At 40.1% G+C, this 115,343-nt stretch carries 106 protein-coding genes, 1 tRNA gene and 1 pseudogene (1 of these 108 running past the window's edge); 59 read left to right on the top strand and 49 right to left on the bottom strand.

All coding sequences use genetic code 11. The features are described 5' to 3' along the window. Positions 1-368: 368 nt before the first annotated feature. Together A33Q_RS10075 and bshC are read right to left on the bottom strand one after the other, a co-directional pair. Entirely contained in the window at positions 369-935 is a 567-nt protein-coding gene (locus tag A33Q_RS10075; protein ID WP_009033839.1) for a 5-formyltetrahydrofolate cyclo-ligase, read from the bottom strand. Then, positions 928-2,499 (bottom strand): bacillithiol biosynthesis cysteine-adding enzyme BshC, encoded by a 1,572-nt coding sequence (gene bshC / locus A33Q_RS10080; protein ID WP_009033840.1) that lies wholly within the window; start codon positions 2,497-2,499, stop codon positions 928-930. The genes A33Q_RS10075 and bshC overlap by 8 nt, the downstream gene beginning before the upstream one ends. A gap of 114 nt (positions 2,500-2,613) precedes the next feature. On the opposite strand from bshC, the pseudogene A33Q_RS10085 reads away from it, so the two are divergent. The 5 genes and pseudogenes from A33Q_RS10085 to mnmD form a co-directional block, all read left to right on the top strand. After that, a pseudogene (locus tag A33Q_RS10085) lies at positions 2,614-2,967 on the top strand (heavy metal translocating P-type ATPase); the annotation flags it as partial. A 97-nt stretch (positions 2,968-3,064) separates the two neighbouring features. Next, positions 3,065-3,262, top strand: a complete 198-nt coding sequence (locus A33Q_RS10090) for a heavy-metal-associated domain-containing protein (RefSeq protein WP_040490364.1) — start codon at positions 3,065-3,067, stop codon at positions 3,260-3,262. A gap of 55 nt (positions 3,263-3,317) precedes the next feature. Beyond that, a complete protein-coding gene (locus tag A33Q_RS10095) occupies positions 3,318-4,559 on the top strand; it encodes a M16 family metallopeptidase (protein ID WP_009033843.1) in 1,242 nt (413 codons plus the stop codon). A gap of 172 nt (positions 4,560-4,731) precedes the next feature. Beyond that, positions 4,732-5,214: a 2-C-methyl-D-erythritol 2,4-cyclodiphosphate synthase gene (ispF, locus tag A33Q_RS10100; RefSeq protein WP_009033844.1), complete on the top strand. Its 483-nt coding sequence runs from the start codon at positions 4,732-4,734 to the stop codon at positions 5,212-5,214. A 1-nt stretch (position 5,215) separates the two neighbouring features. Further along, complete coding sequence (gene mnmD, locus A33Q_RS10105; protein WP_009033845.1) at positions 5,216-5,899, top strand: tRNA (5-methylaminomethyl-2-thiouridine)(34)-methyltransferase MnmD; 684 nt, start codon at positions 5,216-5,218, stop codon at positions 5,897-5,899. Positions 5,900-5,967: 68 nt separating this feature from the next. Here mnmD and A33Q_RS10110 read toward each other — a convergent pair whose 3' ends face one another. From A33Q_RS10110 to A33Q_RS10155, 10 genes are all read right to left on the bottom strand, one after another. Further along, positions 5,968-7,038, bottom strand: coding sequence for a DUF3810 domain-containing protein (locus A33Q_RS10110; protein ID WP_009033846.1), 1,071 nt, complete (start codon positions 7,036-7,038; stop codon positions 5,968-5,970). A 4-nt stretch (positions 7,039-7,042) separates the two neighbouring features. Further along, entirely contained in the window at positions 7,043-7,627 is a 585-nt protein-coding gene (locus A33Q_RS10115; protein ID WP_009033847.1) for a NifU family protein, read from the bottom strand. A 70-nt stretch (positions 7,628-7,697) separates the two neighbouring features. Continuing rightward, positions 7,698-8,360 carry a porin family protein gene (locus A33Q_RS10120; RefSeq protein WP_009033848.1) on the bottom strand — a complete coding sequence of 221 codons (663 nt, stop codon included), beginning with the start codon at positions 8,358-8,360 and terminating at the stop codon, positions 7,698-7,700. Positions 8,361-8,420: 60 nt separating this feature from the next. Then, positions 8,421-11,195 carry a carboxypeptidase-like regulatory domain-containing protein gene (locus tag A33Q_RS10125; RefSeq protein ID WP_009033849.1) on the bottom strand — a complete coding sequence of 925 codons (2,775 nt, stop codon included), beginning with the start codon at positions 11,193-11,195 and terminating at the stop codon, positions 8,421-8,423. Between the two features lie 150 nt (positions 11,196-11,345). Further along, positions 11,346-11,555, bottom strand: a complete 210-nt coding sequence (locus A33Q_RS10130; RefSeq protein ID WP_009033850.1) for a hypothetical protein — start codon at positions 11,553-11,555, stop codon at positions 11,346-11,348. Positions 11,556-11,566: 11 nt separating this feature from the next. After that, complete coding sequence (gene gltX / locus A33Q_RS10135; RefSeq protein ID WP_016255052.1) at positions 11,567-13,108, bottom strand: glutamate--tRNA ligase; 1,542 nt, start codon at positions 13,106-13,108, stop codon at positions 11,567-11,569. Positions 13,109-13,348: 240 nt separating this feature from the next. After that, on the bottom strand, positions 13,349-13,714 hold the full coding sequence (rplS, locus tag A33Q_RS10140; RefSeq protein WP_009033852.1) for a 50S ribosomal protein L19: 366 nt from the start codon (positions 13,712-13,714) through the stop codon (positions 13,349-13,351). A gap of 81 nt (positions 13,715-13,795) precedes the next feature. Next, a complete protein-coding gene (trmD, locus tag A33Q_RS10145; RefSeq protein ID WP_009033853.1) occupies positions 13,796-14,482 on the bottom strand; it encodes a tRNA (guanosine(37)-N1)-methyltransferase TrmD in 687 nt (228 codons plus the stop codon). Then, on the bottom strand, positions 14,482-15,012 hold the full coding sequence (rimM, locus tag A33Q_RS10150; protein WP_009033854.1) for a ribosome maturation factor RimM: 531 nt from the start codon (positions 15,010-15,012) through the stop codon (positions 14,482-14,484). Before rimM ends, trmD begins: the two co-directional genes overlap by 1 nt. A gap of 14 nt (positions 15,013-15,026) precedes the next feature. Continuing rightward, on the bottom strand, positions 15,027-15,596 hold the full coding sequence (locus A33Q_RS10155; protein WP_016255054.1) for a 30S ribosomal protein S16: 570 nt from the start codon (positions 15,594-15,596) through the stop codon (positions 15,027-15,029). A 489-nt stretch (positions 15,597-16,085) separates the two neighbouring features. Between A33Q_RS10155 and A33Q_RS10160 the strand changes: the two genes are divergently transcribed. Together A33Q_RS10160 and A33Q_RS10165 are read left to right on the top strand one after the other, a co-directional pair. Then, positions 16,086-16,157, top strand: a tRNA-Arg gene (locus A33Q_RS10160). 20 nt (positions 16,158-16,177) lie between these two features. Next, a complete protein-coding gene (locus tag A33Q_RS10165) occupies positions 16,178-16,432 on the top strand; it encodes a GIY-YIG nuclease family protein (RefSeq protein WP_009033856.1) in 255 nt (84 codons plus the stop codon). A gap of 1,010 nt (positions 16,433-17,442) precedes the next feature. Here the strand turns inward: A33Q_RS10165 and A33Q_RS10170 are convergent. Both A33Q_RS10170 and A33Q_RS22425 read right to left on the bottom strand, forming a co-directional pair. Then, positions 17,443-18,720 carry a hypothetical protein gene (locus tag A33Q_RS10170; RefSeq protein WP_009033857.1) on the bottom strand — a complete coding sequence of 426 codons (1,278 nt, stop codon included), beginning with the start codon at positions 18,718-18,720 and terminating at the stop codon, positions 17,443-17,445. Positions 18,721-18,740: 20 nt separating this feature from the next. Continuing rightward, positions 18,741-19,598: a HEPN domain-containing protein gene (locus A33Q_RS22425; protein ID WP_009033858.1), complete on the bottom strand. Its 858-nt coding sequence runs from the start codon at positions 19,596-19,598 to the stop codon at positions 18,741-18,743. Positions 19,599-19,897: 299 nt separating this feature from the next. Between A33Q_RS22425 and A33Q_RS10180 the strand changes: the two genes are divergently transcribed. From A33Q_RS10180 to A33Q_RS10200, 5 genes are all read left to right on the top strand, one after another. Further along, positions 19,898-20,302 carry a helix-turn-helix domain-containing protein gene (locus tag A33Q_RS10180; RefSeq protein WP_009033859.1) on the top strand — a complete coding sequence of 135 codons (405 nt, stop codon included), beginning with the start codon at positions 19,898-19,900 and terminating at the stop codon, positions 20,300-20,302. 237 nt (positions 20,303-20,539) lie between these two features. Then, a complete protein-coding gene (locus A33Q_RS10185) occupies positions 20,540-21,745 on the top strand; it encodes an SIR2 family protein (protein ID WP_009033860.1) in 1,206 nt (401 codons plus the stop codon). A gap of 98 nt (positions 21,746-21,843) precedes the next feature. Beyond that, positions 21,844-23,502 carry an ATP-binding protein gene (locus A33Q_RS10190; protein WP_200862462.1) on the top strand — a complete coding sequence of 553 codons (1,659 nt, stop codon included), beginning with the start codon at positions 21,844-21,846 and terminating at the stop codon, positions 23,500-23,502. A gap of 8 nt (positions 23,503-23,510) precedes the next feature. After that, entirely contained in the window at positions 23,511-25,196 is a 1,686-nt protein-coding gene (locus A33Q_RS10195; protein WP_009033862.1) for a hypothetical protein, read from the top strand. Positions 25,197-25,264: 68 nt separating this feature from the next. After that, on the top strand, positions 25,265-26,065 hold the full coding sequence (locus tag A33Q_RS10200; RefSeq protein ID WP_016255058.1) for a TIGR02391 family protein: 801 nt from the start codon (positions 25,265-25,267) through the stop codon (positions 26,063-26,065). Between the two features lie 29 nt (positions 26,066-26,094). On the opposite strand, the gene A33Q_RS22490 is transcribed toward A33Q_RS10200, so the two are convergent. Genes A33Q_RS22490 through A33Q_RS10205 form a run of 3 tightly spaced genes read right to left on the bottom strand, consistent with a single transcriptional unit; the run spans position 26,095 to position 26,711 of the window. After that, positions 26,095-26,217, bottom strand: coding sequence for a hypothetical protein (locus A33Q_RS22490; protein ID WP_009033864.1), 123 nt, complete (start codon positions 26,215-26,217; stop codon positions 26,095-26,097). Between the two features lie 47 nt (positions 26,218-26,264). Further along, positions 26,265-26,429, bottom strand: coding sequence for a hypothetical protein (locus A33Q_RS22180; protein WP_016255059.1), 165 nt, complete (start codon positions 26,427-26,429; stop codon positions 26,265-26,267). 33 nt (positions 26,430-26,462) lie between these two features. Continuing rightward, positions 26,463-26,711: a hypothetical protein gene (locus A33Q_RS10205; RefSeq protein ID WP_009033865.1), complete on the bottom strand. Its 249-nt coding sequence runs from the start codon at positions 26,709-26,711 to the stop codon at positions 26,463-26,465. Positions 26,712-27,418: 707 nt separating this feature from the next. On the opposite strand from A33Q_RS10205, the gene A33Q_RS10210 reads away from it, so the two are divergent. The 7 genes from A33Q_RS10210 to A33Q_RS10235 all read left to right on the top strand — a co-directional run bounded on the left by A33Q_RS10210 (position 27,419) and on the right by A33Q_RS10235 (position 31,486). Next, a complete protein-coding gene (locus A33Q_RS10210; protein ID WP_009033866.1) occupies positions 27,419-28,219 on the top strand; it encodes a hypothetical protein in 801 nt (266 codons plus the stop codon). 76 nt (positions 28,220-28,295) lie between these two features. After that, positions 28,296-28,601, top strand: coding sequence for a type II toxin-antitoxin system HigB family toxin (locus A33Q_RS10215; protein WP_009033867.1), 306 nt, complete (start codon positions 28,296-28,298; stop codon positions 28,599-28,601). Between the two features lie 22 nt (positions 28,602-28,623). Continuing rightward, complete coding sequence (locus tag A33Q_RS10220) at positions 28,624-29,013, top strand: helix-turn-helix domain-containing protein (protein WP_009033868.1); 390 nt, start codon at positions 28,624-28,626, stop codon at positions 29,011-29,013. An 89-nt stretch (positions 29,014-29,102) separates the two neighbouring features. After that, positions 29,103-29,453, top strand: coding sequence for a hypothetical protein (locus A33Q_RS10225; RefSeq protein ID WP_009033869.1), 351 nt, complete (start codon positions 29,103-29,105; stop codon positions 29,451-29,453). Between the two features lie 20 nt (positions 29,454-29,473). Continuing rightward, positions 29,474-29,653 (top strand): hypothetical protein, encoded by a 180-nt coding sequence (locus A33Q_RS22525; protein ID WP_016255060.1) that lies wholly within the window; start codon positions 29,474-29,476, stop codon positions 29,651-29,653. Further along, positions 29,610-29,864 (top strand): helix-turn-helix domain-containing protein, encoded by a 255-nt coding sequence (locus tag A33Q_RS10230; protein ID WP_316929411.1) that lies wholly within the window; start codon positions 29,610-29,612, stop codon positions 29,862-29,864. The genes A33Q_RS22525 and A33Q_RS10230 overlap by 44 nt, the downstream gene beginning before the upstream one ends. A gap of 293 nt (positions 29,865-30,157) precedes the next feature. After that, on the top strand, positions 30,158-31,486 hold the full coding sequence (locus A33Q_RS10235; RefSeq protein WP_009033870.1) for a GntP family permease: 1,329 nt from the start codon (positions 30,158-30,160) through the stop codon (positions 31,484-31,486). A 38-nt stretch (positions 31,487-31,524) separates the two neighbouring features. On the opposite strand, the gene A33Q_RS10240 is transcribed toward A33Q_RS10235, so the two are convergent. The 11 genes from A33Q_RS10240 to A33Q_RS10295 form a co-directional block, all read right to left on the bottom strand. Then, positions 31,525-32,316, bottom strand: a complete 792-nt coding sequence (locus tag A33Q_RS10240) for an SDR family NAD(P)-dependent oxidoreductase (RefSeq protein WP_009033871.1) — start codon at positions 32,314-32,316, stop codon at positions 31,525-31,527. A 40-nt stretch (positions 32,317-32,356) separates the two neighbouring features. Further along, positions 32,357-33,466: a sugar phosphate isomerase/epimerase family protein gene (locus A33Q_RS10245; protein WP_009033872.1), complete on the bottom strand. Its 1,110-nt coding sequence runs from the start codon at positions 33,464-33,466 to the stop codon at positions 32,357-32,359. Between the two features lie 26 nt (positions 33,467-33,492). Next, positions 33,493-36,033 (bottom strand): DUF7133 domain-containing protein, encoded by a 2,541-nt coding sequence (locus A33Q_RS10250; RefSeq protein ID WP_009033873.1) that lies wholly within the window; start codon positions 36,031-36,033, stop codon positions 33,493-33,495. 452 nt (positions 36,034-36,485) lie between these two features. Then, the gene (locus A33Q_RS10255) at positions 36,486-37,559 is read right to left on the bottom strand and encodes a dipeptidase (protein ID WP_009033874.1); all 1,074 of its coding nucleotides are present in this window, start codon (positions 37,557-37,559) and stop codon (positions 36,486-36,488) included. Between the two features lie 331 nt (positions 37,560-37,890). Further along, positions 37,891-38,355 carry a RidA family protein gene (locus tag A33Q_RS10260; RefSeq protein ID WP_009033875.1) on the bottom strand — a complete coding sequence of 155 codons (465 nt, stop codon included), beginning with the start codon at positions 38,353-38,355 and terminating at the stop codon, positions 37,891-37,893. A 248-nt stretch (positions 38,356-38,603) separates the two neighbouring features. Next, entirely contained in the window at positions 38,604-39,917 is a 1,314-nt protein-coding gene (locus A33Q_RS10265; RefSeq protein WP_009033876.1) for a gluconate:H+ symporter, read from the bottom strand. A 598-nt stretch (positions 39,918-40,515) separates the two neighbouring features. Continuing rightward, on the bottom strand, positions 40,516-41,265 hold the full coding sequence (locus A33Q_RS10275) for a KilA-N domain-containing protein (protein ID WP_009033878.1): 750 nt from the start codon (positions 41,263-41,265) through the stop codon (positions 40,516-40,518). 265 nt (positions 41,266-41,530) lie between these two features. Continuing rightward, entirely contained in the window at positions 41,531-41,830 is a 300-nt protein-coding gene (locus A33Q_RS10280; RefSeq protein WP_009033879.1) for a helix-turn-helix domain-containing protein, read from the bottom strand. A gap of 4 nt (positions 41,831-41,834) precedes the next feature. Then, positions 41,835-42,170, bottom strand: a complete 336-nt coding sequence (locus A33Q_RS10285; RefSeq protein WP_016255065.1) for a type II toxin-antitoxin system RelE/ParE family toxin — start codon at positions 42,168-42,170, stop codon at positions 41,835-41,837. Positions 42,171-42,375: 205 nt separating this feature from the next. Then, positions 42,376-43,203: a hypothetical protein gene (locus A33Q_RS10290; protein ID WP_009033881.1), complete on the bottom strand. Its 828-nt coding sequence runs from the start codon at positions 43,201-43,203 to the stop codon at positions 42,376-42,378. Positions 43,204-43,455: 252 nt separating this feature from the next. Then, a complete protein-coding gene (locus A33Q_RS10295) occupies positions 43,456-45,786 on the bottom strand; it encodes a T9SS type A sorting domain-containing protein (RefSeq protein ID WP_009033882.1) in 2,331 nt (776 codons plus the stop codon). 38 nt (positions 45,787-45,824) lie between these two features. Between A33Q_RS10295 and A33Q_RS10300 the strand changes: the two genes are divergently transcribed. The 5 genes from A33Q_RS10300 (at position 45,825) to A33Q_RS10320 (ending at position 50,638) form a co-directional block, all read left to right on the top strand. Beyond that, positions 45,825-47,015, top strand: coding sequence for an Lnb N-terminal periplasmic domain-containing protein (locus tag A33Q_RS10300; RefSeq protein WP_009033883.1), 1,191 nt, complete (start codon positions 45,825-45,827; stop codon positions 47,013-47,015). Positions 47,016-47,077: 62 nt separating this feature from the next. Beyond that, a complete protein-coding gene (gene uvrB / locus A33Q_RS10305) occupies positions 47,078-49,114 on the top strand; it encodes an excinuclease ABC subunit UvrB (protein WP_009033884.1) in 2,037 nt (678 codons plus the stop codon). A gap of 95 nt (positions 49,115-49,209) precedes the next feature. Then, positions 49,210-49,449, top strand: a complete 240-nt coding sequence (locus tag A33Q_RS10310) for a ribbon-helix-helix domain-containing protein (protein WP_009033885.1) — start codon at positions 49,210-49,212, stop codon at positions 49,447-49,449. Next, complete coding sequence (locus A33Q_RS10315; protein ID WP_009033886.1) at positions 49,442-49,729, top strand: type II toxin-antitoxin system RelE/ParE family toxin; 288 nt, start codon at positions 49,442-49,444, stop codon at positions 49,727-49,729. Before A33Q_RS10310 ends, A33Q_RS10315 begins: the two co-directional genes overlap by 8 nt. A gap of 270 nt (positions 49,730-49,999) precedes the next feature. Next, entirely contained in the window at positions 50,000-50,638 is a 639-nt protein-coding gene (locus A33Q_RS10320; RefSeq protein WP_009033887.1) for an AlbA family DNA-binding domain-containing protein, read from the top strand. On the opposite strand, the gene A33Q_RS10325 is transcribed toward A33Q_RS10320, so the two are convergent. After that, positions 50,633-51,547: a 1-aminocyclopropane-1-carboxylate deaminase/D-cysteine desulfhydrase gene (locus tag A33Q_RS10325; RefSeq protein ID WP_009033888.1), complete on the bottom strand. Its 915-nt coding sequence runs from the start codon at positions 51,545-51,547 to the stop codon at positions 50,633-50,635. The genes A33Q_RS10320 and A33Q_RS10325 overlap by 6 nt on opposite strands. A gap of 61 nt (positions 51,548-51,608) precedes the next feature. Between A33Q_RS10325 and A33Q_RS10330 the strand changes: the two genes are divergently transcribed. Both A33Q_RS10330 and A33Q_RS10335 read left to right on the top strand, forming a co-directional pair. Then, positions 51,609-52,646: an RluA family pseudouridine synthase gene (locus A33Q_RS10330; RefSeq protein ID WP_016255068.1), complete on the top strand. Its 1,038-nt coding sequence runs from the start codon at positions 51,609-51,611 to the stop codon at positions 52,644-52,646. A gap of 906 nt (positions 52,647-53,552) precedes the next feature. After that, positions 53,553-57,899, top strand: a complete 4,347-nt coding sequence (locus tag A33Q_RS10335; protein ID WP_009033890.1) for an AsmA family protein — start codon at positions 53,553-53,555, stop codon at positions 57,897-57,899. Between the two features lie 6 nt (positions 57,900-57,905). Here the strand turns inward: A33Q_RS10335 and A33Q_RS10340 are convergent, their stop codons facing one another. After that, positions 57,906-58,805, bottom strand: coding sequence for a DMT family transporter (locus A33Q_RS10340; protein ID WP_009033891.1), 900 nt, complete (start codon positions 58,803-58,805; stop codon positions 57,906-57,908). Positions 58,806-58,938: 133 nt separating this feature from the next. Further along, positions 58,939-59,931 (bottom strand): tRNA dihydrouridine synthase DusB, encoded by a 993-nt coding sequence (gene dusB, locus A33Q_RS10345; RefSeq protein WP_009033892.1) that lies wholly within the window; start codon positions 59,929-59,931, stop codon positions 58,939-58,941. 37 nt (positions 59,932-59,968) lie between these two features. Between dusB and A33Q_RS10350 the strand changes: the two genes are divergently transcribed. From A33Q_RS10350 to A33Q_RS10370, 5 genes are all read left to right on the top strand, one after another. Further along, positions 59,969-60,928: a CPBP family intramembrane glutamic endopeptidase gene (locus A33Q_RS10350; RefSeq protein ID WP_009033893.1), complete on the top strand. Its 960-nt coding sequence runs from the start codon at positions 59,969-59,971 to the stop codon at positions 60,926-60,928. After that, on the top strand, positions 60,903-61,109 hold the full coding sequence (locus A33Q_RS10355; protein ID WP_009033894.1) for a putative signal transducing protein: 207 nt from the start codon (positions 60,903-60,905) through the stop codon (positions 61,107-61,109). The genes A33Q_RS10350 and A33Q_RS10355 overlap by 26 nt, the downstream gene beginning before the upstream one ends. After that, positions 61,093-61,950, top strand: coding sequence for a phosphatidate cytidylyltransferase (locus A33Q_RS10360; RefSeq protein WP_009033895.1), 858 nt, complete (start codon positions 61,093-61,095; stop codon positions 61,948-61,950). Before A33Q_RS10355 ends, A33Q_RS10360 begins: the two co-directional genes overlap by 17 nt. Positions 61,951-62,023: 73 nt before the next feature. After that, positions 62,024-63,301 (top strand): Glu/Leu/Phe/Val family dehydrogenase, encoded by a 1,278-nt coding sequence (locus A33Q_RS10365; protein ID WP_009033896.1) that lies wholly within the window; start codon positions 62,024-62,026, stop codon positions 63,299-63,301. A 76-nt stretch (positions 63,302-63,377) separates the two neighbouring features. After that, positions 63,378-64,043 carry a phosphatidylserine decarboxylase family protein gene (locus A33Q_RS10370; RefSeq protein WP_016255073.1) on the top strand — a complete coding sequence of 222 codons (666 nt, stop codon included), beginning with the start codon at positions 63,378-63,380 and terminating at the stop codon, positions 64,041-64,043. 44 nt (positions 64,044-64,087) lie between these two features. Here A33Q_RS10370 and A33Q_RS10375 read toward each other — a convergent pair whose 3' ends face one another. The 3 genes from A33Q_RS10375 to A33Q_RS10385 all read right to left on the bottom strand — a co-directional run bounded on the left by A33Q_RS10375 (position 64,088) and on the right by A33Q_RS10385 (position 67,290). Next, positions 64,088-64,555, bottom strand: coding sequence for a hypothetical protein (locus A33Q_RS10375; protein ID WP_009033898.1), 468 nt, complete (start codon positions 64,553-64,555; stop codon positions 64,088-64,090). A 64-nt stretch (positions 64,556-64,619) separates the two neighbouring features. After that, on the bottom strand, positions 64,620-64,994 hold the full coding sequence (locus tag A33Q_RS10380; RefSeq protein ID WP_009033899.1) for a hypothetical protein: 375 nt from the start codon (positions 64,992-64,994) through the stop codon (positions 64,620-64,622). Between the two features lie 115 nt (positions 64,995-65,109). After that, positions 65,110-67,290 carry a S9 family peptidase gene (locus A33Q_RS10385; protein WP_009033900.1) on the bottom strand — a complete coding sequence of 727 codons (2,181 nt, stop codon included), beginning with the start codon at positions 67,288-67,290 and terminating at the stop codon, positions 65,110-65,112. A 170-nt stretch (positions 67,291-67,460) separates the two neighbouring features. Between A33Q_RS10385 and A33Q_RS10390 the strand changes: the two genes are divergently transcribed. Beyond that, complete coding sequence (locus tag A33Q_RS10390; protein WP_009033901.1) at positions 67,461-68,447, top strand: D-alanine--D-alanine ligase; 987 nt, start codon at positions 67,461-67,463, stop codon at positions 68,445-68,447. Positions 68,448-68,527: 80 nt separating this feature from the next. On the opposite strand, the gene A33Q_RS10395 is transcribed toward A33Q_RS10390, so the two are convergent. The 4 genes from A33Q_RS10395 to A33Q_RS10410 form a co-directional block, all read right to left on the bottom strand. Next, positions 68,528-69,001: a hypothetical protein gene (locus A33Q_RS10395; protein ID WP_009033902.1), complete on the bottom strand. Its 474-nt coding sequence runs from the start codon at positions 68,999-69,001 to the stop codon at positions 68,528-68,530. Between the two features lie 180 nt (positions 69,002-69,181). Beyond that, positions 69,182-70,435: a methionine adenosyltransferase gene (metK, locus tag A33Q_RS10400; protein WP_009033903.1), complete on the bottom strand. Its 1,254-nt coding sequence runs from the start codon at positions 70,433-70,435 to the stop codon at positions 69,182-69,184. A 140-nt stretch (positions 70,436-70,575) separates the two neighbouring features. After that, a complete protein-coding gene (locus A33Q_RS10405; protein ID WP_040490375.1) occupies positions 70,576-71,613 on the bottom strand; it encodes an oxidoreductase in 1,038 nt (345 codons plus the stop codon). A 13-nt stretch (positions 71,614-71,626) separates the two neighbouring features. Further along, positions 71,627-72,139 carry an FKBP-type peptidyl-prolyl cis-trans isomerase gene (locus A33Q_RS10410; protein ID WP_009033905.1) on the bottom strand — a complete coding sequence of 171 codons (513 nt, stop codon included), beginning with the start codon at positions 72,137-72,139 and terminating at the stop codon, positions 71,627-71,629. A gap of 526 nt (positions 72,140-72,665) precedes the next feature. On the opposite strand from A33Q_RS10410, the gene A33Q_RS10420 reads away from it, so the two are divergent. The 6 genes from A33Q_RS10420 (at position 72,666) to rpiB (ending at position 79,560) form a co-directional block, all read left to right on the top strand. Next, complete coding sequence (locus tag A33Q_RS10420) at positions 72,666-73,142, top strand: hypothetical protein (RefSeq protein WP_009033907.1); 477 nt, start codon at positions 72,666-72,668, stop codon at positions 73,140-73,142. Between the two features lie 124 nt (positions 73,143-73,266). Further along, complete coding sequence (gene uvrA, locus A33Q_RS10425; protein ID WP_009033908.1) at positions 73,267-76,083, top strand: excinuclease ABC subunit UvrA; 2,817 nt, start codon at positions 73,267-73,269, stop codon at positions 76,081-76,083. A gap of 20 nt (positions 76,084-76,103) precedes the next feature. Beyond that, a complete protein-coding gene (locus A33Q_RS10430) occupies positions 76,104-76,706 on the top strand; it encodes a trimeric intracellular cation channel family protein (protein WP_009033909.1) in 603 nt (200 codons plus the stop codon). A gap of 280 nt (positions 76,707-76,986) precedes the next feature. Next, positions 76,987-78,255, top strand: coding sequence for a serine hydroxymethyltransferase (locus tag A33Q_RS10435; protein WP_009033910.1), 1,269 nt, complete (start codon positions 76,987-76,989; stop codon positions 78,253-78,255). Positions 78,256-78,269: 14 nt separating this feature from the next. Continuing rightward, positions 78,270-79,130 carry a twin-arginine translocase subunit TatC gene (gene tatC / locus A33Q_RS10440; protein WP_009033911.1) on the top strand — a complete coding sequence of 287 codons (861 nt, stop codon included), beginning with the start codon at positions 78,270-78,272 and terminating at the stop codon, positions 79,128-79,130. Next, the gene (gene rpiB / locus A33Q_RS10445; RefSeq protein ID WP_009033912.1) at positions 79,123-79,560 is read left to right on the top strand and encodes a ribose 5-phosphate isomerase B; all 438 of its coding nucleotides are present in this window, start codon (positions 79,123-79,125) and stop codon (positions 79,558-79,560) included. The genes tatC and rpiB overlap by 8 nt, the downstream gene beginning before the upstream one ends. A 37-nt stretch (positions 79,561-79,597) precedes the next feature. Here rpiB and A33Q_RS10450 read toward each other — a convergent pair whose 3' ends face one another. The 3 genes from A33Q_RS10450 to A33Q_RS10460 form a co-directional block, all read right to left on the bottom strand. Then, entirely contained in the window at positions 79,598-80,587 is a 990-nt protein-coding gene (locus A33Q_RS10450) for an N-acetylmuramoyl-L-alanine amidase (RefSeq protein ID WP_009033913.1), read from the bottom strand. A 19-nt stretch (positions 80,588-80,606) separates the two neighbouring features. Continuing rightward, entirely contained in the window at positions 80,607-81,629 is a 1,023-nt protein-coding gene (locus A33Q_RS10455) for an AAA family ATPase (protein ID WP_009033914.1), read from the bottom strand. A gap of 171 nt (positions 81,630-81,800) precedes the next feature. Next, complete coding sequence (locus tag A33Q_RS10460; protein WP_235062794.1) at positions 81,801-83,144, bottom strand: hypothetical protein; 1,344 nt, start codon at positions 83,142-83,144, stop codon at positions 81,801-81,803. A 151-nt stretch (positions 83,145-83,295) separates the two neighbouring features. Between A33Q_RS10460 and rbfA the strand changes: the two genes are divergently transcribed. Both rbfA and A33Q_RS10470 read left to right on the top strand, forming a co-directional pair. Beyond that, positions 83,296-83,679, top strand: a complete 384-nt coding sequence (gene rbfA / locus A33Q_RS10465; protein ID WP_009033916.1) for a 30S ribosome-binding factor RbfA — start codon at positions 83,296-83,298, stop codon at positions 83,677-83,679. Positions 83,680-83,690: 11 nt separating this feature from the next. Next, positions 83,691-84,917, top strand: a complete 1,227-nt coding sequence (locus A33Q_RS10470; RefSeq protein ID WP_016255080.1) for an ABC transporter permease — start codon at positions 83,691-83,693, stop codon at positions 84,915-84,917. A gap of 651 nt (positions 84,918-85,568) precedes the next feature. On the opposite strand, the gene A33Q_RS10475 is transcribed toward A33Q_RS10470, so the two are convergent. Continuing rightward, positions 85,569-85,949, bottom strand: coding sequence for a DUF2784 domain-containing protein (locus A33Q_RS10475; RefSeq protein WP_009033918.1), 381 nt, complete (start codon positions 85,947-85,949; stop codon positions 85,569-85,571). Positions 85,950-86,190: 241 nt separating this feature from the next. On the opposite strand from A33Q_RS10475, the gene A33Q_RS10480 reads away from it, so the two are divergent. Both A33Q_RS10480 and A33Q_RS10485 read left to right on the top strand, forming a co-directional pair. Continuing rightward, positions 86,191-86,787 (top strand): hypothetical protein, encoded by a 597-nt coding sequence (locus A33Q_RS10480; RefSeq protein ID WP_009033919.1) that lies wholly within the window; start codon positions 86,191-86,193, stop codon positions 86,785-86,787. A gap of 46 nt (positions 86,788-86,833) precedes the next feature. Further along, entirely contained in the window at positions 86,834-87,406 is a 573-nt protein-coding gene (locus tag A33Q_RS10485; protein WP_009033920.1) for an LOG family protein, read from the top strand. 21 nt (positions 87,407-87,427) lie between these two features. Here A33Q_RS10485 and A33Q_RS10490 read toward each other — a convergent pair whose 3' ends face one another. The 4 genes from A33Q_RS10490 to A33Q_RS10505 form a co-directional block, all read right to left on the bottom strand. Continuing rightward, positions 87,428-87,910: a GAF domain-containing protein gene (locus A33Q_RS10490; protein WP_009033921.1), complete on the bottom strand. Its 483-nt coding sequence runs from the start codon at positions 87,908-87,910 to the stop codon at positions 87,428-87,430. 1 nt (position 87,911) lies between these two features. Then, a complete protein-coding gene (gene ribD / locus A33Q_RS10495) occupies positions 87,912-88,946 on the bottom strand; it encodes a bifunctional diaminohydroxyphosphoribosylaminopyrimidine deaminase/5-amino-6-(5-phosphoribosylamino)uracil reductase RibD (protein ID WP_009033922.1) in 1,035 nt (344 codons plus the stop codon). Positions 88,947-88,948: 2 nt separating this feature from the next. Further along, complete coding sequence (locus A33Q_RS10500) at positions 88,949-89,737, bottom strand: DUF4382 domain-containing protein (protein WP_009033923.1); 789 nt, start codon at positions 89,735-89,737, stop codon at positions 88,949-88,951. A gap of 107 nt (positions 89,738-89,844) precedes the next feature. Continuing rightward, positions 89,845-90,657, bottom strand: coding sequence for a DUF4382 domain-containing protein (locus A33Q_RS10505; protein ID WP_016255084.1), 813 nt, complete (start codon positions 90,655-90,657; stop codon positions 89,845-89,847). A 119-nt stretch (positions 90,658-90,776) separates the two neighbouring features. Between A33Q_RS10505 and A33Q_RS10510 the strand changes: the two genes are divergently transcribed. Continuing rightward, entirely contained in the window at positions 90,777-92,129 is a 1,353-nt protein-coding gene (locus A33Q_RS10510) for a deoxyguanosinetriphosphate triphosphohydrolase (RefSeq protein WP_040490377.1), read from the top strand. A 258-nt stretch (positions 92,130-92,387) separates the two neighbouring features. Here A33Q_RS10510 and A33Q_RS10515 read toward each other — a convergent pair whose 3' ends face one another. Next, positions 92,388-92,840, bottom strand: coding sequence for a DUF1569 domain-containing protein (locus tag A33Q_RS10515; RefSeq protein ID WP_009033926.1), 453 nt, complete (start codon positions 92,838-92,840; stop codon positions 92,388-92,390). Between the two features lie 248 nt (positions 92,841-93,088). Here A33Q_RS10515 and ileS point away from each other — a divergent pair, with 248 nt between their 5' ends. The 5 genes from ileS (at position 93,089) to A33Q_RS10540 (ending at position 100,481) form a co-directional block, all read left to right on the top strand. After that, positions 93,089-96,469, top strand: coding sequence for an isoleucine--tRNA ligase (ileS, locus tag A33Q_RS10520; RefSeq protein WP_009033927.1), 3,381 nt, complete (start codon positions 93,089-93,091; stop codon positions 96,467-96,469). Positions 96,470-96,541: 72 nt separating this feature from the next. After that, complete coding sequence (locus A33Q_RS10525) at positions 96,542-97,210, top strand: lipoprotein signal peptidase (protein ID WP_009033928.1); 669 nt, start codon at positions 96,542-96,544, stop codon at positions 97,208-97,210. A gap of 93 nt (positions 97,211-97,303) precedes the next feature. After that, on the top strand, positions 97,304-97,900 hold the full coding sequence (locus tag A33Q_RS10530) for a hypothetical protein (protein ID WP_016255085.1): 597 nt from the start codon (positions 97,304-97,306) through the stop codon (positions 97,898-97,900). Positions 97,901-97,974: 74 nt separating this feature from the next. Continuing rightward, on the top strand, positions 97,975-99,777 hold the full coding sequence (locus A33Q_RS10535) for a TrkH family potassium uptake protein (protein WP_009033930.1): 1,803 nt from the start codon (positions 97,975-97,977) through the stop codon (positions 99,775-99,777). A gap of 14 nt (positions 99,778-99,791) precedes the next feature. Next, complete coding sequence (locus A33Q_RS10540; RefSeq protein ID WP_009033931.1) at positions 99,792-100,481, top strand: potassium channel family protein; 690 nt, start codon at positions 99,792-99,794, stop codon at positions 100,479-100,481. Here the strand turns inward: A33Q_RS10540 and A33Q_RS10545 are convergent. Beyond that, positions 100,478-101,308 carry an ion transporter gene (locus A33Q_RS10545; RefSeq protein ID WP_009033932.1) on the bottom strand — a complete coding sequence of 277 codons (831 nt, stop codon included), beginning with the start codon at positions 101,306-101,308 and terminating at the stop codon, positions 100,478-100,480. The genes A33Q_RS10540 and A33Q_RS10545 overlap by 4 nt on opposite strands. Positions 101,309-101,786: 478 nt before the next feature. Between A33Q_RS10545 and A33Q_RS10550 the strand changes: the two genes are divergently transcribed. The 9 genes from A33Q_RS10550 to A33Q_RS10590 all read left to right on the top strand — a co-directional run bounded on the left by A33Q_RS10550 (position 101,787) and on the right by A33Q_RS10590 (position 112,797). Next, positions 101,787-102,617: a helix-turn-helix transcriptional regulator gene (locus A33Q_RS10550; RefSeq protein WP_009033933.1), complete on the top strand. Its 831-nt coding sequence runs from the start codon at positions 101,787-101,789 to the stop codon at positions 102,615-102,617. Positions 102,618-102,836: 219 nt separating this feature from the next. Beyond that, the gene (locus A33Q_RS10555; protein WP_009033934.1) at positions 102,837-103,397 is read left to right on the top strand and encodes a transposase; all 561 of its coding nucleotides are present in this window, start codon (positions 102,837-102,839) and stop codon (positions 103,395-103,397) included. A gap of 401 nt (positions 103,398-103,798) precedes the next feature. Next, positions 103,799-105,148, top strand: coding sequence for a TolC family protein (locus tag A33Q_RS10560; protein WP_009033936.1), 1,350 nt, complete (start codon positions 103,799-103,801; stop codon positions 105,146-105,148). Between the two features lies 1 nt (position 105,149). Further along, a complete protein-coding gene (locus tag A33Q_RS10565; protein ID WP_040490353.1) occupies positions 105,150-108,299 on the top strand; it encodes an efflux RND transporter permease subunit in 3,150 nt (1,049 codons plus the stop codon). Then, on the top strand, positions 108,283-109,413 hold the full coding sequence (locus tag A33Q_RS10570) for an efflux RND transporter periplasmic adaptor subunit (protein WP_009033938.1): 1,131 nt from the start codon (positions 108,283-108,285) through the stop codon (positions 109,411-109,413). Before A33Q_RS10565 ends, A33Q_RS10570 begins: the two co-directional genes overlap by 17 nt. Positions 109,414-109,583: 170 nt before the next feature. Next, positions 109,584-109,952, top strand: coding sequence for a hypothetical protein (locus A33Q_RS10575; protein ID WP_009033939.1), 369 nt, complete (start codon positions 109,584-109,586; stop codon positions 109,950-109,952). Positions 109,953-110,123: 171 nt separating this feature from the next. Further along, entirely contained in the window at positions 110,124-110,897 is a 774-nt protein-coding gene (locus A33Q_RS10580) for a sulfite exporter TauE/SafE family protein (protein WP_009033940.1), read from the top strand. Positions 110,898-110,921: 24 nt separating this feature from the next. Beyond that, positions 110,922-111,497, top strand: a complete 576-nt coding sequence (locus A33Q_RS10585; protein ID WP_009033941.1) for a Crp/Fnr family transcriptional regulator — start codon at positions 110,922-110,924, stop codon at positions 111,495-111,497. Positions 111,498-111,576: 79 nt separating this feature from the next. After that, positions 111,577-112,797 carry an MFS transporter gene (locus A33Q_RS10590; protein WP_009033942.1) on the top strand — a complete coding sequence of 407 codons (1,221 nt, stop codon included), beginning with the start codon at positions 111,577-111,579 and terminating at the stop codon, positions 112,795-112,797. 62 nt (positions 112,798-112,859) lie between these two features. Here the strand turns inward: A33Q_RS10590 and A33Q_RS10595 are convergent, their stop codons facing one another. After that, on the bottom strand, positions 112,860-113,630 hold the full coding sequence (locus A33Q_RS10595; protein WP_009033943.1) for a hypothetical protein: 771 nt from the start codon (positions 113,628-113,630) through the stop codon (positions 112,860-112,862). Positions 113,631-113,708: 78 nt separating this feature from the next. Here A33Q_RS10595 and A33Q_RS10600 point away from each other — a divergent pair, with 78 nt between their 5' ends. Together A33Q_RS10600 and chrA are read left to right on the top strand one after the other, a co-directional pair. Further along, the gene (locus tag A33Q_RS10600; RefSeq protein WP_009033944.1) at positions 113,709-114,689 is read left to right on the top strand and encodes an isopenicillin N synthase family dioxygenase; all 981 of its coding nucleotides are present in this window, start codon (positions 113,709-113,711) and stop codon (positions 114,687-114,689) included. Between the two features lie 3 nt (positions 114,690-114,692). Then, a protein-coding gene (gene chrA / locus A33Q_RS10605) for a chromate efflux transporter (RefSeq protein WP_009033945.1) crosses the window boundary here: on the top strand, positions 114,693-115,343 show its 5' portion. Its footprint extends 546 nt past the window's final position; only the first 651 of its 1,197 coding nucleotides appear in the window; the start codon lies at positions 114,693-114,695; its stop codon lies off the right edge, out of view.

Here is a 115,343-nt window from a genome sequence, read left to right on the forward strand (position 1 = left end):
CCCAACAAGCCTGTAAGGCTTGCCCAACAAACAAATAGGCCGCCCCTACAGGACGGTATTTCAGACTTAGATGTCATTTTGCTACCGATAGGATGTGCCTACAGCACATTTATCATAACCCATAAGTTTACCAATTAGTCAGAATCCCAAATCAACCAACAAGTCCCAGAGGGACTTCCTATTGGAAGAAACTGCCTTCCGAGGAGGGATCACAAGCCTGTAGGGCTTGCCTGTTGGTAGAGAATTGCAACAAATAACCCAACAAGCCTGTAGGGCTTGCCCAAAAAACAAATAGGCCGCCCCTACAGGACGGTCCCGCAATCCTGAGCACACTTACTACCAATAGAACGTATCCTACTTACCCCCCATCAAAACACCACCACCCCTTCCGGAAACACACAGGCATCCAAGGCCACATCATGGGCTTCACTCCTGATCTGATCCACAGGGGCAAAAAAACTCAACCCAAGCTTAAATACATCACTTCCTAAACTTTTAAAAAACCTATCATAAAAACCCTTGCCGTAACCTAACCTATTACCCATACGATCAACCACCAAAAGAGGCACCAAGACCACCTGGATTTTTTCCGGGGAAACAGTTTTTTTTATCACCGGCTCAGGTATCCCCAATTCATTGGTGGCCAAATCAATTTCCCGTGTAATGTTCAAGGTGAGCATTCCTTCTTCCCCACTCTTGATATATGAGGTGTAAACCTGGCTCCCATTTCCCCTTAGATAAGTCAAAATCGGAAAAGTATCCACTTCCCTGTTTTTTTTGATAGGCAAAAAAAGGTGAATATGCCTCCACTCAGGATGTGCTCCTAAAAGTTCAATTGTATGTCCTGCTATCAGTTCTGATAACCTACCTGCTTCACCTTCAGGCAAGGCTTTTCTCTTCTCTTTAAATTCCTTTCTAAGCTCTTGCTTATTCATGCCCTGTTCTCAATATCATATACCCAAAATCCAAAGGGTCAAATAACTCATACAAGCTTTCCACAAAACCCTCATCCTCCAGGTAGAACTTCATAAAGTTCTCTACCCTTTCCTGTGGACTCCCCCCTGGGTTCATATAAATAAGGAGTTCTTCCCTTTGGCGTATTTGATTACTAAGCTTTTTTTCCTCTGCTTTGCGAACCTTGGTAGCAAGCTGGTCAAGAATTTTTTGGGCACGGACTTCTGCTGCCGCAAAAGCATCAGCCAAGCTCTTTTCAAGATCGGTGATTTTGTAGGAAGCTTGAGAAAACAATTGGTGCAAAGACTCTTTTTCTTCCGAAAGGCTGATATCTGTTGCAGCATTTTCCTTCACAAATTCCTTTTTCCATAAAAGAAAATCTTCAAACAACCTTTCTTCGGACAGTTCCAGCTTGCTGACTTTTCTTTGTGCGTATGTATTCAATACCAAAGCGAAGTTTCTGGGCATAATAGCCGGAAGCGGAGTTTGGTAATGATCAAAAATACTTTTGAGCTGCAGCCAATATGCCACTTCAGCAGGGCCGCCCAGATAGGCTATATTTGGTAAAATCATTTCCTGATAAAGTGGCCTCAATACTACATTGGGGCTGAAGCGCTCTGGATGGGATTCAACCTCCTCCAATAGCGCTTTTTCAGTAAAAGAAATTTCTGTATTCAACACCTTATATATGTCCCCCACTTTTTCTATTCTTTCCCGCAGCCCCTCTACCATGTAAAAGAAATTGATCTCCCGTGGGAAAACCTGGCTTTTATACCCAAGTTCTTCCAGTTTTTGGGTTTGGGATCCACATAGTTCATTTGCCTTATGATTGAGCACATCGTCCTGAATAACTTCCTTAAAACATCTTTTCAATTCAGGCAATTTACCGTCAACGATCAAAAGCCCTCTTTCTCCAAAAAGAGTGTGGACATATTTTCTAACAGCTTCTGAAAGGGTCTTGGATTCCAAATAGGCCTCTTGGAAGAAGTCGGGAACAAAATGCTGTACTGACCTGAAAAACTCCTTAAAGCTCTTGTCTAGTAAAAAATCCCCAACTGCTCCTGATTGTGCTGTGTTCCATTGATATTTTTTTCCATCCAGTTTAAAATAATTGATCTCCTCAAAATCATGATCCTCAGTAGCCATCCAATACACAGGGATAAAATGACTCTCCGGGTAAGCTTGATTTAATTTTTCTGCCAGATTGATCGTAGAGACAATCTTGTATATAAAATAAAGGGGACCAGTAAACAGGTTCAACTGATGCCCAGTGGTTACAGTAAAAGTATTTTCCTCCCCAAGCTTTTCTATTTGTTGCTGGGTAACCTCTGAAATATCCATGCCGGAGTATTGTTCTTTGATAGAAGCAGAGAGGATTTTTCTGGTACTTTCCGGAAAATTCTTTGCCTCGGTAAGGTTCCGGAAGTTTTCCAGATCCGGAAATTGGTTGTAAAAAGGGCTAAGTGTATTTTTTTTTCCAAGATAATCCAAAAAAAGTGGAGAAAACTGTCCGGTACACGCGGGGTCAACAGTGTTTTTGTTCATGGAATCAAGGGTTCAGTGTTTGTTTTGAAGGTACAAAGGTTTCTAACTACCCAACAAATGATAAAGTTCGTAATTTAATTCGAATTACAAGAGTGGTCATACTTGTAGGGCGGTGGAAAGCGTATAGCTTTTGGTGACGGCATCAATGATCCGGAGGCTTTGACTTTGGCAGACTTGAGTTTAGCTAGGGGGGAAGGGACAGATATTGCCATGGATGTGGCAGAAATCACATTGGTCCAATCAGACTTGACCCAAATACCAAAAGCACTTGCCCTGACCAAAAAGACAGTAAAGGTAATCCGCCAAAACCTTTTCTGGGCATTTGTTTACAATGTGATGGGAATCCCCATAGCTGCAGGAATTCTTTATCCGGTTTCGGGGTTTTTACTGAATCCTATGCTTGCTGGGGCAGCAATGGCACTTTCTTCTGTATCTGTAGTAACAAATAGTTTGAGATTGAGAAGGTGAAGGAGAGATGAGAGATTCAAGACTTGCACTTGCAAGAAATTCTCTCTCAGATTCTTTGCACCTTTGGGTCCTTGGCATGAACCAAAAAATAAAAACCATGAAAAAATTCAAAACAAATATCAAATGTGGAGCATGCGTAGCTGCTGTAAAGCCGGAAATGGACAAATTGGAAAACACCAAATGGGAGGTTGATCTTTCCCATCCGGAAAGAATTTTAACGATTCAGGGTGAGGTGTCTGCAGACAGAGTGACAAAGGCCCTGGAAAAAGCAGGGTATCGGGGAGAGGAGATTTGATCAAACAAAACCCATCCGAATAGCTTTAATTTCTTAGCTTTGCCCAAAATAAAAGATGATCAACTACCAAAAAATTGTTCTGCAAAACGGCCTTGTAGTGCTGGTTCATGAAGATCCTAGCAGCAAGATAGCGGTAGTCAATTTGCTCTACAAAGTAGGCTCAAGGAATGAAATACCCGGTAAAACCGGCTTGGCACATTTCTTCGAACACCTGATGTTTGGAAGTTCCAAGAACGTGCCTGTATTCGATGCCGCTCTTGAAAAGGTAGGAGGTTCTTGCAATGCTTTTACCAATACAGACATCACCAATTATTACATCACGCTTCCTGCAGTCAATCTGGAAACAGCATTTTGGCTGGAATCAGACCGGATGTTTCAGTTGAACCTCAGTGAAAAAACCATCGAGACTCAAAGAAAAGTAGTCATAGAAGAGTACAAACAAAGGTACCTCAACCAACCTTACGGAGATGTTTTCCATCATCTTCGGGATTTGGCTTTTGATACTCATCCTTACAAATGGCCCACTATAGGAAAAGAAATAGAGGATATTGTAAATTACAAAAGGCTTGACATAGAGGAGTTTTATCTCAGTCATTACAGCCCCGACAATGCTGTTTTGGTCGTGGCAGGTGGAATTAAAGCTGAAGAAGTCAAGTACCTGGCTGAAAAATGGTTTGCCGACATTCCTTCAAGTCATATTCCGAAAAAAACAGTACCCCAAGAATTGCCACAAACATCCAAAAAGGCCAAGACAGTTATGGCAGATGTACCCACAGATGCTCTGTACAAGGCATTCCACATGCCAGCAAAGCTAAAGGATGGCTATCTGGAATCGGATTTGATTACAGATATTATCGGATTTGGAAGGTCTTCTCTATTGGAACAACGACTCGTCAAAAATGGTCATATCTTTGCCTCGGTGGGAGCCTACATTCTCGGTACAGTAGATCCGGGATTGATGGTATTTTCGGGAAAAATGGAGAAAGGGCAAAGTGCGGAAAAAGCGGAAAAAGTGCTGGATGATTTGATCTTGGAGTTTTTGCAATCCACCATTGAGGATCGCATGCTGACCAAAGTAAAAAATCAGGCCGAAGCCATGAAAACGTATGAATCTGTACAGCTGCTGAACCGGGCAATGAGTTTAGCCTATTATGCACACTTGGGAAATCCTGACCTTTATCAGACTGAGTATGAAAAGAAAACCCAAATTCCCTCAACTCAGATTATGGAATGGGCAAACGCCATATTAAAAGAAGAAAATTCCTCAGTGCTTTATTATAAGTCTAAAGGGGAATAATCATTTAAAAGGAAATAGAGAGGAAATATGGTAGATATATGCTTTGCGAAATATGGTGGAAATATTTCTACAATATTTCTATTTATTTCATCTGTATTTCCATCTAATTTCTATTTATTTCAAAGTATTTCTACACTATTTTAATATTAAATCAACCTTATTAGTATAAATAATGACAAATTTTAGGATAGGCTTTGGATATGATGTCCACCAACTTAGGGAAGAATACGATTTTTGGCTAGGGGGTATCAAGCTGGATCATGAAAAAGGAGCTGTTGGACACTCTGATGCTGATGTGCTCATCCATGTGATATGTGATGCATTGTTGGGTGCAGCAGACTTGAGGGATATTGGCTTTCATTTTTCTGACAAGGATCCGAAATACAAAGGTATTGACAGCAAAATTCTTCTCGGGGAGGTAATGCAGTTGATCCGTGATAAGGGCTTTGAAGTCGGCAATATCGACAGTACGGTCTGCTTGGAAATGCCAAAACTTAAGCCCCATATACCTGCCATCAAAGAATGTCTTGCTGAAGTAATGGGAGTAGAAAAAGGTCAGATTTCTGTAAAAGCGACTACCACGGAAAAGTTGGGATTTGTAGGTAGAGAGGAAGGAGTTTCAGCTTATTGTGTTGCCTTGATTTATAAAGTGTAATATGGGAAAAGAAGTAAAGATCATCACCACAGAAGACGGTTCGCATTCTTTGTTTTTACCTGAACTGAATGAAACATACCACTCCTTTCACGGAGCCTATAGAGAGTCAGTGCATGTGTTTATGTTGTACGGCTTAGAAGCTTGGTACTCCAAAAATTCCGACCGTTTCCCGATCAGGATTTTTGAGGTTGGATTTGGAACTGGATTAAATGCCTGGCTCACTTTAGTCTGGGCGGAGCAATATAAAGTGCCTGTCTTGTACCATAGCATTGAACCCTTCCCATTGGAAAAAGAAGTTTACTCCCAATTGAATTACACAGAAGTAGACGAAACCATCTACCATTACGCCCCTTATTTTCAAAGACTTCATGAAGCAAAATGGAATGAAGGTGTAATCATGTCTGAGTATTTCAATATGAAAAAAGATAGCTGCACGCTTGAAGATGCAGTTTTGTATCCTTCAGATGTGGTATTTTTTGATGCTTTTGCCCCAAACAAACAACCTGAACTATGGACCAAAGAAATGCTGGGCAAAGTAACCGAAACTATGAATCCAGGTGCCTCATTTACCACCTATTGTGCAAAAGGTCAGGTAAAAAGAGATTTAGGGGCTTTGGGTTTGCAGGTAGAGACCTTACCTGGCCCTCCTGGAAAAAAGGAGATGACAAGAGGCTGGAAGAAGTGATATCAGAATTTGATTTTACGCCTATCTGAATCAATTTGAACACCATTTTATTTATTTCTCAGCATGACCTACTCATTCAACCTATTTCTCCAAGCAAAAGCGAGCATTGGCAGTTGTTGGTAACTGTTGACTCCGGCTTTTACACCCTGTGTTTTGAGAAATAGGTCATTGGATTTTCTGCTCAGTTCCAAATTGATGGGCTTGATCGCTTGCTGAGCTTTCTGGATTGAAAGCAGGTCGTTTTTGATACCGGCAGGCAAAGTCTTGTAGAAGTGACTGTATAACTCCTTTGACATGCGGTACAGATCATTCATCTGATAGCGGAGCAGTCTCAATTGACCCGAATATTGCAAAAGAGCATCATCAGAATTGGAACAAATTACCCATGCGATAAAGTTGGCCTCACCTTCGTCAGTCACCCCATAGCTATGCGCCATTTCATGAGCTATCGTGAAGGGCTTTTCCAGAGGGTGCAAAGTAGGGTCAATATAGCTTTCCCCGGTATAAGGAAAGTAGATCCCCAAAATCCCCATCCTTCTCATAAAACCAGCAGGATAAAACTGTTTAGTTCTTGGTTCACCGGTAAAATTCAGGCCCAAGATGTAAAGATTCTCCCTCATATTTGCCCTGACCAGTTTTTCTAAATCCGGGTATTCCATGATCTCCTCTATCGCCAATGTATCAGCGCTGATATTAAAGCGAAGCTGATTGCTGATATTCCTTGTCAATTCAAGCTCTTGGATCAACTGGGTTTCATTCAAAGGTACAGGCTTGAGTTCTAACTGTTGAAAAATCGGAATTCTCTGGTAATTGAAGCCCCAAAGGATCAGAAACAAAAAAACCAAAGCACCTAATCCATTGAAAAGTGATCTGATACTGAAGCCTAACCTGTACTTCCAGCCCTGAATCTGGATAAATTTATAGATAAAATAAGCAATCACCACAATGACTGCGGCCACAAAAATATAAACCGTGGCAAAAGGCAATTGTGAGACTGTCTTATCAATGATATTTCTAATGCCGGGAAAAAAAGACCTGGAATAGATTTCTTCTGTTTTTTCGGGATATTTAACAGCAAAATGCCTGACCAGTAAACTGATCAGGCCTAAAATCGTCCAAGTCCAATTTCCTCTCAACACTATATCAAACCCCTTCTGCCTGAACTTCCTTTACTTCGTCCGGAAGCATTCTGGTCAATAAATTCTGGATTCCTGCTTTGAGCGTAACAGTGCTGGAGGGGCATCCTGAGCAACTGCCCTGAAGCAAAACTTTGACTATCCCTTCATGAAAACTGTGGAAAACAATAGCGCCTCCATCTTGCTCTACCGCCGGTCTGATATATTCATCCAATATCCCTTTGATTTTTTTTACTGTTTCTGAGTCATTTTCATCAAACAAAGGATCTTTGTCAAAATTAGCCTGTACAGCAGCCTTGCCTGACTCCAAGTAAGACTTGATATGATTTCTCAGGAAATCCTGAATTTCTGCCCACTCCACTTCTGCCTTTTTGGTCACAGTGACAAAGTTTGATGCAATAAAAACCCTGTCCACTGCCGCAAAATTAAACAACTCTTTAGCCAAAGGCGAGTTTTCCGTACTTGCAGCGTCGGGATAATCAAAGCTAATTCCATCATCTGCCAACATAAAATTCACCACAAATTTTAATGAATTCGGATTTGGATTGGCTTCCATGTAAATATGTACAGGTCTTTTCTGTGCTTGTAGCATGATTTTTTCGATTTCTGAATATTGTTATGACATAAATACTGATATCACAGCGGAATAGTTCCTTTGAAGTTTACTTTTGCCATTTAGCTTCTCTGATTTGGAAAAGGTAGGTCAATGTAAACTCCAAAGTAGTGATATTGAGGTCAAAAATTCTGTCCTGAGACTCTTGATCACCAAATTCATAGGCGAACCTGCCATCCAAAGCCAAGGTACTCTTTCCAAATAATTTGGAAACTCCTGCACCTATAGAAAGGCCATACATCAGCCGTTTGGGATCATCTCCCGGTTGTCCATAGGTTGGCAACTCTGTCAGTTCTACATCAAACTCTCTAGATACATCCCGGGCATCCAAAAGATATCCAATATGAGGGCCAAGTTTGATATGAAATCTTCCAGACCTTCCAAAATAAAAATTAGAAAGCAATGGGACTTTGAGGTAATCAAATTCTGTTCTATTTACCGCCAATTGATCATTCTCCTGGTTGAATCCTAGAGTGATGTATTGAAACTCCAGTTGGAGACCCGCATTTTTCTGACCGAAGTGCTCCAAAACAAATGCATAAGTCTGCGCAGTAACCCCATCAGAAAACTGAATCGGCCTCCCAAGCTGGTACCTATAACTCACAGAGGAAACAGAAGCTCCTCCCCTGAAACCAAAACTGGTCTGAGCTTCTGATATTGAAGAGAAAGTACTCATGAAAAAGAGGAAAAGACAAATGTATCTGATACGCATGCCCAAAATTAAGGATACTTTGGAATTATCCGCTCCCTATCAGATTTATACAGACAATATTTACTCATCTGCTGCAATTGGAATCAGCAAGGTGCCCCTCACGGGGTTGCCATTGATATCCAAGCCTTCCACGACCAAGAATTTGGGACTTGAAGTGTCATTGGTATAAAACTCAATACTTACCTTTCCTGTGCTACTTTCAGTCACCAAATAAGGGTTCCAATAAAGGGTCACGCGCTCATCTTTCTCTGGAAGTTCTTCGGCTGTAGAATAATCAAAAGGCACATAATTGCTTGGCATTCCAAAACCCTCTATGACCATATTGCTCATTCCTGGGGAACCGCTGGAAAGCATGGGGGTTTGACTGATTCCTCTTTTCAGGTAAATGGCAATAATTCCATTTCTACCCAGATCTCCCATCATAGAACTTGTTCTGCTCACTACCTCTATTCTATCAATGTCATTTGGGTTGACAGTAGCAATATTATTAGTAGCCAAAACTCCAGGACCCGAAGGCATTGCTGATCCATCTATCATGACCAATGGCTCCATAGAAAGGTTGGAAGAAAGCGCCCCTCCCCTAATTCTGATCTCTTGGGTAGTCGTCACATTCATACCCGGCACCTGTGCTTTCAGACTCATCAAAAGATCCATTACAGTCCCGTTTCTATTGAGGTTATCGCCGCTGACTACATAATCTGCACGGCCATAAATGGCAGAGGAACTGGCAGACTCCTTCTCTGTAGCCACTTCCACTTGTTCAAGTTGAATTGTTTCCTCCTCTAAGGCAGAATAAGTAAAAATGGAGCTAGAAGTAGTAGAAATATCAGGCATAGACAAATGAGCCGGCACAAAAAACGGTGGATTCAATTTCTCTACAAGTTCAAATTTCCCAAAACCTTTCCCTTTCTTGTCAAGCGCCATAAATGAAAAGTCCATGGGACCATAGAATTCCATTTCTTCCATTTGAAAATTACCATCCTTATCAGACTCAAGATCAAAAGAACCTTCAAAGTTGTTCAGGAAAACTGTAAAAGGGGTACTTGTACCTTTCCCTTTATCATTCATAAACTTCCCCTCCACATTCCAAGATGTCTCTAAAGGGTAGGTGAATTTGTCAGGAGTGATATGATCTGGTACATTGACGAAATCCATTCCATTCAACACTGTAACCGGCTCTGGAAACAAAGTAGCATAGTATGTATCCCGTACCGAAACGGATAAATTTGCTGGCACCGACCTTCCTTCAGCATCTTCCAAGGACAGTTCCACCTTAACTTTATCCCGCTGGCCGTACTGTTCTCTGTCAGTCAAAAAAGAAACCTTTATTTCACCCTGCTCTTCAGAAGGCCCTTCTGTGGATAAAATTCTGTCGAATGGGCTCAATACCGGTAAAGTTTTGACAAAGTAAGAATCCGGTCCATAATTTCTGTTCCAGCTGGTATAAGCCCTAATGTAGTATTCATGCTGTTGCAGAGTATCAGGAAGATAAAATTCCCCCACAGCCATGCCATTTTCAATTTTGTATTTTCTCTTTAAAAGAATATCCCGCTCAGCTGAGATTAATTCCACGTGAAGGATTTTACTGAGTTCTCTTTTAAAATCCGGATTGGCATATCTGAAATATGCTTTGAAGAAAACGGGCTCTCCCTGATAATAAAAAGCCCTGTCAGTATGAAGATAAACTTTCTCCTGCAAGCTGCCAGCATCTCTTACCATTTGTCTTTGGAGTCGGTCAGTCAGATTCGGTTTATAATCAAAAGGCAGCATGGTGCTTACTTTTCTCTTATCCATATCTCCAGAAAAAGTAACATCCTTTTCATTTAGAACCATTCCATTGGAATTGACCTGAACATAGTTCCCATTGACTTCCAACCAAGAAATAGGATAAGGCGCATCCCGATAGGTATTTACATTCGAATATCCCTTTTCATAATGGATCTCAATCCTTCCTTTCAGGTAAATCCTGTACTCTCCAGGACGTCTTCCTTCTTGGACCAGGTTATCCGGCTTGTATTCCACAATAGAATTTCCCAATTCATTAGCGAAAATATCAGATCGCAGGTTTCTGCTTTCTGAGCCCCCCGGCTTATCTCCGTAAAGAAAAAATCCTTCCTGATTGTGCTGATTTTCTAGCATCGCCCTAAACATATTCGCAGGGGATTTCAAATAGGTATCCAGCCTGTTACTTTCCCAATTTGATTTGGTTTTTGCATCAGAGGCTTCAAGTTCCGAGAACCTGAGGGCTCCTGCGATAATATGGTATTGAGAAGTATACTGAAATTGCTTCAGGTCAAAAGTAAGCAGATAACCTAAGGCCCTGTTTTCAATTTCGATTGGTTGAATAGCTTCTGCCCTGAAATTATTATTCGAATTATCCTCAGGAAAATCAATAACCCAAGGGTTGAGGATTTCACATTGAGCAGCCAAATCATCGGTACCCAAAAAGTAATTTTTGAATCTTCTCAGATCCCTTTCCCAGGACCTGTCTCTTTTGGCCTTGATCTCGACATCGCTGAGCTCCTGCTCCAAGGACTTAAGGCTCACATTAATAGTGAGTTGTCCATTGGGCTTCACAGAGGCAGGTTTTTGCGTCGCTTCATAGCCCATAAAAGAAAAACCCAATTCAAAATCCCCTACAGGAACATCTTGCAGGAGGTATTTCCCATCAAAATCAGTGGTGGTAGAAATGGTTGAATTATTAATGAAAACGTTACAGAAAGGAAGAGGATCTCCTGTCTGTGCATCTGTAACAATTCCAGAAATAGAACCGGTCTGGGAAAATGCAAGCGCATAAACAAAAATTGAGAGCAGTGTAAAAATCAACTTTTTCATATTAAACTAATTAATAAGTCTGAAATATAGGGAATTGAAAGTAAAAGTCCTAAAAGCTTCTACATACTTAATTAAAAAAATTTGTCAAAATAATCATGTTTTTTAAAAACCCTGCCAAAAAGAAAAAGCCGGGAAATTCCCGGCTTTTGATTACTGCTCTTTATCTTTTCCTTTTTTGATATCATCTATATCTTCTCTGTCTTTCAGCTTCTTATCTTCCACATTTTTATTCAGGAATTCATTCAGCTTATCAATCGGGAAAGAACTGGAGATCTCTCCAAAGGAATTGATATTCATTTTGAATCCATCCAAGTCTTTGTGGACTTTGGGCTTTTCGTCTTTTTTGGATTTTTTAGCCATAATAAGATAATTTACGGAGTGTTTACCTCAAGGTTATTTAAAGCAAAGCGAATTCTGCTAATAAGTTCATCCTTCCCAATGATACTGAAAACAGCCATGAGGTCAGGACCTGCACCCACTCCTGTGACTGCCAACCTTACTGCCTGCATAACCTTACCCAATTTGATGCCATTGTCTGACGCCGCTTCTTCCAGTAAGGATTTGGCAGATTCTGGACTTAAAGAGTCGGCAAAAGCTGACAATTTTTCCTCATACGAAGTCAACACAGCTACTGCATCATTGTTCCACCTCTTCGAAACGACACTTTCATCAAAAGTATTTGGAGCTACAAACATAAACTTTCCCTCTTTCCACAAATCTGCCGGGAAAGTTGCTCTTTCTTTCATGATATGTGCAATCTGAGCGGCTTTTGACTCATCTACAACTAAGCCCTCTGCCTGAAGATCTTCGACTAAGTACTTGGCAAGATCTTCATCAGGTTTGGCTCTTAGGTATTGCTCATTATACCATTTAGCTTTATTGATATCGAATTTTGTCCCTGATTTTCCGATTCTCTCAATAGAAAAGGCCTCAATCAATTCTTCCATGGTAAAGAGTTCTCTGTGATCTCCAGGGTTCCATCCCAGAAATGCAAGGAAATTAAGGAATGCATCCGGGAGATAACCTTGTTCACGGAACCCCATGGCTGTTTCTCCTGAGTTAGGATCTTTCCAATCCATAGGAAATACTGGGAAACCATGCTTGTCAGCATCTCTTTTAGAAAGCTTTCCATTACCATCTGGCTTTAATAAAAGCGGAAGGTGGGCAAATTCAGGCATGGTATCTTCCCATCCAAAATACCTGTACAACAATACGTGCAGCGGAGCCGAAGGCAACCACTCTTCTCCTCTGATGACATGAGTAATCCCCATCAGGTGATCATCTACGATATTGGCAAGGTGATAAGTAGGCATACCGTCTGATTTCATCAAGACTTTATCATCAAGAGTCGATGAATGTACCATCACCCAGCCTCTGATCAGGTCGTTTAACCTGACTTCTTCTTTTCTAGGGATTTTGATACGGATCACATAAGGCTCTCCCGATTCCAATCTCGCTTTGACCTCATCTTCCGGTAAGGTAAGGGAGTTTTTCATCTGCGTCCTTGTAATGGAATTGTATTGTGGAGAAACTACCCTTGCAGCCGTAAGCCTTTGTCTCATTGCTTCCAGTTCCTCAGCAGTATCAAAAGCATAATATGCATGGCCTTTCTCCACCAAATCCATAGCGTACTGCATATACATTGGCTTTCGCTCTGACTGTCTGTAAGGACCAACAGCCCCAGGATTCCAAGGACTTTCATCAGGATCTATTCCCAACCAGTTCAAAGCTTCTTGGATGTATTCCTCAGCTCCAGGCACAAAACGGGTCTGGTCAGTATCTTCTATTCTTAACAAAAATTTACCGCCTGTTTTTCTGGCAAAAAGATAATTATAAAGTGCTGTTCTAACACCTCCGATATGTAATGCACCAGTGGGTGATGGGGCAAATCGTACACGTACTTCTCTGTTCATCATGCGTATGTTTCTTGCTTAAGGATAACAGGAAATTAGATTCCTTGTTGAATTTTTAATACTCAAATCAGGGGGCAAAGATAGGCAATTTTCAACACTTGGTCGGGGATAGTCCCACTTAAACACTTACAGACTTTTGAAATCCCCAAAAACAAAACCCTTTGCCTACAATCTTTTGGAAGTATAATGAAAAAAGGGGAATCCATTTCCGGATTCCCCTTTTTTACCAAAGACAAAGTCTTATTTACGATGTCTGATTTTCTCCTTGATTTTGGCAGCCTTACCTTGACGGCCTCTCAAGTAGAACAATCTAGCTCTTCTCACTTTACCTTCTCTCAATAATTCGATTTTCTCGATAGATGGAGAAAGGATAGGGAAAATTCTTTCAACTCCGATTCCATTGGAAATCTTTCTCACTGTGAAAGTTTCGCCGTTAGAGTTAGGGTTTTTTCTTTGGATAACTGTTCCTTGGAACTGCTGAACACGCTCTTTGTTTCCTTCCGTAATTCTTACGTGAACATTGATAGTATCTCCAGCCTTGAAAGAAGGGAATTTTTTTCTAGCTTCGCTGAATTCCGCTTCTACAAATTTAATTAGATCGCTCATAGCTTTATATTTTTTGTGTCCTAGCTATTTGCCCGACACATGTTGAATAAATTCAATTTACACTTGCTTTTTTTCTCGCCTTTAGGTTTCCCTTCCCTGTAAAAGGTCCGGTCTTCTTTCTTTAGTACGGCGAACCGATGCTTCAAACCTCCAGTTTTCAATTTTGGCCTGATGACCTGACATCAATACTTCCGGTACTTTCATCCCTTCATATTCTGAGGGTCTAGTGTAAACCGGAGGAGCGAGAAGCCCATCTTGGAAGGAGTCTGTCAGTGCTGAAGTTTCGTCATTGAGTACTCCGGGGATCAAGCGGATGATGGCATCTGCAACAACTGCTGCTGCCAATTCTCCTCCAGAAAGCACATAGTCTCCTATGCTGATTTCTCTGGTGATGTACTTTTCTCTGACCCTTTCGTCTACACCTTTATAATGTCCACATAGGATGATGAGATTCTGCTTGAGGGAAAGTTCATTTGCCATAGATTGGTTAAATGTTTTTCCATCAGGACTCATATAAATCACTTCATCGTATTCCCTTTCGCTCTTCAATGCAGCAATGCATTTGGCTATGGGCTCTATCATCATGACCATTCCGGCTCCGCCTCCAAAAGCATAGTCATCGACTTGCCTTTGTTTGCCTTCGGTATAATCTCTCAGGTTATGCACTTTGACTTTGGCTATTCCTTTGTCTTCAGCTCTTTTTAGGATAGAGTGGGAAAAAGGCCCTTCCAATAATCCCGGCACAACTGTGATGATATCAATGTGCATCAGTCTTCCAAGTATATGTCAAGTAATCCTTCGGGCAATTGACAGTAAACTTTCTTTTCTGCCTTATCAACCTTCTGAACAATTCCATCCTGAAGTGGTATCAGAACTTCCCTGCCTTTGTGTTCTACGCCCAGCAAATCCTGCGTTTCCAGGTCATAAATAACCTTTACCTCACCGATTTGCCCAATATTTTGATCCAAAACCTCAAAACCTATGAGTTCATGGTAGTAATACTGATCATCTTTCAATTCTTCCAGCTGGCTAAGAGGCAGATAGAGTGCCGAACCTACTAGGTTAGATGCTGCCTCTACTGAATCGTATTCCTCAAATTTTGCTAAAACTTTGTTTGCATGCTGCAAAACAAAATGTTCAAGAAATAGAGGAACCAGTCTGGATTTTTGTTCTACAAAGATATGTTTGATGTCCTCGTAGTCTTCGGGATAATCCACATCCAAAACGATGCTTACTTCACCATGCAATCCATGAACTTTGGCTATATAGCCCAATTGAAAACAATTGTCTTTGTTCATGGCGGGTTTGAATCTTAAGCTTTGTTTTCTTCGCTTTCTTCAGCAGATGCTTCTGGAGCATCACCTTCTGCTGCTGCTTCTGGAGCTTCCTGAGCTGCAGCCTCAGCTTCCGCTGCTGCCTTTGCTTCGTCTTCTCTGGCTTTGATTGCGTCAAGTCTAGCTTGGTTTTTCGCAGTTTCAGCATCAAGGGCTTTCTGACGGGCATCAGCTTTTGCCTGCGTCAATTTGTCTACTTTGCCAGTGATTGCTTCTTCTTTCTTAGCTTTCCAAGCTTCGAATTTCTCATCAGCCTGTTCTTGGGTGATAGCACCTTTTAAGACACCGATTTGAAGGTGTTTTTTCAACAATACACCTCTGTAAGAAAGCATAGCTTTTACAGTATCGGTTGGCTGAGCACCGTTCAACAACCATTTGAGAGCACGCTCATTGTTGATGTTGATAGATGCAGGGTCAGTGTTGGGATTATAAGTCCCTAATTTCTCGATAAAGCGTCCATCCCGTGGAGCTCTAACATCAGCTACTACAACGTCATAGATGGCTAATTTTTTTCTGCCTCTACGCGCTAATCTGATTTTTACTGCCATATTAAATTGATATTTAGTGAATTGATGGAACCCGTCCATCCTGATTTTTGGACTGCAAAGATAGGGCTTTATTAATCAAAAGCACAAATGCCTTTGAATATATTTGCTTGAATGGAGAAGAATGCTTTAAATTGCGGCACAATTGAGAGAAGCGAGAGACAAGAGTCTTGGTTCTTAAGTCTAATTTCTAGCAGCTTCTTTTAATCGTAGTCTTTAAAGTAAGACATAAGCCTAAAGTTGCGGGTTCCCAGTCTAAGGTCTTGCATCTCGCCTCTATAAGTCTCAAACAAGGACTCGTAGTTCAATGTCCGCCCGGATGACAGCGGTCTGACGGGTCCGCCCGGATGACAACGGTCGGACGGGAATAGAATAGAAGTTTCCTAAACTTTAGATTACACTATAAAAGTTAGTCTAATTTTTTTAGGATCAATGAAAATAGTTAGACAAAAGAAGTCTAAATAAGAGTATTTGAAATAAGTCAACCAAAATGGCCTCGTAGTTCAATGGATAGAATAGAAGTTTCCTAAACTTTAGATACAGGTTCGATTCCTGTCGAGGCTACAATCTTTCTCAACTTTTTTATGATGAAGGGAGTGTTTTATGCTTACGTGTTGAAAAGTATGCTCCATGATTATTTTTATAAAGGTCATTGTAAGGATCTTCAAAAAAGACTTTTGCAGCACAATTCAGGCATGACTGCTTCAATTAAACCTTTCATTCCCTTTGAAATTGTTTATTATGAGGAATTTGAAACCCTACAGGAAGCAATCAAAAGAGAAAAATATTTAAAATCAGCTGCAGGAAGAAGGTTTTTGAAAAAAATCATAGCCTCGTAGTTCAATGTCCGCCCGGATGACACCTGTCGGACGGGTCCGCCCGGATGACAACGTTCAGACGGGTCCGCCCGGATGACACCTGTCGGACGGGCGGGTGTCGAGGCTACATCGAATCCAAGCAGAAATGCTTGGTTTTTTTTGTCAAAAAATTAGATGGTGGACTTATATTCGCTACTAAAAATGGATGAAAGAAACGGTGTTGATTGAATGGATACTATTGACTGGGGTTGCGAGTGTAAGTTATTGAAAGATTGGAGAACCGTCTCTATGTAATTGATAGGTTTGTTTGTTTGGGGAGAGAGTGCTATTTTTTGGTAGTTAGGTTATAAATGTTAAACGAGATTTTAAATCCTTTTTACGAGTATCCGCATCACTGCACGTAGCCATTTATTATTTTGAACCAGTTCTTTATGCTAAATTCTAATCAAAATTTTATTATAAAGCTACTTTTTCCTTGATGAAAAAGTAGCCAAAAAATCAAGAATTTCGAATCCTATCCACGCTCAAGGCCTGCGCTGGCCTCCCGTACGTACGGGAAAATTCATCCCACCCTCCAAAGTTTCAATTTACAGTTAGAAGTAAAGTTGATGGTTTGGTTCTTAAAGTTCAACGTGCAAAGATCCGGATACACATAATCCTTTTTAACTCATTTCGATATTACAAATTCCATAAAGCGGAAATTCCGAATAGCAGAACCTTATTCAAAATGCCCTTAATGATGCTTTATTATGGGGCTGTGTCATTGTTTTATCCATTTAAATACGGCATTGATATGGATATGATATGGAGTTGATACAGGCTTATTAATAGAAAGCTGCAAATTACCATTGCCTTTGGGTCAAATCTATTTCAAAGAAATGATGGCTAAATAAGCAGGAAGTATGGTCACAACATCTGTTTCGTTGCCCAAAAGCATCAATTCTTAATTTTCAAGTAATTCATTTATAACAAACCTTAACTGTTGTTTTTTGACAGAATTCCAACATGGTGCAAATCTTGTTGGGCAAAAATCAAGAATCTATGACTTCATACCTTTCTGCCAATTGGTTTATAAAATCCTCGAAGTCACCTTTATAGTGGGATTTTAAAACAGCCAATTTGTATTTTGTTTTTTCAAAGAATGATACAACTAGCCAATCATTGAAACTACCTAAAAGGTACTCTTCTAGCCAGTTGGTTTCTGGTCTTAAGAAGAAAGTTAGATTGGGATAATGAAGCCTATTAAGTTTTCTTTTTATCCTAAAGGCTAGTTCTATTTGAAAATAATCCCCTTTGTCCATTCTTTTAATAACCAATTCAGGAGTTTCTTTTTTGAATTCGCAAGGTCTCATCCAAGACCTCATTGGTTTGCCTTTTACATACTTCAACCCTCTGGTATGAAAAAAATACACATACTTTTGAGTTAGCAAGAGCTTATAGGCTTGATGCCATAATTTGAAAAGTTGTTTACCCTTTTCTAGTTCCTCACTGGTTGGGACAAAAGTATCATCCCAAGATGAATTGCTAACAGGTGCCAATTCCCGCATTTTGAAGCAGATTTTTGAGAGTTCTTTTTGGTCTTGACTCAATACCAATTCATTGCCGTCATCTTCATTCAAATGAAAAGTAGCAAAAGTCTTTATTTTTTCTCTGTCTTTAGAAGTAACACCATGGAGAGGTACGAGAAATGGATAATGATTTGAGTGAAATGAACTCAGGATTGTGTCTGCTAACGCAAATCCTATGGCCTTGTCAGTAATTGGAAGATTTTCTGCTAAGCTTCTTGGCTGGATTTCATCTTTTGGGATCTCAAGATCATCTTGTAACTCAAGAAGTGGATAGCCAGGTTTGTAAAATGATGGATATTTGGATTTTAATTTTATATCAAACCCTCTCCTATCATTAATAATTTGAAGATACTTACTCCGGCCAGTTTTTGGATCAAAGAAATCAGGCCAATAGTATTTATCAAAGTAGGCTTTTCCGGAAATGCCCATAAATTCACGCAATGCAATGTATACATACCGACTCAAGTAAGAAAAATCCGTATCGAAACTACAACTAACCAGAAGTTCCTTCTCCGTAACTTTCAAATAGACCAGCTTTTTAGGTTCGCCGGGTAACTTTACAGATAAAGTAAGTATTTCATTTCTAAAACTCAGTTCGGTAGTTTCTACTTGAAAGTAATCTATCAGTTTTCCGAATTTTGAATGGGCATTCAGGATTTCTTTCGAAAGGCAAAAAGTGCCTTTTTCCAATGGCAGTTTGAAGAACTTTTTCTCATCGATAGTTTGAATTTTCTTTTTCATAATATTTTGTCTTAAAATTTTTATTCTGAGGTTTTCATTGCTGCAAGTGCATCCATCTTGACACGGCACATGGATTCAACCATTTCGATAAAGGACGAAACCTTCTCCAATAGCTCTTCTGCCTCTTTTTGGGAAACAGTAAAATCCAATGAATACCTTGTCTTGCCATAACTCTTCATTAGAATATCGAAGAGTCTTCTACAGGAAGGCTTTTCTCCAACCAATAAGAGATGGGGTTCATCGGAAAAACTTCTGCATAGCCCCAACAAGCGGTGCAGGTTGTGGAATTCGGATCTGTAGTCTAAATGTATCTTGATCAATAAAATGCAGGATTGCTCTACCGCTTGATGCAGGGAAAAGGTGGTGATATTATAACTCCCTCTGGAGAGACTATCTCTGGCACATTCCAAAAACCCTTTTGCCATAGCCATCCGGCATGAAAAATGTTTTTCGGCTTTTTCCAGTGCATTCGAAGGATTGAACTTGGGTATGAAGAGATTGTCAATAAATCCACTCTTGGTATAGAGGTATTTGCCCTTTGATAAGACGGTGATAAAGAACCGGTTATTGGCCTCAATCTGCTCTTGGATGGTGCTTTCGCCATGACATACGATGGTGGCTTGACCGATTTGGTAATGGTGGTTGACAAAGTCCTGAATTTCATAATCAATTCTGTTGCAGGACTCCATGCAGATCAGCAGACAGCAATGCACTTGTTCGGTTTTATTTTTGACAAAACAGCCCTTCTGCTTATTTTGGAGGGTTTGTTGTCCAAAGGAGATGATCCGGGTTGGTTGAAACTTTTCTACCAGGAGTTCCAAAAATGCATTGAAATGCGCTTTTCTATCTATGTCGGTTTTTGTGATTTGGGTATCCATGCCTCTGCCGTTTTCTGTAAGCCAAATTGGTAGAAAGCAATGAGATAAAATATTCTAAAACAGCATATGCTAGTCGATATTGGGGATAAAATATTCGGTTCCACTTCAACATTTTATACGGCATAAATGGGCAATAAATTATTCAGGTTAAGCCGTTCGAAGAAGGTGAAGGATATGGATTAAGATGGGATGGAAAGTGGTAAGTGTTTATTTTTCTTTGTTTAATTAAGCATTTAAAAATAAATTTGGGAAAGACAATCAACAGAAATCATTAAATTGGCTTTATATAAAATCGCACTATGAAGGAGAGCATTCACCACGGCAGAAATATCAAGCGCTTCAGGGAAATGATGGGCATCAAGCAGGAAGTATTGGCTTTTGAGCTTGGTGAGGATTGGTCGCAAAAGAAGGTTAGTCTTCTAGAGCAAAAAGAAGAAATTGAAGAAGATCTGCTTCGTCAGGTGGCAGAGGTGCTTAAGGTTCCTGCTGAGGCGATAAAGAATTTTACAGAAGAGGCTGCCGTAAATATTATTTCGAATACTTTCAACGATCAGTCCAATGGGTATAATTATTATCCAACGATTAATATTAATCCGATGGAAAAATGGGTTGAAACTTTGGAAGAAAACAAAAAACTGTACGAGCGCTTGCTGGAATCCGAAAGGGAGAAGGTGGAACTTTTGAGAAAGATGCTGGAGAAGTAAGGAAATAGACCTTTTTGGGAAACACTTTTTGTTTTCTGTTCATGACTGGATTTTTTTCCACTGTGGTTTGGAAGTGGGTTGTTTTATTTATTGTGAGTTTCCCCAATGATTGTTATATGTAGAGATAGAAAGGCAAAATTTTTTAGTTGATTTTCTTTGATGAATAGGTGGTATCTGGGGAGAGTTTTTTTAATTTGGGTGGCGATAAAATAAGATGCAATTTAACTCGTGAACAGTATGAAATACATTTTACTCAACAATAATAGTTCTGTAGCTTATGATGATAGTGATGACTCCGATGTAAAAGTCTATATTGATGGTAAACTTCATGATTTCAAAGATAGCACTGAAAATAGAATTGATTATGCAATTGCAACAAAAAGGAATAAATACATCCAAACCCTAAATAATCAATTTGAAAATTTATTACTCTTAACCGGTGCAGGTTCTTCTATTGGTTGGGGTAAAAGTGGAAAATTAGGCAAATCAATGGCTAATTTATGGGATGATGCTGAAGTTCTTTTAACTGCCGAAGTTTTCCGAAAACTACTTGAAACCATTGGTTATAATGAAACGTGGGAAGATGGTACAATAGTAAAGAATTTAGAAAAAGTTCTTTCAATGGCAACTCCAGCTATACCTTATATACCTAAAGCAGATATAGATATTGAAGATTGCGTAAATAGAATTAAAGATTTCATCAAAGAAGCATGCCAACTGAGTTTGCCAGATAATTCACCACACACTCTTTTGTTAAACAAAATAACTAAACGAAAAGTCACTTTGCCGAGATTTAAGCTATTCACATTGAATTACGATTTAATGTTTGAACAAGCAGCTTGTGAAAGTAATTTCGTGGTCATAGATGGATTTTCATTTTCTCAACCAAGAATATTCAGTGGCCGTAATTTTGACTACGATATTGTTTCCCGAAATCAAAGTAGAGTAAAAGAAGAAGATAACTTTATTCAAAAAGTTTTCCATTTATATAAATTACACGGCTCAGTAAATTGGGAAAGACAAGACAATAAAATCATACAGAAAGAAAATCCAAATAGCCCGTTGATGATATATCCACATCAATCAAAGTATGAAAGCTCTTATGAACAACCATATTTTGAAATGATGTCAAGATTTCAATCTAATCTACGAAAGGAGAATGTTTTTCTTATTACAATGGGATTTAGTCTGGGTGACAAGCATATTGTAACGGCAATTGTTGAGGCTCTGGAACAAAACCCAAGTTTTCAATTAATGATTGTAAATAGAAGTATAGATGAGGCCAACGAAAATCTGAAACCTTTTATTGATGCTGCTAAAAAGTATTCCAATATATCTATTGTTTCAGAAACCTTTGAGGATTTCGCTAAAAATTATCCCGACTTAAAATCATACAATCAGGAAAACACAAGACAAATAGTAATTAATCTCCCAAATAGTTAAGCATGAGCTATAGCCCTTTTAATCACAGCCATTTTCTCGGATATGTAAATTTTGTCTCCCCCGCATTTGTGAAAGTGCATTTTCCATCGTCGGTTCTGATGAAAACATTTGTTCACCATGCAGAAGTATTGCGTGGCGGGCTTGTAGGCAATTACATCGTTATTGAGGGAGAGGAAAAAGGGTTTCTGGGCAAAATGTTAGAAATATCATTGCCAGAAAAGGAACGATTGGAATTAAGCGAAAGAACCTTTTCGACTAAGGAATTTCATCCAGTAGGAAAAATAGAAATCCTTTTATCATTTGATCTGTTTGATCCAAGCAGAATAGAAAAAGGCATAAATAGCTTACCGCTTATTGGTTCTAAGGTATTTATTTGTTCGGCAGAATTTCTTTCTACTCATTTTAAGACCTTTGGAATAAAACCGGAGAACATTGAACATTCCCCCACTTTTAGAATGGGAAATTTGATATATGATAAAAATGTTCCGGTAGATATTTCCCTGCAGGCTATATTTAGTCGTCATTGTGCAGTCGTAGGCACAACTGGGGGAGGGAAAAGTTATACTATTAGTAAATTTATTGAGGGAGTTATAGGAACTGGAGCAAAAGCTATAATCTTAGATCCTACTGGAGAATATTCTACATTCGATACTCATCAAAAGGTTGACCACTCAATACTTATTTCGGAAAGCTATTTTCCGTATCAAAACTTAACCATTAATGACTTATTTGTTTTATTTAGACCATCGGGACAAGTACAGCAACCTGTTTTATTAGAAGCTATAAAATCGTTAAAAGTTGCCCATTGCCTGATGAATAATATTCCCAATAACGGTCATAATAACGATGGGACTAACGATACCTTTACATTTAGAGGACAACAAGTAATAATAAACAATGGATTAATCGTAAAGCAAGGTAATTTTACCTCTGCATACAATAACGCCTACTTTACCTATAAAGCTATTATAGAAGATTTTTCAATAAATAATTTTGCCATAAAATTGCTTCATAGGCAAATTGGCAACGAATGCTTTCAAATATTCAACGATCGTTGGGCAAACAATAGAGATGAAAGAAATTTTGGAAATGCTACAAGCTTAATTATGCGTGTTAATAATGTAATATCTGACAACGATTATTCTGGAATGTTTGGGTTTAATACCCCAACCACCAATAACCTAATAACCAAGATAAACGAGTTTTTGAACAATCCAAGCTTAAACGTATTAAGAATTGGTTTTGAAAATGTGCCTTACAATTTTCAAGCAAGAGAAATTTTAGCAAATTCACTGGGAAGATACTTATTGAATAAAGCTCGATTTAATGCTTTCCGAGAAAACCCTTTAATACTCTTTGTGGATGAAGCGCATCAGTTTTTAAACAAGAAAGTGAAGGATGAGTATTTTGAAAGCACAGAATTGAATGCTTTTGATAATATAGCAAAGGAAAGTCGAAAATATGGTTTGTTTTTATGTTTGTCAACACAAATGCCAAGGGATATTCCAGTTGGCACATTAAGTCAAATGGGAACATTCGTTACCCATAGACTGATAAATTACCAAGATAAAGAAGCAATTGCCAGTGCTTGTTCAACTGCCAATAAAGAGACTCTTTCATTCTTACCCTCTTTAGGGGCAGGGGAAGCAATTATTATGGGTGTTGATTTCCCTATGCCCATATCTGTTATGGTCGATTTGCCAACAATTACACCTAAATATGATACCCCAAAATTCACCAAGCCAACGGAGGCTTAAGTTCGGATATGGATATTGAACAGAAAATTGATGAACTACAACAATTGGTATCAAATTATGATATTGAAAGTTTTGCCGGGCAACTCGCATACTTCATAAAGAACCGACCGGATCCCTTTGCAGAGATTGATTTGAACAAATTTGAATCAAAACTGAAAGATTTCCTTTATCTGATAGCGCTAAATGTTTTCTCCGAAAAAAGAGGTACTGAAAAATTTGAGATACCTTTCGATGGTTTGGGAATAGTTGCCAATAAACTAAATGAAATCAAAGGTTTCAATCGTGTAGAAAAAGTGGTTGATTACACAACGGAATCTATAATTCACGAATTGGCATTTAGAAATCATTTTGACAATGGGGCACTGAGCTATGTAGAACAGGATTTAGAGCGTCTAAAAAGTGTTTATGCCCCTTTTGAAGATAAAATTGTTCAAGACTTTGGGTTTGATGTTGGTTTCTTAATAGACGTGTGTAAAGAGATTGAATTAATTTCAATGATCAGGTTTAAGTCTCTGACGGAATTTTCCCATGCCAAAGAATATTCGGATTTTTATGATAGAATTAAGAACAAGGGGATGGCTTTTACCGAGTCATTTGAATTGTTACCGGAAGATGTCCAAGAAGCGTTTCATTCTTTCAACGCTAAACCCTATGCTTGCTTAATGTTTACGGCCGAGGATTTGTACTATAAGTTGGAAAAAGAGAAGGTTGATAAATTCCTTTTGTTGTTTTCTCGCTCACCTGTGCCAGATACTAAGGTAAGATACTATTCTGCCGAAAGTTCATTTGAATTGACACCAATACTAAAATTGCCTAACGGAAATTATTTAAGTGTCTATGGAAAACAAATACCTATTTCTATTTACAAACAACTGTTTAGTCATTTATTAAATGATAAGAAGTTAAAAGATAAGTTGTTAAAGCATAGGGAGAGAAATCTTGAAAGAAAGGTTGCTGAAGTGTTCAAATACTTTTTCTCATCGAGAGACACTTTCTTTTACGAGAACTACTTCATAGAAAATAACTTTGAGCAAGACCTTCTTATAATTCACAGAGGGACTGCAATTATTGTGGAGACGAAAGCTTCCAAATTAAGGGAGCCGTTTAGAGATGTCGATAAAGCGATAAAAAGATTAAAAGACGATTTTAAAGACTCAATACAATATGGTTTTGAGCAATGTTTACGAGTGGAAGATTATTTTTTCGGTGATGCTCTTTTTGAAATTAAGGATAAGAAAGGTGAAATTTTATATGCCGTTAATCCGAGGAAATTCCATAACATATTTTCAATAGTAGTTACAATAGAAAGATTTGGAAATTTACAAACAGATTTGAAATTAATGCTTGACAAAGATGATGATGTTGACTTCCCCTGGTCAGTGTACATTGATGACCTTGAAGTCTTCCTATTAGCTCTCAAGCAGAATAAAAAAAATCCGGTAAGTCAATTTCTGAACTTCTTAAAACTAAGAAAAGAAATGCACGGGAGAATGTATGCTATTGACGAATTAGATATATGTGCAACTTATCTGCAAAATCCGGAAAAATTCAGGCAGTATTCAAAAGCCAATGATGCCTACTTGACTTTTTCTCCATACGAGCAAGGGGATTTCGATAAATTATACTGGGCAAATCAACTTCGTTTCAAAGAAAAACCCTTGCCTGATGATTTCTACAGATTTGGAATTCCATAAATAGAATGTCATGTTCAGGCAGAAGATAAAAGATCAGTATTGTATATGTTAATAATGACAAAATAATAATGGCAGGTATTAAACGTCCGATGTTTGAGGCCCACGTATTGGAGGGCTTATGTAGAGTAATAGGAGATACAACAGATGGTCTAACAGGTACAGAAATAGGACAAATCCTTTTAAACTCCAATATCCCCGACATTGACCCCCAAAACACTAAATGGAGAAGATTATATTCAGCATTTGCTGATTGGCAAAATAAGCATCAATGCTCAAATCATATATTAAGATTTATTCAAGACGCTTTACAACCTGTGAGGTACATTGGGAAAGAAGAAACTTTCCACAATCGTAGGTTGGAAGTGAATAAACGATTGGCATTTATCGGTACTGAATTTACAGAGCAGGGAAAATTTAGATTAGTTGAAAAAGCTACCACAATTGCAGAAGCCGAACAACGAGCCAGCCGTTTGAAGCATAAGTTGGAAAACAGAAATGTTCATCCAGCGATTTTTGATTATTGTAGGGCTGAATTATTGGTTGAAAACTACTTCCATTCAGTCTTTGAGGCCACCAAAAGTATTGCAGACCGTTTGAGGGCAATGACTGGACTTTATGCAGATGGCAATGCTTTAGCAGAAACCGCATTTTCTACCAACAACCCTTTGATTAGAATCAATCGCTTAAAAACTGATACGGACAGAAGCGAACATATCGGATTATGTAATCTAATTAAAGGGGTTTTTGGCTTAATTAGAAATTCTACTGCACATGAACCGAAAATTAAGTTTGAAATTATCGAGGAAGAGGCTTTGGATATTTTTAACACTATATCCTACATCCATAAACGACTTGATAAAGCAATCTAAAAAACAAAGGGGAGTTATCTTATTTTTTATCACACAAACTCCCCAATGTCAAAATCACCCAAACCACTATTCCGCTGGGAAGAACCGGAATCCGTTCCGGTGGGGAGGCTTTTATCGAGCAAGGCTGCGATTTTTTGCGAAGCTCCCTCCATTGAGTTTTCGAGCAGACTGAACAATTCGGTTCCCTGTATCCGTTGAACTATACCGACCGCTTTTTGCTGAATGACAGCTTCAGCTCTTCCACCTCCGGAATTTCCTTTGCAAAACCATTATCATTGGTTTCTAACTCAAAATTATCCAGGATAAATTCCGGTTTTTCTATTTGTTCTTTAAGGGCACTAATAGTCAGGGCGTGGACTTTCACTCCATTTGGGAATACCTTATTTTCAGCATTTTGTTATCCTGTTTTCGCTTCCTCTAGAAATTTCGTTTCAGCAACAGCTTCTATATCCTCAAAAAAGTTCGACATTTTGCCGCTCCTCTCTACTTCGAAGGATACTGGAAAAGGTGTTGATCCATTTAATCCTTGTGACTGGAGTTTCGGGTGGAAGATACTCACAGTCTGGAAAACAGTGTATTGGTTATTGCCGGATTTGGCTGGTTGGGGAGAGGGTGCGATTTTTTGCAGGCCAGGTAATAAATGCATAATTAAGCTAATCTAATAGAAACTATTTTCTGGTTCTTATTGCTGCAAGAATAATTGAGTCCTTTGGCTGCTGCAAATAAGAGTGATGAACTGGGGGTTGGAGGGGATGGAATTTTATAAATAAAAATGGAGATCTATGCAAAGGGAAGAAGTATAGCGATTATTCTGCTGGATATTCCGGAGCATATTGTCTGGAATATCCAGTAACTATGCAAATACAAATGATTGGAAAATATTATATAGCTTTTACTCAATCAATATTGGTAAAATTGAACATGAAGTAATCAAAAAGTTAAGTGTTCATAGTACTCGAATGCCATATCAGAAATCTAAAACACATATGACAGCGAATGAGGTTTTCTTCTGTGGTTTTAATAAAATTTTTTACACTTTAAGAGAAGTTTATTAAAGACCAAAATATCAGTATTTATCAAGAACTTTTGAAATCTGACAAAATCTCCAATTATCAATTCCGAAACTGGATCAAAAAAACTTAAATAATAAATGAATGAAAAATTCTTCTTCTGAAAATTTTATTTACGTTATAACATAACAGTTAATTGAATCAGGTGTGATAAAATAACTTTTGTTAAATAGTTGATTTTATCATATTTGGCCATGTCAGAAGGTATGATTTGAATAATCTTCAAATACTCTAAGGGTCTTTATTTAAAAATGAAAGATTTTTAATTTGTAAAAATAAGGATATGACCAAAAACAAAGTTAAAATAGGAGTTTGTAGTATTTGTGGTAGTGAAGGAGAACTTACTAAAGAACATGTTCCTCCTCAGAAAGCATTTAATAAAGGCAGATGGACGCAACATTTATATAACAATGAAGAATGGCAGAACAACCCTCTTGAAGCCCCACAAAAAAGAATATTTAAACAAGGCGGCATTACATTTACTTCAATCTGTGGTAAGTGTAATAATAATACGGGATCTTGGTATGCGCCTGCTTTTTCAGACTGGTGTCATTACGGAATGGATATTTTAAGAAGGTCTAATGGTAAATCTTCAGTTTATGTTCCTAACACTTTAAAGCCACTCAATACGATTAAACAAATAATAACAATGTTTCTAGCAATCAACGAACCTGAATTTGCTCAAAGAAATCAAGAACTTGTAAAGTTTGTTTTAAATAGAGATTACTACCCCTTAGCTGGAAATTATAAAGTTTGGGCATATTATAAATTTGATTCTAAACTAAGATATGTTAAAGAGTCCTATATAGGTAACTTAAATAAATCCATTAAGCCAATAATGTTGACTGAAATTGCATATCCTCCTTATGGTTTTGTATTAAGTGATTCAGTTGATAAATCTGAGATTGATTATAAACTTGTAAACATAACACATTTTAGTTACCATGAATATGATCAAGAGAAGTCTTTTGAAATGAAATTACCTACATTACCTACTGAAATTAACATTCCCGGTGACTATAGATCAAGTGAGGAAATAACAAAGACAATTATTGAAAATAAATTAAAATATCCAGACAGGTAGACTTATTGAGCAAATTGTTTTTTGTTTTCAATTTGAAAACTTTTTTCTATCTTTCACAGTTTATAAGTGTAAACCATTGAAAAACATCATTGCCTTAAGAAATCTGGTAAAATTCTATGAAAAGCATCCCGATGCTAAGGCCAGTCTTGAAACATGGATATCCATTACAAAAGAAGCTGTTTGGCACAAGTCATTGGATGTAGTCAAAGACTTTCCAGATGCTGATCCAGTCAAAAATAATAGGGTGGTATTTAATATCGCAAGAAATAAATACCGGCTTATCGTCCAGGTTAGTTATGTAAGGCAGTGGGTATTTATCAAATTTATCGGCACACATGCCGAATATGATAAAGTTGATGCCAATACAGTTGACCAGTTTTAAATCGTATAATAAAATCGAAGTTATGAAATGGGATAAAATCATCACCACGGAGCAGGAATATGAAAAAGCGCTAAAAAGACTCTCTTCAATATTTGATGCCAGTCCAGATAGTCCAGAAGGTATGGAAGCAGAGCTTTTGGTGACGCTGATAGACAAGTATGAAAAGGAGCATTACCCTATCGCTTTACCTGAGCCTATCATGGCCATCAAAGAAGCCATGGAAATGAAAGGGCTAAAAGATAAAGACTTGATACCTGCCATTGGCAGTAAGACAACTGTAAGCCTTGTACTCAACCGTAAGCGAGCATTGACTATAGATATGATTAGAAACCTTCACGAGCTCTTAGGTTTGCCTGTAGAGGTGTTAATTCAGCCTTATGAATTGAATGGCAGTAAGGAGTTGGTTAAGTAATCCATAGTTTTATTTCGTATTCCAGTTCGAACTTTTAAAGAGAAATTTGATTGGTCTGATTATGTGGAATAGAAAAAATGCATTTTAGTATGAATAGTGTAACCATTATAGACTTCAAAGAACTAAACTCTCTAAAAAATAGGAGTTCAGTAAGAAGTGCGTTTGAAAACATCTCAAAAGCAGACATTATTAGGGTAGATTTTAGAGGAATTGAATTTTTGTCCAGAACTGCAGCCCATGAGCTTTTGAAAATCAAGGAGTTTTTGATTTCCCAGAAAATGGATGTCTCTTTTTTGAACTTGGGTGATCAAGCTAATAAAATGTTAGCGCTTGTCGAGGCTTCATATTCAAAGTCTAAAAATGCTGATTTTAGATTTGTAAAATGGCTTACTTTTCAAAGTGAAGATCAGTATAATGAATACTTATTGAGTATTGAATAAGTATTGAAAATCCTTCACCCATGCATTGGAACAAACCCATCACTACCACCCAAGAATACAAAAAAGCGCTAAAAAGACTCTCTTCAATATTTGACGCCAATCCAGATAGTCCTGAAGGCATGGAAGCAGAGCTTTTGGTGACGCTGATTGACAAGTATGAAAAAGAGCTTTACTCTATCGCATTGCCTGAGCCCTATTAGAGCCATCAAAGAAACCATGGAAATGAAAGGGCTAAAAGATAAAGACTTGATTCCTGCAATTGGTAGTAAGACCACTGTAAGCCTTGTACTCAACCGCAAGCGAGCATTGACTATAGATATGATCAGAAACCTACACGATCTCTTAGGATTGCCTGTAGAGGTTTTGATTCAGCCATATGAATTGAATGGCAGCCAGGAGTTGGTTAAGTAATCCATAGTTTTATTTCGTATTCCAGTTCATACTTTTAAAGAGAAATTTGATTGGTCTGATTATGTGGAATAGAAAGATGTGTTTGTCCAGAAAAAGTGGGTAGTTATTCCCATATCACTTCAATTAATTCTCCCTCTTCACCAATTTCAATTCCAAACCAATCATCAACCATCCCTCAAATTATAGCCGAAAAATTCCCTTACACATAAAAGAATAATTATCTTAGAAATTGAAGTCGAGGACCTTAGGATAAAGTCCTGCTTTCAAACCTAGCAATAACCCTGTAACCAGCCATGATACTTATTCTGACCATCTTTTTGGCATTGGCAATAATCCTCGTTGCCATAGTAAAATTTGATATCCACCCTTTCCTTGCTTTATTCGGAACAGCCATCATTTATGGGCTTCTGGCCGGAATGCCCGGAGATTTGATCCTACAGTCGATTTCTGAAGGTTTTGGAGGAGTGTTGGGCAGTATTGGCCTGTTGATTTTGCTGGGGGTGATCATGGGGACTTTCTTGGAAAAAACAGGAGGTGCCTTGGTCATTGCCGAGAAAATCCTTCGCTGGATAGGTGAGAAATCAGTCACCACCGCCATGTTGATCAGTGGATATATCCTTTCAATTCCTGTATTCGGAGACAGTGTGTTTATCATGATGAACCCCATCTCCAAATCACTCTCTTTAAAGAGTAAGACACCTTATGCTGCGACAACCATTGCCATCGCATTGGGGGCTACAGCATCCCACAGCTTGGTCCCGCCCACTCCAGGGCCCATTGCCACTGCCGGAATTATGGAAGCAGATCTTGGGATGGTGATTTTTTGGGGTTTTCTGATCAGTATGGTCACCCTTATTCCGAGTTATTATTTTATCAAAAAATTCGTCACCAAAATACCTTTGGTGCCTCAGGTTGCCAAAGTAGATGCCGATGAAGCCCGAACCGTTTTCCCTTCTGCTTTCAAATCCTTTTTGCCCATCACAGTCCCTTTGGTGTTGATCATAATCGCCTCCATTGCCAAATATCCTTCCAAACCCTTCGGAGAAGGTTCATTCTACACAATCATGCAGTTTATTGGAAGCCCTGTCATAGCCCTATTCTTAGGGGTATTTTTGACTTTTTTGCTCCCCAAGAAATTCGACAAAAGATTGCTCTCTGCTTCAGGTTGGTTCGGGGAGGCCATCTTGATAGCTGCTCCGGTCATTTTGATTACAGGTGCCGGAGGTGTATTTGGGAAAATGTTGCAGAATTCCGGCATTGGCGAAATGGTCAGTGCCAATATGAGCAATGCCAGTTGGGGAATTTTCCTTCCCTTTATCATTGCCTTTTCACTGAAAACAGCCCAGGGTTCCTCCACAGTAGCCATGATCACCACTGCATCCATTGTTGCACCTCTGCTTGGGTCATTGGGACTGGACTCTGAAACCATGCGTGTGTTTGCCGTGCTGGCCACGGGGGCAGGGGCTATTGCCATTTCCCATGCCAATGACAGTTTCTTCTGGGCGGTTACCCAACTTTCCGGCTTAACCATCAAGCAGGGCAATCAATCCCACAGCTTAGGGACTTTGATCATGTCTCTTACTGCTATCTCGCTGATTTATTTGATTACTTTGTTTGTCTAAAAATCCTGCCTAGGATTTTTTTAGAGTTTAAATTCAATTTATCGAGCAGTCCAGCCTCCGTCTACGGTTACCATAGACCCTACCATATATTTGCCGGCATCAGAGGCCAATAGTAGTGCTGCTCCCTGGATTTCTTTAAGCTCACCCCATCTTCCCAAAGCAGTGGCTCCTACCACAAATTTCTTTCCTTCCTCCGTATCGGCAATAGGCAGGTTCATTTCTGTGAGAAAAGGTCCAGGGCAAATGGCATTGACTGTAATATTGAATGGGGCCAATTCCAGTGCCAATGCACGGGTCATCTGCACCACAGCTCCTTTACTGGAAGTATAAGGTGTACGGTTTGCCAAACCAACCAGTCCCAATGTACTGGCCAAGTTGATGATACTTCCTTTACCCGCCTGTTTCATGTGAGGAGTCACTGCCTTGCAAGCAAGCCAAGTTCCTGTAACATTGATATCCATCACTTTTTGGAAATCCTCCAAACTCACCTCGTCAATAGCCCCGCGGATATTGATTCCTGCACTGTTGATCAAAATATCGATCCGGCCAAAAGTCTCCAAGGCCTTTTCTGCCATGGCCTCCATATCTTCTTTTTTGCTGACATCTCCCGCAAAAGCGATAGCTTTTACTCCATAGGCTTCTTCAATTTCCTTGGCTGAGGCCGAACCTTCCTCCACATTCCTGCTCACCAACATCAGATCAGCACCAGCTGAAGCAAGTCCTGCAGCCATGGCCAATCCAAGTCCTTTGGATCCTCCTGTTATGATTGCCAGACGGCGTTTCAAATCAAAAATTTTAATTCCAGGTAGATTGGCTATTTCAGTGTTCATGTTCTTTTTATTTAATTAAATTTCGATTTTTATATAAAGCTTATGCTCCGATTCTCAATATTTTTTTGCTATATGCCAAGCACTTCAAAATATTTTTTTCTCCTAGCTCTAGCTTTTGTTCTCCCGTCAAGTGACTGACTTTCGGCAAGGCACCCTCAAACTCTTTCTCCTTTACCAATTGCAGTATTTCCAGCATGACTGAAGCCGGAACTTCTGGAAATGTAGCCCAATATTCTTTTGTAAGACAGGGTATCTCCAGCGGATCTCTGGTAATCATCTCTAGAGAAAACTTGATATCAGGATTATATTTCTTACAAGTTTCAACAGCTTTTTTAAGATCAACAATTCCCTCTCCTAAAGGCACTTCTGAAAGCAGAAAACCATTTTCATATTCTTTAATTCCCATATCCTTGATATGTGTGGAAAATGCATAGGGAGCTAGCAACTCTATTACCTCATTTGGATCTTCCATCAATGCCAAATTATTTCCAAAATCAATGGTAACTCCAACGTAGTCATTGTCCAACTTTTTAATCAAATCAACCAATTCCTCAGCTTTCCAGTCTTTATGGTTTTCTACCCCAAGTTTTACCTGATATTTGGCCACAATTTTAGATGCTCTTTCCAATGCGGCTATAGAAGACTTTTTGAAATCCTCAAATTCCTCTATGCTCTTGAAGTCTTCATAACGCCTACCGCTTAGGCAAACAGTTCGAAAGACCTCTACTCCAGCACTTTTGGCTATTTTCACCTCATTTTCAAACCTCTCAGAATCCTGATCATTTTGAGGGAGGCTGATACTGCCTTCCAAAAACATACCCCTCTTTTCTTTGAGTGATTTGATTTCATAAGCAAAAGAATCTGACCAAGCTCCAACCCCAACCTGAATTCCACCGGCTCCTATTTCGTAGCAATGGAGCATCAATTGTTTGGCATCTTGAAATGCCGGGAACCTTTCGCTTTGAACATTAGAATTCCATCTGCTCCAGTAAGAATGAACGACAATTCCCATGGCTTCTTTTTCAAAATATTCTGAAAAATCAGGTAAAGGACTACTTAGAGCCAAGACCGCCATGCCAGCTTTATGGATAAAGTCTCTCCTACCTGGAGAAAAACCCATGCTTTGAAAATCGGTAGAATCCTCCATCATGTTCGGTCTATCATTGAATTTGAAATTTAGGGGCCTTCCTTACTTTTTGAATCTATATGTCTGTTCAGCTCTTCTGCTGTCCAAGGAAAAACCCTACCTTGGGTCTGATGCCTTGTAGTCCCGACAGTTCTTGGGCTGACTGCTTCTGCCTGGTTTCCCCATTCATTTCTGATATAGGTAAGTATGGCAGCAATGCTTGCATCATCCATGGTAGAATGGGACGGCATGACGGGTAAAATCTCCGGAGCGTCATAAATTTTGCCCGACACCTCTAGAGGGCCTTCCATCCCGTGCAGAATAATCAAAGCCAACCTCGTCTCATCTCCTGTCACCCATTCTGAGTCAAATAAGGGCGGCCCCATCCTATTCACACCCTTGCCATCATTGCCATGACAGCCCGCACAACTGGTCAGATATTTCTGCCTGCCTCTGGCAAATTGAACCAAGGCTTCAGCGGAAAGCAACATTTCTTCCCCTTCTTCCTGTGAGGGGTCAAAACCTGGCCATGAAAAAAGTCTTTTCAACCTATCCAGATTCTGGATTTCTAGCCTATCATTCTCAGCAGTGAAAATGATAGGAGCAGAGTTGAGTTTGACAAAACCCACATCTTGCACACTTCCGGCATGGATTGCCATGCTTGTGAGCAACACCTCTTCCTTCCATGAAGGATCCCTTTTTTCAATTATAGCCAGTAAATCACGGATTTCATTCTGGTTTTTATTCTTGATAATCGCAGCTGTTAAGTTTTCTAAAAATACTTCCTTCCCCTCAGTCTTTTTTTCCCAGGCTTCATCTTGCAAAAGTTGTATGGTAAAATCAAACTCATTTCCATGTAAACTGCTCAGAATCGCATCCTGAAATAAAGGGTTTTGATTTTGTTTCTTTGCTATGTCCCGGAGTACTTCAAATGCATCCCCAACTTCCAAAATCCCAGCACTTAAAGCCAATTGAATAGCCAATTTTTCTTCAGGATTATTTGAATGTCTTTTAAGTTCTTTGGCCAAAGCTGATTTCTCTTCATGTGAAGATGAAAAACGAATTTCTAATAGTCTTACTGCATGGGATTTTATCAACGGGCTGCTGCCATCACTCAGCAATTGGTAGAGCCAATCTTTATCCAATGCCTGCATTCCCTCCAAAGTCCACATTACATGAAGCTTCCCAATTTCTGATGTGCTTTTTTCAAATTTCTCTAACAAAATTGGCTGAATAGAGGGGTCATTTCTTTCTACCAAAAGACGCTGGGCCATGTCTCTGTGCCATCCTTCAGGGTGAAATAAACTTTCCATTAAGGCTTCTGCGGATAGCTCTGAGTATTTTGGCAACTTTTCGGGCTTCCAGCCTTTTGGCACAATCCGCCAAATCCTCCCCATATGAACTGGCAGATCAAGTCCACGATTGAGGGTTTGTTCACGGAGATACTGGGTCACATAAGAACCATGCTGGATCAAGCCGCGGTACATGTCAGCAATATATAATGCTCCGTCAGGGCCTACCGTGCTATGCACAGGTCTGAACCGTTCATCGGTAGAAGCAAGAAACTCCTTTCCGGGATTAGGGTCAAATGCTTCCAACACCAGGCCCTTTTCCTCTACAACATTTCTTTTTACCAGGTTACCGGCAGGCTCACAAACAAAGACATTTCCATAGTATTCCGTAGGGAATAATGTACTTCTAAAAACAGTAGGGGAACAAGCTGCAGTGAATTCCAAAAGCTTTCCCTGTTCGTCTAAAGTACCGGGAATATATCCCCTATTGACAGCCGGATTTGGCCGGACTGGATAGACCCTTCTATCCAAGGTCAGCCCATGGTCAATTCCCGTACTGACCTGATGATTGGGGTTTCTGGAAAAATAATTGGGCGGAACCAAATCCCCATGAAGTTGGGACCAGTTGTAATTGTAAATCAACCTGCCTTGATCATCCTGATTGATACCATATTGCCCCCGGGCTTCTGTGAAATCTCTTTCCCATTCGCCATCTCTAAACTTATATCTCAATTTCGATTTCGCACTGTAATACCAATTATCCATTGCCCGCATCAGACCATTATCGGAATGTTCGGGAATGCCATTGGCGGCATAAGTGGAGTCAAGCAATACCTTGGTATCCGCCTTAAGATCTCCGTCCAGGTCATGTGTTAGCCATAGGGCATTGTTTTCCGCGACCAAAGCCCCTCCTTTGAAAAGCCCTAAAGCCCTCGGCATAAACAGGCTGTCAAGGTAAACGGTACTTTTATCCATAACACCATCTCCATTGGTATCTTCCAAGACAGAAATCCTTCCCAGTGGCAGCGCTTCACCAATACCGTCAATATCCGGCATAAAACTCCTCATTTCCACCACCCAAAGCCTGTTATTTTCATCAAAAGTCAAAAAAACGGGATCCTGCACCATGGGTTCGTTCGCTACCAATTGAATTTCAAAGCCTTCCTCTATCTGAAAAGTTTTTAGTTCCTCTAATGGAGACTTGGGTCTGGGATTATCCTCCCAATAAGTTTCATTCGGGGCACAAGCAAAGCTCAAACAGATAATTCCAAGAATCCCATATAATCGGACAATGCTCATGAGAGGTAGTAATATAATAGGTTATTTTTAGGTTTTTGGGCAGAATAATTTTTTGGTTTATCCCTTAATCCCAAAATGCATGTAATTCCCCAGTATATCAAGAATGATTTACAGAAACGGCTGAAATACTGATTGATGGCAAAGAAAAACTTTAAGAGGCTATCCTTAAAATCAAATTATTTTTTAACCTGATTGCTTAAAATTTTCTTTAAACTATTTAATTCCACTGATGCACTGGCTGGTATAACTCCTTTTTTACCTGTACCTTTCTTTAAATCTCAATAGTATGTCCAAGGAAAAAACAGTCAAAAAGGCGGAGAAAAAAAAGCCAGAGAAAAATCTCAAAGAAAAGCGGGCTGAGAAAAAAGCCAAAAAGGAAGACAAGAAAAAAAGGGACTAAACCCAGATTGGTCTTGAAGCATAAACAAGCCATTGTCAGATCTGACAATGGCTTATTCTTTCCAAGCATTTTTTAAAAACCTCAACCAATTCCCAAACATTACATTCTCTATATCTTTTTGGGTATAGCCTCTTAAGGAAAGCATGGCAGGTATCTTCTGCAAATCTGCTATGGTCTCTACATCGTAGGGACACTGCTCTCTTCCAAAGCCACCGTCAAGATCTGACCCAATACCAATGTGATTGGCATTGCCTGCCAACTGACAAATATGGTCCATATGATCGATAAGCTTTTCCAGGTTGCATTCCATTCCTTTCGGATCTGAGACTCCCCTTTCCCATCCAGGAACCATCATCCAAGCGTCCATCGCTCCACCGATAACAGCCCCCCTTTCTATCAAAACCTTCAATTGCTCATCAGAAAACTGCCTGTTATGATCTACCAGTGTTCTGCAGTTGTTGTGACTGGCCCAGACGTGGCCATTGAAAATATCCATGGCTTCCCAAAAACTATCATCGCAGAGATGTGTCGCATCCAGAATAATGTTGAACCTTTCCATTTCCTTGAGCAATTCCGGACCATCAGGTCCAAGCCCGCCAGTGGCATCTGTTCCGTTGGCATACCTTCCTGGACCGTAATGGGATAAGCCCAAGGCCCTCAACCCGCTTTCATAAGCCTTCTCCAAATAGCCAACATTTACCAAGGAGTCTGCTCCTTCTAATGAAAGTATAAAACCAATTGGCTTGGTGCTCCAAGGCAATTCATGCAACCAAAGCTGTACGTGCTTTTCCAGATCTTCCAAGTTCCTTATCTGTACCATTTCCTCGGCATCTTCCATAGCCTTGTACCAGGCCAATTGACCTTGTGTCTGCGCCCAAGCCTGTTCTGGCGAGTGCCAACCTGGAAGAGGGTTGCCCTCAGCGACAAATCTGGCAATTTGAGTGGCCACAACAAGTCCAATATTTCCTTTTCGAAGTTCCGGCAAAGAAACAACTGCACGTCCTCTATCCGGCTTATCAGATAGTCCTTTTTCACGGGCATTGATCTCGGAGACAGGTTTTTTCAAATCCCTGTTCCATTCCAAGGCATTCATACTGAGATCGAGGTGGGCATCTATGGTAAACATGGGGGATTGGATTGAAGATTGAAGATTGAAGATTAAAGATTTTAGATTCAATGTCGTTTAGTTTAGGGTAACTTTTCCAAAGTTCAGATATCTAAACAATTTTTGTTTTTACTTTTAACCTAACTTTGGAAAAGCTTAAATTCAACTTGTAGTCTTATCTAAACGACATTGATTTAAGATTGTAGATTTAGGTTTGAATAAAGTTAAAAGGGGATTGAGGAAATTAAGCTATTATTTTTGTATGCAGGAATCCTGAATAATGGTAGTAAACCACAATATAGAAGTTCAAAAATTCAAACTTCAAGAAACTTCCTTCTTCCATCTCAAAAAACTATTTCAACTCAAACATGGCTTCGATTTCAACAGGGATGTTATCTGGCAAACTGCCCATACCCACTGCGCTTCGCACTCCAACACCATTTTCCAGACCCCAAACCGCAGCAAACAATTCCGAGCAGCCATTGATGACATAAGGATGTCGCTCAAAATCCGGGGTAGCATTCACCATTCCCAATACTTTGATGACCCTTTTGACCCTGTTGAGGGAACCTAAGTTAGCTTTGATGGTGGCCAACATGGCCAATCCCACCTGCCTTGCAGCCAATTTGCCAGCTTCAATATCCATATCCTCTCCAATTCTCCCAATGATCAAAGTCCCATCTTCCTTAACAGTCCCATGTCCTGACAGATATAAATATTTCCCATCCACAAGACACGGCCTGTAAACTCCCAAGGGCTTTGGTGGTGGGGGGAGAACCAATCCTAATTCTGCAAAATTCTCTTCAGCTGAGCTCATGATATATTCTGTTTAAGCATTTAAAATTCTGTTCTATTTTGGCCAATTTTCAATCAATTTCCTAGGCTAATTCGAAATATTACACCATTGGAGCATGTCAACTATTTCTTCTACATTTTTAGCAAGAAAAATAAATTATATTCTTAGAAGGCTTGAAATAGCAATCAATTAATGATCACCACTTTGAAGATTCAAAACAGCTTTAAACAAGCCTCCTTGATTTAGTTAAATTCAGTCCTAATACTGTTCTAAATAAAAATATCCAATATCATCACCCCCATCAGACCAACAACTGCCACCAAGGTTTCCATCAGAGACCATGACTTAATGGTATCCTTTACGCTCAAGTTAAAGTATTCTTTGTACAACCAAAACCCTGCGTCATTAAAATGTGAGAACATCAAACTTCCTGCTCCAATAGACAATACAAGCAGATTTGGGTCTACCCCAGCAGTACTCACAATGGGAGCAATAATACCGGCGGTAGTAAGTCCTGCAACCGTGGCGGAACCTACTGCTACCCTGATCAAGGCAGTAATCACCCAAGCCAAGACCAAGGGGTGTACATCCCAGCCTTGCAGAGCAGCTGCGATTTCCAAACTCACTCCTGAATCCATCAATACCTGCTTCAGCGCTCCTGCTCCCGCTATGATCAATAAAATCATGGCTACATCCTTCGTGGCAACCACATAGTAATCCATAAGCTTAGGGATACTGAATTTCATCCTGGTCCCCAAGGTATATGTGGCCAATAGCAAAGAAATCAACATGACCATCCCTGGATCCCCCACAAACTGAATATAGGGAAATACCAAATTGGATTCGGACATATTCAAAGTCAGGATGGTAGTTCCAATCAGAAAAAAGACAGGGAAAAGAGCAGAGAAAAAACTATTGAAAACACTTGGTAGATCTTCTTCAGGCTTTGCTTTGGCCTGAAAAATTTCAAGTGGTTTGGAATCTATGTTTTTCAGGAATTTGGCAAATATTGGCCCGGCAATGATAATCGTCGGAATGGCTATCAATATCCCATAAGCCAAAGTAAGTCCCATGTTAGCTTCAAACTGGGCTACCAGAGCTGCTGGAGAGGGGTGCGGGGGCAGAAATCCATGTGTAACCGAAAGCGCTGCCAATAGGGGAATCCCCACATACACCGCGGGCAACTTGTACCTGTAGGAAACAGTAAAAACAAGCGGTATCAATAAAACAAAACCGACATTATAAAACAATGGAATGCCTACCACCAAACCGGTAATCATCATGGCCCAAGTGACATTTTTCACTCCGAAAATGGACATTAAGGTATCCGAAATACGCTGTGCTGCCCCACTTTCTGCCACTAGCTTACCCAGCATCGCTCCCATTACAATCACGATGACCAAGTCCCCCAATAAGCCTCCGATGCCTTTTTGGATGGATCCGGCTATTTGCTCAGGAGGTATGCCCAAAAGGAAGCCTGCCAAAATCGAGGAGATCAAAAATGCTATAAAAGGATTGAATTTTAGCCAAGTGATCAGCAGGATCAAAACTGCAATGCTGATCAATACAAAAACAATGGTCATAGGTTATGTAGGGTTGAGTGACCAAATTAAAAAATAAAATCAATATCAATTGGGGGAAAGGTTAATAAATTGATAACCGGTCAATTGCCAGAGTCAAATTTCTGGATGAATTCCTAGATGCCAAGAGGGTATTAAATGGACATAAAAAAAGAATAATGGCTTTGAATGTTTTCATTATGATATCTTTTGGTTTAAAAATTTCTTTTATATTGGTCAAGGCTACCAGCTGCCGAGCACTAAATATCCGCCACTCTGTTCTCCAAAACCTAGGTAGTAGAAAGATACAAAATTTTCACTTTGTAGCATCCCGCCCACTGGATGGGAATTGTTCAGCTTTTGTCCTTTTACCTTCTTTTCTTTTTCTCCTTCCTTTTTCCATTTTTTTCAAAACTTGAAATGAAAATGCAGCCCCGCACAATAACGTGATTCAGCTTGGAAATGGCGGGCTTTCGGAGCCGTGTGTTTTAAGTTACATGGTACCGCCTGCTGGATCCAAAGTGATGTTGGCGGTTCGTTGTTATTTAACTCCTTATTTCAGTTTTTTTATAGCGTTACTTTCAAGCAAAGATTTCATTTGGGTTATCGCTACTTTGTTGAGTTAGATAAGTCGTTCTTTTTGCGTTAGTCCTTGTCGAATAAGTAAGGCGTTAATACTTTCCATATTGCTCAATACGACTAATTGTTCTAATGTCGCAGAATCTCTTATATTTCCTTTTTGCTCAGTATTGCTTTCAATCCATTCCTTTGCCGTAATTCCGAACAAAGCAACATTCAATAAGTCAGCTTCACTGGCGTAAACAAAACTTGTCTGTTGTTTGGTAATTTCTTTTGGGATTAGGCTTTCTTTGATGGCGTCTGTGTGAATATGGTAATTTATTTTGGCTAATGTCCTTTGTAAGTCCCATTCTAATTTCAGTCTGTTGTTTTCATCGTCTTTCAGGCGTTGAAATTCATTGACCAAATATATTTGAAACTCAGGGCTAAGCCACATTGCGAAGTGAAATGCAATGTCCTTGTGTGCATAAGTTCCACCGTATCGCCCTGCTTTCACAAGCATACCAACTGCATTTGTTCGTTCAATCCATTGCCCGACAGACATTATGAACCTATTCACTCCTGCTTCTTGGGTAATTACCCCGAATTCGGGGTAATTAAAATTTGGGTTGTTGATTTTTTCCCAAACACCTATATATTCCAATGTATTTTTATTCGTAACCCACTTGCCGATAAGCCCGCTTCCTTCACGAAAAGAGGCTGTCATATCGGTCAAACTTATATAGTCAGTTTCATTTTGATTGATTACCGTTATCGGTGACTCGTTTACGTTAAGTTTTCTGCTTTTTGCCATTTTTTATTTCACTAAGCGTCAAAGTTATAAAATAAAACTATGGTTAGAATGAGTTGTGCTTATTTGGTATTTATTCTTCTTCATCTTAGCTATTCTGTCGCTTTACAATTCTTACAACGGGATTCAGCTTGGAGACGGCGGGCATTTCGGAGCACCTCCCTTCCAGCCTACTACTAACTTCTTAAAGATACTAAACTTTCATTTTACTTGGAACCGCCCGCTGTCTTCTTAGGTGATGTTAGAGTGCGTCATTCCATTTGCCGGATTAAAGGAAGGTTAAGCCAATTCTTTTATTCAATCCTTGTTCAAAAATCCGGATCAAGGTTGATAACTGGATATTCCCTTTTCCATTTTCAAGTTTTGAGATATAGCTTTTCTTTGTACCTGCCTTTTCCGCCAATTGCTCCTGGGTCAGGTTCGCTTCCTTCCTAGCCTCTTTCAGCATTTCGCTGATGATGAACATCTGGGCATTCTCTTCATACTTGTTTCTGCTTTCACTTCCAATTTTTCCATGCTCTAGTTCGATCAGCTCATCGAATGTTTTGACTTTACTATAATCCTTCATAATCCTATTTCTTTGATTGAAAATATTCCTTCATTAATCTTTCCGCTTTCTCTATTTCTTTTCTTGGAGTCTTTTGGGTCTTCTTTTGAAATCCATTGAAAAGGATTACCAGCCTTCCTTCATCAAAGCAGCAGAAAATTCTGTAAATGTTTGATTGAAATTCCACTCTTATTTCAAATAACCCTTCAGTTCCTTCCAGATGTTTGAGAAACTTCTCTGGTACCCTTTCCACTTGCTTGATCAGCTCAAAAACGTACTGAATCTTACTTTTCACCTTTTCTTCTTGATTTTGGTAAAATTCAATAAAGTGGTTTTCATAAAAAATTATCTTTCTTACCATATTCACAAAGTTATCTCGAAAGGTAACATTTTCCAAAAATGTAGGTTTCTTTTAATGCACTCTAACGGGATTCAGCTTGGAGACGGCGGGCATTAGGAGCCGTTCCCTTCCAGCCTACTCCTAACTTTTTAAAGATACTAAACTTTCTAGTTACTTGGAACCGCCCGCTGTCTTCTAAGGTGATGTTGCACTGTAATTCCTTTTTTCATTGAAGGTCTGATTCATATATACTATGGTCTTGCAATAAACTTATAAATCTTTGCCTATCATTTTTCCAATGTAAGTCTGTTCGAAGCCTGTTCACTACCACAGCCTTTGTTTTTTCATTTCTGAAATTTAAAAGCTCAAATATCACCTGATAGTATTCTCTCACTCCTACATTTTTAAACTCTGTATCTTTAAGATACTCGATTAAAGCTGTTTTCAAATCTTGATGATATTCTGCCTTGTACCAATTTGATAAATAAAATATTGCTGATTTATTGTGTTCATTAAAAGCCAATTCTTCAATTCTTGGATGATACTTTTGGGGGTAAATTCTATTTTCTAGTACTCTCAAGGTTAAAAGCCTATCAGTGTTCGGTGAATAAAGAATAATACTATCTAGTCTTTGAATTTTTTCGTCTTTTTCCTTTTCCTGTTGGGTCAGCCTATTCCAATACCTATGATAAAAAGACACAGATAACTTTTCAGAATCCTTTATGTCCATTGTATGTATTGTAAAAGTTTCATCCTTGGCTAAAAATGATTTCATAACTTTATCTAGTTGAGGATAATCTCGATCAGCCAGTGCCCAAGAGGCATAGCATTTTACGATAGGATTTTCATGGGTAGTTAGTTCTACTAAATATTCTAGATCGCTATTATCTCTTAATTTTTCGAATGCTCGATACAATTCACTTTTATTGTAACCGATATACTCGTACTGAACTTCACCTATCTGAATGAAACTTTTAATGATTTTGTCACTGTCTTGACTCCACGCCAAATTAAAAAGGAATAGTATAATTATGGTGAGTGATGTATGTTTCATCGGTTCATTTTATAGTTCAACGAGTCTCTCCACGCCACTATGGCTTGAAGGATTCCAATTTGGCGTGATAGACGCCATTAAGTGCCTATTTCCGAATTATCTAAAGATAAAACTAACCTTTTATATTTCCATTTTGCCTAATGGGCCTTTAACTTGATCAAATCTTTTTGCGGGGACAATGTATAAGTTTGAAGGAATCCCAATAAGCTACTTCCCTACCAGGAAGCCCATAATACTTTTTCTCAAACCTCATCACCTCCTCCAAAATCTCAACTTGTCCTGAAACCCTGGTGCTTCCAATTGAATCAGATAAATCCCTTTTGGCAAGCCTGAAAATTTCTCCTCCAAGTCACTTGACCCCAGATGCAATGAGAAATGTCGCTCTCCACTCATTCCAAAAACAGTAATCTCAACCTCTTTTGGATCTAAAAAAGAAGGTAACTGAAATTGGACTTCTCCGGACACATAGGGATTGGGAAAAACTTTACTTGAAGTGCCTTCCTTCCAAGTTTTTCCCTCCAGCCTAAACACCTCTGAAAAACTGTTTTTTCCATCAAAATCCACTTGCTCTAATTGGAAATAAGCATCCTCTTCTAGCTTCTCAGAATACCTAAATAAGTACTCCTGAATTCCTTCAGAATTCCCTTTGGAAGGGATTTCTGCAATCTTTTCAAACTCAAGCTCCCTGCTCTTTGCCCTATGAAGGACAAATTTTTCATTACCATTTTCATTGGCGGTAGACCATGCTACCAAAATCCGGTTCCCCTCCCATTCTGCTTCCACGTGCACCCAGTTGAGGGGAAGAATAGACATTGGCCTAAAGCTACCAACCGTAAAGCTGTTCCCATTAAGCTCTCCAAACTCCAATGACCTTCTGGCCCAAAGTGTATCGGCATCCACGCCCGGCAAGTGAATCCCCGGAGCAGCCAAACCATTACTCACCACCCTAAGGTCATCCACATCATCCACAATCAGGTTTTCTGCAGATATCCTAAGCTCTATAGGGTCAGTTGAGGCAGAAAGTCCGGAAAATTCAAAATAACTGTTCAACTGATACAATATAGGACTGCCGTCATTATCATCAAAATCAGGGTCCCAGTTGGCACCGGGAATCTCCATGAACCGCAGAGACAGGTCTCCTCCCGGAGATGAGCCTACCAACCTCACCCTTCTCACACCACCCTGGTAAGCATCTTCAAAGGGAAAAGTCGCATTTTTATCATGTAAGGAAGTTGGCAAATTGTGGTACACCAAGGTATTCAGATTGAGCCATTTTCCACCATCCCAATCATACACCCCTCCACCATCAGTATTGAGGTGCAGGTCATGACCATCAAAATCCACCTGTCCATTGCGCTGAAAGAAATTTGTCCTGATCCGCATATCAGAATCCAATACCAACCTCCCCCCACTTTTGTCAATTTCCACTTGAGAGTAATCAAAAACCTGTCCGATCACCTGTTGGGTTTGATTTCCTTCAAACTTCAAAAAAGTCGGTGCTTCTTCCAGATTCCCTCCGGAAAGCCTCGCCAAATCACCGGTCAAAAAAAGGGAGTCAGTTAATAGTTTTTGGGCATTGTTTTCGAAAATCAGGTTATGGTATCGCTTTGGTTGTCGGGTTCCTGCCATCGTTGTCCTCAACAAGTTTTGATTTCCCGAATTAGACCTGTAGTAAACATTACCCTCCATTTGAAAATTCATAGACTCTGCTACCGGATTGTTTCCCAGAAGTACTGCATTCCCTCCTTCCTCCACCTGAAACAGTGAAGCGGGTATGGCATTTGTCCTTTGCAGTATGCTTAGTGTGGCTCCGGTTCCGGTGCATTCTGAGATAAATGTGGCTCCTGACTCCACTACCAATTCCCCGAAAGCACCTCCTCCATTGAAATCTACCTGATCATTAAAAGAAAAAGTACAGCAAATGGTAGTTCCTGCCGTATTTCTCCTTTGTACAAGTGTCCCTGACCGTACCACAAAACGGGTGGACTTGAAAGGACTGTTTACCACTAGGGTTTGTCCAGGATTGGGATCAAAAATAACGGTAAACTTACTTCTGGTATTCTGAGCACTCCAAGAGGCCCTGTCCACAACTGTCCTGCTATTTCCGCGAAACACTATAGCCCCTGTAATTGGATAGATCCAATCAATTAAAGTGATAGCTGTGGATGATCCTACCAATGAATAGTCTGTCCCAGACCGCTCCATCAAGTGAAGAGACCCATATACATTCAGACTGAAAGTCTGCAAATTCAGCTTACGGCCTGTACTTCCTTCTGCGTTGAAATACACACTTCTGACTGCTTCATTACCCGTAAGCCTGACCTCATGTCCAAAATCAATAAAAACATGGTTGCCCATATTTGGTTTTATTGAAGCCGGTATCCAAGCCACCCCATCCCATGTTTCCCAAATAGCTGGATTATTGAAATCTCCACTTCCAGTTGTCCGGTAATCTCCTATTTGAAGGGTGATTTGAGGAAAAGCAGGATTATTTAGACTCAGCCCATAAAAAAATGCAATAATCCAGTAAATTCGTGCCGGATGATTGGGCATTAATATACCATATACTGTCCAAAAAGTCATAGTCAGAAAAAGTTAAAGACCTGAATAAAATTAGATCGATGCTCTCCTATTTGAAAAAGACACTGTTAATTTATCCGTTTATTTATTCGGTTATTTTCTTTGCATCAGCCCAACAATATGAAATCAGTCTTCTGACTTGTGACCCCGGAGATGAGCTTTACTCTGCCTTTGGTCACAGTGCCATCAGAGTACAGGACAGGCTTACGGATCAAGACCTGGTTTTCAACTACGGGACTTTTGATTTCAATACTCCATATTTCTATGTAAAATTCACCCAGAGGACTTTAGATTACATGCTCAGTGTATCCACTTTTGAAAGATTTCAGGTAGAATACAATTACTTCCAAAGGAACATGAGGGAGCAGGTACTGGACCTAAGCCAGGAGCAGGCTTCCCGACTGGTAGCATTTCTCCAGGAAAATTACAGACCTGAAAACCGGTTTTATCGCTATGACTTCTTCTATGACAATTGTGCGACAAGAATCAGAGATGCCATGGAGGAGGTTTTGGGAAACCAGTTGGATTGGAATGAAGAACTCAATCCAGAGAAAAAAACATTTAGAACCCTGATCGATGAATATGTGTATCCTTTACCATGGGCTGATTTCGGGATTGATCTAGCATTGGGATCTGTAATTGATGTCAATGCCAGCGAAAGAGAAAAACAATTCCTCCCGGATTATATGGAGGCTGCATTTGCCAGAGCAGTAATCGTTGGCGACGGACCTAGCAGAACTTTGGTAAAAGAAGAAAGAGTAATTCTGGATTTTCCTCCCAGACCATCTGAAATGGACTTTTTCAATCCATACGTCCTTTGGTGGGTTTTTGCCATACTTGTCATGATTCTTACCGGAATTGAATACAGAAAGAAGCAAATTTACAAAGCTTTTGACATTGGTTTCTTTTCCATTCTAGGCCTTTTGGGAATCTTGATAGTTGTACTTTGGTTTTTTACTTTCCATTCCCAGACAAAAAACAATTGGAATATACTCTGGGCATTTCCGGGACATCTGGTTTTAGGACTGGCATTACTTAAAAACCAATGGAAGCCATGGCTGAAGAAGTACCTGCTTTTTGCTCTGGTTCTTGCCAACCTTAACCTTATTTTTTGGGTTTTTGGCATTCAGTCTTTCCACCCCAGCATCATTCCTTTATTACTTGTTATTCTTCTCAGAACAAATTTTATGTATTACAATCTGGAAAAATTCTCCAATACTGTAGTGAAGTGATTTTGACCTTTCAAAACTATTTGGGGGACCTGTTATGTTATACCTAATCAGGAGAAAAAAATATGGACTTCAAACTTCAATCAGAATATCAACCAACAGGCGATCAGCCTGAGGCAATCAAGCAACTTGTAGCCGGAGTGAAAAATGGAGACAAAGGGCAGGTACTACTTGGAGTTACAGGTTCAGGGAAAACATTTACTGTGGCCAATTTAATTCAAGAAGTACAAAAACCAACATTGGTCCTCAGTCACAACAAAACCCTTGCAGCTCAACTCTATGGAGAGTTCAAGCAGTTTTTCCCTGACAATGCCGTAGAATATTTTATTTCTTACTATGACTATTACCAACCGGAGGCATTTATCCCTACCAGTGGCACTTATATTGAAAAGGACCTTTCCATCAATGAGGAGATCGAAAAGCTTCGCCTGAGTGCCACATCCGCTTTACTTTCAGGAAGAAGGGACGTGATTGTGGTTGCATCTGTATCTTGTATTTATGGTATTGGAAATCCTGAAGAGTTTGGCAAAAATGTGATCAGGATTCAGGAAGGCGACCGGATTCCCCGCAACCAATTGCTGTTCAAACTGGTGGATATTCTTTACAGCCGTACCAATAATGAATTGACACACGGCACCTTTCGAGTCAAAGGGGACACCGTGGATATTTTTGTGGCTTATGCTGATTTCGGATACAGGATATTTTTCTGGGGGGATGAGGTAGAGGCCATTCAAAGAATCGATCCTGCGACAGGAAAGAAACTATCAGACGAAAAACTTATTTCCATCTTTCCGGCCAATCTTTTTGTAACCGGAAGAGATGTAATTGATACTGCTATTCACGAAATCCAGGATGACTTGATGGCCCAGGTTTCATTTTTTGAAAGAGACATGAAGCTGATTGAAGCGAAAAGGCTGAGAGAGAGAACAGAGTTTGATCTGGAAATGATCCGTGAACTGGGTTATTGTTCAGGAGTAGAGAATTATTCCAGATATTTTGACAGAAGAAATCCGGGAACCCGGCCATTCTGTCTTTTGGATTATTTTCCGGATGATTACCTGATGGTAATTGATGAAAGCCATGTGACCATTCCTCAGATCAGAGGTATGTGGGGAGGGGATCGTTCCAGAAAAGTGAACTTGGTGGATTATGGTTTCCGGCTTCCATCAGCTTTGGACAACAGGCCTTTGAATTTTGATGAATTTGAAAGCCTCATCAATCAGATAGTTTACGTCAGCGCCACGCCAGCCGATTATGAACTTGCACAGACTGAGGGTGTCGTCGTAGAGCAAATCATCAGGCCTACAGGACTTCTGGATCCGGTCATTGACGTCAGGCCAAGTGCCAATCAAATCGATGATCTTTTAGAAGAAATAGATGAGAGAGTCAAGTCAGAAGCTAGGGTTTTGGTCACTACACTTACCAAAAGGATGGCAGAAGAACTTCAAAAGTATCTTGAAAGGGCTGGTGTAAAAAGCAGATACATACACTCAGAGGTGAAGCCATTGGACAGGGTTGAAATTTTGAGAGAATTGAGGCTGGGAATTTTTGATGTACTGGTGGGGGTCAATTTGCTGAGGGAAGGGCTGGATCTTCCTGAGGTTTCCCTGGTAGCAATCCTGGACGCAGATAAGGAGGGCTTCCTTAGAAATGAGCGCTCTTTGGTACAAACTATCGGAAGAGCGGCAAGAAACGAGAATGGAAAAGTAATTATGTATGCAGATAAAATTACCCATTCCATGCAATTGGCTATAGATGAAACCAAAAGAAGAAGGAGTCTTCAGATTGCCTACAATGAAGAGCATGGTATCACTCCAAAGACCATTTTGAAATCCAAGGATAAAATTCTAGGACAAACAAAGGTGGCTGACAGTAAGAAAAACGCTAAAGTCTACGAAGATACCACAAGCGCAGAGGCTCTGGTAGCCGCAGATCCATTGGTTCAATATCTCAGCAAAGACAAGCTCGAAAAACTCATCGCCCAAACTCAAAAGCAAATGGAAAAGGCTGCCAAAGAGCTGAATTTCATGGAAGCTGCCAGGCTCAGGGATGAGTGGCAAGGGCTCAAAAACAGACTTTCTGAGCTTGAAAGAGGCGTCTAAGGTCTGAATCGCCTCATCTATTACTTAGAATCAACAGTACTGGCTGCGCTTGTAATTGATTCATATTTGGTGTAAATTTACATCAAAAACAAATTATGCCAAGACAAAGTATTTCTTTCTCAAAACCAAATGACGAGTGGCTGAAATCTCAAATCGAAAGTCAGGAATATTCAAGTAAAAGTGAGCTTGTAAACGATCTGATCAGACAGGCAAGGAAACAGCAAGCTCAGATTGATTGGTTAAGAGCAAAATTAGAACATTCTCAAAGAAGCGGGTTCACAAGTGATACAAAAGAGGAGATTTTAAAACAGTCAAAGACTCTGCTTAATGGCTGAATATAAATTAAGCAATGCAGCCAAAGAGGACTTAATTCGTATTCATCATTATGGGGTCAGAAATTTTGGTGCAGCCCAAGCTGATAAGTACTTTGATTCTTTTTTTAAATGCTTTGAAATTATTGCCGAGAGACCATTTGCTTTTGAATCTGTCGATTACATAAAAACAGGATATAGAAGATGTCCTTGTGGTTCTGACTCAATATTTTATAGAATCAATGAAAATAGGGTTGAGATAATGGCAATTGTTGGAATGCAAGATTTAAATAATATGCTATAACACATTGGAATTTGAATTGTTTTGAAATAACAAAGTACTCTTCGAATTCCAGTAAATGGCTCTATTGAATTTTGTAATACACAACTCACAACATATATAGCCCTGGTCTTACAGGTATGTACATAGCTGTTGGGGAGGTTCTTAAAGCTTAGGATTGCGACTCTTTATTTCGTATTTACTGATACGCCCAATCAGGGACTTATTATCCTTTCGTTTTGACAACCTATTGAAAATTTTAAGCTTTTATTAATCAGATCAATTCATCACCTTATGACCTTACAAGACGTTCAGCAAATAGCAAAACAAGGAGAAGGACTCAAGGTGGAGTTCAAGAAAAAAGCAGCATTTCCGGAGAAGATTGTAAAGGAAGTCATAGCCTTGGCCAATACAGATGGAGGACATTTGCTGATCGGAGTCGACGATGATGGTACAGTAAGCGGGCAGAGGTTTATCGAGGAGGATGTCTTTGTGATGGAAAAAGCCATAAATGAGCTCATCAGACCAAAACTCTCTTATAGCCTGGAGATCATAAAACTCAACCCCAAAAAAGGAGTGGCCATTTTTACTTTTGAAAGATCTCCCGGAAGACCTCATTTTATGATGGATGAAAAAAAGAAAAAAGCCTTCGTAAGGGCTGCTGACAGAAGCATACAAGCCAGCAGGGAAATGTGGGAGATTCTCAGAAGGGGCAAAAACCCTAAGGACATGGTATTCACTTATGGGGAGAAAGAAACTTTATTGATGAAAGCACTGGGAGAAAATGGGAGAATTACTGTAAAAGAATATCAAAAACTGGCCAAGCTACCTCGATTTGTTGCCTCCAAAACTTTAATTAGGCTGGTATTGGCCAATGTGATTACAATTATTCCTCAGGAAAATGAAGACCTTTTTGTTTTAAAGGAATCATAAGGGAAGATTTTCTTTGAATCTGGAATTGAACCCGGCAATCCCTTGAAGTCCTCCAGTATGCATGCATAAAATTTTAGACCCCGCAGGAAAATAATCCTTTTCAATAAGATCAAAAATGCCAAACATCATTTTACCTGTATACACCGGGTCCAGAGGAATTTGATAAGTCTCATAAAACCCCTTCATAAATTTGATTAAGTCAGGCTTGAATTTTCCATACCCGCCGAAATGGTACTTGTCTAAAATTTCGAATTTCCCTTCACATTCGATCTGTTCTTTTTTCAAAAGCCTGCTCATTTCATCGTAAATAAAATCCCCCTTCAAAGATGAAAAACCGAGTAAACTTTGATTTTCCCCTAAACTTTTGACGAGGCCTGCAAAGGTTCCCCCCGTACCGATACTGCATGTGACATGTGAAAATATCCTGTCCTGCTCAGTAAGCATTTCCGCAGTACCTGCAATGGCCAGTGAGTTTGTCCCACCTTCAGGTATCAGATAAAATTCCCCATAAGTTTCCTCAAGAAATTTCAAATATGAATTTTCATGTTTGTTCCGATATGTTTGTCGGTCAAGGTAAATGAGTTGCATTCCCCTAGCTGCAGCAAAGGATAGCGTAGGGTTGAGAGGAGAATGCTGCTCCCCCCTGATCAATCCGATTGATTTGAATCCAAGCTTTTCTGCTGCTGCAGCTACTGCATAGATATGATTCGAAAAAGCCCCTCCAAATGTCAAAAGGGTACCCATACCTTCTTTTTTGGCCATATCTAGATTGTATTTCAGCTTAAAAAATTTATTCCCTGAAACCAAATCATGGATCTTATCAAAGCGTTTGATAAATACCTGGATTTCTTTTTCAAAAAAAACAGGGTCTTGGATCTCTTGGAAGTCTATATTTTGAGGTATCAGCATGAATTGTGGGAAAAGAACTGCAAATAACCAAATCTTCGCCAAATGCCCTTATTTTTGCAAAATGACAGAATATACTGAAGAAGAAAATTTTGAAGAAGAGGACGTAGAACTTTTTGAGCATCATCATATCCAAGTGGACAAAGGACAGAGCTTGGTTCGTATTGATAAATTTTTGACAGAAAAATTAGCCAATGCTACCAGAAATAAAGTCCAAAATGCTATCGACTCCGGTCATGTCTTGGTCAATGATACTAAAGTCAAATCCAATTACAAGATCAAGCCGAATGACAGCATCAAAGTTTATATGGAAAAGCCGGTATTGCATACCGAAGTAATTCCAGAAGAACTCCCTTTAGATATTATATATGAAGATGATGCCCTTTTGATTGTTAACAAGCCTGCAGGTATGGTAGTGCATCCTGCCCATGGGAATTGGACAGGAACCTTGGTTAATGGTTTGGTTTATTATTTTAACCAACTCCCTACGCTTCCGGGAAATACAGGCAGACCTGGCCTGGTACACAGAATTGATAAAGACACCTCCGGGTTGTTGGTGATTGCCAAATCGGAAGATGCAATGACGAAACTTGCTCATCAGTTTTTTAATCACGATATAGACAGAACTTATCTTGCGCTGGTCTGGGGAGAACCTCATGATGACCAAGGAACAATAAATGCCCATGTAGGCCGAAGTGCTAAAGACAGAAAGGTAATTGATACATATCCCGATGGTTCACAGGGTAAACATGCGATCACACATTGGAAGGTCCTGAAAAGGCTGAGATATGTCACCCTGATCCAATGCAACCTGGAGACTGGGAGAACACATCAGATCAGGTCCCATATGAAATTTATGGGACACCCCTTATTCAATGATGCGATGTATGGTGGTGATAAAATCAGAAAAGGAACCCAGTTTTCAAAATACAAATCCTTCGTAAAGAATTGTTTTGACGCCATGCCCAGGCAAGCGCTTCATGCCATGTCTCTGGGTTTTCTACATCCAGTCTCAGGAGAAAAAATGTATTTCGAAAGTCCCCTTCCTGAGGATTTTTCCACAGTACTGGAAAAATGGGAAAATTATGTCAAATATGAATAATCAAGTCATTCCGTAATTTTTAAACTTTTAATTCAAGAATTTAAAGAAAGAATTGTGGAATTTTGGGTTTAGGAAACTGAAAATGCATTGTCAAGTTTTCAAAAGTAAAGGTTCCGCAATCGATGTAGAATTCCAATTCAGAAATTTTTTTCGATTATTTTTAATTATCTGTAAATTTTGAGCATTTATTTTACAATATTTTTAAGATAATTGCTTTTGCCGTATCTTTGTAATGTTGATTAAAGAAAAAATCAGCAGATCATGTAGGATCAAAATGAAGTGGGCAAAAGCCCGAAGGTGCAAATCCTTCTCCTACATCAGGTTATTTTGGGTTTATTGTTAATTGACTAAAGCTGTGAAATCTTGTTTCGCAGCTTTTTTGCTTTTTAAGCAGTACATACCATTGAAAATTCCATAATTATTCAAACTATATCAGTAGCCTATTGCGGAATCATCCGTTATTTTATTTGTTTTTTAAAAATAATGTAATTTTTAAGCTTTTTATTTCATTTATTTTCAACAAATCAATCACTTTACTAATTTTGACGCAGTCTTTGAAGGGAATAATTACAAAATCCACATTCAAGCCTGCTTAAAAACACAGACATAAGGTCAACGTTTTGCCAAACAATATTGTAGGATGATGAAACTGGCAGACATGCCCTCCTGTCTCGGGGGTGGGGAATTCAGCATAAAGCGCATCAAGAGCTCTGATGTTGCCTAACTGCCTCGTGGAGGTTCGAATCCTTCTCCTACAGCGAAAGTATTTGGGTTATATATGATTGAGGCAAACTGGGGTCTATCTGGGCACATTCGGTTTGCCTCTTTTTTTATTTCCTAAAATCAAAACCTGAATTTCTATTTTTCCGCTCCTTTTGTATTACTTTTACTTTCATAGTTTTTGTTATGGAAAACTCAAAAAGTAATACCAAAGCCAATCATTCAAACCAAAAAAAATACCTGCGGCTTGCAGGAGTATTGTTATTGGTATTGACGGCTCTGCATATTTTGCTTTATTTCAGCTCGGACTTTTTGCTAAGAAGCTATCTCAAAGAGCAGGTAAATGAAGCCTCAGAAAACAAGTACGAAATTGATTTTGACCGTTTCTACATTTCATTATTTCAACGAGGAATCCACTTTACAGGATTTAAAATCAACCCTATAGATGAGATTTTTGATGAACTGGACAGCACTGCCTATTACAGCGCGGCAGTACCTGAACTTTCACTGACCGGATTAAATTACCGGATTTTAAAAAGAGAAATCGTTATAGGCAACCTTATTTTAAATAGTCCTGAAATAGATTTCAGGCTCAAGATTGAAGGGAAGGTTGAAGAGGACCTGGATGAGTCTCCCCTTGAAATCTTACAAAAAGAAATCCGGAAATCCTTTATCGGTTCGAAGCTTAAAGAGATCAGAATCCGGAATATGCATGTCAATGATGCAGATGTATTGTTAAGAAATTTTATTGCCCAAAAATCCATCAAAGCAGAAAACTCCAACCTGTACATCAAAGACATTCAATTGCTACAGGAAAGAAGCCCTGAGACTCCCTTTAATGCAGAAGGCTTCGAATTTGACTTGGAAAATTTTCAGGTCTTATTGGCTGACAGTGTACATACAATTTCAGCAGGTGCTATTTCCGTCTCCTCCCTAGCGCAATATATCGAGGCAAAGTCAGTAAATATCAGCCCTGATTTCAACAGATTTTCGCAAACATACCTTGCTGCGGACCTGGATGAACTGATGCTGTCTGATGCAGATATCAATAAAGTATTTTATACTTCAGAGGTAGAAGTAGGACAGCTGAAGCTCCAAAAACCTAAAATTGATCTATATTCCAGGAAAACAGAAAAAAGAGAAGAGGATGTAGAACCTTTTGAACTTTATGACCTTATAGAAGGTATTTTGGCCTCTATCAGCGTGAATGAATTTGACATTGAGGAAGGTAGCTTTTCCCAAAGGAGGGCTGAGAGCAGGGACTCACACGTCATTCGAGCCCAAAGGATAGATTTTAAGATGGATGATTTTTACGTAGGTCCTGAAAATGTTAAAAAAGAAAACCAATTCTTCTATGCAGAAAATGCTTCCGTAGAACTCTTTGATGTTGAACTTATTTTAGGCGACAGCATACACCGAATTAATGGAGCGCATGTGTTACTGACCTCTTTCGATGACAATATTCAAATCGATGGATTTCACTTATACCCGGAGGAAGACTATGAACCTGAGGAAAACAAAACCCTTTTGGACATTCAGGTCCCCAACCTTTCAATCACAGAAGCTAACCTAAAAAAAATCTATAATGAAGGTATCATAGATATACAGAATATGGTCATTGAACAACCCGAAATTCTCCTCCGTGATGTTCAGGGCAAGCTAGACCAATCTGGGAATTTCAACATCAACGATATCTATAGTGAATTTCTGGATGGTATTTATGTCAAAAGGTTTGAAATCAGAGAAGGCTCTCTGATTGTGGATAATAGAGTTAGAATTCGTCAGGACAGCCTTTCTTTTGGAAAAGTCAATTTGATTTTGGAAAACTTCGCTATAGATTCCAGAACGGAAGAATCTGATTCCAAAAGCTTCTTCTGGGCTGACAATTTAGAGTTGGAATTGCAGGAATATGCTTTGAAGCTGGCAGACAACCTTCACGTATTCAAAGCAGACAGGGTCTTCTTAGATACAAAAAGAGCTCAGATCAGCATAGACGGTTTTACCCTCGAACCTTATGACCGCTCCCAAATCCAGACCACCTTGGATAGATATGGGAAGAAAACCACCTTGGATATTTTTGTTCCTAAATTCTCAGCACTTGGCGTAGATATCAGAAAAGCATATTTTGATGGTATTTTAAATGTAAGGGAAATCCGTGTTCCCTCTCCTAAAATCAGCATAATAAGACACCGCCCAAATGAGGAAAACGATGAAAGAGAAGGAGTAGATCAACAAGAAATCCTGGAGCTTTTGACCAATTATTTTTCTGAGGTAAAAGTTGATACCCTCACCCTCAGGCAAGGAACATTAAACTATGAGAATTACGTCAGGGATAGGATTAGGACCTTCGCTGAAGAAAACGTATCTATCGCAGTCAAAAACTTCTATATCAATAAGCATGCTTCACCAGATGAACTCAGATCTCTATTTTCAGAAGAAGTTGACCTTAGGCTGAATAACTATGTCTTCAATATTGCGGATGGAAAGTACAATATTCTGGCTGACAGGATCAGCTTCAATACAGCAAGAGAGGAAATTGTAGCTTCTAACGTTAGCTTAAACCCACGAAGAAATTTTACCGATAAAACCAGGGTATCTGCCAATATCCCCTCCATGTCCTTCAAAGGAGTGGATTTAGAAGGTTTCCTTTTTGAAAATGAACTTAAATTGGAACTGGTACAGTTTACCGGGTCGGATGTCAATATTCTAATCAACAATGACCTGGATGATGACGAGACCTCCTCTTCCAGAAGAGTTAGAAGGGAAAGAAATCTTCCCAAAACCATTGATGTCATTCAGATAGATACCATTAAAGCCGAAAAGGCACAGTTCAAACTTGCCTTCCGTGAAAACGGAACTCAGAGGGAACTTGTGAACACAGGTATCAATCTATCTTTCTATGACTTTCTTTTGGATTCTGCTATTATTGAAAAGGGGGATATTTCAGGTTTTTTCAGCGGGCTCAGTATGGATATTGATGAGTTTTGGCTCACTCTTCCGGACAGCATGCACCAAGTGACTTTTTCCAAAGTCGAATTGGACACTCGTTATGAAGGTATCCTTCTGAACAATTTTAGGATCATTCCAAAAGACCTCAGCGGCAAACCCGGATTACCGGTATTTTCAGGACATATCCCCACTGCCTTGATCAAAACCAATGCTTTGGCAGAATTGCAGCAAAGCGGTGAATTGAAGATTTCTGAATTAAGACTTTTTAGGCCGGACATTGAGATTTTTGTAGATCAGGAAGAAAGGCCAAAAAATAATGAGGGAGATGAAACAAAAATTGAAGGTGAAAAACTGATCAAAAGCTTGACCCTTGACCAGTTTGAAATAGTGGAAGGAGATGTATTTGTCTTCCAGAAAAACGGTTCCAAAGAACCTCAAGGAATCAAAAACCTCAACTTCATGCTTGCTGATTTTGCTGTGGAAATGGACAAGCTCAACGCGCTTCAACCCAAGGATCTGCTTGAAAAAGAATTTAGTCTAAGCTTTCCAGACTTTGAATTATTGCTCAAAGACAGCCTTAACAAGATCTCTGTAGGTCTGATTTCTCTGGAAAATAAAAAGATCACACTCAAGGACATTACTTATGAACCCCGGATAGGTAAATATGCTTACACCCGTAAAGTAGGACACCAGACTGATGTAGCCATTATCAATGTGCCAGAAATCAGCATCCTGGGCACTGATCTGGAGCAACTTTTGGAAAATGAAATTTTCATAGCCAAGCAAGTACGAGTTCAAAGTGCTGTAGCTAATCTTTTCAGGGACAAGAGATTTGACAAAGAAGAGGATATTTACAGATATATGCCCCAGGCATTGATGCAAAAAGCAGGGTATGTCATCAAAATTGACACTCTGGAATTAAAAGATGGGGAAATTTACTACACTGAATTCCCGGAAAATGGAATGGTTCCCGGCAAACTGTTTTTTGATAAAATGAATCTTTCGCTCTTCCCCTTTTACTTGGAAAAAGAAGGTAATGAGTACCCAATAGAAGAGTCTTTTCTTACCGGAAGTACACGCCTTTATGGTGTTGCAGATTTATCTGTTGAGGGTAAAATGAACTATGCAGCTCCCTATCCTATGGATTTAAACGCCAAGATAGGTGAGTTTGATGTCCGGATTATCAATCCCATTTTAGAAAACAATGCATTCTTAAGGGCTTTGGAAGGGAAAGTCAACAGGGCTGAATGGAGCTTTAGGGCAACAGACAAGGATGCTATCGGCAGAATGACCATTTTATACCAAGACCTGAAATTAGAACTTCTAGAAGAAAGAACCTTAGAAAAAGGTCGGGGAAGAAAAGGAATATTAACTTTTGTACTGAACGTTTTTGCCGTAAAGAGCAATAATCCTCGAAAGCTCTTCGGAAATACTGTCAGCTCAACAATTTATGAAGAAAGAGATACCAAAAGGTTTATTTTCAACTATTGGTGGACTTCTACTTTATCGGGATTAAAGGGAAGCTTAGGTCTTGGACAGCCTAAAGTGCCTAAAAGAAGAGCCAAAGAGGAGGGAGAAAAGTAGAGGCAATCAACGCCTATTACCAACCCAAACTCCGAAAATGACAGCTGCTATTCCTATATAATGCCCCAGAAGCAAAACTTCTCCGTCCCAAACTCCCCACATGATCGCAACAATAGGAATCAAATAGGTTACTGAACTGGCAAAAACCGGTGTGGCTACTTTTACCATGACATTGAAAAGTATCAGTGCGAGGGCGGTGCCTACTACTCCAAGTATACCTATATATCCTGCTGCAATACCTGCTCCTTCCACGTGAAGCAACTTAAAGGAAAACTGAGTGAATGCAAAAAGGTAAATCAAAGCTAAAGGCAAAACCAAAGTCAAAGAAATCGCAGTGATAGCTACCGGTTTCAGCTCTACAAATTTGAACTTGATAATGTTCAGATTGAGACCATAGCAGGCACAGGCCAATAGTACAAAAAAAGCATAAACATTGATATCACTGAAAGTTCCAAAGCCAGAGCCTTCTTTGACTATCAGCAGTAAAACTACTCCAATAAATGCAATAAATAGGCCTATTCCATTTCTTTTGGTGATTCTTGAATTAAAAAAAAGTGCTCCGATCACCACTACAAATAACGGCGTCATGGCATTGAATACTCCAGTTAGAGATGAACTCAATTGCGTTTGGGCTTTGGCAAATAAAAAGGCAGGAATAAAACTGCCCACAAAACCTACGATGATAAGGTTTTTGACCTGTTTTTTATTCAGGCTTTTAAGTCTTGGTAGAGAAAGGGGCAAAAGAAAAACCCCTGCTGCTACAATCCTGAATGCCCCAACTTCTCCAGGAGAAAAGACCTCCAAACCTCTTTTGATCAAAATAAATGAACTCCCCCAAACTATGGCAAGTACAATTAGGAAAGCCCAGGCTTTCAAAGCACTTTCAGACTGCAGGTCTCTGGTCATAGGAGAAAAAGGGGAATTCTTTTAAAGATTGGATTACGAATAGATTATAGACAGATGCTACTACTGCCTATAATCTATTTACTGCGCAATTAAGTGATTTCAGGATACAAATCTGAAAGTGGTCGGGTAATTTTTAGGAAAATTGATAATCGGTAAATACCTCTTGCACCTCTTCCAAAATCGCTGAAACTTCTTCATAAGTATCAGCTGTAACCATCCTGGTTCTGAAAGGTTTGAAGTTGGGCATTCCCCTAAAGTAATTGGTGTAATGTCTTCTCATTTCCAAAATACCCTGCTTTTCCCCTTTCCACTTGACCGAAAAATCCAAATGTTTGCGGGTTACGTCTATTCTTTCTGCCAATTCCGGAGCTGGGAGCTTTTCTCCTGTTTTAAAATAATGTTTGATTTCATCAAAAATCCAGGGATAACCAATAGAGGCTCTACCAATCATCATTCCATCTACATGATACTTCTGTCTGTATTCAAGAGCTTTTTCCGGAGAATCTATATCTCCATTCCCAAAGACAGGAATATGTAATCTGGGGTTTGCCTTGACCAAGTTCAAATAGGACCAATCAGCCTCCCCTTTATACATTTGCTGCCGGGTACGGGCATGAATACTGATTGCCTGAATACCTACATCTTGTAGCCTTTCGGCTACTTCTACGATGCGTATAGTGTCCTGAGACCAACCCAAGCGGGTTTTTACAGTGACTGGGATTTTGACAGCATTGACAATTTCGGCGGTCATGGCCACCATTTTATCTATATCAAGCAGGATTCCTGCTCCGGCACCCTTACAGGCTACTTTATTTACCGGGCAGCCATAGTTGATATCCAAAATATCAGGCCCTGCTGCTTCAGCTATGGCCGCTGCTTCCCTCATGGACTCTATTTCATTTCCAAAAATCTGGATCCCTATGGGTCTTTCATATTCGAAAATATCCAGTTTTTGAACGCTTTTAGCCGCATCTCGAATCAGTCCTTCTGAGCTTATAAACTCCGTATACATGAGGTCTGCGCCATTTTCTTTACACACCGCTCTAAAAGGTGGATCACTCACATCCTCCATGGGCGCCAGTAAAAGCGGGAATTCGCCTAATTCTAAGTTTCCTATCTTAACCACTATTGAATTGTAATTTTGGTGTAAATTTACCGCAATTATGCAGATATATAAAACCCAAGCCCCGATTGCCAGTCCTAAGTTTTGGCTTTTATCATTTTTTATTATGCTTTTGGTCGTCGTAGGGGTGATGGCCCTATTACAAGGGATTACAGTTTTTTTGATCCCACCACTTTATAACATCCCTTTGGATGAATTGGCTGCATTATTAACCAACCCTGACAATTATGAGCAAGGTAGGCAGGCATTCTTGCTGATTCAAGGAGTTGGGACCGGTTTTGCCTTTTTTGTTGCAGCCCTACTGATAGCCAAGCTGGTAGACAGAGCTGATTTCGGAATGCAACAACAAGTTTCACGCTATAAGTTCACTGGATTATTATTAATGTTCATGGTAATGATAGGGGCTATTCTTTTTAACAGCCTGCTCATTGACATCAACATGGGGATCAAATTACCTGAATTTATGTCAGGCATTGAAAGCTGGATGAGGAATAAGGAAGATGAGTTGATGTACATGACAAAATTTATCACTGATTTTCAAAGCACAGGTGAATTTCTTGCCGGAGTATTGGTAATAGGAGTTCTTGCAGGGTTGGGTGAGGAAGTCTTTTTCAGAGGGGTTCTTCAACCGAAAATACAGATCTATACCGGAAACCCTCATGTCGCAGTATGGCTGACGGCTTTTATTTTTTCAGCGATTCACATGCAGTTTTATGGATTCTTACCAAGGCTTTTGCTAGGAGCAGTATTCGGCTACTTATACATATTCTCAGGCAGCATGATCTATCCCATCATCGCCCATATATTGAATAATACCTTTACCGTAGTGCTGGTATATTTAAACAAATTAGGTAAAATAGAATTTGATTTGGAAGAAACCGGTCAAGTATCCGTACTCTATGCAATTATTGGCTTAGTTTTGATGGTCTTTGCACTCAAAGTATTCAACGAACACCACAACAAGAAAGAGATCAATGAAAAACTGGCAGAAAATATATGAAGACGGTTCCCCTGTGAGGGCCGAAATCGTCAAAGGGGTCTTGGAAGAAAAAAACATTCAGGCCGTAATATTAAATAAAAAGGAATCTGTCTATCAGATCCATGGACAATATGAAGTCATGGTACCAATTACTGATGCACTGACAGCCATAAACATAGTAAAGAATGAGATCACCTTTTAGAATGCGTGACCGCTTCAATATCAACAATTACAGTAACCTTGGACAAAGAGTCATAACAGCCTTGATCGGGGCAACGATAATAATAGCAGGTGCTGTTTACAGTCCTTGGGTTTATTTTGTGACATTTGGTCTGATTCTGGGATTTTCCCAAATGGAATTTTACAAACTATCCGGCCTTGACGGAATGCTCCCACTAAAAAGCTTTGGAACATTTCTTGGTCTTGTGATTTTCAGTCTATCGTTTTTTATAGAAATCGGACATTTGGCCGACAAATACTATTTCCTCATTTTCCCCTTGGCTTCCTTGGTATTCTTCATCAAACTTTACAGAAAATCCGATAAGAAACCTTTCACTGGAGTGGCTTTCACTTTTCTGGGAATATTCTATGTGGCGGTACCTTTTGCCATGTTGAATGTAGCGGCATTTTCTGTAGATGAAAACTTTCATTATGAAGTCATTATAGGTTCTTTATTTATACTTTGGGCATCAGATACAGGGGCATATTTTGCAGGAACTAAGTTTGGAAAAACCAAGCTTTTCGAAAGAGTATCTCCCAAAAAGTCCTGGGAAGGTTTTCTTGGAGGTGCAGCTTCCGCATACCTGATCGGCTATGTTCTATCCCGATATTTTAACTCCCTAGCGGAGTGGCAATGGCTCTGTATTGCTACAATAATTATTATAGCCGGTACATATGGAGACTTGATAGAGTCGTTGTTTAAGAGAAGTATTGCTATAAAAGACTCTGGGAAAATTCTTCCCGGGCATGGTGGTTTTATGGACCGTTTTGACGGATTGTTATTATCGGCCCCCTTTATTGCTACCTTTTTGAAAATCTTTTAAAATAACCTCAGTAGAATTAAAAAACTGATTAATATTGTATCATAATTGAACAACTCAACTAAATAAACCCAATATGGCTTACATTGAACCGGCTCCGATCAAGGACAGAGAAAATCCACTGGAGTCAATGATGGAAAGATTTAACCTTGCAGCCGAAAAACTGGGCCTTTCTGATGAGGTCTACAACGTATTAAAAAACCCTGCCAAACAAGTAATTGTCTCCATTCCGGTGACCATGGACAGTGGAAAAATCGAGGTATTTGAAGGAATACGCGTAATCCACTCCAACATCCTTGGCCCGGCAAAGGGAGGAATCCGTTTTGCACCTGATGTTCACCTCGATGAGGTAAAAGCATTAGCTGCCTGGATGACTTGGAAGTGTGCCGTCGTGGATATACCTTATGGCGGAGGCAAAGGAGGTGTGCGTTGTAATCCAAGAGAAATGTCTGCGGGTGAAATCGAAAGATTGATGCGCGGCTATACCAAAGCCATGTTGGATGTTTTTGGTCCTGATAAAGATATTCCTGCTCCTGATATGGGAACCGGACCAAGAGAAATGGCCTGGTTGATGGACGAATATTCCAGAGCCAAAGGAACTACTATCAATGCGGTTGTGACCGGCAAACCTCTTGTCTTGGGTGGTTCACTGGGAAGAACTGAAGCTACTGGCAGAGGGGTGATGGTTACTGCTTTAGCTGCTATGCAAAAACTGAAAATCAATCCTTTTCAAGCAACATGCGCTGTACAGGGTTTTGGAAATGTAGGATCTTGGGCTGCACATCTTCTGGAAGAAAGAGGTCTGAAAATAGTAGCTATATCCGATATTTCGGGTGCCTATCACAATGAAAACGGCATCAATATCCAAGAAGCTATATCCTATAGGGACAGCAACAAAGGGACGCTTGAAGGTTTCAATGGTGCCGAGAAGCTGTCTGATCCAATGGAGCTTTTGGAACTGGACGTGGATGTGCTTGTTCCTGCTGCAGTAGAAGATGTGATCACCGTCAAAAATGTTGAAAAGATAAAAGCAAAGCTGATCGTAGAAGGGGCCAACGGACCAACATCAGCCAAAGCTGATGCTATCATCAATGAAAAAGGCATCATGGCTGTACCAGACATTCTTGCCAATGCAGGCGGAGTGACCGTGTCCTATTTTGAGTGGGTTCAAAACAGGTTGGGTTACAAGTGGACCGCAGAAAGGGTCAACAGGAGATCTGATAGAATCCTTAAAGATGCCTTTGACCATGTCTATGAGGCCTCTCAGAAATACAACGTGCCCATGAGAATAGCCGCCTATATCGTGGCAATAGACAAAGTAGCCAAGACTTACACCTTCAGAGGAGGTTTCTAAATTTCAGAAAACTATTCTTTACTATATTTGGGGTGTGGGAGACAAAAACTTTCACACCCCTTTTAAATTCACAGCTATGACAATACACAGAGAAGGACGCCAACTATTATTTTGGCTATTATTGATACTTACTGGTCTTAATTATGCCTTGTATTACTTTTTCCCTGGTCATGAAACCATGCTCAACTTGGTCTTGTTGGCATCGATCGTTTTATACCTGATTATTCTTCAGTTTTTCAGAAACCCAATCATCAAATTACCCAATCAAGAGGGATTGGTGTATGCTCCGGCAGATGGAAAGGTCGTGGTGATAGAAGAAACTGAGGAAACCGAATATTTGAATGAAAAAAGAAAACAGATTTCTATCTTCATGTCTCCGATCAATGTTCATGTCAACCGCTCCCCTGTGGCAGGCATTGTAGAGTATTTCAAATACCACCCTGGAAAGTATCTGGTAGCCTGGCATCCAAAATCGAGCTTTGAAAATGAGAGAACCACCATGGTCATCAAACAGCCCAATGGTACTAAGATTCTGGTAAGGCAGATTGCAGGCGCCTTGGCCAGAAGGATTAAATGGTATGTAGACAAAGGTAGTCCTTTGGCCCAAGGAGGTGAATTTGGTTTTATCAAGTTCGGATCAAGGGTTGATGTTTTCTTGCCTTTGGATGCGGAGGTTTTGGTCAATATCGATGAAAAAACCAAAGGAGGAAGAACTCCTATAGCCAAGCTAAATCAAGCATAAGTTTTTGCTTTTTTCAAATAGATTCAAATCAAAAAAGCTGGGGCTTATCTCCCAGCTTTTACTTTTTTATAATACATAAAACCCAAAACTGCGGTGCTCAAAAAGAAAAGAAAAGTAGTCCATTCGTAAGTACGTTTATCCGAACCTTTTTCTTTGATAGCTTCATCCTTTTCCTGCAAAGCCCTTTTCAAGACCCCGATTTCCCTTTCCTGCTTTTGGGAAATAAATTTGTAATCGTTCTTCTCGTAGGTGATTTCTGATTTTTCAATCTCACTGAGCATTTTAAGCTCATCCATGATCTGATTGTCCTTATGAATAATGCGCTGCATCCACTCGTTAGTTTCAATCATATCCTTTTTGGTGCGGTTACCAAAAATTCCGCTTTTTTTACTTTCGGAGGCTTTCCACTCTTTATGCATCCTGTCTCTGTCATCCAACATTTTTTCCAATTTGGCTTGAGAAAATCCGAATAATGGTTGGAAGCAAAGTATAATCAAGAACAAATTTCGCATAACTCTAAATACCAGTTTTAGGAACTGCTCATCCAAATAATATGCCGAATAGGGAAATGAAATGCTACAATCTGTATTTCTTTTTTCGCTTTTGCTTGAATCCGCCTTTTCTTCTTTTGTTGTTGGTATAAAAATTATATAAAAAATTGATTGCAAAAACAGTGATGGTTAGGGATACAAACATATCGGGCAACATCATCTTAATTCCCAAAAGGATCAATAAGGAGGCAATCATGCCACTTTTAAAAGTAGTGTGGCTTTCGGGATAAACCCTACTGATTAAGTATAAACTCAGTCCTTCCAATATTACCATCAAAATAATCAATGCGCTCAGCATTTCAGGGACTGTTGGTTCATTGGACCAGACCACCCAGGCAAGTCCTGCAATGACTATTATCAGACTGGCAGATTGGACGGAGGTATTGATTTTCTCTCTCATTTACGGACTATTAGGGTGCTATCAGGAATTAAGATAGATAATTTGTCCCGAATGACAAAAACACACCAATCAATATCAAAAAAGAAAATCCCCCGAGCTTCGGAGGATTAATCTTTTACAATTTTCTTTTGATAAAATCTGTCATCAGCGAATACAAATGCCAAGTAGTATTCCCACCATAAATGCCATGGTTTCTGTTAGGGTAAAACATGGTTTCGAATTGTTTGTCGGCCTTGATCAAAGCATCCGCCAAGTCCACTGCATTCTGGAAATGCACATTGTCATCTCCTGTCCCATGAATCAACATCAGATTTCCCTTGAGCTTGTTGACATGGGTAATAGGGCTATTGTCATCATAGCCGGCAGCATTGACCTGAGGAGTCTGAAGATAACGCTCTGTATAAATGGTATCATAATACCTCCAGGTAGTGACTGGAGCCACCGCAATTGCTGTCTTGAAAACATCACTGCCTACCATCAGCCCCAAAGAAGACATATATCCTCCGTAAGACCATCCCCAGATTCCTATTCTCGAAGAATCTACGTAGGGTAAAGTCGCCAGGTATTTGGCTCCTGCAATCTGATCCTCAACTTCGTATTTGCCTAAATTGGCATAGGTCATATGCTTAAAATCCTTACCGCGCGCTCCAGTTCCTCTATTATCAACAGATACTATCAAATATCCCTCTTGCGCCAAGTGCTGATGCCAGAAATCCCTGGATCCTCCCCAGGAGTTGGTTACTGTCTGCGAGCCCGGCCCCCCATATACATACATCAATACAGGGTATTTTTTGGACTCCTCAAAATTTTCCGGCTTTAGGATATACCCGTTGAGGCTTGTTCCATCCACTGTTTCAAATTGAAAAAATTCCTTTTTGCCTATGGCGTATTTATTTACATTTTCCCTGAGCACCTGATTGTCCTCCAAGACTTTTACCTCTTTGCCGGAAGCCTCGTGGAGAGTTACTTTCAGGGGAGTCTCAGCATTGGTGAAATCCGCTATATAGTACTTTTTATCCTTGGACATATTGATTCTATAGGTACCATTATTTCCCGCAAGAATTTTTTTACCCTTTCCATCGAGACCGATTACATAGAAATTTCTTTCCAAAGGAGACTTTTCAGTAGAGATGTAATAAAGCTTTTTAGCCTTTTCATCCACCGCCACCAAATTCGTCACTTCCCAATTACCTTTGGTGATTTGACGGATCAATTTCCCGTCATTTCCATGATGGTAAACATGCTTGAACCCATCCTGTTCAGATGTTCTGATAAAGCCACTTCCATCTTCCAAGAACCTTAAGTCATCATTGTAATTGAGGTCTACGTAAGTATCCGATTTCTCCTGAAGCACCAGTTGACTTTCTCCGGAAGTGGAATTGGAATAAAAAAGGTCCAACTGATTTTGCAATCTGTTCAGCCTGATATAGGCCAACTTATCTGAATTCCCTGTCCAGTAAATCCTTGGCAAGTAGATATCTTCATCATCACCTGCATCTACCTTAACAGTATTTCCATTATTCAAATCATGGATGTGTATGGATACCAGCGCATTTTTCTCACCTGCTTTAGGATATTTGAATTTATAATCTTCCGGGTAAAGCTTGCCCCAGGTCTGCATGTTGAATTCGGGAACCTCTGATTCATCAAACCGGATAAAAGCTAACTTACTTCCGTCAGGGGACCATTCAAAAGCACGGGACATACTAAATTCTTCTTCATATACCCAATCAGCAGCACCATTAATAATTTTATTCCATTCCCCATCTTGAGTGATACGCTTTACCTGATTATCCGAAAGGTTGACATAATACAGGTCATTGTCCTTGACAAAAGCCACTTTATCATTGTCAGGAGAAAGGGTAGCATACATGATTTTTTCCCCGTCCATTAATTTCTGTGCCTGACTGGTTTGAATATCTATCACATGAAAAATACCTTTACTGGACCTTCTGTAAATGCTTTCTACTTCTGACGCAATTAGGGCTTTGGTTTCGTCGGGATTGAAGGCATAACTACTGAAATTGATCCCCAATGCACCGCCATCTATCAATACAGCCTCCTCATCACCTGTAGCTACATTGACCTTGACTACTTTGGGACCGGTAACATCCCTTCTCAAAGAACTGTAGTACTTACCATCCCGCATCCAATTGATGCCGTAGACCGCTTTTTGTGAAAAAACATCCGATTTGAACACATCTTCGAGTGTCACATGTTTTTTTATCTGGGAAAAGGCATCTCCCGCTGAGAGCAACAAGATCATCGCAATTGCCGCAAACCTAATTTGATTCATATTATTTGAGTTTTATTCTAAAAGGCTAAGATATAGAAATTGGTCAAAAGCCAAATGCCGGCTTTTGATGAATGGAGGTTTTGACGATGGAAATTTATTTTTTAAAAATTAATTTATTTTTTCAGTGCTGATAGGAAAAACAGCTATTTTCGAACCAAGAAGTCAATACCATGAAGAAAAAAATAGCCCTAATCACAGGTGGTTATACAGGAGAGCATGTAGTATCTCTTAAAAGTGCCGCAGTGGTAGAAAAAACCATAGACACTAGCCTATATGATGTTTTCAAAATCCTCATTTACCCCAATGACTGGCATTTCTTAAGTCCAGAAGGGGGCAAAATCCCTGTTGACCTGAATGACTTTTCGATTCTGGTAAATGATCAAAAGATTACTTTTGACGGAGTATTCAACATATTGCACGGATCCCCAGGTGAAGACGGAAAGCTCGCAGGCTACTTTGACATGCTCGGTTTGCCTTATACAACCTGTGATGCATTGACTTCGGCCATCACCATGAACAAAGGATACACCAAATCCATAGTAAAAGATATCGATGAACTGTATGTGGCACGTTCCCTGCAGCTCTTCAAAAACTCTGAAGAAAACAGGGAAAAAATTCTGAAAGACCTCCGTCTGCCCTTATTTATCAAACCCAATAGTGGTGGCAGCAGCATTGGGATGAGTAAGGTGAAAGATCCAAATGAACTTAAAGATGCCCTGGACAAAGCCTTCGCCGAAGACAAACAGGTATTGGTAGAAGAATTTGTTTCTGGAAGGGAATTTAGTATTGGAGTATATGCTGCGAAAGGAAAAACCACAGTCCTTCCGGCCACAGAGATTGTGAGTAGCAAGGAGTTTTTTGATTTTGAGGCCAAATACTCTCCAGGTGTCACCGAAGAAATCACTCCGGGCAGGATGAGCGAAGAAGAAGTGTCTCGTGTAAACCGGATCATTGAACAGGTATATAGTCGTCTCAATTGCAAAGGTGCCGTGAGGATAGATTATTTTCTGGAGCATGAAACAGGCAAATTCTATTTTATAGAAATCAACACGGTCCCCGGTCAAACCGAAACCAGCTTGATTTCACAACAGGTCAGGGCCATTGGTATGGAAGTAAGGGACTTTTACAATGAGTTGATTGAGGAGATGTTTATTTAGAAAAAATTCTCCTTATTGGGTACAGGGATACCCAGATTCATTCAATTAAAGAGCTTTGAATAATAAGATTCTAGAAAAGGCTAATGCGGAGTGAACAAAATAAAATTATCACCTTTATAATATAATTTTAACCCTATTGATGTCAGTTGATAACGGTAAACATGATTCATCCTATCAAAATAATGGGGATCAAAAGTCTCCAGGGCCTCGGTTCCGACTACAAAATTTTCAATTACAATTGCTCCTTGCTCAGAATCAGTCAGTGAATAAATTCCGAAAACAATATTTGGGCAAGTACGTCCCTCAATTTCTCCTCCTTCCAGAATCGACAACCTATAAACACAATTCTCAGTAGTAATAATTGGCAATTGCAAGCGGTTGTTTCCATCGTTACCATAACCTATTAATCCCCATTCTATTTCAGTTAATGATAAAAAGGTATAGGAAGGGTCTGTTTCTAGATCCTTGATCAAGATTTCATCATCCGCAATCCCTTGACATGAAATAGCAGCCAAACAAATTAATAAAACCAGTGAAATCAGAAAAGGCTTCATAGAATTACTGTAAAAGTAGAATAATTGGGAATTCGATTGAATTTAAAAAAAATCTTAGGTAAAACCAATTATCACTTCTCAATTGACGCTCCTTCAAGAACAATTCTACTAAAAAGTAACTCCAAAAAAAGGTCGACTTCTTCGAAATCGACCTCTTTCATCATTTTATTTTCTTGGCTCTTAAAGCCCAAAAGCCTTTTTCACCTTATCCACATAATCCAGTTTTTCCCAGGTAAATAGCTCTACATCAAATGTGAGGGATCTTCCGTCAGGTGTAGTGAAGGTTTTGGTGACTACTTCATTTTCTCTTCCCATGTGCCCATAGGCAGCTGTTTCTTCATAAATCGGGTTTCTGAGTTTCAGCCTTTGTTCGATGGCATAAGGCCTCATGTCAAACAGCTCTTCGATTTTTTTGGCGATCTCTCCATCGCTCAAATTGACTTTGGCAGTGCCATAAGTATTGATATAGATTCCCATTGGTTTGGCTACGCCAATGGCATAAGAAACCTGTACCAAAATCTCATCTGCCACACCGGCTGCAACCATGTTTTTGGCAATATGCCTTGTGGCATATGCAGCAGAGCGGTCTACTTTTGACGGATCTTTTCCGGAAAATGCTCCCCCACCATGTGCTCCTTTTCCACCGTAAGTGTCCACGATGATTTTTCTGCCTGTCAATCCTGTATCTCCATGAGGCCCGCCGATGACAAACTTCCCGGTAGGGTTGATGTGATAGGTAATTTGATCGGTAAACAATTTTTGTATCTCAGGCTTCAGTTGGGCTTTCACCCTAGGGATCAGGATACTGATAATGTCTTCTTTGATCTTGGCCAGCATAGTGGACTCATCATCAAAGTCATCATGCTGCGTAGACACCACTATGGCATCAATACGCTGAGGCACGTTATCATCAGAATATTCTATGGTGACCTGAGCCTTGGAATCTGGTCTCAAGTATTTGATTTCACTATCTTCTCTCCTTAATGCTGCCAGCTCTTTCAATATCCTATGGGAAAGATCAAGAGCCAAAGGCATATAATTCTCTGTTTCCTTGGTCGCATAGCCAAACATCATCCCCTGATCTCCTGCACCTTGCTCTTCCGGATGACTCCTGTCCACTCCTTGGTTGATGTCGGGAGACTGTTCGTGAATAGCTGATAAAACGCCGCAAGAATTACCATCAAACATGTATTCCCCTCTCGTGTAACCAATCTTATTGATGACGTTTCTAGCAATTTGCTGCACATCCAAATAGGTGTCAGAGTTCACTTCACCGGCCAATATCACCTGGCCTGTTGTCACTAAAGTTTCACAAGCTACTTTAGATCTCGGGTCAAAAGCTAAAAAATTATCGATCAGAGCATCTGAAATCTGATCGGCGATTTTATCAGGATGTCCTTCAGAGACTGACTCTGAAGTAAATAAATATGGCATATAATGTAAATGTTTAATGCGTTTTTAACAGGCCGTAAAATTAAGATTTCACTTCGAAATAAAAAATCATATCCTGAACTCCATTCCGGACTTGGCTACCTTTCCAAAGCAGATCATTCAAGTGAGTAAATTGAAAATAATCAATTGACCTTAAAAGAAATTCTTCTTCCTTCCCTATTGCTCAAAAAGGCAGCCTCTATGATCTCCAATACAGTAATAGCCTCTTCAATTTTAACCCTAAGTGTATGTTTCTTTAGAATGGCATCGGCAATATTCTGGTAAAAGAGTCTGTAGTCTCCACGTTCTGTTTCATAAGTCATGTAGGTGTTTTCGAGGTGAAGTTCTCCCCAAGCTTCAGCATCTTCCAAGCCCCAGTTGAGCCCTTCAGGAAGTTCTCCTGCTTTAAAAGCTTTTTCCTGTACATCCAGTCCATATTTGATGTAGGTGCCTTTTTCTCCCAAAACCAAAAATTTTGGCACTGGAGCCTTGGACAAAACACTGGCCGTTAACCTGGCTTTAATCCCACCAAACATCAAAGTGATATCAAAAAAATCATCAGCGATAGCACCAGTCCGCTGTTTGAAAATCTCAGCATATATCCAGTCAGGCTTTCCAAAGAGCATGACCGCTTGATCTATCAAATGAGTACCTAAATCATAGGTAATCCCATTTCCAGGGACATCCTTTTCTCTCCAATTTTCAGCTAATTGTGGTCTAAATCTGTCAAAATGGGACTCAAAGTGAACAATTCTTCCCAAAATACCTTCTGCAAGGATTTTTTGAATGGTACGGATATCCCCATCCCAACGACGATTTTGAAATACAGACAAAATAAGACCTTTCGCCTCAGCAATACGCTTTAATTCTTTGGCTTCATCCGAGTGTATGGTAACAGGCTTGTCCACTACAACATGCTTACCTGCTTCCAAAGCCATTTTTGCTTGAGGATAATGAAATTCATTGGGCGTCACTATGACAATAAGATCCGCTGCATCAGCCTCCAGCAAATCTTCCAGACTTCTGAAAATATTGATACTAGGATATTTCTCTTTAGATTTTTCTTGTCGGCGCTCAACAACAGCTACCAATTCAAGATCAGGACAAACCGTGATCAATGGTGCATGCATCTTTTCCCCTACCGAGCCATAGCCTATTAGAGCAGTTCTTATTTTTTGCATTTCATCTGAATTTTCAGTGGTGGTGTCCTCCCGGACCATGTACATGGCCATGTTCTATTTCTTCGGGATCTGCATCCCGGATAGAAACAACCTCTCCTTTAAATAAGAGATCAAACCCGGCCAAAGGCGAGTTGAAATCCATATGTACTCCTTTGTAATCTACTTTTAAAATTTCACCTCTATAATGATTCCCCTCATCATCCTGCATTGGAATCACTTTCCCTACTTTAAGTAAGTCTTTCTGCTTTTTGCCATCCTCTTTAAATTTTGATTTTGGGATAACCACTTTTTTGCTTTCATCATAATCTCCATAACCGTTTTCAAAGTCAATGAAAACTTCAAAGGTATCTCCGACCTCCTTGTCTTCGAGGGCTTTTTCCAGTAGGGGAAAAACACTTCCTGCGCCAAAAAGGAAGAAAAACGGCTCTGCCTTTTCGACTTTTTCAAAAAACTCCATTCCGGATTCTCCATCATCCACATGCAGCTCATAGGCAAGCGCTACAACTTTATTTTTGGTAATCTTCATAGTAATGATTGTTGACTTTCTTTTTCAAAGAAAATAAAAACCTTTGGGAAAATGGATTTTTGACGGTGCAATTGATAAAAATAAATTCAGGGTATCTGCATCACTGCACGAAGCCATTTATTGTTTTGAACCAGTTCTTTCTGCTAAATTCAAATCAAAATTTTATTTATAAAGCTACTTTTTCCTTGATGAAAAAGTAGCCAAAAAATCAAGAATTTCGAATCCTATCCGCGCTCAAGGCCTACGCTGGCCTCCCGTACGTACGGGAAAATTCATCCCACCCTCCAAAGTTTCAATTTACAGTTAGAAGTAAAGTTGATGGTTTGGTTCCTATAGCTCAACGTGCAAAGACCCGGATACACATAAAATATAGATATACGAAATGATACCACTAACCAATTTAAATAAGGACCTAAATTAACCCGATACTGATAGATATTGACTAGATATCAATAATTTACTCTGTTTTTGGTCACAGGAATAATAACATTAGCAAAGTTTCCCTAATTTCATCAAACTTCCCGCTATGAAAAATATATTCAATACCGTTACAGGCCTGTTGTTCTTGATGAGCTTAGGTGGATGTGAACTAGTCTCTCGAATCCAAGACTGCGAGGAAGATAGTGCCCCACAGGTACTGACTTTCTTTGAAGACGAGTTTGAAAATTTCCCTTGGAGCCTTCAAAACATAAATTTGGATGATAAAGAGGTAAATCTTGTGATAAAGACACAAGCAGAATATGAGAAGTACTTTATTTCCAGCAAAGATTTGCCTGATATTGACTTTGGAAAATTTATCATTCTGGCCGGACGGTACCGACATCATCAATGTGCGGTATTTGATAGGCAACAGATACTATTATGTGACAGCAGATTATTTTATAAAGTCAGGATAATTCCGCAGGATTGTCAAGCAATCACAGATGTATTTTACTCTGCAGTAATTGAAAGAAAATATGAAGATTTACCAATAATATTTAATGTTAATTTAATTGACCTATAATAGGGACAATGGTTTTTACTTTGCTTGTGGTTGAGTGAATTAGATTTTTGAAGCTGAAAACCTAAGTTCTAAAACTTCCCAACAAATTATCAAATGAAATGTTGATTGGGTAACTTTGCCATTTATGAGTGAACGCGCAGCCACAATTTCCGAATCCATAGATCAGCTTGATCCCAAGGAATATATCATCATCAAAAATGCCCGGGTCAATAACCTCAAAAACCTCAGTGTAGCCATACCCAGAAACAAACTGGTGGTAGTCACAGGGCTATCAGGTTCGGGAAAATCGTCCCTTGCATTTGACACCCTGTTTGCCGAAGGACAACGCATGTACGTGGAAAGCCTCAGTTCCTACGCCAGACAGTTTTTGGGCCGAATGGAAAAGCCGGAAGTGGAATATATCAAAGGCGTCTCTCCTGCTATCGCCATACAGCAAAAGGTATCAACCAAAAATCCCCGGTCGACGGTAGGAACCACCACAGAAATATATGATTACCTCAAGCTTCTTTTTTCAAGAATTGGAAAAACCTTCTCTCCTAAAAGTGGGGAAGAGGTCAAGCATCATACTGTTACAGATGTAGTAGATTACATCCATACTTTTGACGAGGGCGATAAGGTCATGATTTCATGTCCTCTCCACCTTCAGAATGACCGGACTATTCTTCAAGAGCTTGAATTACTACTCCAAAAAGGCTTTAGCCGAATTTTGATAAATGGGGAAGCCTATTTTGTAGAAGATCTGATCCAGGAAAAGGAGGTTCCAAAAGGCGATTATGAAATATTGATAGATAGGGTCAGTGTCCAAAAAGAAGATGAGGATAATCAGTTTAGAATAGCAGATTCTGTACAGACAGCATTTTTTGAAGGACATGGAGATTGTACCGTTCTGGTTCCTGAAAAGACGAAAAGAACCTTTTCGGACAGATTCGAACTCGATGGAATTAACTTTGAGTTGCCTACAGTCAACTTTTTCAGTTTCAACAACCCTTACGGCGCATGCAAAACCTGTGAGGGGTTTGGATCGGTTCTGGGAATAGATCCGGATTTGGTCATTCCTGACAAAAGCATGTCAGTATATGAAGGAGCAATTGCTCCTTGGAGAGGAGAGACTACCGGGAAATGGCTTGAACCTTTGGTGAAAAAGGGCATTTACTTTGATTTTCCGATTCACCGGGCTTATGAAGACCTTTCAGAAGATGAAAAAGCTTTGATTTGGACTGGGAATGAATACTTCAAAGGTTTGGATGCTTTTTTTAAAGACTTAGAATCCAAAACGCACAAAATACAGTACAGAGTCATGCTATCCCGATTCAGAGGCAGGACTACCTGTCCTGACTGCAAAGGAACCCGGTTGAGGAAAGATGCCTCTTATGTCAAAGTAGGTGGAAAATCCATTACTGACATTGTCCTGATGCCTATAGAAAAAGCACTTCAGTTTTTCCAAGAATTGGATTTGAGTGCATCAGAGCAAAAAGTGGCAAGCAGGCTTCTCAAAGAAATCCTTAACCGGCTTGAATACATAGAAAAAGTAGGCTTGGGGTACTTGACACTCAATAGGCTAACCTCATCTCTTTCAGGAGGTGAATTTCAAAGGATTAAACTGGCTACATCTTTGGGTTCCGCTTTGGTGGGTTCCATGTATATTTTGGATGAACCCAGTATAGGATTGCATCCCAGAGATTCAGACCGGCTGATCGAAGTGCTCAAAACACTGAGAGACTTGGGCAACACTGTAATCGTGGTGGAGCATGAGGAAAAAATCATGAAGGCCGCTGATCAGATTATTGATATTGGACCTGAAGCTGGAATTTTGGGTGGAGAACTGGTATTCCAAGGAGATCTGAATGAACTGATGATCAAAGGAAACAGCTACACTGCAAAATACCTGAAGGGAGAAGAAAAAATCCAAGTCAAAGAAAGAAATAGAAAGTGGAAAGACAGCATCCTTGTAAAGGGTGCAAGGGAAAACAATCTTAAAAATCTGGCTGTAAGATTTCCGCTGAACACCCTGACAGTTGTGACAGGAGTCAGTGGATCAGGCAAATCTACACTTATTAAAAAGGTACTTTATCCTGCCTTGGGGAAAATGCTGGGCACTGTAATCGATGAATCCGGAAAGTTTGACAAATTGGAAGGAGATTACAAAACGGTGTCCCAAATAGAATTTGTAGACCAAAACCCTATTGGGAAATCTTCCAGATCCAATCCGGTAACTTATGTAAAAGCTTATGATGCAATCAGGTCTCTTTTTGCCGACCAAGCCATTTCAAAACAAAGGGGATACAAACCAGCTTTTTTCAGTTTCAATGTAGACGGTGGAAGATGTGAATCCTGCCAAGGTGAGGGCACAGTCACTGTGGAGATGCAGTTTATGGCCGATATTCATCTCACCTGTGAATCCTGCAAAGGTAAACGCTTCAAAAATGAAATCCTTGACGTAAAGTACCATGACAAAGATATATCTGATATTTTAGCGATGACAATTGATGAGGCTATGGATTTTTTCCAAGGTAAAAATCAAATCATCAATAAACTTCAACCCCTACAGGAAGTCGGGCTAGGTTATATCGGCATGGGACAATCCTCAAACACGCTTTCAGGTGGGGAAGCGCAGCGGGTGAAGCTTGCTTCGTTTTTAGGTAAAGGAGGCACAAAAACCGGAGAGCACATTCTCTTTATTTTTGATGAGCCGACTACAGGACTACATTTTCATGATATCCGAAAACTGCTGCATAGCATCAATGCCCTGATTGAGCAGGGGCATTCGGTTATCATCATCGAGCACAATACAGAAGTGATCAAAGCCGCGGATTGGGTAATTGATTTGGGACCAGAGGGTGGAGAAAGAGGCGGAAATGTTACCTTTGAGGGCACACCTGAGGCATTGATGGAAGTAAAAGACAATTATACTGCAAAATATCTCAGGGAAAGTTTTCAATAATTGACCTCAGGATATTTGACATGGACATTCAATACCCTCTAGAACTCGCAGGTACTTTGGTTTTTGCCATCTCAGGTGCTTTAGCTGTCCGTGACAGAGAGCATGATTTATTTGGTGCTGGATTCACAGGGTTTATCACAGCGATAGGCGGAGGAAGTCTGAGAGATATTTTATTAGGTTCTTATCCTTTGGTCTGGATTGGAGATGTGAATGTACTCTATGCGATTCTTCTGGGTATATTGTTGGCTTTTATTTTTCCCACAGCCCTTTTGAAACTAAGGAAAACAATGTTCCTCTTCGATACTTTGGGGATTGGTTTTTTTACAGTTCTGGGGGTAGAAAAAGCCTTAAGTCTAGGAGTGCGACCCGAAATAGCCGCAATTATGGGTATGTTTTCGGCAGTCATGGGCGGAGTAATCCGAGACACCCTGACAAATGAAATTCCGATATTATTCAGAAAAGAAGTCTATGCCTCTGCCTGTTTGGCCGGGGCGATCCTATATCTGATTTTGAATTATTTTGGCCTAGAGAGAGATTACAATATGCTTATTTCCATTTCAGTGGTGATCAGTATCCGCTTGATTGCGGTCAAATACAAATTGAGTCTGCCCCGATTGGATTAAAATTCAATTTTTCAAAAATTGATCTCATACTTTACAAAAACGACAGAAATCAACCGCTTACATCATAAAAATCATCTGATGCCAATATGATTTTTAATCAATTGGATAATCCATCGATTAAAACTAATTTTGGCACCTAATATAAGTCCGTGATAAAATCGAGCCTGAGCAAAAACATCCATTAATTGGATAAAATCCATAGACTGCCAATAAGCAAGTGCTCAAAAAATAAGCAGCCGGGTGCGAAACTTGATCATGGCCCTGAAAACAAACTTAACACATGAAAAGAGACCAAATCATTTTTGACCTTATTGCTGAGGAAGAAAACCGTCAAAAGACCGGTATTGAATTGATTGCCTCTGAAAACTTCACCAGCAAGCAGGTGATGGAAGCAGCAGGTTCTGTATTGACCAATAAATACGCCGAGGGACTCCCAAACAAAAGGTACTATGGAGGCTGTGATGTTGTGGATAAAATTGAGCAACTGGCCATTGACCGTGCAAAGGAGCTTTTTGGAGCTACTTGGGCCAATGTACAACCCCATTCAGGTGCTCAGGCAAATGCAGCTGTTTTTTTGGCCTGTCTCAATGCAGGAGATCCGATTTTGGGATTTGATCTCTCACACGGTGGCCACCTTACCCATGGTAGTCCTGTTAACTTTTCAGGCAAACTTTATCAACCTCATTTTTACGGAGTAGAAGAAGAAACGGGAGTCATCGATTATGACAAGGTAGAAGCAAAGGCACTGGAAGTAAAGCCTAAGCTTTTGATCTGTGGCGCTTCTGCTTACAGTAGAGACTGGGATTACGAAAGACTAAGAGATATTGCAGATCAGGTTGGAGCCATTTTATTGGCTGACATCTCTCATCCATCAGGGCTTATTGCAAGAGGCCTGTTGAACGATCCATTGGAATACTGCCATGTAGTGACCACTACAACACACAAAACCCTTAGAGGTCCAAGAGGTGGATTGATTTTGATGAGGGAGGATTTTGACAATCCATTTGGTCTCAAAACTCCGAAAGGAGAACTGAGAAAAATGTCCTCACTTTTGGACTCAGGAGTATTCCCCGGCACTCAAGGTGGTCCATTGGAGCATATCATTGCAGCAAAAGCCATTGCATTCCAAGAAGCCCTTTCAGATGAATACATGGAATACGTAGTCCAAGTGAAAAAGAATGCTGCTGTAATGGCTCAGGAATTTGTAGACCTTGGATATAAATTGATCTCTGGAGGCACTGACAATCATCTGATGTTGATAGACCTGAGAAGTAAGGACATCACAGGCAAACTAGCGGAAGAGACCTTGGGCAAGGTAGACATCACCATCAACAAAAACATGGTACCCTTTGACACCCGCTCACCTTTCGTCACCTCAGGTATGAGGGTAGGAACTGCAGCCGTAACTACCAGAGGTCTCAAAGAAGAGGATATGAAAAAGATTGTTAGTCTTATTGATAAGGCTTTGAGCAATCACGACAATGAATCTGCCTTGACCCAGATCAAAAAAGAAGTCAACGACTGGATGGTTCAATTTCCATTATACTAATTTTCAAGTAAAACGTGGCCTTAGATCAGTATAGAGAAGAAGAGGAAGAAGAGGGCATGTCCTTTTTGGACCATTTGGAGCAATTGCGTTGGCATCTTCTGCGCTCTGTTGCAGCCGTCTTGATATTTACGGTGGCTGCTTTCCTTGCCAAAAGCATCGTGTTCGGACAGGTAATTCTCGGTCCATCAAGGGTGGAGTTTTTCACCTATCGTATGCTTTGTCAAATCGCAGATGCTCTTTCCACCCCGGTGCTGTGCATTGACACCCTGCCTTTTACCATTCAGAGTAGACAGATGACAGGTCAGTTTTCCATGCACTTGACCTCATCCCTTGTTGTTGGCTTGATTGCCGCTTTTCCCTATCTCTTTTGGGAAACTTGGCGTTTTATCAGCCCAGGCCTATATGACAAAGAAAGAAATGCTGCGCGCGGCGCAGTATTCTTTGTAAGCCTCTTGTTCTTTGCTGGAGCGGCATTTGGATATTTTATCCTTGCTCCCCTGTCCATCAACTTTCTTTCCAATTATCAATTGGACCCCAGCATATTGAATGAGTTTGATATTACATCATATGTCACTACCTTGTCTATGTTGGTGCTGGCATCTGCAATTATGTTCCAGCTTCCAGTTGTAATCTATTTTCTATCCATGTCAGGGCTGGTAACGGCAGCTATGCTGAAGGCTTACAGGAGACATGCTATTGTTTCTATCTTGATATTAGCCGCTGTAATCACACCTCCTGATGTGATTTCCCAAATTCTAATAGCAATGCCGATTTTGGTGCTTTATGAAGCGGGTATACAGATTGCCAAACGATTGGAAAGAAAACGAGCAAAGCAAGAACTTGAAGACAAACTGAAATACGGAGAAAATGAGTAAAAAAATAGCAATAGGTGGAGACCACGCAGGATTTGAGTACAAAAAAACCATGCTAGGGAAATTGAAAGAGCTTGGATATGAAGTTAAAGATTTCGGACCATTCACGGATGACTCTGTGGATTATCCGGATTATGTTCATCCCTTGTGTGAGGCAGTAGAAAAAGGCGAATTTGAACAAGGAATTCTTATCTGTGGATCAGGAAATGGAGTCGCTATCACAGCCAATAAGCATCAAGGAATCAGAGCCGCACTCTGCTGGAATGAAGAACTGGCAGCATTAGCTAGACAGCACAATGATGCCAATGTCATTGCTCTTCCAGCCAGATTCATTCCCTACAACCTCGCTGAAAATTTGGTAAACACTTTTCTCAATACAGGTTTTGAGGGAGGAAGACACCTCAATAGAGTAGAGAAAATCGCTTGTAGATAAAGCAAAAAATCCGGGAAAATTTTCCCGGATTTTTTGTTTAATGGAAGTCCAAAAAGTCTCCGCTTAACCACTTTTCCTCAAAGCCCACTTTATGCCAACCTTTCTTTTCTTCGGAAATAAAAACTTCCTCCCCTCTTGGCAAGGTTCCTTCAATAGAATATCCAGTTCCCGGACCCGAACGCACGCGCAGCACATTGGCATTGACCGTTGCTCTTTGAACACCCGAGGTAAACCTCTCGGAAACCCAATGATCTTGAGAATTGGATATCTTCAACCAGCCATCTGTTCGTCCATAGACTCTTAAAATCGAACCTAATTCAGCTGCATTCCTATCTTTGGCCAATTTAGCCCTCCCACTGGGTTGAGATCTTATATTGAGCCTTCCAGCTGTGACGATCACATATTTGATAAATGGATTTTTTGTCTGAGCCACATCAAATTCTCCCAGCTCCTGAAGTACCAAAGGCCTAAAGTGATTCTCAAAATTCTCCACCTTATTACCACCAAAAAAACCCGTCCCTGGACATGACTTATTGTTCCTTGTTCCATTATTCCTCAATCCTGAGCCCAGCTCAAACCAATGATGATAGAGTATGCTGTTCGCATTCACGGGCAGATTAAATCTTCGGCAAAGAGTTGCGGTTACTTTAATTATACTTTTCTTTTGAGCATTACTCATTTCATCATTGCCAATGTCGAAATTCCCTATGTGTTCAAGGCAAATGGAATGTGCATTGTGACCCGTAATACACGCAGGAACACGCTCCAACGGTCTTCCGGTCATGATAGTCCCGTCAGGAAAAATGGTGAAGTGCTGCCCAATATCCGCCCAGCCATTGACCCCAACATGATGATTTTTCATAGCCAACTGTCTTTCAAAATGATTCCTACCATTAAAATGGGAATAATTAGGTATCCACGTGTGGTGTTGTTGAATATTCAAAACCGTTCTGGCAACCCTTTGCTGCTTCAGCCAATCTGTAAATTCATCCACAGACATTTTGATAAATCCATATTTACTTTCCATACATTTATTATTAAGAAGACTAATAGCTGATAGTATGATTAAATGCTTCCTTTCCAAAAAAGAGAAGTAATTCCTCGTTTGGCTCTGAAAATATGATTGTTCCCGGAAAATCATCAAAGATGCTCTTAAGATAAGCAATTTCCTGATTGGCAAATCTATCGTGAGAATCCCTTACATTTGTCCGTTTTCCAAAAAGCGCATCTGCTTCATCAAAAAACAAAACCACATTTGAATCCTTACTCAGACTCCTTAGCCTTTCTAGATTTTTCTCGGTTTCCCCTATAAATTTCCCTGTATTAATATGATAGAATAAGAAATCTGAATTGCGCAGCTGCTTCGCAAAGTCAAAAACTTTTCCAATCCCAGGAACAGTCCTTACATGCACTCTGAAACCTCTTACAGCTTTATTGGACGCTGATTTTTTCAATTCTTCGCTCAGTCTATCCAATTGTGGTTTCAATAGCTTTGATGTATTTACATTATCCAGGTACATCCCTTCTAAGGGCAAAGATGACATGGCATATTTAGCTTCCCCAAGAGCAGTGATGCTTAATATCTCCATAAATTGATCAGGAATAAGAATAAAAGATTTACCTGTCATTTCATTCCAAGAAACCAAACCTGTTTCCAAGAGACGTGACTCTCGCTTCATCTGTACCGAAATCCTTTCCTGAAGGCCCAGATCTTTACCTGCCAAAACAAAAATTGCAGTTTCTCCAGTGGGAATAAAGCCTAAAGGACTTTGTATAAATCCCCAATCTTCTGGTCTCCCTTTGTTGGCCACAAAGAATTTTTCCACAGCAGAATGATCCTCATAAATCAACATTCCCAAACCTAAAAAGAGCCTATCCATTACAGTCAGCTTATATTTCTGAAGCAATTCGGAATAAACTGACCTGCTTTTGGAGAAATCAGGTGGCCTATGTTGTAGCGCACTCTCGCTGGTTAAGCCCTCATGGAGAATCCCCCACCGAATTTTGATCAGTTCTTTTATCCAATTAACTTCTTTTTTCAAATCCTGAATCAACAGTGTCTCAGACATGGTTCTTGAGTTTTTTGGTTTTAGAATACAAAATAGCCTGCCTCCAAATCCAGAATTTCAATGGCTTTTGGAGCATTGCTTTTACTTCCATTTTAAGTTAATGGATAATAAACTCATTGTCAAAGAAATGCATCTTTAATAGTGAGGAAAAATCTGAAGACTCCAAAAATTTTAATCTTCCAAGAAATAGAATTTCCCGGATTTTCTATACCTCTCTTTCAGCAGTGGGATTCTTTCCAGAAGATTTCTAAAAACACCGTCCTCATCTACGACCAGTTCCGGTTTTTCTTCCAAAAAATTTCTGTAAGCTGATGCCATATCCTGAAAATCTTCAAAATCCGCCAAGACCTCCCTGGAAATGTAATAGTTCAAATAGGGTGTTACCTGCGAAGCATGTGTGTAGAAACCCAAATCGTTTCCAAGTACCAGGGTTGTTTTCCCTTTGCTGATTTCGTGCTCCTGCTTTTCCACTATGACATAATCGGCAAGCTCATTCTGATTGTTTTTGACCGACCACCATGAAATCCCAAATAAGGGAATCCCCAGGACAAAAATCCAGGAAAATATTTTTGGGATAAATCCTGATTTCGAGGTAATAAAAAACATGGAAATAAAATAAGTCAGGGAAGGAATGACCACCAATAATTGGTAAGGTGTCCTCCTGTTGACAAGAAAAATAGATGCTACTGCAAATACTAGAAAAATAAGCATCAACTGAAGCTGCTTTTGTTGATTGATCGTCAAAGACTTAAACAAGGAACTGATAAAAACTCCAATTACCCCAAAGAAAAAAGGAGTCAAATATAGCAAGAGCAAATCTCTATAGGTCATGTGCACATATACTTCTCCCAGCCTACCTGTAAGGATGTATTCTACGATAAATTCAGGAAGAGCATCTATCCAGAAATAATAAAGCAGGCAAATAGACAATGGGATAAAATATCCAACTATAGAGAGAAGTAACTGCCGAAATGAGAAGCTGCTGATAACAACTCCGGCCAGTATAAGATATGGCAAAAAAACTACCAAAGGAAAATGAAAGCAAATTGCAATTCCGCCAAACATCCCTGCAAGCAGCACAGAATCTGAACCTTCTTTTTGAAGTACGGTTTGGGAGAACAGCTGTCCAATGGCAAATACGATAAAAGTACTGCCCATCAAAGCGGGAGACAGAGTAAGCAAGTCAAATGAACTACTATAAAGAATCAGGACTACAAAGGCTGGAATGTATGTATTTTCATCAAAAGACTTATACCTGATAAAAAGAGAGTTCAAATAAAACAGTTGAACAAATATGATTAAACAGGCAAGTATTTTGTAAACCATGATTGATCTGCCAAAAAACAGGTGGAACAACCAGTAGGTTCCTGCAGCCAAAGGCCCGGTATCGTCAAGGATATCCTTATACATATGCTTTCCCTCTGCCATTCGCTCACCCAAGAGCATCCATATCATTTCAGGCTGGAGAATAGGTAAATCCAATAACCAAATATAGGCTCCACTTATCAAAACCATCAAAGCCAAAATGGCCAAAAGGCGAAAAGGATCGTTAATTCTAAAAAAGCTAATCAAAATCTAGTGATGGATGAATGGTGATACAATCAGAACTCCCGAAATTAAAGGTTAGTCATTTAATTCACTAAATTTGTACCAACTTTAATCTGATATGGAAAGTAAAAGACAACAAAAATACAGCAAACTCATCCAAAAAGAACTTGGTGAAATTTTTCAAAAAGAAGGAAAACATTTGATTGGCAGTGCCTTTATCACTGTAGCCAGGGTAATGGTAAGCCAAGACCTTAGCTTGGCAAGGGTTTACCTCAGCTTTTTGATGGATAAGGACAAAGCTGTATTTGATACACTGAATAAGAAAAAAAGTGAGTTGCGGAAACACTTGGGCAACCGTATAGGAAAAAGTGTAAGGGTAGTGCCTGAAATCGCCTTATTTTTAGATGAATCGGCGTCCTATGCCCAACACATGGATGCCGTCATTTCCAAGCTTGATATCCCCGAAGCCTCAGAAGACGATGAGGATGAAGAAGAAGATTAATTACACATCCATTGAACCTTTCCTACTTCATAGCCTCTAGGTATTTCCGAAGCAAAAAGAAACGGAATTTCATCACCATTCTATCAAGGATTTCCATGATTGGGGTGGCTGTAGGTACTATGGCCCTTGTCGTGGTATTATCTGTATTTAATGGACTTGAGAATCTTGTAAGGAGCCTCTATGCTTCTTTTGACGCGGAATTAAAGATAGAAGCCGCATTGGGCAAATCTTTTGAAGTTGATGAAAACTGGCTGAATGGAATCCAAAATGTGGAAGGTGTAGCACTCATTACAGAGGTAATTGAAGATAATGCCCTTTTTAAATACAGAGATAATCAACACCTTGCCAGAATAAAGGGCGTCTCCGACAGCTACCTTCAGGATGAAGACAGATTTGCGGAGGGTTATGTTTGGGGCGAGTTGGATTTAGGAACCCAAATGCAGCCCAAAGCTATTGTGGGAAGAGGGATAGGATTTTTCCTTTCTATTGATCTTGAAAATGAATTTGAATTACTTCAGGTTTTTTACCCCAAGGCTCCCAGAACTGCCGGAAGCATTGACCCCAATCAATTATACAACAGGGACATTATCAGGCCAGCCGCTTTTTTCAGCATTGAAAAAGATTTTGATGATAATTATATCATAGCCCCAATATCGTTTGTAAGCAAACTCCTCAATTACGGTCAAAAAAGAACATCTCTGGAGATTAAAGTTGCGGAAGGACAACCGATTCAAAGAGTCAAAAAAAGATTACGTGATCATCTGGGAGATGATTTTCTGGTAAAGGATACAGACGAACAACATGCAGGCATCCTGCGTACGATAAAAATCGAAAAGTTATTCGTGTTCATTACATTGAGTTTTATATTAGCCATCGCCTCTTTCAATATTTTCTTTTCCCTCAGCATGATGGCTATTGAAAAAAAGAAAGACACGGCCATACTCTTCGCCATGGGAGCCAAAGAATCTTTGGTGAAAAAAATCTACCTGAAACAAGGTGCAATTATAGCCTTCAGTGGTGCCCTTATAGGTTTGGTGCTTGGTTTCAGTATTGTATGGGTTCAGGACACCTTTGGGCTTGTTACCCTTGGAATCAGTTCATCTATCATAGAAAGTTATCCAGTGAAAATTGTCTGGACAGATTTTTTATGGACTAGCTTAGCAGTGATTGCAATTACTTTCCTGGCAGCTTACAGACCCGCAAAAATTGCTTCAAATGTAAAGTCAACAGATCTTTGATAGGTAGGCTATAAAGTAAAAAAGCCGTGAATACTTTCACAGCTTTAGTCAATTAACAATAAACCCAAAATAACCAGCTGTAGGAGAAGGACTCGAACCTCCAAAGGGCAGTTAGGTAAAATACGAGCTCGCTATTTACTTTATTCCGGAATCCCCACCCCCGAGACAGGAGGGCATGTTTGCCAATTTCATCATCCTACAGTGTAAGAATTGTGTCAATTATGCTCAAGGCCTTATGCCGTTGATTTGTTGGCTGTAGGAGAAGGACTCGAACCTCCAAAGGGTAGTTAGGTAAAATACGAGCTCGCTATTTACTTTATTCCGGAATCCCCACCCCCGAGACAGGAGGGCATGTTTGCCAATTTCATCATCCTACAAGTTGTTGTATCTGCAAGACCTTTTGTCTTTGTTGATGATTCAAAGTTAATAAAACATTCCATTCATTAAAACTTTTGCAAAGAAATGGATTAATTTTTACATTATTTTTATTTTTTATCAACATTAATTACACTTTTATTAAAATAGACTTCAAAAAACAGTTCCAGTTTAAGGATTTCAAAATACATGCTCCTATTGCGGGAAAAATCATGGATTACAACCAGAAAAATTAAAAGTTAACCCTTCAATTTTGAGTGATTTGGAACAGTCTTACTATTTCTTTTTGAAAAAATTGAGGCAAATAGAAACTATCAATGCAGCTAAAGCAAATCCCAGAGTAAGCCCATCCACCAAGCTGGCAGGCAAGGTAAGGTTAAAAAGCCTTTGCAATAAATAACTGATGTAAGAATTAGGCAGTTCGCTTTCCCCAAGTTTCCGAAGTATTCCAAAATGCCAGTCGGTCAAAGGGCAATATCCCAAACCATACCACAAACCTAAAATACCCCAAGAAGCAAAAGTTATAAGAATCGTAATGAAATGCCATTTCAGTAGCGGCCTATATAGCCATGCTAAAAGGTTGAAAAGCACCAATGCTGTATGAAAAACAAGGAAGAAATAATCCCCAATTACAAGAATAAATTCATTTTCCCACATCACAATTTTTATATAACCTCTCGCATATTTATACCTACTCCTTTTTAAATTAAGACATACTTCAATATAACGAACAAAACAAGAAGATACCAGCCTTCCTAAATTGATCAAAAAATATACTTTTCCACGTTCTTTTTTTGATAATCCCTTAATAAAAAGGCATATTTATTGCTAACTCTACAAAATCAGGATTTACCTGAGAAAATTGAATTAAAAATAGTACAAAATCCACCAGTCTAGAATGAAAAAATCCATATTTATCAGTCTATTTACTTTTTTTATTGCCATCACTTCAGGCATTGCCCAGGACGAAACCCCAGCTCCATCATTAAACTCAGGCACGATTTACAGCCAATTTGAATATTTAAATTCTGTATCAAACAATTACCAAGAATATAAAGTCGTCAAAAGGACCAACCTTGACAAGATCAGACAAAATGTCACCGACTCATTAAATGTCTTTAAGGACCAGCTCGTAATTGTGAAAAAGGACCTTAAAGAAAGGCAAGCACAAATAGAAGAGCTGGAAAATCAAATGGCAGAAGTACAACAACAACTTACCAAAGCTGAAGAGGCAAGAGACAGTTTCGAATTTTTGGGAATGCCTATTCACAAATCTGCCTACAACAGCATTATGTGGACCATTGTAGTTGGTCTTTCAGCAGCATTTCTTTTCTTCTTGTTTCAGTACAGTCAAAGTCACAAAGTGATTTCAAAAGCAAGAAAAGATTTGGAGGAAACAGTGGAGGAATTTGAGCAACATCGAAAAAACACCTTGGAAAGAGAAAGGAAATTAAAAAGAGAGCTTGTAGACGCCCTTAACAAAAAACCTGTTTAACACAGGTTTTTTTATGCTTCAAAACTACTAAGTCCTATCTTTGAGTATGAAAAAAATCACTGTTTATTGTGGGTCGAACAAGGGCCGTAATGCTGCATATACCGAAGGAGCACGGGTCTTGGCCCAAGAAATGATCAAAAGAAACCTGGATTTGGTCTATGGAGCAGGGAATGTGGGGCTTATGGGCGTAATTGCAGACGCCATTCTTGAAGCAGGTAGAAATGTATATGGAATTATTCCCCAAAAACTCGTTGATATTGAAGTTGCGCATCAGGGCTGCACTGAGCTCACTGTAGTAGAAACGATGCGGGACCGAAAATGGCTGATGGCAGAAAAGGGCGATGGATTCATCGCTATGCCAGGGGGTATTGGGACATTTGAGGAACTTTTTGAAATCATGACCCTCAATCAATTGGCCTATATCAGAAAACCCCTAGCCCTTTACAATGTCAATGGCTATTACGACAAGCTGATAGCATTTTTAGACCACTCAGTAAAAGAAGGTTTCCTACACCAAGCCCAACTCAACTTGCTCATTATATCTGACGATCCCGTAAAGCTTTTGGATAAAATGACTTCTTTTGAACCCCAACATATTGATAAATGGGAAATAAAATAAAATGCTGAAAAACTAGGCTGATTAGCAGTATTTATCAACCAATTGCATCAATTTTTCCAGATATTCCTGATCTGTATAGTCAAAATCATCCAGAAGGTCACTATCCACATCCAAAACAATCCATACTTCACCGTTCTTGATTCCGGGAACTACAATTTCTGATTTGGAAGCTGAGCTGCAGGCAATATGTCCAGGGAATGCATCCACATCGGGAACCAATTGGGTTTCGGCTTTTTCCCAAGAAGTACCGCAGACACCTTTACCCAGCTTGATGCGAGTGCAGGCCAAAGGACCTTGAAACGGTCCCAACACCAATTCACCTTCTTTGACCAAGTAGAAGCCTACCCAAAAAAATCCAAAAGCTTCTTTCAAGACCGCTGAAACATTGGCAAGATTCGCATAAGTATCTGTCTCAGTGGAAATCAATGCTTCAACTTGAGGCAATATTGCTTCGTACTTTTCTGCTTTGGTAGCAGCTTCCGGTAAATAGATAGATTCAGCCATGTTATTCTTGATTGGTATTTCTATAAATTTTAAGCTTGTCACCCATTATTCCTGACTCTTGATATGGCAGGCCTTGAATATTCGGAGCTTTGATTCCTTTACCAAAACTTACGGGCCCTGTAAAAACCCTAGCCTCGTCCCAAAGGTTCTTTGAAATGAATTTATTTAAAATTTGACTCCCCCCTTCAACCAAAATGCTTTGTACTTTTTTGTTGTAAAGGTCCTGAAGTACCTCTTCGATTTCAAAATCAGCCGGCATTTGTACAAACTCAAGATTTTCTTCTGATTCTTGTTTCAGCTGGTTATAGCAAATGGTAGATTGACTGTGGTCAAATAAGTACAAGTTGGGATCTAAAGTAAGGTGTCTGTCAATCACTACCCTGATGGGATCATTTCCGCTCCAATCTCTCACATTCAATTTAGGATTATCATATTGGGCCGTTGAGGTACCCACCATAATTGCAGCTTCCTCTGAGCGCCACTTATGTACCAACTGTCGACTGTATGTATTGCTGATCCATTTGCTGTCAAAATTCTCCCTAGCAACGAATCCATCTAAGGTCTCTGCCCATTTGAGAAGCACATAGGGACGCTTTTTCTCTATATATGTAAAAAACCTTCTGTTTAGTTCTTTTGCCTCTCTTTCCAGCACACCTGTTTCTACCTCTATTCCAGCATTCAGCAATTTCGAAATTCCCTTTCCCCCCACCAAAGGGTTGGAGTCCACACAGGCGATTACCACTTTTTTTACTTTCGTTTTCACCAATAAATCTGCACAGGGAGGGGTCTTGCCCCAGTGGGCACAGGGCTCCAAATTGACATAAACAGTTGCTTCATTTAGAAGCTCCTGATCTCGAACAGCACCAATGGCATTGGGTTCTGCATGGGGGCCACCATAAGCCATGTGGTATCCTTCACCGATTATTCTATCTAGATAGACGATGACACAACCTACCATGGGATTGGGCCTGACGTTTCCTTCGCCCTGACGAGCAAGGTCCAACGCTCTTTGCATAAATTCCTCGTCTCTGGTCATGATTAGTTTTCTCTTGGTCTCAAAGTAAGGTTTCCAAGTTCAGTTGTCTGCCTTGGCGCAGCATTTACATTGTTGACCGTATCACCTAAAAAATCAGCGTTCAAAGGTTGGATCGTAATTCTGTAATTGCCATTTACCCCCCTGATCCTAAAGTTACCAGTCCCCTCGTCGACTCCTGTAGATGCTATTGTATCACGGTTTTGGATAGCATATATGATGGCTTTTTCTCCCAAAGGTCTCAGACCACCAGCAATATTACCTGTATTTAAACTGGAAAAAGCCCGAAGCCTTGGACGCAGCACCAATGAATTTCCTTCTCCCTGAATTATCGATCTATAGATATCAAAGTCGATAAACATGTCCAAAGAAATTCCAGGGTCAAGTGCTGTATTCAACAACAGGCTGAGGTCAGCTCCTTCATCAAGAACCAAATTGGTCCTTTCTCCATCACGGATCACATAGTTGTCAGTACCCAGCTTCAATTCCATTTCGACTATACTCCCTGATGAAAGTTCTCCCCTACCTATCAAAAAACTATTTGTATTGATCAGGGCTGCTACATTCACTCTTTTGATAAGCTGATCATTTGGAAAAAATTTAGCATCAGCATTGTCCTGACCACGAGTTCCAATAGTCTTCAGCTCAACTCCCAAAACCTCAACCCATACTTGGTCAAAATCGCCTGGTGCATCAATCAGAAATACATTTACCAACCCGGTAGATCTTTCCGAAGCATCTGTACAGGAACTAAATAGTAAAACCGAAATTAAAAGGAGGGTTAGTTTATTCACAGAGCAAATTTATAAAAGAATGTTTAATATGCAGGGACTATTGAAAATGATAAATAAAAAGGCCGTCCACCTCCATGATGAACGGCCTTTTGTATTTTTTATTCAAATCAGTCTTCTGTATTTAACGTAATGGTTTCAATGGTGACTGTCTCCCCATTTCCTACACTTACTCCATCTAAGATAACTGGCAGATAAGGTTCGAGAGGTTCAATTTCAATGACATAAGTCCCTCCGGGTATTCCCCGTAACCTGAAAAATCCATTCTCATCGGTAAAGGTGGAAAATGACTCCCCATTTCGAGTAGCTGTCACCTTAGGCTGAGCCTCTACCGGTAAAATAGTGCCTTGGATAGAAGCGGCTGTTTCAGCTACAACCCTCAATACTGGCTTCAAAATATAATTGCCGCTGTTTCCTGCCCTTACGATTGATCTTCCGGCATCAAAATCAATGATCAGATCGTATTCTCTCCCTGATTCAAACTCTTTATTTACCTGAAGTTTCAATCCGCTTTGTTGGGCACTTGGTGTTTTCAAATCAATACGTTCGCCATTTTTGATGATATAATTATTATCCCCCAACAACAATCTAATTTGGGATACCCTTCCCGCAGGAACCTCCACACTGCCTAAGTAGGCTTCATTGTTCCCAACAAGTGACAACAGGTTTACCATCCTTTCTTCAGACTCATGGTCGAGGTGTACCCAGCCCGAATCTTCACTTTCATTATTCCCATGGGGAAGGATTCTGACAGCCAGCACTTCAACCCATACTTCTTCATAATCAGCCGGTGCATCCACCAGAAGTACATTCACTTTTGCATTTCCTTCTGTAATAGTATTGTAGTTCTCTTGTTGATCACAGGAAATCATTCCCAGAGCTGCCAGCATTGACAGCATCATCGATAATAGTTTGTTTTTCATGGTAATAAATTTTTGGTGTTGACGCTATGCTATAATTCAATATTGATACCAAAACATCGAACCGGCATATTTTTTACCAATATTTGGATACCATTCCGGTAGCTTTAGTATTTTTGGGCATGATGAACTGGGAACAACTTTTATCAGGTGGGAGATTTGAAATCAACAAAAACCTGACTTCTTCTGAAACCAAAAGCAGAAGTGAATTTGAAAGAGATTATGACCGGATTATTTTCTCAGCTCCCTTTCGAAATCTTCAGGATAAAACTCAGGTCTTTCCCCTTCCCGAGCATGATTTCGTGCATACCCGTTTGACACACAGCTTGGAGGTCTCCAGTGTAGGAAGATCATTGGGAAAGGCAACTGGAGATTTTCTTGTTCAAAAATACCCAGGTCTACAGGAAAGTGGGATTTCATCCTCAGATATAGGTGCAATCGTAGCTGCGGCAGCCCTGGCTCATGACATTGGCAACCCTCCATTTGGACATGCAGGAGAAGAGGCTATTTCAGATTTTTTCAACCATCACCCCTACGGATATGCATGGCAACCTTACGTTACGCAACAGGAATGGACAGACCTTTGCAATTTTGAAGGCAATGCACAAGGCTTTAGGATGCTGGTCTCCAAAGAGAACGGCTTAAAGCTCACCTACGCCACGCTTGCATCGTTTACAAAATACCCAAGACCAGCGCAGATTTTTGAAAAAAACCCAAATAGAAAAAGCCACAAGAAGTTCGGTTTTTTCATAGATCATAAAAAAGAGTATGAGAATCTGGCGAAGATTCTAGGCCTCGGTCATTCAAGTCCTGAAAGCTACTTTAGACATCCCCTGGCTTTTCTGGTAGAAGCTGCGGATGACATTTGTTACAGCATTATTGACCTTGAAGACGGATGTACTTTAGGTTTGGTCAGCTTTGAGGAGACCTTGTCCTTATTGGTAGAAATATTGGGAGAAAAATTCCAACAGAAAAAACTCTCCAAGTACAAAACTACCTCTCAAAAGTTGGCAGTTCTCAGAGCCATGACTATCGGCCAATTGATTGATGAGGCTGTCTCAGCTTTTTGTGAGCAAGAGGAAAAAATGCTGGAAGGCTCATTTGACCAAGCGCTTACAGACATCATTCCTTCAGCTCAAGCCCTTGAAAAAATCTCAACACTCTCAGTTCAGAAAATCTACCGCTCAAAGCCCGTACTGGAAAAAGAAGCTGCGGGTTTTCAGGTTCTTGAAGGATTACTGGAGGTTTTTTCCAGAGCTTTGAATCACAAATTTTACCAAACTGATCTTTACTCGGGAAAAGACAAAAGTATTCTCAGGTTACTTCCCGAAGACTTTCCAATGGATAATTGGGGGCCCAGGCATAACCCCTACCCCCTTTTGAGGGAGTTGATTGATTTTATATCAGGTATGACTGACAAGTATGCGCTATCCCTTTACAGAAAAGTAAAAGGAATAGCTTTACCGGGAGTTTGATAGCAGCTTAGAAACAATAAGATAAATATGATGACATAGATTGGGAAAGAAAGTTGGTGGGGATTTTAGGCGCGAGAGGCAAAGGAAAATCAACCTTAGTATTGGGATATATCCGAAAAACATATGGTTTGAGTGATCAAGGATGAAAAGGGGCTCCTATTTAGAAATCGCCGATTTGCAATTCTGTACTGTCAATGGAATTCACTATGGCTGTTTGGATTTGTGAGGTGATTTGCAACATCAAGATTAACCCCTCCCTTAAAGCCCAAATTGCCTCAAATGATGATCTGCATGCCTCCAGACAAATACCCCCCATTCTTTATGACTAAGTGCACCAAAACGGGGGTGATATCCTGAAAGCTTTTGATCCAGCTTGGCATACTTTCCTATTATATGCTTATATTTTGATTTTTCTTCTTCAAACAAGCTGATATCGACTTTATCTTTCATATCAAATCGCCCAGGGCCTTTAGCCCCTTTCGGAAATTCCTTCATCCAATAAATAAAGTATAATTTTGTTACCCACTTTTTAAAACCTCCATCCTTTTCAGCCTTTGGAGCCTTGAGTATTGACTGATGGGCCAGGTTACAATGGGCCAACATTTCGGTTGCAGTCATCCTTCCCCATTTGGCATTGTCAGTCGCGTTCAGCTTCGCAACTCTGGAAATAACTTCCTCTACAGCATTTTGATCAAAAATGGATTTGTTCATAGGTCTTCATTTATCTAAACTTAAACAATAAAATGCAAGTGGAAATGCTTTGGTATCAATTTTCTATTTCTCTACCTCTATTCCTCCAAAATATCTTAACTTTGCGCCTGCTTACATCTTGGGCATTTCCTTAAAATCAGCTTAGTGCATGATCATGGTTCCCTAAGGTAAGTTGAAAGTCCAGAAATATCACATGCAGCTCTCCCATTAATAATGGGTGGCTCAGGTAAAAAACACCAAGGAATACTGTGAAAAAATATCAGGAATACAAGCAGGTTAGTTATCCACAAATAGGAGAAGATATCCTGCAATTTTGGAAAGAAAACGACATCTTCAATAAGTCAGTAAATAATAGAGAAGGTAAAGAAACATTCACTTTTTTTGAAGGACCGCCTTCAGCGAATGGTACCCCCGGGATCCATCATGTGATGGCACGTACCCTCAAAGATATTTTCTGCCGATACAAAACCTTAAAAGGATTTCAGGTCAAAAGAAAAGGAGGATGGGATACTCACGGTCTTCCTGTAGAGCTACAAGTTGAAAAAGAATTGGGAATCACCAAAGAGGATATCGGGAAGTCTATTTCTGTCGAAGAATACAATAAAAAATGCCGTGAAACGGTCATGAGATTCAAAGATGAATGGGATGACCTGACCGAAAAAATTGGTTATTGGGTGGATTTGGATGATCCGTATATCACTTTCGAGCCTAGCTACATAGAGTCTCTTTGGAATCTGCTCAAAAGGCTTTATGAAAAAGATCTCATTTATAAAGGTTACACGATCCAACCTTACTCTCCTGCAGCTGGAACTGGTCTGAGCTCTCATGAGCTCAATCAGCCGGGATGCTACAGAGATGTAAAGGACACTTCTATCACTGCTCAATTTAAGCTTAAAGGTCAGGAAAACACTTTCATCCTTGCCTGGACGACCACCCCCTGGACATTACCTTCCAACTCCGCTTTGGCAATCGGTGAAAATCTGGATTATGTGAAGGTCAAGACTTTCAATCCCTACACATTTGATCCGATGATTGCCATTTTGGCCAAAGCCAGAATGGGCGCTTATTTCAACCCCAAGGCCAAGGATATTTCACTGGAAGACTTTAAGCCAGGAGATAAGTTGATTCCTTTTGAAATCACTGAAGAATTCAAGGGAAAAGACATGTTGGGCTGGGAGTATGAACAATTATTTCCCATAAACGCAATTTCTTTGCCGCACCCTGCTTTTACAGTAGTCTCGGGAGATTATGTAACCACTGAGGATGGTACAGGAATAGTCCACTTGGCCAAAGCTTTTGGTGCGGATGACTTCAGGACATTGGTGCAGAACAATGTACCGGGTGTTTTTGTGCAGGATGAACAAGGAAATGAAATTCCTGTCGTGGACAAGCAAGGTAAATTCCTTCCTGTAGTAGGTGAATACTTGTCTTCTAAAATGAAAGAACATGGTATTCAAGCACACAAGGAATTTGGACCAGATGATTTCTTTGTGAAAAATTACACCAAGGATGATGAAAATGCTGCGGAGTACAAAAACACTGACATTGTCATTTCCATTATCCTCAAAAATGAAAACAAAGCCTTCAAAGTGGAAAAATACGAGCACAGCTATCCACATTGTTGGAGAACTGACATGCCTATACTTTACTATCCACTTGAAAGCTGGTTTATCAAAACCACCGCTTACAAGGACAGGCTGGTAGCGTTGAATAAAATTATCAACTGGAAACCCGAAGCGACTGGGACAGGCCGTTTTGGCAACTGGTTGGAAAATCTGGTGGACTGGAACCTGAGCCGATCAAGGTTTTGGGGAACCCCATTGCCAATATGGAGAACAGAAGATGGCTCAGAAGAGATCTGCATTGGCTCAGTAGCGGAACTGCAAGAAGAAATCAAAAAGTCAATCTCGAAAGGATTTATGGAAAAATCCCCTTGGGATGGGAAAGAAATGGATCTCCACAGACCTTATGTAGATGATGTGATTTTGGTTTCCCCTAAAGGAGAAAAAATGTTCCGTGAAACAGACCTTATAGATGTTTGGTTTGATTCCGGTGCCATGCCTTATGCACAATGGCATTATCCTTTCGAAAATGAAGACATTTTCAAAGCCAATTACCCAGCTGATTACATCGCAGAAGGAGTAGATCAGACCCGTGGCTGGTTCTTTACCCTACATGCTATAGCGGGGATGCTGTTCGACTCAGTAGCATTTAAAAATGTAATTGCCAACGGGCTGGTCCTTGACAAGAATGGCAATAAAATGTCCAAACGTCTGGGCAATGCAATCGACCCATTCAAAACTTTGAAAGAGTATGGTCCTGATGCACTAAGATGGTATATGCTGAGCAATGCCAATCCTTGGGACAACCTCAAATTTAACCTTGAAGGAGTTGCTGATGTCCAAAGACGCTTCTTCGGTACTTTACAGAATACATATAATTTCTTTGCGCTATATGCCAACCTTGATGCTTTTGTTTACGATTCAAGCAAATCAATTACGGTACCCGAAAGAGCAGAATTGGACCAGTGGATCATTTCCAAACTTCAATCCCTGATAGCCGAAGTAGAAGCCGCCATGGATAATTACGATGCGACCAAAGCGACCAGAGCTATCATGAACTTCACGGTAGATCAGCTGTCCAACTGGTATGTAAGGTTGGCTAGAAAAAGATTTTGGAGAGGTGATATGAATGCTGACAAGCAGGCTGCTTATGAGACGCTTTACGAATGTTTATACAGCCTGACCCAATTGATGTCTTCTTTTGCGCCATTCTATGCAGATTGGTTGTACAAAAGTCTGACCGCCTCTACAGCTAACTCTTCTGAATCAGTCCACCTCACGGACTGGGTTTCTGCAAATGATTCCCTGATCAATCAAGATCTTGAAGAAAGTATGGACTTGGCACAGCGTACTTCCTCTTTGGTACATTCTTTAAGGAAAAATCCAAAGATTGGCATCAAAGTCCGACAGCCATTACAACGGATCATGATACCAGTACTCCAAGAAAAAACCCAAAGACAGCTGGAGCATGTGGAAGAGCTGATCAAATCCGAAGTCAATATCAAGGCAGTGGAATATATAGACGATGCTTCCGGTGTATTGGTGAAGAGTGTCAAGCCGAATCTTCCTATTTTGGGAAAAAAGCTAGGACCAAAAATGAGATTCGTCGTAGCTGCCATTAAAAGTTGGGGGCAAGAAGAAATTGCGGAGATTGAACAAAATGGTCAAATAACTTTAGATGCCAATGGCGAAACTATAGAATTGCTTTTGGAAGAAGTGCTGATCAGTTCAGAGGATATCCCGGGATGGTCCGTTGCCACTGATGAAGGATTGACTGTAGCTTTGGACATAACCCTTACTGAAGAATTGAAACAGGAAGGAATAGCAAGAGACTTAGTCAATAGAGTGCAAAACCTGAGAAAAGATATGGGGCTTGAAGTTCAGGATAAGATCAATATTCAGGTAGCAAGGCAAAATGAGCTGAGCGACGCGGCCATGCAAAATTTTGCACGGTATATCCAAACCGAAACACAGGCTCTTTCGTTGGAGCTACAAGATTCTATTTCCGGAGGCACTGTCTTGGATATGGATGATTTCGAAATTACAGTTAAGGTCGAAAAGGCCTGATCAAAAATAAAACAGCCACAGATTGGGGAATAGCTAAAAAATCCTTAAATCTGTGGCTTTGAATTGGTATAAATGAAATATCTCAAATATTTTGGAATTGCCCTTTTAGTCATCTTGATTGATCAGGCAGTAAAATTGGTTGTCCACTATCAGATGGACTTCGGCACACCTGGCCAGATTAAGGTGATTGGGGATTGGTTTAAGTTACATTACACCACCAACCCGGGAATGGCCTTCGGCATGCAATTGGGTTCAGAATACGGTAAATTGATATTGACTACTTTCAGACTTGTTGCAATGTTTGGAATTGGTTATTACTTGTATTACATCATCGAAAAAAAAATGCATACTGCATACATTGTATGCATTTCTATGATTTTGGGTGGGGCCATAGGCAACTTGATCGATAGTATATTTTATGGAGTATGGTTGGAAAATGCCCCCTACAATGCGCCAAACCCCTGGTTTCATGGACAGGTGATCGATATGTTTTACATAGATATTTGGGAAGGTTATTTACCTGAATGGATTCCCGTTTTCGGAGGCAGCTATACTGCATTATGGCCAATTTTTAATATTGCCGATGCTGCTATATTTGTCGGAGTGGCCATAATCCTGATTTTCCAGAATAAGTTTTTTAAGGAAAACGAAGAAAAGAAAACTGTAGAGGAAGAAGAAGTAGATGAAATCCAAAAGCAATTTATAGAGGGTGAAGAAAAAACCTCTACCAGAAACCAATGATTTAAAGGCTCTAGTAGCCTTTTTTTTATGCTTGTTAAGGAGATTGATAAACCGCTTTATATTGCTAACTTTAGTCAAAATAGGGACTTGGCTATGAAATCAATTTCTTTTTTTGGGATTTTGCTGTTTTTATGCGCTTGCGGAGGAATCGATGAGCAACCGGTCAATGAAGAAATAACAGAAGATATCCCTCCAAGAAAAAATAGGGATATCTGTCAATTTGATCTTTCTGATGTGGAGGGGGATTTTGATTTGTTTGGAAAATGGGAATTTGTAGCCTTTCAGGAGATTGAGAGTAAAAAACTGGATCAACTGACATGCATGGCCAGATGGGCTGAATTTGCTTTAGCTGGAGAAGATTATGAGAATATTTATAAGATCACCCTTGACATTCTAGAACCTTATGTTGATACAGAAGATAAATCCATGTTTGATTTTAATATCAGGACTTTTTCTTTTGAGTACTCAGGCCAAATTGAGCTTTCAGATGAAACGCTCTTATTTTTAATTGATACAGCTGCTACAAAATATAGCCCAAGTTCAGCTTCAACTACATTACCTGCTCACGAGTTTGAAGCAAAGTTTTTAAAAAATTTGGAAGCAGCCAGAGTGTATCATCTAGAGAGTAACAAACTATATTTCTATGGAAGCGGTAAGGAAAGGATGACATTCGTATCCCTTGAGGATTAATTTTCAGATTTAAATTGCAGGTATTTTTTAAATCATTTTCTGATCAATTATATTTCAATCTTAATAGATAAATTTTGCTCCCTATTTTTAAAAGTCCTGATGATAAAATTTTACTCATTAAGAAAATTTTTGAGTTTAATAATCGTGTAATTTCAATTATAAGTTTTTTAGCTTTCTCTCTGTTGGTTTATGACCTTGGGTTTAGGGATAACATTCAGGAGGGGTTTTTAGGGACTTTATATTATTTCCTCTTAATCATTTTATCGATTGGCTACACGGTGAGGTTGTTTTCCAGATCAGAGAGATACAACCACTCTAGGATGATCGTAGAAATAACCATAATCCTTTTTTTGATATTTACTTCTTTGGTCAATTTTGGTGTTATTGAACTAGGGTATCCATTAACTGTCGGAAATCTTGAAATCAAGGCATTTTTGGTAAACCTACTGATTTTGATATTATTCTTGATAGAGCTTAGTAAGCTGAGCCTAATTGCGAATCAGCTAAAGCTCCACCCCGCGCTGGTTTTTATTCTTAGCTTTTTGATAGTGATAGTTATCGGTACCTGCATGTTATTATTGCCCAATGCCACAACCAATGGAATATCCTTGATAGATGCTTTATTTACTTCTACCTCGGCAGTATGTGTGACAGGTTTGATTGTTTTGGACACTTCTTCAGATTTTACTTTTTTTGGTCAGTTTGTAATCTTGATTTTATTTCAGGTGGGAGGTCTTGGAATGATGACTTTCACCTCATTTTTTGGGTTTTTCTTTAAGGGATCTTATACTTTACAGAACCAACTTTTCCTTAGGGATTACATCAATGAAGAAAATATTGGAGCAATAAATTCTACTCTGCTCAAAATCATTCTTTTCACATTGATCACCGAAGGATTGGCAGTCTTACTTATTTACTCTTCCATAGACCCGAAATTATTTGAAAGTGTAGGAGACCAGTTGTTTTTTTCTACATTTCATGCCATTTCGGGTTTTTGTAACGCAGGATTTTCTACTTTAAGTGATGGACTATATGAAAGTGGCTTCAGAGACCAATATACAGTTCACCTGATCATTGCTTTCGCCATAATTCTCGGTGGAATTGGATTTCCGGTTGTATTTGGGTATTATAATTACTTCAAGCATGTATGGGTAGGAACAAAAAAACTCATCACCGGAGAGGAGGAATATAGACATGCACCAAGGGTAGTAAATGTAAATATCAGACTCATTGTGTATACTACGGGTATTTTGCTACTGATCGGATTTATTACTTTTTGGATATTTGAAAAAAATCATACGCTGGAAGGTCTTTCGGGCTACGGAAAATTTGTCACCACTTTTTTTGGAGCTGTGACACCAAGAACTGCCGGATTTAATACAGTGGATATGTCTGCACTTGCCATGCCCACTATTTTGATCTATCTCATCCTTATGTGGATAGGAGCCTCCCCGGGATCTACCGGAGGTGGGTTGAAAACAAGCACCATAGCGGTGGCAGTTCTTAATGCTGTAAGTATTGCGCGGGGCAAAGACCGTGTGGAGATTTTCAGGAGACAGATCGGAAATGAAACCCTAAGAAAAGCATTTGCAGTAATTTTACTTTCATTTTTGGTGATCGGATTGGGCGTATTTACGGTATTACTTTTCGACCCTCAAATAGCATTGATTCATGTAGCATTTGAAATATTTTCGGCATTTTCCACTGTAGGCTTGAGTTTAGGTATTACTGGTGATTTGTCAAACGGAAGTAAAATAGTGGTTACGATTATCATGTTCTTAGGCAGAGTAGGGACATTGACTGTACTTGTAGCTTTTGTTAAAAAAGCCAGGACTCTTCGCTATAAGTATCCTGAAGAAGGAGTGTTTATTACATAAAACCAAATTGAATTATGAAATACATCATTGTAGGATTGGGAAATTTTGGAGGGCACTTGGCCGCGAGACTTACCAGTTATGGTCACGAGGTAATAGGAATTGACGCCAGTGAGGAGAAGGTAGAAGCTGTTAAAGACAAAATTACTCATGCCATAGTATTGGATGCCACCGATATCCACGCAGTTAAAAATCTACCCTGCAGAGAAGCTGATGCGGTGATTATAGCAATAGGTGAAGATTTTGGTGCCTCGATTATGGTAACGGCCTTATTTAAACAATTGCAGATAAAAAGACTTATTTCCAGGTCAATCAATAAAGTGCATGAAACTGTCATACAAGCCATTGGTGTAGATGAAATCCTTCATCCGGAAGAAGACTCTGCAGAACGTATGGCAAAAAGTCTCCAGATGAAAGGAGTAATAGACTCATTGGACGTATCTGATGACTATAATATTATTGAAGTGAAAGCACCAAAGCGATATGTAGGACTAACCATTGCAGAAACCAAAATCAGACAAGATTACCGAATCAATATATTGACTCTGATAAAAATGGAAGAAAAACTAAATATTTTTGGCATAAAAGCAAAAAGTAAAAAGGTCACTGGGGTAGTAACCCCAAAAACCAAAATTGAGGAAGATGATATTTTACTTCTTTTTGGTCATATTAAAGATATTAAAGAAATTTTGAGTTTGGAAGATTAACCTTTGTTTACATTTTTCAGTTGAGATCCACAGAATTTACAAAACGCAGCATCCAAATCAAGTTCCTTACTATTGCAATTATTGCAGGTTATCCCTTGCTTTTTCTTGCTTTTGGTATTGGCAATGGCAAGTTCAGAGGTGACGATACCTGTGGGTACAGCAATGATTGCATAACCCAAAAGCATGATAACAGAAGCCAAAAATTTGCCTAGAGGAGTCAAGGGTGTTATGTCACCAAACCCCACTGTAGTCAGCGTCACAATGGCCCAATACATAGACATTCCTATACTGGTATAACCGCTTTCCGGACCTTCCACTATAAACATCAGTGTGCCTGCAATCAATATGATGGTCACTACAGTTCCTAAAAAAAGTTGGATTTTGAGTTTACTTGCTTTTAAGGCTGACTTGAGCACCTCTGCTTCTTTCATATAGCGACCAAGCTTAAGAATCCTCACAACTCTAAGAAGCCTCAATGCCCTGATCACCACTAGAAACTGTGTGCCTGCCAAAAACAGACTCAAAAAGGTAGGTACAATGGCCAAAAGATCTACCAGTCCATAAAAACTGAAGATATATCCCCACTTTTTTTTACTGAGCCAAATCCTCAACCCATACTCTATAGTAAAAAGACCGGTGAAAATCCATTCGAGAATCAAAAGTTCGCGATGGTATTCACTGTAAATACTTGGCTCCGAATCCAAAATCACCACAACCAGACTTCCCAAAATCAATATCAGAATGGCTAAATCAAAATTTTTGGAAGCTTTGTCATCATGTTCGAAGACGATATGCGCAAGCCGTGATTTGGAAGGGAAAATAGGCATTGTGGTTCAAGAAATAGGTGAAGTGTCAATATAATAAAAATGGTTGACCAAACGACTGTAGAAGACCAAGACACCTGTCAGGTTTTAAAAACCTGACAGGTCTGACACTAGATCACAGGGTCAAAAAACTCTAATTTTGCAGCTTTACTAAGACTACTGGCTTGATCGAGTGTATGTTCATAAAAAAAACCTACTCATCCCCCTCTTCATCAATCCAGATATTTTATATCATCTTTGACAATCCAGCCTTGGGTTGATTCAGAGACTTGATTTCGAGACTCATTTTTTCCTCCAATTTCAAATAGGTGTTTTCCAATTTATGCACATTTACTTGTGCAAAAGCACTGTGTTTTTGCACTTGTACAAGTGCATATTTTTTAAATTAGAATTTGTTAGATGCAGATTCTTCACGCCCACCAACCATTTTTCCAATTGCTGGTTTCGAATTCGATGAAAATTGTCCAATTTGCTCCCTATCATGAAATCTACCTCACCCATAACTACCAAAAATAAGCTTGAAACTAAAGAGGTGTTCAAGATCTCTCGTTTTAAGCCTTTGATCAAAAAGACCAAGCCGCATAAACACGAAGGCTACTTCGAACTGATTTTTATCGCTGAAGGAGAAGGATTCCACTGGATAGAGATGGAAAATTTTCAAATTCAAACGCCTGACTTTTACTTTTTGAAACCAGGCCAATTGCACTTTTGGCAGTTTACAGCCATTCCCAAAGGCTATGTAATGATGTTCAAGGAGGAGTTCATTGATGCAGTCAAAGAAGTGAAGATTCTGCAACAAATGCAGCAAATGGGGGAGTTGACAAGAATACCTGCTTGGAAGGATACCATTGTCGGGCAAATATTCGAAGACATCTTACTTGCCTATCAACACCCAGATCAATATTCAGAAGATTTGATCAAAGGATACTTGAGGGTGCTTTTTTCGAAAATTGCCAATCATGCTTCAGAATCCTTCAATAATGGAAAAGAAAATCCTCTCTGCGATAAATTCTTAAGTTTGTTGACCCAAAAAAGTCCATTGCTGCACAGAGTAGCTGATTATGCGGATTTATTACAAACATCACCTCAAAACCTCAATCAAGCCTGCAAGAAAAAAACAGGGAAAATAGCCTCCGAACACATCAATGCGCAATTGATACTCGAATCCAAAAGGAATATCCTCCATACCGACCAAAACATCAACCAAATCGCTGACCTGCTCCAATTCAACGACGCCTCCTACTTCATTAAGTTTTTTAAAAAGCATACCGGCGAAACTCCTCATCAGTTTAGGGGGAGGTATTTTGGATAGATCATCAGAGCCGACCTTTGGGGTTTCATAGAACCCCGAAGGTCTTAATTTAGAAATTAGCATTAGTTTATTTCACGTCTTCTCCAAGAAAACCTTCGAGGTCAGAAAAAGACCTCAAAGGTTAGCGACCACGTGACCTTTGGGGTTTCAAAGAACCCCGAAGGTCTTTTAGTTTTGAGAAGATTTGAATAAATTACTGTCCATTAAACTTTTATCAATATGACAGACATTTTTGAACCCGAAGGAATTTACCACATCTACAATAGGGCTGTTGGAGATGAAAAACTATTCAAATCAGATGATAACTATTTTTATTTCTTGGAGAAATTCAATAACTATTTGGGGAATAAAGTAGCAACTTTAGCTTATTCTTTGATCCCAAACCACTACCATTTCTTAGTAAAAGTCAATTCTGGCATCTCTGATGAACAACTTGTAAAAGCATTTTCAGACTTTCAGAATTCTTACTCCAAGAGCTATAATAAAGTCTTTTCAAGAAACGGATCACTCTTTCAAAGAAAGTTCAAGCGAAAAAAAATCAAGTCCGAAGAATACCTTACTAGAATAATCATTTATATCCATCAAAACCCTGTAAAGCACCAGTTGACCAAAAGCCCTTTTGAATGGAGATTTTCATCTTTTCAAGCTTATCTTTCCGACAGGTCATCAAAAGTAAGCAGGGAATTGGCCTTAGAATGGTTTGGAGGAATGGAGGGCTTCAGAATTGCGCATCAAGAGAATGTGGAAAAGTATTTGCCTGAGGATCTTTTAATGGAGTAAAGGGAGTCAAAAAACCTTCGAGGTCAGAAAAAAGACCTCAAAGGTTGGCAGCACCCGACCTTTGGGGTTTCCAAAAACCCCGAAGGTCTTTATTGAAGAGTAAAACTTTATTTTATTCACAGTTCCCTGAAAAACCTTCGAGGTCAGAAAAAGATCTCAAAGGTTGGCAGCAACCTGACCTTTGGGGTTTCCAAAAACCCCGAAGGTCTTTGTTGAAGAGTAAAACTTTATTTTAATCACAGTTCCTTGAAAAACCTTCGAGGTCAGAAAAAAGACCTCAAAGGTTTAACCCCCACTTTCATATTTACCATTTTCCCACCCATTTTTACCACAATACCTGTATATACCTAGGTTATTTTTGTAGCTGGTGAATTATGTTTTTGTCATTCAGCCATCAACCTATGTTAAAAAAAACCGCAACTGGCTTTTTGTTTCTACTGATGCTCTATCAGGCAGAGGCACAAAGTCAACTCAAGGAACTCCTTGAAATCAGCACGGCAAATTACCCTGAACTACAGGCCAAACGCCTCGAAACCGAAGCTGCCCAGAGATTGGTGCAATACGAACGTTCTGATTTCCTCCCCAGCCTGGACGGCTCCTACCAAATGGTCTATTCGACCAATAACAATATTACGGGCATGTTTTTACCAGGCTTGGTATTGCCTATATCTGGCCCTCCTGTGCCCGAAAACACCATGGATTTCACCTACGGATCCGCTGCATCCCTACTGATGAACTGGAACCCTTTTACCTTCGGCAAAAGAGCCAGCAAAATCCAAACTGCCAAGTTTGGACAGGAACTTGCTCAGCATCAGGAGACACTGACTATTCTGGAACATCAGGTAAGGTTCACGGAGGCTTATCTCAACTATTGGGCGGCAGCTTCCATGTCCCTTGCGGCAGAAAAAAACAAAGATCGCTTTGAAACCAACCTGGAACTGTCCAAAACCCTGGTGGACAATGGCCTTAGGCCAGGAGTGGACTCGGCACAATTCAGGGCGCTTTTTGTCCGCTCTAAAATTGACTATCTCCAAGCCCAAAAATCCGCAGAGTCTTACATGGCAAGAGTAAGGGAACTCTTGGGAGAAGACCAAAAGGAAATAGGTATTGATCCTAATCTACAGAGAACTGTTGCCGTACAGACGGAAGAACCCTTGGACAACCATCCACTTTTACAAAGTTCGCGCAGCAGAACCCTGATGGAAGCATCAAGAAAAACCGAACTCAACCGTTTTCTTTTGCCTGAGCTCAACCTCTGGGGAACTGCTTTTGCCCGTGGCTCGGCCATACTCTTCGAAGGTGGATTCAATGATCCGACAGACGGGCTTGCCTTTTCCAGATACAATTATGGAGTAGGCTTTCAAGTCGCCGTTCCGATTTTGCAATTTGCCCGGACTTCCAAAATGGTGCAAAGGCAAAATTCCCTGATTTCAGCAGCGGAAGCTTATGAAATGCAGGTAGAAAGATCGCTGGACAAAGACAGAACAGTGGCCAAAGTGACTTTGGAAAAAGCGCTGGAATCAGCAGCCCTGGCGCCGGAATATGTGCAAGCAGCAGAGTATAGCTATAAAGCACTGCAAGCTAGGTATGATGCCGGACTGATCAATCTGAACGAACTGGTGCAGGGTCAGGCTGACTTGGCCAAGGCAGAGGCCGAAAGCATCAAAGTCATGGCCGAAATGTGGAAAGCCTTACTGTATTACGCAGCAGTGAGTGGTGATATGGACTTTTTCTTACAAAACCTGAATTGATATGGATCTGATAAAATTATCCTTACGCAAACCCATATCGGTCATGGTGGTGATTTTGGCCATTGGATTTTTTGCTTTTCTCACCATACGCAGCATGCCGATTGACATTTTTCCAAAAGTCGGTGTTCCCACGATCTACGTAGCCCAGCCTTATGGGGGACTTTCACCAGAACAGATGGAAGGCTATCTCAGCTCGGTCTATGAACAGCATTTTATCTACATCACAGGCATATCTTCCATGGAATCCCGCTCTGTGCAGGGTATGTCATTGATCAAATTGCAGTTTCACGAAGGGACTGATATGGCAGAATCCATGGCGCAGGTGGTGGCACAGGTGAACCGAGCAGGAGGAAAAATGCCTCCCGGTACCATTGCGCCTTTTGTGGTACGCTATGATGCGGGGAATGTACCTGTTGGCCAGTTGGTGTTCAGTTCCGAGAGCAGAAGTCTTTCTGAAATCCAGGATTTGGCTGTAAACCGAGTTCGTCCCATGTTCTCCTCCTTGCCCGGCGTGTCCTCTCCTCCTCCTGTGGGTGGTAACCAAAGGAGTATTGTGGTGGACATTGATCCTGAAAAATTGAGAAGTTACCGACTCTCCACCGAAGATGTGGTGGAAGCCATTGCCAATGGGAATCGTTTGGTTCCTTCTGGAAGTATCCGGATTGATGATACAGAATATTTGGTCAGACCCAATAGCGTAGTGGAGAATTTCAAGGAATTGGAAAACATTCCTATTCACAACCAAAGAGGTCCAACGGTTTACTTGAAAGATTTGGCTGAGGTGAAAAACAGTGCCGACATCGCTACTGGTTATGCCTTGGTCAATGGTCAGCGCTCGGTCTATATCCCAGTGACCAAAAGATCAGATGCTTCGACTTGGACAGTGGTAAAAAACATCAAAAATGCACTTCCCGCCATGCGGGATGCTGTGCCCGAAGATATCAAAGTGGAATATGCCTTTGACCAATCCGGTTATGTGATCAAGTCTTTGAGAAATATCCTGACGGAAGGCCTGATCGCATCAATACTGACAGGCCTGATGGTTTTGGTCTTTTTGGGTGATTGGCGAAGTGGTCTGGTAGTAGTCATGACGATTCCTCTGGCACTTTTATCTTCCATTGTCTTCCTGAATCTCACGGGTCAGACACTCAACATCATGACCTTGGTTGGGTTGGCCCTTTCCATTGGGGTTTTGGTAGATGAAGCCACGGTGACGATTGAAAATATTCACCGCCATCTGGAAATGGGGAAAAGCCTGCCCCGATCCATCATGGATGGCACAAGGGAGATCGTAATCCCCAAACTCCTGATTGTATTCAGCATCTTGGCCGTATTTGTCCCTTCATTTTTTATGTCCGGAGTACCAAGATCCATGTTTATGCCCCTTTCCCTTGCTGTGGGCTTTGCCATGATCGCTTCCTTCATCCTTTCCCAGTCCTTTGTACCGGTAGTTGCCAATTGGCTTTTGGATAAAAAGTCTTTGGAAAAACAAGCTGAAAAGCAAAAAGGAGGCAGGTTTGACCGAATTCAGGAAAGGTATCAAAAAACCTTGAGCCGCTTGCTCCAGCAGAGCAAATTGACAGTGGCTTTTTATGGGGTGCTTTCCTTGCTTTCAGTGGCAGGCTTATACCTTTTGATCGGAACAGAGATTTTTCCGCAGGTAGATGCAGGGCAGTTTCTGGTAAGGATCAATGCCAAAGAAGGCACAAGGATAGAACAGACCGAAAGGCTCACCCAGCGTTTTTATAAGGAGTTGGAAGTCTTGACAGGAAAAGGCAACATTGAAATCAGTTCGGGATTTGTAGGCACAATTCCTTCCGCATATCCTGCATCCACCACATACATTTGGAACTCAGGCCCTCAGCAGGCTGTACTCACCGTGAAGCTGAAAGAAGGAAGTGGTATCAAAGTAGCTGAACTCAAAGAAGATATCCGTCAGATGGTTTCAGAGAAATTGCCGGAGTTGCGTATCAGTTTTGAACCAGCTGACATTGTAGATCAAGTCATGTCCATGGGAGCAAGCAATCCCTTAGAAGTGGCTGTTACGGGCAAAGACCTCAAAGAAACTCGGGGTTTTGCAGAAAAAATCAGATCCAACCTACAGCAAATCGCTTACCTCAGGGATGTGCAAATTGCCCAGCCTTTGGACTACCCCACTTTGGATGTGAACATTGACCGCATACAGGCCGGTCAACTCGGTCTCACTGCTGATGATGTAGGTAGGTCCATGATTTCAGCTACCAATTCCAGTAGGTTTACCAGACCGGTTTATTGGTTGGACAAAAATTCCGGGAACGCCTATCAGGTACAGGTGGAAATCCCTCAATACACCATGAATTCGCAGGAAGACTTGGAAAACATCTTCCTTCCGCGAGTAGGTGAAAGCAACAACCGACTCGGAGATGTGGCGAGAATCAGTCCAAGTCTTTCCCAAGGAGAGGTGGTTCGGCTCAACCAACAGCGCATGGTTTCAGTCACGGCCAACCTACATGACAAGACCATTGGCTCTGCACGCAAAGACATAGAAAATGCCATTGATGCTGCTGGAGAAAAACCAAGGGGCCTCAACGTGCTTGTCAGGGGACAAATGGAGTTTTTGGAAGAAACGCTTTCCGAATTGCAGACAGGATTGATCATTGCTGTATTTGTGATTTTCCTGATGTTAGCAACCAACTTCCAGTCCTTTAAGGCTGCTTTATCTACACTTTCTACTATTCCAGCAGTGGCAGTGGGTTCACTTTTGTTTTTACTCCTCTTCGGTGCGACGTTGAATATACAATCCTATATGGGTTTGATCATGGCTCTGGGTGTATCGGTAGCCAATGCCATTCTCTTTACGACCTTTGCGGAGGAGGAAAGAAAAAAACATGGCGATGCGCTAAAAGCAGCAAAAGCCGCTGGAAAGAGCAGGTTAAGACCGATTTTGATGACCAGTATTTCCATGATTGTAGGTTTGATTCCTTTGGCAGTTGGTGGCGACCAAACTGCACCTCTGGGCATAGCCGTGATTGGTGGACTCTTGTTTTCAACCGTTACGACTTTGTTGATCATGCCGTCTGTGTATTCCCGCTTGCTGAAAAATGCCAGCATAGCACCTGTTTCTTTAGATCCTTATGATGCAAAATCTAACCATTATGAATCAAATAGCTAAACATATGACCCCATTCACTTGGATGATTTTAGCAATGCTATTTTCCTGTAATTCATCAGAAAATTCAGGTGAAGCTGTACAGGAAGAAAAATTGTATGAAACCATCACCCTTCAGCAGGAAGACCTCAAGGGCAGCATCAGTCTCCCTGGGGAACTCAAGTCCTTTGAATCTGTCGCTATCTATCCAAAAATCACAGGATATGTACAAAGCATAAAGGTAGATCGTGGTTCCAAAGTGAAAAAAGGTGAGGTGATCGCACAGATCGAAGCGCCGGAAGTCATGGCAGAGTTGTCTGCTGCCAAAGCCAAAGTATTGCAGGCTGAGGGCTTCGCACAATCTGCTACATCCAAGCTTTCAACGACCAAAGATCAATACGACAGAATCCAAAAAACGGCTCAAACACCCGGAACAGTTTCCGCTTCGGATTTGCTGCGAATAGAAAATCAGCTTAAAGAAGAAGAGGCCAACGCTGCCTCAGCCCAATCTGCTTTGGAAGCGGCCAAATACCAGTTGCAGGCAGCACAGCAGATGGCTAACTACCTGACGATTCGTGCCCCTTTTGACGGAATGGTGACTGAGCGAAATGTGCATACAGGGACATTTGTGAGTGCTCAGTCCGGAGACAAACCCATGTTCCGAATGGAGATGAATGATGTCTTGCGCTTGGAAATCCCTGTTCCGGAATCTTATTCGGGATTGGACTTTGGGAGCGACAGCCTTTCTTTCACGCTAAATACACAATCTGGAAAAAGCTTCAAGGCCAAGGTCAGCCGTCAATCCGGCAGTCTTCAAAATGCCAGCAGGACAGAAATCATCGAAGCCGATGTTCCCAATAAGGAAGGTGCTTTGAAAGCAGGAAGCTTTGCCCAAGTGAAGGTAAATTATAAAAAAGAAGGCTCCATAATGATCCCTAATGCTGCCTTGATCACTAGCATGGAAGACCGTTTTGTAGTCAAAGTGGTGAATGGAGAAGCACAGAGGGTTTCAGTAAGAAAAGGAATATCCAAAGACGGGCAGACCGAAATCTTCGGTGACCTGCAAGCAGGAGATATTATACTTAAAAACCCTTCTGAGACGATTCAAAGTGGGGACAGGGTGACTGTTGGCCTTTGAGGTTTCCAAAAAACCGAAGGTCTTTATTGATGAAAAAAAGTTTCACGCAACGGACGCAACGGTAACGCAACGATCGCAGCGAGGAAAACCATAAATCAAAAGTAGAACTCACATTGCGGTCGCCGCGAATTTCTTGGCGTCCGTTGCGTGAAAAATCAAAACCAAACCTTATGAAAAAGTCCTTATTAATGCTATTTACAATTTTGCTAATTTCTAATGTTAATGCACAGGAGGAAGAGAAATACAGTAAAGTGGATTTTGCTTTAGAAGGCATGGCAGGCATAGCATTCGGAAAGAACTTTACCTCTTTCAATGTGGGAGGTCCCAGCTTACTCCTAAACGTAAACCAGAAAGTCAAAATAGGTTTTGGTGCGCTTCCTTCATTTTATATTAGAGATGGAAAAACCGGAGCCAAGCTTGGAGTTGCGCCTCGATTAGATATCAAAAATTGGGTATTCTTTGTGCCCTTCTATCATTTTGATACAACTGATGAATGGCTTTGGTCTGTAGGTGTTGGGTATAAGTTTCATAAGAAATAATAGTTTCTCGCGGCGGTCGCGACGGTGAAGCAACGATCGCAGCGAAGTAAAACATAAATTTAAAGTAAAACTCACGATGCGGTCGCTGCGAGTCTCTTTGCGCTCGTTGCGTGAAACAATTAAAAATCTTCGATACCGTACGTACGGTACCAAAGGTTAAAACAATGTACCATGGAAATCATCATCATCTCCCTCACCGCTTTCCTAGTAGCCATCCTGACCTTCTTTTCAGGCTTTGGCTTGGGAACGATATTGACGCCAGTGTTTATGATTTTCTTTCCAGTTGACATAGCTGTTGCCTTGACTGGCGTGGTGCATTTTTTCAACAACATCTTCAAATTAATTCTGGTAGGCAGAAATGCAGATAAATCAGTCCTGATCCGATTTGGAATCCCCGCAGTGATTGCTGCTTTTGCGGGTTCCTGGGTGCTCTTGAATATCTCTGATCTGGAACCGCTCTTCAGTTATGAAATGTTTGGCCGAACCCTTATAGTCGAGCCTGTGAAATTCATCATCTCTATATTACTGATCATTTTTGCTTTGATGGACTTGATTCCCTATTTCCAAAATCTCCAATTCGGAAAAGAGAAATTACCGTTTGGAGGTGCATTGAGTGGATTTTTCGGAGGACTATCTGGAAATCAAGGAGCCTTGCGATCGGCTTTTTTGATCAAGGCTGGATTGTCCAAAGAGGCTTTTATCGGGACGGCGGTAGTGGTATCAACATTTGTGGACTTCACTAGGCTCAGTGTCTATGCGACCCGATTTGCCCAAACAGACCTCAGTGAGAACATCCAACTGGTAACAATTGCCACACTTTCTGCGATTGCTGGGGCATATTTGGGGAATAAGCTTTTGAAAAAAGTGACCTTGAAGTTTTTGCAGGTGACTGTTGCCATCATGTTGATTTTGATCTCTCTTGCTTTGGGAGCAGGGTGGATTTGATTGAAAACTCTGTTAATTAGATGTATGAATTCAGAATCCAACTCTCTCTTTGACTATTTCTCCCAATTCCAAAAACTCAACCCAAAAGCTGAGGAAGCTATAAGTGAAATTTGTTCTGATGTCCATGTTCCCAAAAATAGGGATCTCCAACCTATCGGACATACTTGCCGGACGATCTATTTTGTCAAAAAAGGTTTGTGCAGGACATATTACTACAAAGATGGGCTGGACATTACAGAGTCTTTTGCTTTTGAAAATTCTTTGATTGCCCGGGTGGAGAGCCTTTTTACAGGTATACCAAGCAAAAAAGGTATACAGACTCTGGAGAATTCTGAATTTATAGGAATCTCGTCCCCTGCTCTTTTTGATCTCTATGATCAATTCCCTGAGATTGAACGGCTCTTTAGGAAGATTTTTGAAGCTGCTTATGTGGATACTGTAAATAGGATTGAAAGCATACAGTTTCATACCGCTGAGGAAAGGTATAAAGATTTAATCAGAAATTCCCCAGATCTCCTACAACGCGTACCTCTCAAGCACATCGCTTCCTATTTGGGTATTACTCAGGTAAGTCTTAGCAGAATCAGGGCAAAATATTGACCCCAAAGGTTAAGGCACCAGTCTTTTTTAACATTTGTAAAAGGAATCTCAATCCCTATTTCCCACTTTTGTCCTCGTTATGGAAAAAGTAAAACTCGGCCTAAAGGAAAACTGGAAGCAATTTACCCTATTGGTGATTATTAATGCCTTCGTGGGTGGAATGGTGGGTCTGGAAAGAAGCGTCCTGCCACAGATCGCGGAGGAGGAGTTCGCCATTGCGGCAAAGACGGCTATCCTTTCTTTCATTATCGTTTTTGGAATAGTAAAAGCCATTTCCAATTATTTTGCCGGGACATTTGCCAATAAAATCGGGAGGAAAAACCTATTAGTGATAGGCTGGATTTTTGGGCTTCCCGTTCCTTTTATCCTGATGTACGCCCCTAGCTGGGACTGGATTGTAGCTGCCAATGTCCTATTGGGAATCAACCAAGGATTGTCTTGGAGCAGTACTGTGGTAATGAAAATTGACCTTGTGGGAGAGAAGCAACGAGGCTTTGCCATGGGGCTCAATGAATTTGCAGGATACTTGGCGGTGGCCGCTGTAGCTTTTCTTACCGGGTATATAGCCGGAGAGTATGGATTAAGGCCTTATCCTTTTATTCTTGGAATCGGGCTTGCCGTATTGGGTTTGTTGGGTAGTATTTTCTTCATCAAAGATACTTCTAAGCATGTACAGGCTGAAAATAAGGTCAGCAATATTTTACGTCTGGAAAACACCTTTTGGGAAACTACTTGGAAACATCCTAACCTGGGAGCAGTGACACAAGCGGGATTGGTCAACAACCTCAATGACGGTATGGCCTGGGGGTTGTTTCCCATTTTATTGGCAGGCAAAGGTTTTAATTTAGAAGCTATAGGAATTGTTACCGGGGTTTACCCTGCAGTCTGGGGATTTGGGCAATTATTTACAGGAAAAATGGCAGATCTTTATTCAAAAAAAATGTTGTTGGTCATTGGGATGTTGTTGCAGGGGCTTGCATTGTTCATCTTTCCCTGGGCAGAATCCCTATATCATTATATCGCCCTTGCTGCTGTATTGGGTTGGGGTACTGCAATGGTTTACCCAACATTCCTGGCAACTGTCGCAGAAAACACCCATCCTGAGGACAGAGCAGGGTCAGTTGGTGTTTTCAGACTTTGGAGAGATTTGGGATATGCGATAGGAGCAATTTTGACGGGTATCCTAGCTGATGCATTTGGGCTGGAAGTTTCCATTTTAACAGTCGCATTTTTAACTGTTATTTCAGCTTTATCGATTCTGTGGAGAATGGTGCCTATAAATACTCTTAAACATGACTGATTCAATTCCTTCAAAGGATCAAGCCTTATTTTCTTCCCATGAGCTAATTACCAATTTATTGTCTATTCAATAAATAGTGTTTTTCGAATACTCGAAAAAGGTCCATCAAGCTCTTTCCCATCTCTTCTGACCAAATTTAAAGTCAATTGGTATTCTCCCTTTGGAAGGTTGGCTACCCTGACAGGAGTGACTTCCTGGATTTCATATTGGAATTCATTCAGACTGATCTGAACTTTCAATCTATCCAAATTGATATCCCCACCTACCAAAAGAAAATCGATTGTCACCTCTTCCCCCTCCTTGAATTTTGTGTTGTTTGAGGGAATATTCAAAGCAAGATAAGGTTCAGCTTGATAGGGAAAAGGTCTGGTCTCCCCTACCATAAAATCCCTGTCAACAAAATTTCCAAACTCCTTTAATGCCAGTCCCTCTTCATCTACTAAATATCCAACCGCTCTGTAGGTGCCTTCATTAAGCTCTCTTTGAAAAATAGGAGAATTGTATCCTACTGGATCACCTGAATTAAGTATCATTTTCAATTGAAAACCCGCCATTCCAGATTCAAAAGGATAATTTTTGATATTGAATTCAAAAGGGATTTTACCTGGTCTGAATTTCTGATTACCCAATGGAGAATACATTTCGATGACAGCATCTGGATAGTCGTTTTTCTCCTCATAAAAATAAAAACTGATCTCGGGTCGCTCCACAGCTATACTATCAGTTTCAGGCTCATTGAGGATCACCATTTCCTCCTTCTTTTCACGGGAAGATTCGCATGCAAACAAAAATGAAACTGCAATCAGAATAATGGGAAGTAGTTGTTTTCTCATGGATTTGTAGGCTAGAAAGCTAAATTATTTAATTTTAGCTGAAAATGGCTTAACTTTCGAAGTAAAATAAACCAAAGTATGACAGAGATTTTATATGATGAGGTTCCTTCCTTAGATTTGGCGGACTTCACTTCTGGAGATTCGGAAAAGAAAGCAGCTTTTGTAAAAAAGCTTGGAGATGCATACCAAAACATAGGTTTTGTTGCAATCAAAAACCATGGTTTGAGCAAAGAATTGCAAGATAAACTTTATGCAGTAATCAAGAAGTTTTTTTCCTTACCTGATGAGATAAAGACTAAATACGAAAAGCCTGAAATAGGTTTTCAGCGAGGATACACTGGAAAAGGTAAAGAGCATGCAAAAGGCAGAAATACCGGAGATTTAAAGGAGTTTTATCATGTGGGTCAAGAGTTGTCTGACATTCCTGATTCTGATCCCATCAAATCCGAATATCCGGCCAATATTTGGCCCGAGGAGATTCCGGAGTTTGAAGAAATTGCACTAGAAATTTACAGAACTTTGGAAAATGCAGGGAAAAACATGTTGAAAGCCATTGCAATTCACCTGGGTTTAGAAGAAGAATATTTCGAAAGCAGGGTGGCATTTGGAAATTCAATCCTAAGACAAATACATTATTTTCCAATAGAAAATCCAGACGATGTTCCAGCAGATGCGGTAAGAGCAGCCGAACATGGAGATATCAACCTGATCACACTCTTGATGGGAGCTTCAGCAGATGGTCTTCAGGTACTGAGAAGAGATGGTAAATGGATCCCTATTACCGCACTTCCTGATCAACTGGTCGTCAATGTTGGAGACATGCTCGAAAGGCTGACCAATAAAAAACTGAAGTCAACCATTCACCGGGTGGTCAATCCTCCCCGTGAATTGATGAATACCAGCAGGTACTCAATTCCGTTTTTTATGCATCCTAGATCCGAAATGGATCTTACTTGCCTGGAAAGTTGCATAGATACCGAAAATCCCAAACAATTTGAAGACGCAACAGCAGGAGAATTCCTAGATGAGCGACTTCGCGAACTTGGCTTGAAGAAGTAAGCCGTGTCGGTAAGAGGGGTACGATATTATATTTATCTCAAAGACGTACTGCTTCTTGCTGTGACAGCATTTGGAGGCCCTCAGGCTTTTCTCGCCATGGTATTGGATATCATGGTGAGAAAGCGGGCTTACATTACTGAAGAAGAATTATGGGAACTCAATGCACTCTGCCAAGTGCTCCCAGGCCCTACCTCCACCCAAACGATCTCTGCCATAGGCTATAGAATAGGTGGGCCTAATTTAGCTTATTTATCACTTTTTGTCTGGATATTACCTGCCACTCTACTCATGATAGGAGCGGCATTTCTCATAGATTTTTTACAGGAAAACACACCCGGAGCACTGAATTTTGCCAAATTTATCCAGCCTATGGCCATAGGTTTTATCATCTATGCAGCCCAAAAAACAATTTTCAAAATGGTGAAAACACCCGAAGCCACGGTTTTGATGATGTTTTCAGCCTTTATTTCCTTTTTTTACAATTCCCCTTATGTATTCCCTTTCTTGTTGGTGGTAGGTGGAATCAGCACTTCCTTAAAATTTCGTGAACAACCAGTAGAAGACGGGGACAAAAAATTGGTGATCTCTTGGTCAAATTTTATGCTTTGGGGAGGAGTATTGGTCATAGCGGCAGTTCTTGGTGCCATCACCAAA

Origin of the sequence: Indibacter alkaliphilus LW1 (assembly GCF_000295935.2) — a bacterium.
Lineage (GTDB): Bacteria > Bacteroidota > Bacteroidia > Cytophagales > Cyclobacteriaceae > Indibacter > Indibacter alkaliphilus.

Coding starts and splice junctions, on each gene's coding strand:
- A33Q_RS10185 (WP_009033860.1), top strand. CDS start 20,540: ATGAAATACATTTTACTCAACAATAATAGTTCTGTAGCTTATGATGAT.
- A33Q_RS10095 (WP_009033843.1), top strand. CDS start 3,318: ATGATCAACTACCAAAAAATTGTTCTGCAAAACGGCCTTGTAGTGCTG.
- A33Q_RS10525 (WP_009033928.1), top strand. CDS start 96,542: ATGAAATATCTCAAATATTTTGGAATTGCCCTTTTAGTCATCTTGATT.
- A33Q_RS10435 (WP_009033910.1), top strand. CDS start 76,987: ATGAAAAGAGACCAAATCATTTTTGACCTTATTGCTGAGGAAGAAAAC.
- A33Q_RS10320 (WP_009033887.1), top strand. CDS start 50,000: ATGACCTTACAAGACGTTCAGCAAATAGCAAAACAAGGAGAAGGACTC.
- A33Q_RS10460 (WP_235062794.1), bottom strand. CDS start 83,144: ATGGTTTTGATAAGTGGAGCCTATATTTGGTTATTGGATTTACCTATT.
- A33Q_RS22525 (WP_016255060.1), top strand. CDS start 29,474: ATGCATTGGAACAAACCCATCACTACCACCCAAGAATACAAAAAAGCG.
- metK (WP_009033903.1), bottom strand. CDS start 70,435: ATGCCATATTTATTTACTTCAGAGTCAGTCTCTGAAGGACATCCTGAT.
- A33Q_RS10310 (WP_009033885.1), top strand. CDS start 49,210: ATGCCAAGACAAAGTATTTCTTTCTCAAAACCAAATGACGAGTGGCTG.
- A33Q_RS10180 (WP_009033859.1), top strand. CDS start 19,898: ATGAAGGAGAGCATTCACCACGGCAGAAATATCAAGCGCTTCAGGGAA.
- A33Q_RS10565 (WP_040490353.1), top strand. CDS start 105,150: ATGGATCTGATAAAATTATCCTTACGCAAACCCATATCGGTCATGGTG.
- rimM (WP_009033854.1), bottom strand. CDS start 15,012: ATGAACAAAGACAATTGTTTTCAATTGGGCTATATAGCCAAAGTTCAT.
- A33Q_RS10325 (WP_009033888.1), bottom strand. CDS start 51,547: ATGCTGATACCTCAAAATATAGACTTCCAAGAGATCCAAGACCCTGTT.
- A33Q_RS10255 (WP_009033874.1), bottom strand. CDS start 37,559: ATGTTTACCATAGATGCCCACCTCGATCTCAGTATGAATGCCTTGGAA.
- A33Q_RS10480 (WP_009033919.1), top strand. CDS start 86,191: ATGAAAAAATCCATATTTATCAGTCTATTTACTTTTTTTATTGCCATC.
- A33Q_RS10485 (WP_009033920.1), top strand. CDS start 86,834: ATGAAAAAAATCACTGTTTATTGTGGGTCGAACAAGGGCCGTAATGCT.
- A33Q_RS10290 (WP_009033881.1), bottom strand. CDS start 43,203: ATGAAACATACATCACTCACCATAATTATACTATTCCTTTTTAATTTG.
- A33Q_RS10090 (WP_040490364.1), top strand. CDS start 3,065: ATGAAAAAATTCAAAACAAATATCAAATGTGGAGCATGCGTAGCTGCT.
- A33Q_RS10170 (WP_009033857.1), bottom strand. CDS start 18,720: ATGAAAAAGAAAATTCAAACTATCGATGAGAAAAAGTTCTTCAAACTG.
- A33Q_RS10205 (WP_009033865.1), bottom strand. CDS start 26,711: ATGCATTTATTACCTGGCCTGCAAAAAATCGCACCCTCTCCCCAACCA.
- ispF (WP_009033844.1), top strand. CDS start 4,732: ATGACAAATTTTAGGATAGGCTTTGGATATGATGTCCACCAACTTAGG.
- A33Q_RS10515 (WP_009033926.1), bottom strand. CDS start 92,840: ATGAACAAATCCATTTTTGATCAAAATGCTGTAGAGGAAGTTATTTCC.
- A33Q_RS10555 (WP_009033934.1), top strand. CDS start 102,837: ATGACAGACATTTTTGAACCCGAAGGAATTTACCACATCTACAATAGG.
- A33Q_RS10390 (WP_009033901.1), top strand. CDS start 67,461: ATGAAGAAAAAAATAGCCCTAATCACAGGTGGTTATACAGGAGAGCAT.
- A33Q_RS10340 (WP_009033891.1), bottom strand. CDS start 58,805: ATGACCAGAGACCTGCAGTCTGAAAGTGCTTTGAAAGCCTGGGCTTTC.
- A33Q_RS10590 (WP_009033942.1), top strand. CDS start 111,577: ATGGAAAAAGTAAAACTCGGCCTAAAGGAAAACTGGAAGCAATTTACC.
- A33Q_RS10330 (WP_016255068.1), top strand. CDS start 51,609: ATGACAGAATATACTGAAGAAGAAAATTTTGAAGAAGAGGACGTAGAA.
- A33Q_RS10240 (WP_009033871.1), bottom strand. CDS start 32,316: ATGAACACTGAAATAGCCAATCTACCTGGAATTAAAATTTTTGATTTG.
- A33Q_RS10115 (WP_009033847.1), bottom strand. CDS start 7,627: ATGCTACAAGCACAGAAAAGACCTGTACATATTTACATGGAAGCCAAT.
- trmD (WP_009033853.1), bottom strand. CDS start 14,482: ATGCACATTGATATCATCACAGTTGTGCCGGGATTATTGGAAGGGCCT.
- A33Q_RS22490 (WP_009033864.1), bottom strand. CDS start 26,217: ATGGAGGGAGCTTCGCAAAAAATCGCAGCCTTGCTCGATAAAAGCCTC.
- A33Q_RS10405 (WP_040490375.1), bottom strand. CDS start 71,613: ATGCAAAAAATAAGAACTGCTCTAATAGGCTATGGCTCGGTAGGGGAA.
- A33Q_RS10510 (WP_040490377.1), top strand. CDS start 90,777: ATGATGAACTGGGAACAACTTTTATCAGGTGGGAGATTTGAAATCAAC.
- A33Q_RS10315 (WP_009033886.1), top strand. CDS start 49,442: ATGGCTGAATATAAATTAAGCAATGCAGCCAAAGAGGACTTAATTCGT.
- A33Q_RS10410 (WP_009033905.1), bottom strand. CDS start 72,139: ATGAAGATTACCAAAAATAAAGTTGTAGCGCTTGCCTATGAGCTGCAT.
- A33Q_RS10250 (WP_009033873.1), bottom strand. CDS start 36,033: ATGAGCATTGTCCGATTATATGGGATTCTTGGAATTATCTGTTTGAGC.
- A33Q_RS10190 (WP_200862462.1), top strand. CDS start 21,844: ATGAAAACATTTGTTCACCATGCAGAAGTATTGCGTGGCGGGCTTGTA.
- A33Q_RS10475 (WP_009033918.1), bottom strand. CDS start 85,949: ATGTGGGAAAATGAATTTATTCTTGTAATTGGGGATTATTTCTTCCTT.
- A33Q_RS10245 (WP_009033872.1), bottom strand. CDS start 33,466: ATGATGGAGGATTCTACCGATTTTCAAAGCATGGGTTTTTCTCCAGGT.
- A33Q_RS10365 (WP_009033896.1), top strand. CDS start 62,024: ATGGCTTACATTGAACCGGCTCCGATCAAGGACAGAGAAAATCCACTG.
- A33Q_RS10285 (WP_016255065.1), bottom strand. CDS start 42,170: ATGGTAAGAAAGATAATTTTTTATGAAAACCACTTTATTGAATTTTAC.
- gltX (WP_016255052.1), bottom strand. CDS start 13,108: ATGAACAGAGAAGTACGTGTACGATTTGCCCCATCACCCACTGGTGCA.
- A33Q_RS10280 (WP_009033879.1), bottom strand. CDS start 41,830: ATGAAGGATTATAGTAAAGTCAAAACATTCGATGAGCTGATCGAACTA.
- A33Q_RS10235 (WP_009033870.1), top strand. CDS start 30,158: ATGATACTTATTCTGACCATCTTTTTGGCATTGGCAATAATCCTCGTT.
- uvrB (WP_009033884.1), top strand. CDS start 47,078: ATGGACTTCAAACTTCAATCAGAATATCAACCAACAGGCGATCAGCCT.
- A33Q_RS10295 (WP_009033882.1), bottom strand. CDS start 45,786: ATGACTTTTTGGACAGTATATGGTATATTAATGCCCAATCATCCGGCA.
- A33Q_RS10370 (WP_016255073.1), top strand. CDS start 63,378: ATGACAATACACAGAGAAGGACGCCAACTATTATTTTGGCTATTATTG.
- A33Q_RS10220 (WP_009033868.1), top strand. CDS start 28,624: ATGAAATGGGATAAAATCATCACCACGGAGCAGGAATATGAAAAAGCG.
- A33Q_RS10125 (WP_009033849.1), bottom strand. CDS start 11,195: ATGAAAAAGTTGATTTTTACACTGCTCTCAATTTTTGTTTATGCGCTT.
- A33Q_RS10375 (WP_009033898.1), bottom strand. CDS start 64,555: ATGCGAAATTTGTTCTTGATTATACTTTGCTTCCAACCATTATTCGGA.
- A33Q_RS10230 (WP_316929411.1), top strand. CDS start 29,610: ATGAAAAAGAGCTTTACTCTATCGCATTGCCTGAGCCCTATTAGAGCC.
- A33Q_RS10260 (WP_009033875.1), bottom strand. CDS start 38,355: ATGAGCTCAGCTGAAGAGAATTTTGCAGAATTAGGATTGGTTCTCCCC.
- A33Q_RS10595 (WP_009033943.1), bottom strand. CDS start 113,630: ATGAGAAAACAACTACTTCCCATTATTCTGATTGCAGTTTCATTTTTG.
- A33Q_RS10570 (WP_009033938.1), top strand. CDS start 108,283: ATGAATCAAATAGCTAAACATATGACCCCATTCACTTGGATGATTTTA.
- A33Q_RS10360 (WP_009033895.1), top strand. CDS start 61,093: ATGAGATCACCTTTTAGAATGCGTGACCGCTTCAATATCAACAATTAC.
- A33Q_RS10200 (WP_016255058.1), top strand. CDS start 25,265: ATGGCAGGTATTAAACGTCCGATGTTTGAGGCCCACGTATTGGAGGGC.
- A33Q_RS10380 (WP_009033899.1), bottom strand. CDS start 64,994: ATGAGAGAGAAAATCAATACCTCCGTCCAATCTGCCAGTCTGATAATA.
- A33Q_RS10545 (WP_009033932.1), bottom strand. CDS start 101,308: ATGCCTATTTTCCCTTCCAAATCACGGCTTGCGCATATCGTCTTCGAA.
- A33Q_RS10265 (WP_009033876.1), bottom strand. CDS start 39,917: ATGACCATTGTTTTTGTATTGATCAGCATTGCAGTTTTGATCCTGCTG.
- A33Q_RS10120 (WP_009033848.1), bottom strand. CDS start 8,360: ATGCGTATCAGATACATTTGTCTTTTCCTCTTTTTCATGAGTACTTTC.
- A33Q_RS10505 (WP_016255084.1), bottom strand. CDS start 90,657: ATGAAAAACAAACTATTATCGATGATGCTGTCAATGCTGGCAGCTCTG.
- A33Q_RS10490 (WP_009033921.1), bottom strand. CDS start 87,910: ATGGCTGAATCTATCTATTTACCGGAAGCTGCTACCAAAGCAGAAAAG.
- uvrA (WP_009033908.1), top strand. CDS start 73,267: ATGAGTGAACGCGCAGCCACAATTTCCGAATCCATAGATCAGCTTGAT.
- A33Q_RS10455 (WP_009033914.1), bottom strand. CDS start 81,629: ATGTCTGAGACACTGTTGATTCAGGATTTGAAAAAAGAAGTTAATTGG.
- A33Q_RS10155 (WP_016255054.1), bottom strand. CDS start 15,596: ATGGCAGTAAAAATCAGATTAGCGCGTAGAGGCAGAAAAAAATTAGCC.
- rplS (WP_009033852.1), bottom strand. CDS start 13,714: ATGAGCGATCTAATTAAATTTGTAGAAGCGGAATTCAGCGAAGCTAGA.
- A33Q_RS10560 (WP_009033936.1), top strand. CDS start 103,799: ATGTTAAAAAAAACCGCAACTGGCTTTTTGTTTCTACTGATGCTCTAT.
- A33Q_RS10275 (WP_009033878.1), bottom strand. CDS start 41,265: ATGGCAAAAAGCAGAAAACTTAACGTAAACGAGTCACCGATAACGGTA.
- A33Q_RS10540 (WP_009033931.1), top strand. CDS start 99,792: ATGAAATACATCATTGTAGGATTGGGAAATTTTGGAGGGCACTTGGCC.
- bshC (WP_009033840.1), bottom strand. CDS start 2,499: ATGAACAAAAACACTGTTGACCCCGCGTGTACCGGACAGTTTTCTCCA.
- A33Q_RS10430 (WP_009033909.1), top strand. CDS start 76,104: ATGGACATTCAATACCCTCTAGAACTCGCAGGTACTTTGGTTTTTGCC.
- rbfA (WP_009033916.1), top strand. CDS start 83,296: ATGGAAAGTAAAAGACAACAAAAATACAGCAAACTCATCCAAAAAGAA.
- A33Q_RS10210 (WP_009033866.1), top strand. CDS start 27,419: ATGACCAAAAACAAAGTTAAAATAGGAGTTTGTAGTATTTGTGGTAGT.
- A33Q_RS10450 (WP_009033913.1), bottom strand. CDS start 80,587: ATGGAAAGTAAATATGGATTTATCAAAATGTCTGTGGATGAATTTACA.
- mnmD (WP_009033845.1), top strand. CDS start 5,216: ATGGGAAAAGAAGTAAAGATCATCACCACAGAAGACGGTTCGCATTCT.
- A33Q_RS10195 (WP_009033862.1), top strand. CDS start 23,511: ATGGATATTGAACAGAAAATTGATGAACTACAACAATTGGTATCAAAT.
- rpiB (WP_009033912.1), top strand. CDS start 79,123: ATGAGTAAAAAAATAGCAATAGGTGGAGACCACGCAGGATTTGAGTAC.
- A33Q_RS10575 (WP_009033939.1), top strand. CDS start 109,584: ATGAAAAAGTCCTTATTAATGCTATTTACAATTTTGCTAATTTCTAAT.
- A33Q_RS10395 (WP_009033902.1), bottom strand. CDS start 69,001: ATGAAGCCTTTTCTGATTTCACTGGTTTTATTAATTTGTTTGGCTGCT.
- A33Q_RS10585 (WP_009033941.1), top strand. CDS start 110,922: ATGAATTCAGAATCCAACTCTCTCTTTGACTATTTCTCCCAATTCCAA.
- A33Q_RS10225 (WP_009033869.1), top strand. CDS start 29,103: ATGAATAGTGTAACCATTATAGACTTCAAAGAACTAAACTCTCTAAAA.
- A33Q_RS10420 (WP_009033907.1), top strand. CDS start 72,666: ATGAAAAATATATTCAATACCGTTACAGGCCTGTTGTTCTTGATGAGC.
- A33Q_RS10355 (WP_009033894.1), top strand. CDS start 60,903: ATGAAAAACTGGCAGAAAATATATGAAGACGGTTCCCCTGTGAGGGCC.
- A33Q_RS10300 (WP_009033883.1), top strand. CDS start 45,825: ATGCTCTCCTATTTGAAAAAGACACTGTTAATTTATCCGTTTATTTAT.
- A33Q_RS10550 (WP_009033933.1), top strand. CDS start 101,787: ATGAAATCTACCTCACCCATAACTACCAAAAATAAGCTTGAAACTAAA.
- A33Q_RS10130 (WP_009033850.1), bottom strand. CDS start 11,555: ATGGCTAAAAAATCCAAAAAAGACGAAAAGCCCAAAGTCCACAAAGAC.
- A33Q_RS10075 (WP_009033839.1), bottom strand. CDS start 935: ATGAATAAGCAAGAGCTTAGAAAGGAATTTAAAGAGAAGAGAAAAGCC.
- A33Q_RS10530 (WP_016255085.1), top strand. CDS start 97,304: ATGAAATCAATTTCTTTTTTTGGGATTTTGCTGTTTTTATGCGCTTGC.
- A33Q_RS10165 (WP_009033856.1), top strand. CDS start 16,178: ATGATGAAGGGAGTGTTTTATGCTTACGTGTTGAAAAGTATGCTCCAT.
- ribD (WP_009033922.1), bottom strand. CDS start 88,946: ATGACCAGAGACGAGGAATTTATGCAAAGAGCGTTGGACCTTGCTCGT.
- A33Q_RS22425 (WP_009033858.1), bottom strand. CDS start 19,598: ATGGATACCCAAATCACAAAAACCGACATAGATAGAAAAGCGCATTTC.
- A33Q_RS10350 (WP_009033893.1), top strand. CDS start 59,969: ATGCAGATATATAAAACCCAAGCCCCGATTGCCAGTCCTAAGTTTTGG.
- A33Q_RS10385 (WP_009033900.1), bottom strand. CDS start 67,290: ATGAATCAAATTAGGTTTGCGGCAATTGCGATGATCTTGTTGCTCTCA.
- A33Q_RS10580 (WP_009033940.1), top strand. CDS start 110,124: ATGGAAATCATCATCATCTCCCTCACCGCTTTCCTAGTAGCCATCCTG.
- A33Q_RS10600 (WP_009033944.1), top strand. CDS start 113,709: ATGACAGAGATTTTATATGATGAGGTTCCTTCCTTAGATTTGGCGGAC.
- A33Q_RS10335 (WP_009033890.1), top strand. CDS start 53,553: ATGGAAAACTCAAAAAGTAATACCAAAGCCAATCATTCAAACCAAAAA.